Consider the following 113,755-nt stretch of genomic DNA (forward strand, 5'->3'; position numbering starts at 1 on the left):
CGACGAGGCCGCCGCGCTGTCCCGGTGAGCTCCGCTCCCGACGGCCCGGCACCCTTCCTGGCCACATCCGCGCCCCGCACCCGGGGTGGGGACAAGAACACCAGAGGAGGACACCATGTCTGACAAGATCAAGATCAAGGTCACCCGCCGCACCGACTTCGGCAAGGGGGCCGCCCGCCAGGCCCGCCGCGCCGGCCAGATCCCCGCGGTCGTGTACGGCCACGGCGCCGATCCCATCCACCTGCTGCTGCCGGCCCGCGAGACCACGCTGGCCGTCCGCAACCCCAACGCCCTGCTCACCGTGGTGAGCGAGGCCGGCGAGGAGCACATGGTGCTCCCCAAGGACATCCAGCGCCACGCCCTGAAGGACACCGTGGAGCACCTGGACCTCATCGAGGTCCGCCGCGGCGAGAAGGTCGTCGTGGACGTCACCGTGCACGTGGAGGGCGAGGTCGCCCAGGGCAACGAGTACGTGCTCGACTACCCCACCGTGCCGGTCGAGGCCGAGGCCACGCACCTGCCCGAGTCCGTCTCGATCTCCGTCGAGGGCCGCGAGGCCGGCGAGCACGTGTACGCCACCGACGTGCAGGTCCCCGCCGGCTCCGTGCTGCAGCTCGACGACGAGATCGTCATCGCGACCGTCTCCGAGGTCGTCGAGCAGGACCTGGGCGACGAGTCCGTCCAGGAGGAGCAGGCCGCCGAGGGCGGGGAGTCGGCCGAGGGTGCCGAGGGCGAGTCCGAGGGCGGCGAGCCCGCCGAGGGCGACGCCGAGAAGTCCGAGGACTGATCCGCCGTGACGGGCACGCACCTGATCATGGGCCTCGGCAACCCCGGGCCCGAGTACGAGCGCACCCGTCACAACATCGGCCACATGGTGGCGGGTGAGCTCGCCTCCCGCATGGGAAGCGGGTTCACCCGCCACAAGGCCGGCGCCGCGGTGGCCACGGGCCGGCTCGGCATCGGTGGGCCCCGCGTGGTGCTCGCGATGTCCACCGGGTACATGAACACCTCCGGCGGCCCCACGTCCGCCCTCCTGAAGTTCTACGGCCTGGAGCCGGCGGACCTCGTGGTGGTGCACGACGAGCTGGACATCCCCTTCGACACGCTGCGCCTGAAGCGCGGCGGGGGAGAGGGCGGCCACAACGGCCTGAAGTCCATCACCAGGTCGATCGGCACGCCGGACTACGTCCGCGTCCGCGCCGGCATCGGCCGTCCGCCCGGCCGCATGGACGTGGCCGACTTCGTGCTGCGTCCCTTCACCTCCGAGGAGCAGAAGGCGCTGCCCTTCCACGTGGACCGCGCCGCGGACGCCGTCGAGAAGTTCCTGGCCGACGGGCTGGAGGCCGCCCAGCAGTCGTTCCACTGAGCCGGCGCTCAGCCCTCCGAGGGGGACAGCGCCCGGGTGAGCGCACGGGCGATCTCCTCGATGGCGGGGTCCATGACGTCGGCCATCTCGGCGTAGGCCGAGTCGGGGAGCCCGTACGGATCCCGGATGTCCAGTGCGCCGGCCCCCGCGCGCACCCGTGCGCGCTCGCGACCCGCGCGGGCCACCAGGTCCGGGAGCTCGATCCCCGCGATGTCCTCGCTCACCTCCGCGCCGGCCTGCGCCCTCTTCCGGATCGCGCGCAGGATCGCGGCGAACTCCAGCACGGTGAAGGTGCGGTGGGCGGCCCGGGGCGCGTCCTGCAACACGGCGGGGCGGTGCCGCTGGGACGCCACGAGCACCAGGTCGGCGTGCTGCACCGCGGGCGCCACGAGCGGCGCGGGACGGTGCTCCGCCAAGCCGGGCACGCCCCGCTGCTCCGCGATCTCCAGGAGGGGCGGGGGCACCGTGAGGGCCCGGTCGGGAGCCGTGCCCAGACTGGCCACCTCGACCCGGCCGGGCACCCGCGCGTCGAGCTCTGCCTGGAGCGCGTGCGCCCCATAGGCCGAGCGGCAGATGTTCCCCGTGCACACGAGGAGCACGGCGCCCGGGGCCGCGCCCGCCGAATGCCGCGCGGAGCGGCGGGGGGCAGGAGCGGGCCCGGGCCGGGTGAGGCGGAAGGGGGGAAGGGGCATCAGGCCTGGGAGGGCTGACCGCCGCGCTCGATCCACGCGGTGATCGCGCGGGCCTGGCGGTCCACCACCTTGCCGACCATGGGCTCGGCCTTGGCGGCCAGCTTGGAGCCCACCAGCGGGATCTTGCACACCAGGGTGCCGTCCACGGCGAACTGGCTGCCCTCGCCGGCGGCGGCCAGGCTCAGGGTGCCGTCCGCGGTCGCCTTGGCGGCGGGGACGGTGATGGTGGTGGTGCCGGTGCGGGAGCCGTCCGCGGCGGGGGCGCCCCAGCGCTCCACCTGCTCCACCTGCAGCGAGCCGCCGATGACCTTGCGGGCCATGTCCGGCAGGCGGTCCGCGGGCGCGGAGCGCACCGTGGTGACGGTCATCTCGCCCTCGGGGGACCCGGTCACGGAGAAGGAGACCAGCGCGCCGCCGAAGGACTCCACCACGGAGCGGTGGAAGTCCTCGGAGACGAGGGCCTCGGCCACGGCGGCCGGGGGGTGCGGAATGGACTGCTGAGCGGAAAAGGCCACGGTCTCTCCTGTGGGTTCGGCCGCCGGGAGGGCGGCGTGCGTCGACGCCTCAGCCTATATGCTGGCAGTCGCGTTCCGGGCGGTGCGAGGCACGCTCATCGGCGCCTCCGGGGCCCGCGGACGCCCGTTCCGCACACGCTCTCCCCCTCCTCGAAGAAGGTGCGCCCGAATGCCGGCACTGTGGGCCCTGGCCGTGATCATGCTCTGCAGCGGGGTGGCCACGCTGCGCTCCCGGGAGGACGTGGGGGAGACCTTCCGGCGCCTCAAGGTGCCGCGTCCCTTCGACGCCCCCGCGCTCGCCCGCGCCTTCCCGTACCTGGAGCTCCTCCTGGCCGTGGGGCTCGTGCAGCCCTTCACCGTGCTGCGCCCGTTCGTGGGCGTGGCCGCCGTCGCGCTGTTCGTGGTGTTCCTCCTCCTGGTGCTGCGCGCCAAGGGCGACGGCGTCTCGTGCGGCTGCTTCGGCGAGGCCTCGGCCGCGCCGATCTCCGGGACCACCGTGGCCCGCAACATCCTCTTCCTCGCGCTCGCCGTCATGGCCCTGGCGGAGGGCGTGCTCACCCTCGTGCGGCTCGGCGGCACCGTGAACTGGCTCCCGCTGGACGCCTTCGGCCCCGCCGCGTGGGCCTGGGCCCTCGTCGTGGTCCTGCTGCTCGCCGCCGCCGCGCTCCTGGTGGGCCGCGAGTCCGTGCCCCCGGCCGATGACGGCGCGCACCCGGACCGTGCCCACCCGGACGACGCCGACCTCGACGACCCGCCGCGCCTGCCCTTCGGCGACGCCGTCGTGATCCAGGACGGCCATTACGTGGGCCTGCACCAGATCGTCTCCCAGCACGCGGTGGTGGCGCTGCGCCTCTCCACGGGCTGCGGATCGTGCTCCTCCGTGATCGCCCGCCTGCCCGAGTTCCAGGGCGCCCTCGGCCCCGTGCAGCTGCGCGTGCTCATGCCCCAGCACTCTCCCGAGGCCCTGACCCCCGCGAGCCTCGGCGCCATCCCCCCGGAGCTCGTCCTCGGGGACCCGGGCGGCATGGCCGCCTCCGCCGTCGGCCTGACCCGCTTCCCCATGGCCGTGCTGCTGGGCACGGACCGCCTCACCGCGGGCGGCCCCGTGGGCGGGGCGCAGGACGTGCTCGACTTCCTCGAGGAGATCCGGGACATCATGACCACCGAGCTGCCCGCCGTCGACGCCGCCGAGGCCACCGCGTGAGCGCGGCCGCCCCCGTCCTCGCCGGACTCCTGCCGCTGCTGGGCGGCGAGCGAGCGTTCGAGGCCGCCGTCGCCTCCGCCGCCCGCCCCCTGGACGCGCGCGGCACGGAGCTGGAGATCGGCCTGCCCGACGGCGCCCGCGCCCCGCTCTTCGCCCTCCTCGCCGACGCGCTGGGCACGGCTCACGCCGCCGACGCGGCCGTGCTGGTGGTCACCGCCACCACGCGCGAGGCCGAGGACCTCATGGCCGACCTCGCCGCGTGGATGCCCGCGGGCTCCGCCGCCCTGTTCCCCTCGTGGGAGACCCTGCCGCACGAGCGGCTCTCCCCGCGCTCGGACACCGTGGGCGCCCGGCTGGCCGTCCTGCGCCGCCTGGCCCACCCGGAGGCGGAGGGGCAGCCGCCGCTGCGCGTCGTCGTCGCCCCCGTGCGCGCCGTGCTCCAGCCGCTCGTGGCCGGCCTCGGGGACCTGGCCCCCGTGAGCCTGCGCGTGGGGCAGGAGGCGGACTTCGAGGAGACCGTGGCCGCGCTCGCGGACGCCGCCTACGCCCGCGTGGACATGGTGTCCCGGCGCGGGGAGTTCGCGGTGCGCGGCGGGCTGATCGACGTGTTCCCGCCGACGGCGGACCACCCGCTGCGCGTGGAGTTCTTCGGGGACGAGGTGGAGCAGATGCGCTTCTTCTCCGTGGCCGACCAGCGCTCCCTCCAGGACACGTCCGGCGACGGCACCGGCCACCCCACCGAGCTGCACGCCCCGCCGTGCCGCGAGCTGCTGATCACGGACCACGTGCGCGCCAAGGCCCGCGAGCTGCAGGTGCGCCTGCCGGGGGCGGCGGACATGCTCGAGCGGATCGCCGAGGGCGTGGCCGTGGAGGGCATGGAGTCCCTCTCCCCGCTGCTGGCCGAGGCCATGACCTCCGTGCCGGCCCAGCTGCCGGAGGGCTCGCTCACCGTGCTCGTGGAGCCCGAGCGCATCCGCGGACGTGCGGACGACCTGCTGGCCACCAATGAGGAGTTCCTCCACGCCGCGTGGGCCGGCGCCGCCCAGGGCGCGGCCGCTCCCGTGGACCTGGCCGAGCTCGACCAGTCCGCCGCCGGCGGCTTCCTCTCCGTGGCCGAGCTGCGCGAGGAGTCGCTGACCCGGCGCCAGGGGTTCTGGTCCACCACCGCCCTCTCCTCGGACGAGGAGCTCCTGCCGGACGCCGCCACCCTGCGCTCCTCACTCGGCGTGCCGAAGACCTTCGCGGGGGACATGGCCGCCATGGTGGCCCACACGCGCACGCGCCTCGCCGAGGGCTGGCATGCCGTGCTGCTCACGGACGGCCCGGGCTCGGCCCGCCGAGTCGCCGAGCTGCACGCCGACGCCGGGCTCACCGCGTCGGTGGTGACCGGTCCCGTGCCCGCCGTGCCCGTGGCGGGCCAGGTCACGGTGGCCGCGGCCGCCGTCGGGACGGGCTTCACGGTGCCCGAGGCCAAGCTGGCCCTGATCACCGAGCAGGACCTGTTCGGCCGCCACCGCACGCAGGGCACGCGCGCCGCGGGCGCGCCGCTGGCCCGCAAGCGGCGCAACGCCGTGGACCCGCTGACCCTGCAGCCCGGCGACCACGTGGTGCACTCCCAGCACGGGATCGCCCGCTTCGTGGAGCTGCAGCGCCGCAAGGTGACCGGCGGGCCGCGCACCGCGCCGGGGGCCGAGGAGTCCTACCGCGAGTACCTGGTGCTGGAGTACGCCTCCTCCAAGCGGGGTGCTCCGGGGGACCGGCTGTTCGTGCCCACGGACCAGCTGGACCTCATCACCGCCTACGTGGGCGGCGAGGCGCCGGCGCTGTCCAAGATGGGCGGCTCGGACTGGGCGCAGACGAAGTCCAAGGCCAAGCGGGCCACCAAGGAGATCGCGGGCGAGCTGATCCGCCTCTACTCGGCGCGCATGGCCTCACGCGGGCACGCCTTCGGCCCGGACACCCCGTGGCAGGGCGAGCTGGAGGAGGCGTTCCCGTTCATCGAGACGCCGGACCAGCTGACCACCATCGAGGAGGTCAAGAAGGACATGGAGGCCGAGGTGCCCATGGACCGCCTGGTCTCCGGCGACGTCGGCTTCGGCAAGACCGAGGTGGCCGTGCGCGCCGCGTTCAAGGCGGTGCAGGACGGCAAGCAGGTGGCCGTGCTGGTGCCCACCACGCTGCTGGCCCGCCAGCACCACGAGACGTTCACGGACCGCTTCGCCGGCTTCCCCGTGCAGGTGGCCGCGCTCTCCCGCTTCCAGACCGCCAAGGAGTCCAAGGAGGTGCTCGCCGGGCTGGCCTCCGGTGAGGTGGACGTGGTGATCGGCACGCACCGCCTGCTCTCGGACCAGGTGCAGTTCAAGGACCTGGGCCTCGTGATCGTGGACGAGGAGCAGCGCTTCGGCGTGGAGCACAAGGAGGCGCTCAAGAAGATGCGCACCAATGTGGACGTGCTCGCCATGTCCGCCACGCCCATCCCGCGCACCCTCGAGATGTCCCTGACGGGCATCCGCGAGACCTCCACGCTGGCCACCGCCCCGGAGGAGCGGCACCCCGTGCTCACCTCCGTGGGCCCGTACACGGACCAGCAGGTCACCGCGGCCATCCGCCGCGAGCTCATGCGCGAGGGCCAGGTGTTCTACGTGCACAACCGCGTCACCACGATCGACAAGGTGGCCAAGCGGATCGCGGACCTCGTGCCGGAGGCGCGGATCGCCGTCGCCCACGGCAAGATGACCGAGTCCCGCCTCGAGCAGATCATGGTGGACTTCTGGGAGCGGAAGTTCGACGTGCTCGTCTCCACGACGATCATCGAGACCGGCCTGGACATCGCCAACGCCAACACCCTGATCGTGGAGGACGCGCACCGCTACGGCCTGAGCCAGCTGCACCAGCTGCGCGGCCGTGTGGGCCGCGGGCGCGAGCGCGCCTACGCCTACTTCCTCTACGACCCGCAGAAGCCCCTCGGCGAGGTGGCCCTCGAGCGGCTCAAGGCCGTGGCCCTGCACAACGAGCTCGGCGCCGGCATGCAGCTGGCCATGAAGGACCTCGAGATCCGCGGCGCCGGCAACCTACTGGGGGGCGAGCAGTCCGGGCACATCGCCGGCGTGGGGTTCGACCTCTACCTGCGCATGGTGGGCGAGGCCGTGGCCGACTTCAAGGGCGAGGAGGACACCGCGCCCGCCGAGGTGAAGGTGGAGCTGCCCGTCAACGCGCACCTGCCGCACGACTACGTGCCGGGGGAGCGGCTGCGCCTCGAGATGTACCGGGCGCTGGCCAAGGCCAACGACGACGCCGCGATCGACGCCGTGGTGGAGGAGATGAAGGACCGCTACGGCGAGCCGCCGGAGCCCGCCCAGGCCCTCGTGGCGGTGGCGCGGTTCCGCAACCGGGCGCGCGCCGCCGGCGTCACCGAGGTGATGCTGCTGGGCCAGAACGTGAAGTTCGGCCCCGCCGCGGACCTGCCCGAGTCCCGCCGGCTGCGCCTGGCCCGCATGTACAAGGGCGCCCAGGTGAAGCCAGGGATCAACGCCGTGCTCATCCCACGGCCCAAGACCAAGCCGGTCATGGGCCAGGACCTCGTGGACGCCCCGCTCCTGGAGTGGGCGGACCAGGTGGTCAGCGCGGTGTTCGCGCCGGAGGGCGCCGCGGGCTGAGGCGCGGCCGGACGGGGCGGCTGCGGGCTCAGCCCCGGGCTCAGGCCCGGGCGACCACGCCGTGCTGCTCGAGCAGGGCGAGGAAGGCGGAGACGTCCGCGGCGATCGACTCGGGGGCCATGCCGGCGGCGCGGGCGACCTCGGCCACGAGGTCCTCCTCCGTCCACGGGGTGAGCGGGGGAGCGGCGATGTCCTCCGCCGGGGTGCGGCCCTCGACGAGGACCTCCCACACGAGCGAACCCGTGGCGCTGAGGCGCAGCGGGATGCCCGCGGCCATGCCCATCACGACGGCGTCGTCGTCCGCCGTGCGCGTCCACGCGGTGTCTGGGTCCACGCGCCACGTGGCGGGGGCGGCGGCGGCGGTCGCGGTGTCAGCGGGTCGGAGCTGCTCAGCGGCCACGGGACACGGCCTTCTCTCGGATCCATCCGGCCAGGGCGCCAGCGCGGTGGGCCTGCTCGCGGAGGATGTCCGCGCGCGTCGGCGGGCGACCGAGCCGCATCTGGAGGTGGGGCCGGTTCACGGGGAGGGTGTGCAGCACGAGCGCGGCCCGCTCGCGGGTGGACTCGGCCGCGCGCCAGCGCGTGGTGAACAGCTGCATGCCGCTCTCCTGGGAACGGAGCGCGGTGAAGAGGGTGAGGTCGTGCTCGTCCATGCCGGCGGCGTCCTCGTCCGTGGCCACGTGCCACGCGGCCGTCGCACCGAGGACCTCGGCCTGCTCGCGCACCTCCGTCCATTCGGGATCACTGAGGGTCTCGCGGAGGTGGGCGACGTCGGCGGCGCCGCGGTAGGGGTCCCGCGCACCGTGCACCAGCACGATGAGGCGCTGGTGGCGCAGGCTCGGGACGGGCACGGCCCTGCCGGCGATGACGCGCGTGCGGTGTTCGGCCCAGAGCTGTTCGAACGTCCGCTCGTCCGAGGATCCCAGCCCGGGGAAGAGCCGGTGGACGTCCACGTAGCCGAGGTGGTCGTGCCACAGGGTGGCGGCGTGCTCGAAGATCGAGCCCTCCGAGAACGCGGCGACCGTGTTCCAGCCCTGGCCCGTCAGCAGGTCCAGGACGTGCTCCGCCTCCGACGGGTGGACCAGGAGGTCCACGTCCGAGCTGGAGCGAGCCTCGCGGTAGACGCCGAGATCCATGGCGTAGCCCTTCACGTGAAGCCCGCGGACCCCGTTCTGCTCGAGGATGTGCGCGATGCGCGCGTGCGCCAGGTGGACGCGCGCGCGAAGCTCGAGGGGCGGCACGGCATCGACCTGGGAGGAAGAGGAGACGCCGGTCATAGATCTCAGACTAGTGGAGCGAGTGGGGAGCGGTGGTGCCCGAATGTTGCCGATTCGTTACCGTGTTTTCCACCTGGTCGCTAGTGGCATCCGTGGTATGCGTCTAGACTCCTGAATGGAGCTCCACAGCTGAAACACATGTATCGGCGGTGCAGGGCTCTCTACGGCTGGACCTCCTCGACGGCGTTCCGGCCCTCTAGACCTCGACCCGACCTGAGTGAGCTCCACATGAACACCCCCTCTTCCATCTCCCGCCGCAAGGTGACCACTGGCATCGCCTGGTCCGTCCCCGCCGTGGCCGCGGTTGCCGCGGCCCCCTTCGCTGCCGCGTCGCCGGTCATCTGCCCCGAGGTCTCGGGTGTCGGCGGCGCCATCAAGTTCCCGGGCAACAGCAAGATCAAAGGCATCAAGCAGGCCTACGGCTTCGACGTCACCCTCACCAACGACACCTCCGAGACCATCGTGATCTCCGGCGGTTCCGCCTACATCGAGTTCACGAAGTTCGGCAACAAGTCCGGTGCCCCCCTGCTCTACACCGCCGATCCGTGCAAGGGTGGCGTGCCGATCGAGTCCGGCAGCGACTTGCTGACGCTCGAGCCCGGTGAGAAGCTTCCGTTGTTCTTCGTCGTGAACGACACCGGCAACTCCGCGAACGACTCCGGTTGCATCTACGCCACCTTCAACGTCTCTCTCGTCGGTGGCCAGCCGGTCGACACCGATCACTGCGAGGTCATCGTCGTTCCCAAGGTGTGCTTCAACGACACCCCGCCGCAGGGCTGCTGATTCCAGCACTCTCGATGGAGGGCCCCGCCACCCGGCGGGGCCCTCTCGCGTCGCCCCACGGATGGGCAGTGCGCGCTGGACTGGGGCGCAGACGGCGGCGCCGGTTCCCCTCGATGGGGAACCGGCGCCACCCACAAGGCCCAGGTCCAAGTCAGCCGACGGCGTGCGATCCCGCCGCGGGAGCCTCCGGATGCGGGGGAGTCGGCTGGGCGGACGCATCGCGTGCCACCCGGGCGGCCCGGCGGCCTGAGCGGGCGAGCCGGGACTGACGCGGCGCCTGGTAGTACGAGTCGTACGAGTCACCATGCGCGGAGTAGCCACCGCCGTAGTAGTCGGCGCCGACGCCGGAGGTGGGCGTGCCGTTGAGCACCACGCCGAGCACGCGGGCGTTCACCCCGCCCAGCATGTCCCTGGCCACCTGGAGGTGGTCCTTGCGCGTCTTGCCGTGGCGGACCACCAGCACCGTGCCGTCCACGGCGGCGGCCAGCAGGGTGGAGTCGGTCACGGGGAGCACCGGCGGGGCGTCCACGAGAACCATGTGCGTCTCGGCCAGCGCCGCAAGGAGCTGGCGCATGCGCTCCGAGCCGAGCTGCTCGGAGGGGTTCGGGGGCGTGCGACCGGCCGGCAGGAGCAGGAGGCCGTCGTCGCCCACGGGATGCAGCACGTCCTGGAGCTCCACGTCCCCGTTGAGGACCTCGGAGAGGCCCACGCGGCCCTCCACGCCGAACTGGCTGGCCTGGCGGGGGCGGCGCAGGTCGGCGTCGATGAGGATGACCGGCTGGCCGGCCGCGGCGATGGCCAGGGCCAGGTTGCCGACGACGGTGGACTTGCCCTCACGGGGGTTCGAGCTGGTGAAGGCGATGGTGCGCGGCGGGTCGTCCACCGCGGCGAAGCGCAGGTTGGTGCGCAGCTGGCGGATGGTCTCGGCCGCGCGGGGAGAGGGCTCCATGATGCGGGAGGTGCGCTCGGCCTTCAAGGTCTTGTCCTGCGGGATTGCGCCCAGCAGGCCGGCGCCCGCGCCCACCTGAGCGTCCGTGGTGGTGCGCACGTTCACGTCCAGCATCCGGCGCAGGAAGGCGATCGCCAGGCCGATGAGCCCACCGATGGCCAGCCCGTACAGGATGTTGCGGAGATGGTTGGGGCTGGAAGGCACGGTGGGTGCGAGGGCGTCCTCCAAGGCCGTGACCTCCACGTTGGAGGTCGGATCCAGGTTGTTGGCCACCTCGGCCGTCGCCACGAGGGCCGTGTTGGCCAGGTTGGCCGCGTTCGTGGCGTCCGGTGCCGTCGCGGACACGGTGATCAGGTTCGAGCCGGCCACCACCTCGGCGCTGAGGCGGGCCCCCCGCGTGTCCAGGCCCTCGGTCTGCGCGATGCGATCGCGCACCGTGCGGCTGTTGATGAGCGGGATGTAGGACTGCGCCCGGGTCTGGGCCGTCTCCGTGCCGGAGATGCTGGCCTCGCCCTGCACGGTGACGAACCCCGTGGAGGTGGCGGTGTACAGCGTGGGCTGAAGGAGGGAGTACACGAGCCCGGCGAGGGCGCCCACGGTGAGGCACACCAGGAGCACCAGACGGTTCGCGCGCAGGACCTTGAAGAAGTCGAGGATGTTCATGGTGCCCCTGATCGGAGGGATGACGGCTCAGCTCACTCTAACAAGGAGCACAGGTGGGCCACCTCCGCCACTAGGCTGGGCCGTGCGGCGCGGGCCGCCGGCTCGCGAGGGCAGGGCACGGACGAGGAGGGCACGGATGGCGGTGCAGCACCACAGCGCGGGGCCGCTGGAGACGGACCCCCGCCTCGCGGCGGTCTACGCGGCCCGGGCTGAGCAGGCCCGGCGCACTGCGCGGGGCACGTCGGCGTGGACCAGGGAGGACGACGAGCACGCGCTCGAGCGGGTCCCGCTGCGGATCCCCGAGCTGCTCCTGGGTGCACTGCTGGCCATGGAGGTGTTCGCCATCCCCGTGGGTGGCACGAGCGTTCCCCTCAGCGAGCTCGCCATGATGCTGCTCCTGCTGCTCGCCCTGTGCCGCCGAGCCACTCGGGACGCCTCCGACCTGGGCGTCGCCGCCCTCGCCGCGGGTGCGGTGGCCCTCTTCCTCGCGGTCGTCTCGGTGTCCGTCGGCATCGAGGATCTCGCGTGGATGCGCCGCCTCGTGCGCATCAGTGCCCTGGCCGCCCTGGTGGGGTGCTTCGCCGCGCGGCGCCTGGACCTGCGCTCGGTGCTGTGGGGCCTTCTGGCGGCGATGGCCGTCAACGTCCCGCTGTTCTATGCGGGCGTGGTGCCCGCACCGTACGGCAGCTACCTCACCGGCTTCCTGGGGGACAAGAACGTGGCCGGCCTCTACTACGCGGCCATGCCGGTGCTGGCGGTGGCCTTCGTCCGGTCCCCGCAGCGCCGCGTGATGGTGCTGGCGGCTGCCGCGCCGTGCGTCTTCCTCACGGGTTCGCGCACCTCGATGGCGGGGTTTGCGTGCGCGGTGCTCTGGATGTGGCTCACCCCGCGTCTGGGGCCGGTCTTCCGAATCCTGATCCTGGCCGCCATGGGCTGGGCCGTGACCTTCGCCGAGGAGAACCTCGCCCAGCTGAGCGTCTTCGGCGACCGCACCGGCACGGACCAACTGCGCTCCTGGATCCAGGACGCCACGGCGGTGAAGGCGGCGGAGACCCCGTGGTTCGGCCGGGGCCTGACCGAGGCCTACGTGACCATCGACGATGCCACGTGGCACTACCACAACTCCTACGCGGGTCTCTTCACCGAGGGCGGCTACGTGCTGGTGATCGCCGTGCTCGCGGCCTACCTGTACTTCGGCCTGCGGGTCTTCACCACGCGCCTCCGCACGCCCTCCCGCGTGGCGGTGGAGGCCGCCACCGCGGTCATCTTCGTCACCGCCGCCCAGCTCGGCGAGGTCTTCCTGACCATCCCGGGCATGCTCATCCTGGCCACCGGTGCGAGCCTGGCGCTGCAGGAGAAGGACGCGCCGCTCGAGACCGAGGTCACCGAGCGGCAACGGGCGAAGGTGCTCCACGACGCCCGCGCCCGCTGGGGCTGACGGCGGCGGCGGCCGAGTGACGTCGGCCCGGCCTCAGCCCCGCTCGCCCCGCCTCGCCTGGCTCAGGGCGCCCGCCTCAGCTCTGCGTGCCCGCGCCCCCCACGGCGCGGGCCACGGCCTGCGCGATCGCCTCGAGCGTCGGGTCGAGTGCGTCCGCCATCGCCGCGTAGCCGGCCACCGGCCCGCGGAAGGGATCCGGGAGGTCCAGCGGCTCGCCCGTCAGGGCGTCCCGCCGCGCGGCCCAGGCCGTGGTCAGGGCAGGCAGGCCGCCCGCGTCCGGGAGGTCCGTCCCGGCGGCCAGTCGCCCCGCCTCCAGCAGCGTGTACGCCCGCCGCACGGCTCCCGGCTCCTCGCGCAGCACGGCGCCCAGGTGGGCCTCCGTGGCTGTCAGCACGAGGTCCTGCCCCGCCAGCACCCGCGCGGTCAGCTGCCGCGGCCGGTGGCTCAGGAGCGCGTCCATCACCCCGCTGCTCGGCGCCAGGTGAAGGATCTCGTCCGGCACGGCCAGCGCCTGGTTCGGCCCCGTGCCCGCACTCCTCACCTCGGCTCGGCCGCAGCCCAGCAGCTCGTCGAGCCGTGCCTGGAGCACGTGCTGCGCGTAGGCCGAGCGGCAGATGTTGCCCGTGCACACCGTCAGGATGCGCACGGGGGCGGCACCGGCCGCACCGGCCGCGTCGTCGTCGGAACGGTGCGCATCGCCGTCGGGCGTCGGCGCGCCGAAGGGGGAGCGGATGGGCGGTCGGGTGGTCCAGCTCATGGGGTGATCCTTTCGGGGCGAGCCTCAACGCGGCGAGGGGCGGGCGGATCAGACGCCGAAGGGCGTCCTCCGCGGCACTGCGGTGGACGCCCTTCGGCGGTGTGAGGCGGGGTGCCGCCCTCAGGGACGGGGTCAGTGACCGCGCGACGCGCCCGCCGCGGTCGAGCCGGCGGCGCCGTGCGTCGTGGTGGTGCCCACGGTGTGCGTGGCGACGGCCGGGGCGCCGTGGATGGACTGCGTGTGCAGGGTGTCGCCGCGGCCCAGGATGCCCTGCGGGATGAGGAAGGCGATCGTGGCCAGCGCGAGGGCGATCAGGCCCGCGAGCCACGCATTGTCCAGGCTCCAGAAGCCCATCGCGTACAGCGAGCCGAGGAACAGGCCGAAGGAGAGCAGGAAGAGGAGCACGGAGCTGCCGACGCCGCCCGCGTTCGAGTGGTCGATGGCCTTGCCGTTGCGGATCACGTCATAGCTCCTTCAGCTGCTGGTCTGTCCCCGGAGTCGCCCGGGGGGTTCAGTCGTCCCCCAGGATAGCAAGTGCGGAGCTCGCGCCGATGCGGGTGGCGCCCGCCGCGATCATGGTCAGCGCGTCGGCGCGCGAGCGCACCCCGCCGGACGCCTTCACGCCCATGTCCGGGCCCACGGTGCGTCGCATGAGCGCCACGTGCTCGGCGGTGGCGCCGGCCGTGGAGAAGCCCGTGGAGGTCTTGACGAAGTCCGCACCGGCCTCGGCGGCGGCCTCGCACGCGAGCACGATCTGCTCGTCGGTGAGCAGGGCGGTCTCCACGATCACCTTGAGGAGCGCGCCGCCCTCACCCGCGGGGCCCATGGCGTGCGCGGCGTCGGCCACGGCGCGGATGTCCTGCACCAGGCGCTCGCGGTCACCGGCGCGGGCGGCGGCGACGTCGATCACCATGTCCACCTCGTCCGCCCCGTCCTTGATGGCCTGCGTGGCCTCGAACGCCTTGGCCGCCGACGACGTGGCGCCCAGCGGGAAGCCGATGACGGTGCAGGTCAGCACGTCGGAGCCCTCGAGCGCGGCGTGCACGCGGGGCACCCACACCGGGTTCACGCAGACGCTCTTGACGCCGGCCTCGCGGGCCTCGGCGACGAGGCGGTCGATGTCCTCGGCGGACGTCTCAGGCTTGAGGGCGGTGGCGTCGATGTACTGGGCCAGCTCGGCGGTGGACAGCTGCGGGAGCGCGGTGTCGGTCATGCGGGCCAGCCTATCCGGGGCGCATGACCGACGCCCTCCGCGGAGGCAGGCAGACTCGCCGCTTCACTTTCTGGAAGCGGCGAGTCTGCCTGCCTTGGGGGCGTGAGGGTGCGGGGGTGCGGGGGTGCGGGGGCGTGAGGGTGCGGGCGCGTGAGGGCGCGGGGGCGCGGGAATGTGGGGGCGTGGGGGTGTCGGGGTGGAGGCGAGGGGCCTCCTCATCCCCCGACGAGCGCCGCCACCTGCGACCGCAGCCGCTCGAGCCGCTCAGCTGCCGCGTCCGGGTCCGCGTCCCGCGTGCCGAGGTAGCACTTGAGCTTGGGCTCCGTGCCGGAGGGGCGGATGAGCACGCGCGTGCCCGAGTCGGTGGCGAACAGCAGCGCGTCGGTGGGGGGCAGGCCCGCGCCGCCCTCGGCCAGGTCCCGGCTCACGGTCACCGGCTCGCCCGCGAGCTCGGCGGGGCCCCGCTCGCGCAGCGCGGCCATCGTCGCCCCGATGATCGACAGGTCCTGCACCCGCACGGACACCTGCGCGGCCGGCATCGCGCCGGTCACCGCGTCGACGGCGGCCAGCGCGTCGGCCAGCGTGCGCCCGGAGGCCGCGAGGTCGGCGGCCAGCTCGCACGCCAGCAGCGCGGCGGTGATGCCGTCCTTGTCCCGCACGAGGTCCGGGGCCACGCAGTAGCCGAGCGCCTCCTCGTAGCCGTAGCCGAGCTCGGGGGCGCGCGAGATCCACTTGAAGCCGGTGAGCGTCACGTGATGCGCCACCCCCTCGGCCTCGGCGAGGACGGCCAGCTGCGGAGCGGAGACCACGGAGTTCGCGGCGCTGCGACCCGTGGCCCGGAGCTGCGGCATGAGGTGGGCCCCCAGCAGGGTCCCGACGGCGTCGCCGGAGAGCATCCGCCAGGTCCGGGCGCCGGCGCCGTCGGTGATCCGCACGCCGAGGGCGAGGCGGTCCGCGTCCGGGTCGTTGGCGATCACGAGGTCCGCGTCCCGCTCCGCCGCGAGGGCGAGCGCGAGGTCCATGGCGCCCGGCTCCTCCGGATTGGGGAAGGCCACCGTGGGGAAGGCGGGGTCCGGCTGCGCCTGCTCCGGCACCATCTCGACGTCGGCGAAGCCCGCCTCGGCGAGCAGTCCGGGGAGCACGGCCCCGCCCACGCCGTGCATCGGCGTGTAGACCACGCGCAGGGCGCGGTGGGGGAAGCGGCCCGGGTCCAGCAGGCCGAGCGCGGCCTCCTGGTAGGCCTCGAGCAGCTCCGGCCCGGCCAGCTCCCAGCCGTCCGCGGCGAGGGCGATGTCCGCGGGCCAGGCCTCGTGGTCGATCAGGGCGGCGATCTGCGCGTCCGCCGGGGAGACCAGCTGGGCGCCGCGCCCGGCGGCGTCCGTCATGCGTCCGCCGAGGTACACCTTGTAGCCGTTGTCCGCGGGCGGGTTGTGGCTCGCGGTGACCATCACGCCGGCGTCGGCGTTGAGGTGGCGGACAGCGAAGGCGAGCACCGGCGTGGGCAGCGCCGAGGGCAGCAGGATCACCTGCGCGCCGGCCGCCGTGAGCACCGCCGCCGTGTCCTGCGCGAAGGCGGCCGAGCCGCGTCGCGCGTCGTAGCCCACCACCGCGAGCGGGGCCGGGGCGTCCGCCCCGAGCACCTGCCAGAGATGCGCGCCGAGCGCGGCCGCGGTGCGGCGCACCACGATCCTGTTCATGCGCGACTCGCCGGGGCCCTCCTCCGCGCGCAGCCCCGCCGTGCCGAACGTGAGCGGGCCGGAGAACCGGGAGGCCAGGGAGGCCCGGGCGGCGTCGGCCTCCGGACCGGTGCCCTCGGCGGCGTCCAGCTCGGCCCGCAGGATCTCCCGGTGCACGGGCTCCGGGTCCTCCACGGACCAGCGCTCGGCGAGGGCGACGACGCGGGGGTCCAGGGCGCTCATCAGATCCGCCCCACGATCTCGGCGAGCAGGCGCGAGATGCGCGGCCCGGCGGCACGGCCGGCCTCCACCACCTCGGCATGCGAGAGCGGCGTCTCGGAGATCCCGGCGCCCGGGTTGGTCACGAGCGAGATGCCAAACACCTCGAGGCCGGCGTGGCGGGCCGCGATGGCGTCGAGTGCCGTGGACATGCCCACGAGGTCCCCGCCGAGCGTGCGGGCCATGCGCACCTCCGCGGGCGTCTCGTACTGCGGGCCGGAGAACTGCACGTACACGCCCTCGGTGAGGGAGGGGTCCACCTCGCGGGCGATCGCGCGGATGCGCGGGGAGTAGAGGTCCGTGAGGTCCACGAACGTGGCGCCCACCAGAGGCGTGGCGCCCGTGAGGTTGATGTGGTCCGAGATCACCACGGGCGTGCCCGGGGCGATCGCCGGGTCCAGCCCGCCGCACCCGTTCGTCAGCACGACGACGGACGCGCCCGCCGCGGCCGCCGTGCGGACGGTGTGGGCCACGTCCTGCGCGCTGCGGGACTCGTAGAAGTGGGTGCGCGAGCCGAAGACCAGGGCGTGCGTGCCGTCCGGCAGGCGCACGGAGCGGATCACGGCGCTGTGGCCCGGCACCTGCGGGGCGTGGAAGCCCGGCACGTCGGCCAGCGGCACGGCCGCCACCTCCTCGCCCAGCAGCGCGCCCGTGCCGCCCCAGCCCGAGCCCAGCACGACGGCGATGCGGTGCTCCGGCACGCCCGTCGCCTCGGCGATGGCCGCGGCGGCCTGCCGGGCCTCGGCGAAGCCGGGGTGGTCGCCGACGAGCCGGGACTCGCCGGCGACCCCGGGGGCGCCGGCGAAGCCGGGGTGGGCGCCGGTCGTGGAGTCAGGTGCGGCCGGGGCGGGGGAGGAGGTCTGCTCGTTCACGCCGCCAGTCTAGGCGCGGGGCCCGGGGCCGGGCCCGGGTGCTGTGACTTTCCGGCCCACGGCGGACACAATGAGGACCGTGAGCGACGAGAACACGACCTTCATCCCCTCCCTGACCATCATCGGCGGCGGCCCCGGCGGCTACGAGGCGGCCATGGTGGCCGCCAAGCTCGGTGCCCGGGTCACCGTCATCGAGCGCCAGGGCATGGGGGGCTCCGCCGTCCTCACGGACGTGGTCCCGTCCAAGACCCTGATCGCCACGGCCGAGTCCATGCGCCGCGTGATGTCCGCCAAGGACCTCGGCGTGGACCTCGGCGGCGGCGAGCCCCGCGCGGACATGCTCGACGTGGACCGCCGCATCCTGGCCCTCGCCGGGGAGCAGTCCCGGGACATCGAGGCCGCCCTCACGGCGCTCGGCGTCCGCGTCATCCACGGCACGGCGCGCGTCGTCGGTCCCCACGAGGTGGAGGTGCGCCCCGAGGACGAGGCCGAGGGCGCCGACCGCGAGGTGATCACCTCGGATGCGATCCTCGTGGCCGTGGGCGCGAGCCCCCGCGAGCTGCCCACCGCCCTCCCGGACGGCGAGCGCATCTTCAACTGGAAGCAGCTGTACGCGCTGCAGGAGCTGCCCGAGCACCTCATCGTGGTGGGCTCGGGCGTGACCGGCGCCGAGTTCGCCTCCGCGTACGACCGCCTCGGCGCGGAGGTCACCCTGGTCTCCTCCCGTGACCGCGTGCTCCCCGGCGAGGACGCCGACGCCGCCGAGCTGCTCGAGCACGTGTTCCACGAGAACGGCCTGAACGTGGTGGGCCGCTCCCGCGCCGAGGCCGTCGAGCGCACGGAGACCGGCGTGCGCGTGCACCTCTCCGGCGAGGGCGCTGCGGACACCCCCGTGCTCGAGGGCTCGCACTGCCTCGTGGCCGTGGGCGGCGTCCCCAACACCGCGGGCCTGGGCCTGAAGGAGGTCGGCGTGGAGCTGACCGAGTCCGGCCACGTCAAGGTCGACGGAGTCTCCCGCACCACGGTGCCCAGCATCTACGCCGCGGGCGACTGCACCGGTGCGCTCGCCCTCGCCTCGGTGGCCGCCATGCAGGGGCGCATCGCCGTCGCGCACCTGCTGGGCGACGCCCTCAAGCCGCTGCGCCCGCACCTGCTGGCCTCCAACATCTTCACCTCCCCCGAGATCGCCACGGTGGGCGTCACCCAGGAGCAGGTGGACTCCGGCAAGTACCAGGCGGACGTGCTGCGCCTGGACTTCGCGACCAATCCCCGCGCCAAGATGCAGGGCGTGAAGGAGGGCTTCGTGAAGATCTTCGCCCGCCAGGGCTCGGGCACCGTGATCGGCGGCGTGGTGGTGGCCCCGCGGGCCTCCGACCTCATCTACCCGCTCGCGCTCGCCGTGACCCACAAGCTCCACGTGGACGACCTCGCGGACACCTTCACCGTGTACCCCTCCATGTCCGGTTCCATCGCGGAGGCGGCGCGCCGCCTGCACGTGCGCCTGTGAGCTGAGCGGTCCTCCACCTCCACCCCCACCCCCACCCCCACCCCCACCCAGAGTGGTCACAACACGCCGCGTCGCCTTTCCGCAGGCGGCGTGTCGTGACCACTCCGGGACGGGACGGGCCGGGACGGGACAGGTCGGGTCGGGCCGGGCCGGGACGGGCCGGGTCGGGCCGGGACGGGCCGGGACGGGACGGGACAGGTCGGGACAGGTCGGGACGGGTCGGGCCGGGCCGGGACAGGTCGGGCCTCCACCGACGACGGCGGCCGGTCACCTTCACGCTGGAAGGTGACCGGCCGCCGTCGTCTCCGGGAGGGGTCCTGGCTCACCGGGCCGCGCGGCGCTCCCGAGCGGAGGAGACGGTGTCCAGGTCCGCGTGCCGCGTCTCGGGGGAGAGGGCCAGGGCGACCATCGTGATCAGCGAGGCCGCGGCGAGGTAGTAGCCGACGTACGAGACGTCGAACTTCTGCACCAGCCAGGCCGCCACGAACGGCGTGAGGGCCGCGCCGAGGATCGAGGACACGTTGTACGCGATGCCCGAGCCCGTGTAGCGCGTGTTCGTGGGGAACAGCTCGGGCAGGACGGCGGACATGGGGCCGAAGGTCAGGCCCATGAGCGTCATGCCGACCGCGAGGAACGCGACCATGAGCGGGACGTTCACCTCGGCGCCGGTGCCCATCGTGGCCGGGGCCAGCCAGAGGCCGAAGCTCAGGCCGAACAGGATCATGAGGCCGGAGACGGTCAGGAGGGTGGGCTTGCGGCCGAAGCGGTCCGCCAGCCAGCCGGACACCGGGATGAACGCCGCGAAGAACGCGATGCCGATCAGCTGCAGCACGAGGAACTCGGAGTACGGGATCCCGAGCATGCCGTTCTCCCGCTTGCCGATCGCGTAGGAGAGGATCCACGTGGTCATGAGGTAGAAGAGCACGTACGTGGCGTACATGACGAAGGTGCCGAGGATCAGCTCCCACCAGTTGCGGCGGAAGACCTCGCCGACGGGGGCCTTGACGCGCTGGTCGTTGTCCAGGGCGCGCTGGAAGACCGGCGTCTCCTCGAGGCGGACGCGCACGTACATGCCCACGGCCACCATGGCGATCGAGAGCAGGAACGGCATGCGCCACACCCACGTGAGGAAGGCGCCGTCCATGTCCGGGTTGGTGGAGTCGTGGTCGAAGCCGAGCACGAGCAGCAGGTACAGGCCGTTGGCCAGGAAGAAGCCGATCGGGGCGCCGAGCTGCGGCCACATGGCCGCCTGCGCGCGCTTGCCCTCCTTCGCGTACTCGGTGGCCAGCAGGGCCGCGCCGGACCACTCGCCGCCCAGGCCGAGGCCCTGGGTGAAGCGCAGGATGGTGAGCATGGCCGGCGCCCACAGGCCCACCTGGTAGTACGTGGGCAGCAGGCCGATGAGGAACGTGGCGATGCCCATGGTCAGCAGGGAGCCGATGAGCGTGACCTTGCGGCCCATGCGGTCGCCGAAGTGGCCGAACAGCACCGAGCCGATCGGGCGGGCCACGAACGCCGCGCCGAAGGTGGCCATGGAGGCCAGGAGCGCGGCGCCGTCATCGCCCTTCGCGAAGAAGATCAGCGGGAACACCGAGACGGCGGCCGTGGCGTAGACGTAGAAGTCGTAGAACTCGATCGAGGTGCCGATGAGCGAGGCCACGACCACGCGCGAGCGGGGCACGGGCGTCTCGTCGGCGGCGGCTACCGCGGGGGCGACGGCGGCCGGGGCGCCGGCGCCGGCGGGGCCGGCGGGTGTGCCAGCAGACGCGGCGGGGCCCGAGGGCGGAGTGGAGTGGGACATGAGAGCTCCGAGGGACGGACGGTCACCGAGGGTCGGATGGCCCACGATGTGAGATGGAATGTCCGCCAGTATAGGAGTGGCGCGCTGACGTGCCCTCACGCTGGCTGCACCTGTCCACCATGCGGACGGCTCGGCCACTGGGAATCATGCGCCGACGACTGCGGACGCGACGGCGCCTCGGCCAGGGGTCCGGTCCGGCGCCTCGGCCAGGGGTCCGGCGCGGAGGGATGGACCGACGCGTCGCTGTGCCCGGCGACCAGGTGGTGTGTCCCCGAAATGACATGGTCTATCCGGTCTAGCCCATGGCAATTGCCGGACGACCTCCCTGGTCTGCCACAGGAGAGCCCTTCCCCGCGGGGAGCGTGGCCGCGCCCGGACGCGCACTCAGCCTTCGTCGTCGATGGTGGCGAGCACGTCGCCGGCCTTGACCGTCTCGCCGGCCTTCACGCTCAACCCGGAGACCACGCCCGCGCGGTGCGCCGTGAGGGGCTGCTCCATCTTCATGGCCTCCATGACCACGATGAGATCGCCCTCGGCCACGGCCTGCCCGTTCTCCGCCGCCACCTTCACCACCGTGCCCTGCATGGGCGCGGTCAGCGCGTTGGTGCTGGGCGCCGTGGCCGCACCGGCGCGGGCTCCGCGGGGCCGACGTCGGCCCGCGCCGGCGCGCTGCGCGGCGCCCTGCACGGAGTGCATCGCGGCCGCGAACGTGGGCAGGGTGACGTCCACGCGCTTGCCGTTGACCTCCACCGTGACGGTGTGGCGGGCCTCCGGTGCGGCGGGGTCGGCGGGCGTCTGGCCGTAGGGCTCCAGGAGCGCGGCGAACTCGGTCTCGATCCAGCGGGTGTGGACCGAGAACGGTTCCTCGGAGCCGGCGAGCTCGGGCGCGAACGCCGGGTCCTTCACCACGGCCCGGTGGAACGGCAGCACCGAGGGCATCCCCGCGATCTCCGCCTCGCCGAGCGCACGGGCGGCCCGCTGGAGGGCCTGGCGGCGGGTGGCGCCCGTGACGATCAGCTTGGCGACCATCGAGTCGAACGCCCCGGAGACGGTCTCGCCCTCCAGCACGCCGGTGTCCACGCGCACGCCGGGGCCCGAGGGCAGGCGGAACGTGGTGAGGCGGCCGGGGGCGGGCAGGAAGCCGCGGCCCGGGTCCTCACCGTTGAGGCGGAACTCGATCGAGTGGCCGCGCACCTCGGGATCGGTGTAGCCGAGGGCCTCACCGCGGGCGAGGCGGAACTGCTCCCGCACGAGGTCGATGCCCGTGACCTCCTCGGACACGGGGTGCTCCACCTGCAGGCGCGTGTTCACCTCGAGGAAGGACAGGGTGCCGTCCTGGCCCACGAGGAACTCGCACGTGCCCGCGCCCACGTAGCCGGCCTCCTTGAGCAGCGCCTTGGAGGACTCGACGAGGCGGCGGTTCTGCTCGTCTGTGAGGAACGGCGCGGGCGCCTCCTCCACGAGCTTCTGGTTGCGGCGCTGCAGCGAGCAGTCACGCGTGGAGACCACCACGACGTCGCCGTGCACGTCCGCGAGGCACTGCGTCTCCACGTGGCGCGGCTTGTCCAGGAAGCGCTCCACGAAGCACTCGCCGCGGCCGAACGCCGAGACCGCCTCGCGCACCGCGGACTCGTAGAGCTCGGGGATCTCCTCGCGCTGGCGGGCCACCTTGATGCCGCGGCCGCCGCCGCCGTACGCGGCCTTGATGGCCACGGGCAGGCCGTGCTCGTCCGCGAACGCGAGCACCTCGGCCGTGCCCGTGGCGGGAGAGGTGGTGCCGGGGGCGAGCGGGGCGCCGACCCTCGTGGCCAGCCGGCGCGCGGAGACCTTGTCCCCGAGGGCGTCGATGGCCGCCGGCGGCGGGCCGATCCACACGAGGCCGGCCGCCTCGACGGCGCGCGCGAAGCCGGCGTTCTCCGAGAGGAAGCCGTAGCCGGGGTGCACGGCGTCGGCGCCGGAGCGCTCAGCGGCGTCCAGGATCTTCTCCACGAGCAGGTAGGAGTCGGCCGCGGTCTCCCCGCCGATGGCCACGGCCTCGTCGGCGAGCTTGACGTGGAGGGCGTCGCGGTCCGGCTCGGCGTAGACGGCCACCGAGGTGAGGCCCTCGTCCTGGCATGCACGGATGACGCGGACGGCGATCTCCCCGCGGTTGGCGATCAGCACGCGGGAGAACGGCCGCGGAGTCCCGGCGTCGGTGGCGAGGGGGGCCTGGGGCGCGTCGGCGGTGCTCATGGGCTTCGGGGACTCCTCGGGGAAGACGGCGGAGGCAGCGGCACGGGCTGCCGCTGTTCATCAGCACCCTACTGTGGGTGGGGGAACCCTCACAGCAACCCGGCTCGGATCCGCCGGATCAGCGCCTGGTGTTGGAGGAAACCCACAATTCCGTGAAGGGGACGCCGAGGTGTTCGCACGCACCGCGCAGCCACGAGACCGAGAGGCCGATGACGGCGTTGGGGTCGCCGTCGACGCCCGCGATCAGCGCGGCCCCCGCCCCGTCGATGGTGAACGCGCCCGCGCAGAAGAGCGGCTCGCCCGTGGCCACGTAGGCGGCGAGGGTGGCCTCGTCCGCCGCGGCGAAGCGGACGCCGGCGGAGACGACCCCCGCGACGGCGGGAGAGCCGGACGCGGAGGCTGAGGGCATCACCAGCCCGAGCCAGTGACCGGAGTGCAGCGTCCCGGCTCGGCCGGCCTGGGCGCGCCAGCGCTCGAGAGCGACGTCGGGTTCGTAGGGCTTGCCGTAGGCGCGGCCCTCGAACTCGAACACGGAGTCGCAGCCGAGCACGAGGGTGGGCACCGCGACGCCGTCGGCCGCCACGCGGGCGGCCACGTCCCGGCCCTTCGCCTCGGCGAGCAGCCCCGCGAGCTCGGCGGGAGAGGCGTCGGGGTGCTCGGCGCCCACGGCGTCCTCGTCCACGTCCGAGACCACGACGCGGAACCCCACCCGGGCGCGCGTGAGGATCTCCGCGCGCCCGGGCGAGGCCGAGCCGAGCACCAGCTCGACCCGGCCTCCCGCGTCACCTCGTTCGGGGGAGGGCAGGCTCACGCCAGCGCGTCCCGGAGGGTGTCCAGGCCCATCGAGCCGAGCTTCAGCGCCCGCGTGTGGAACGCGCGGAGGTCGAAGTCGGCGCCCTCGCGCTCCTCGTGCTCGGCGCGGATCTGCTCCCAGATGCGCTGACCCACCTTGTAGGCGGGCGCCTGGCCCGGCCAGCCGAGGTAGCGCGTGAACTCGAAGCGGCGCTGGCCCTCGGAGATGTTCAGGTGCTTGGCCAGGAACGCGTAGCCGCGCTCCGGGTCCCACGCGCCGCCGCCCTCGGACTCGGGCATCTCGAAGCCGCAGTGGTAGCCGATGTCGAACACCACGCGGGCGGCGCGCATGCGCTGCATGTCCAGCATGCCGAGGTGGTCGCCCGGATCGTCGAGGAAGCCGAGCTCCTCCATGAGCCTCTCCGCGTAGAGCGCCCAGCCCTCGCCGTGGCCGGAGGTCCAGCAGAAGCTGCGGCGCCACAGGTTGAGGTTCGCGCGGTTCATCATGGCGGTGGCGACCTGCAGGTGATGGCCGGGCACGCCCTCGTGGTAGACCGTGGTGGTCTCGGCCCACGTGGTGAACTCGTCCTCGCCGGCGGGCACGGACCACCACATGCGGCCCGGGCGGGAGAAGTCGTCCGAGGGGCCGGTGTAGTAGATGCCGCCCTCCTGCGTGGGGGCGATCATGCACTCGAGGCGGTCCATGGGAGCCGGGATCTCGAAGTGCTCCTTCATGGCCGCGACGGCCTCGTCGGAGAGGCGCTGCATCCAGGCCCGGAGCGCGTCGGTGCCCTTGAGGGCGCGCTCGGGATCGGCGTCGAGGACGGCGCGGGCCTCCTCAATCGTGGCGCCGGGCTTGATCCTCTCGGCGTCCGCCTCCTGCGCGGCGATGAGGCGCGCGAGCTCCTCCTGGCCCCAGCGGTAGGTCTCCTCGAGATCGATCTCCGCGCCGAGGAACACGCGCGAGGCGAGGCGGTAGTGCTCGATTCCGACGGCGTCGGCCTCCGGCGCGTGCGGGCGCAGCTCGGACTCGAGGGCGTCCGCGAAGTCGCGGTAGGCCTGCGCACCGGCCTCGGCGCCGGAGCGGATCCGCTCGGCGAGCGCGGCGTCGACGACGTCGGCCTCCTGCGCGCGGGCGGTCAGGCCCGGGAAGAACCCGTCCCCGGTGCCGTGTGCGCGGGCCTGCTCGATGACGATGTCGATCTGGCGCTGCGCGGCCACGTGGCCCGATTCCTTCGAGGCGATCAGCGACGCCGTGTACCCCGCGAGCGCGGCCGGCAGGTTCTCGAGGCGGCCGGCGATGTGCTCCCAGTGCTCGGCGGTGTCCGTGGGCATGAGGTCGAACACGGCCCGGATGCCCTGCGCGGGGGACGCGATGTTGTTCAGCTCGGTGCGGCCGGTCGCGTGGATCTCCCGCTCGAGGCCGATGCGCTCCTGCATGGCGGCCTTGGTGACGCGGTCGGTCTCGTCGGCCGGCTCGAGCGCTTCGAGGTCCGCGAGGAGGCGGGCGTTGAGCTCGTCGTCGGCGCGGGCACCGGCGGGGGAGAAGTCCGAGTACTCGGACTCGTGGCCCGCGAAGCCGAGCTCCGTGGCGGTGTCCGGGTGCAGGGCGAGGTAGTCGGTGACGTACTGCTCGGCCAGGGCGTCGATCGCGGAGGGCGTGCGGGCGGCGCCCTCGCTCAGGGAGGTGTTCTGGGTCATACCCGGAACTCTAGGCCGTGCGTTTTCGTGCGCGAAACGGGAGCTCACGTCCCCGTCCCGTTCACGACGCCGGTCGGGTCAGGAGGGGCCCGCCGAGCGGCGCCACTGGTCCTTGCCGGGACGGGCCCACAGCCCGAGGTCGTCGCGGCGGCGCAGCGTGCGGTCCAGCCGCGGCGGTCGCGGCCGAGCCTGCACGGCCTGCGCCTCCTCCGCCCGCAGGTGCGCGAGCACCGCGGTCAGGGCCGCCATCTCCTCCGGGTCCAGCTCGGCGCCGGAGAGGCGCACGGCGTCGGCGGCGTCGCCGGCCTGCTCTCCACCGGCCTGGCCCGTGCCCCGGACCTCCTCGTCGCGCGCGCTCACAGCGGCATGTTCCCGTGCTTCTTGGCGGGCCGCGACTCGCGCTTGTGGTGCGTGGCGCGCAGGGCACGCACCAGCTGGGCACGCGTCTGGTGCGGGGCGACGACGGCGTCCACGTAGCCCAGCTCCGCGGCCTGGTACGGGTTCAGCAGCTCGGCCTCGTAGTCGGCCACGATCTGCGCGCGCCGCGCCTCCACGTCCCCGCCGGCCTTCTCGACCTCGGCGAGCTCGCGGCGATACAGGATGTTGACGGCGCCCTGCGGCCCCATCACGCCGATCTGCGCGCTGGGCCAGGCCAGGTTGAGGTCCGCGCCGAGCTTCTTGGAGCCCATGACGATGTACGCGCCGCCGAACGCCTTGCGCGTGATCACCGTCAGCTTGGGCACGGTGGCCTCGGCGTACGCGTAGATCAGCTTCGCGCCGCGGCGGATGATGCCCTGGAACTCCTGGTCGGTGCCGGGCAGGAACCCGGGCACGTCCACGAGGGTGACCACGGGCAGGTTGAACGCGTCGCAGAACCGCACGAACCGCGCCGCCTTCTCCGAGGCCGCGATGTCCAGCGTGCCGGCGAACTGCATCGGCTGGTTGGCCACCACGCCCACGCTCATCCCGTCGAGCCTCGCCAGCGCCGTGATCACGTTGGGCGCGTAGAGCTCCTGCAGCTGCAGCACGTGGCCGTCGTCCACGATCGCCCCGATCACCTGGAGCATGTCGTACGGCTGGTTGGCCGAGTCGGGGATCAGCGTGTCCAGGCCGTGGTCCTCGTCCGTCGGCTCGAGGTCCACGGGCTGGTCCAGCGGCGCCTCGGCCAGGTTGTTGGAGGGCAGGAACTCGAGCAGCTCCTGCACGTACGCGATCGCGTCCTCCTCCGACGTCGCCATGTAGTGCGCCGTGCCGGAGACCGCGTTGTGCGAGCGCGCGCCGCCGAGCGTCTCCATGTCCACGTCCTCGCCCGTGACGGTCTTGATCACGTCCGGGCCGGTGATGAACATGTGGGAGGTCTGGTCCACCATCACCACGACGTCGGTCAGCGCCGGCGAGTACGCCGCGCCGCCCGCGGACGGCCCCATGATCAGGGAGATCTGCGGGACCATGCCGGAGGCCAGCACGTTGTTCCGGAAGATGTCCGCGAACTGGGCGAGCGAGGCGACGCCCTCCTGGATGCGCGCGCCGCCGCCGTCGAGGATGCCGATCACGGGGCAGCCGTTGCGCGCCGCGAACTCCTGGACCTTCACGATCTTCTGGCCGTTGCGCTCGGAGAGCGAGCCGCCGAACACCGTGAAGTCCTGCGCGTACACGGCCACCTGGCGGCCGTCCACGGTGCCGAAGCCGCTCACGACGCCGTCGCCGGCCGGGTGCTTGGCGTCCATGCCGAACGCGGTGGTGCGGTGCACGGCCAGCGCGTCGAGCTCCACGAACGAGCCCTCGTCCAGGAGCATCTCGATCCGCTCGCGGGCGGTGTGCTTGCCCCGGCCGTGCTGACGCTCGACGGCGGCCGCGCCGCCGGGCGCGTCCGTCGCCTCGAGGCGGCGATGCAGGTCCGCGAGACGGCCGGCGGTGGTGGTCAGATCGGGATCGGACACGCGAGCTCCTGGGCTGATGGGCGGCCCGGGCGGGGCCCTGTCGAGCGGCCAGTCTACGGGGGAGGGCCCGGGGCCCCGACAGGAGGATTCCTCCAAGGCCCGCCGGATCGGCTCGTGCGCCCCGCCCGCACGGCGGCGGCCCGGTGGGCGTGTATATGTAGGGATCATGCAGGAACACGTCCCCGCAGCTCCCTCCCCAGCCGCCTCCGCCGCCCCCGCCCCGCCGCTGACGTGGCTCGAGTCCGTCGGCTCCACGCAGGACGACCTCCTGGCCCGCCTCGACCGGGAGGGCCACCGGCACGGCGCCGCCGTCGCCACCGCGGACCAGACCGCCGGCCGCGGCCGCCACACCCGCGTGTGGAGCACCCCGCCCGGCACCGCGCTCGCCCTCTCGGTCCATCTGCGGCCCGAGCCCGCCGGCGTCCCGCTCGCGCCCGTGCACCTCAGCTGGCTCTCGCTCGTGGCCGCCGCGACGATCGCCGAGCGCCTCGGAACGCGCGGCGTGGCCGCCCACGTGAAGTGGCCCAACGACGTGCTCGCCCCGGACGGGCGCAAGCTGTGCGGCGTGCTCGGCTCGGTGTCCCGCGCCGCGGACGGCAAGGGCCCCGGCGTCGTCGTGGGGATGGGCGTGAACCTGGACCACCGCGGCGCCGCCCCCGTGCCCACCGCCACCGACCTCGCGGAGTGGGCCGACGCCGGCCAGGTGCCCGAGCCGCGCGTGCTCGCCGAGGAGCTGCGCGACGCCGTGGTGGCCTCCGTGGACCGCTTCGCCGCCGCCGTGGCCGGCGAGGCCGAGCCCGTGGACGGGGACCACCCGGCCGTCGCCCCCGTGCTGCGCCGGCTCAGCACGGTGGGCCGCGAGATCCGGGCCGAGCTGCCCGGCGGGGACACCCTCGAGGGGACGGCCGTGGGCCTCGGACGCGGGGGGACGCTCCTGGTCAGGCCGCTCGCAGGGTCGCGTGAGACACTGCCCGCAGAGATCAGCGCGGGCGACGTCGTCCATCTGCGCGGCGACGTGCTGCGCGGACGCTGAGCCCGTGCCCCGGCGCGGGCACTGAAGCCGCAGGGAGTGGAGAGTGCGCCTGGAGCCCGGTGAACGCGTGGTGGTGCGCACCCGCGCGCATCCGCGCGTCCTGCTGCGCGCCGCCGCCCTGCTCGTGGGCACCGCCCTGCTCCTGGGCCTCGTGATGGGCGTCCTCGACCGCCCGGGCCTGCCGGGCCTCGTGGTCCGCTCCCGCTCGTGGCTGCACCTGCTCGCCTGGTCCCTGGCCGCGCTCGCCGTGCTGCTCGGCACGGTGCGGCCCTTCCTGCGCTGGCTCACCCGGCGCACGGTGATCACCACGCGCCGCCTCGTCCAGCGACCCGGCCTCGGCCGGGGCCCCGAGGCCGTCATGCCCCTCATGTCCATCGCGGACGTGGTGCGCCGCGGCCGAGGCTCGGGCGCGGGGGATCTGCACGTCCGGTTCCAGGACGCCGGCCGCCAGGTCTACTGGCGGCTCACGGACGTCCCGGAGGCCGGCCGCTTCGAGGAGGCGCTGGCCGAGGCCACGCGTCGGGCCCGCGCGCAGTCGTGGCCCGCCCCGCACCCGTCAGGAGGCATCCGTTGACCCGCTCCCACCTGCCGGACACGGCACCGCTGCCCGTCATCCCGCCCGCCCGCGCCCCCGAGGCGAGGCCGGACGCACCCGTGACGCCGGACGCACCCGTGACGCCGGAGAACCCTGCGACCTCGGGCGCGCCCGGGCCGTCGTCGACCGCCGCCGCCGACCCCCGGGACCCGGTGCCCACCGCCGGCTGGACCGGCGCCATGCGCACCCTGGACGCGGGGCTCGTGGTGGGCCCGCGCAGCTACACCCAGCGGGAGATGGCCGACCGCCTGGGGGTCCCCCTCGCCACCGCTCGGCGCATCTGGCGGGCCCTGGGATACCCCAGCGGGAAGGACGGGGACAAGGCGTTCACCGACGAGGACGCGCGCGCGTTCGGCGCCGTGCTGCACCTCATGCGCTCCGGCGCGCTGAACGAGGACACCGCCATCTCGCTCGCCCGCTCGATCGGCCAGCTGATGGACCGCATGGTGGTGTGGCAGATCGAGGCCCTCGTGGAGGACAAGATCGCCTCCGGGGGGATGTCCGACCCTTCGGCGCGCCGCGCGGCCGTGGACCTGCTGCCGGAGATCGTCTCCCCGCTCGAGGAGGCCATGGAGGTCGTCTACCGGCGGCAGCTCAACCGCGCCGTGCAGCGCCTCACCGTCCGCGTGGAGGCCGGCCTGGCCGCGAGCGAGCAGGGCCGCGACGGCTCGGAGCACGACGCCCCGCTTCCGCTCGCGCGCGCCGTGGGCTTCGCCGACATGGTCTCCTACACCACGCTCTCCCGCACGATGGACGAGCGGACGCTGGCCCGCATGGTGCAGCGCTTCGAGTCCCGGTGCGCGGAGATCATCTCCTCGGGCGGCGGCTGGCTCGTGAAGACGATCGGCGACGAGGTGCTCTTCAACGCCGAGTCGCCGGAGGCCGGTGCCACGATCGCGCTGAGCCTCTCCGAGGCGCTGGCCGACGACCCCGTGCTGCCCTCGGCGCGCGTCTCCCTCGCGTGGGGCCGCGTGCTCTCCCGCCTCGGGGACATCTACGGACCCACGGTGAACCTCGCCGCGCGCCTGACGTCGCTCGCGGATCCGGGTACGGTGCTCGTGGACGCCCTGACCGCCGCCGCCCTCTCGCAGGACGAACGGTTCGTCCTCGTCCCTCAGCCGCCGAGGATCGTTCGCGGGTTCGGAGAGGTCCGCCCCTCCCTGCTCATGAGCGGTGCCACGCAGACCCTGCTCGTCGACTGATCCCCGGCCGGCCCCGCGTCGGCCGTCCCCGCCACCGACGGAACCCGAGGACCTATGAGCCGCCCTGTGCAGGAGCCGCACCCGTCCGATCCCGCCCGCCCCGAGGCCGCCGCCCGCCCCGAGGTCGCCGCCCGCACCCACGTGGGAGCGGTCCGCGAGCTCAACGAGGACACGTGGGTCACCGTGGGGGAGCCGCTCGTGCTCGCCGCGGTGGCGGACGGGATGGGAGGTCACGAGGCCGGCGAGGTGGCCTCGGCCGCCGCCGTCGAGCTGCTGGAGCGGCGCGCCCCCGAGGTCCTCGCCCCCGGGAGCCCGCACACCCTGGAGGAGCTCGCCGCCCTCGTGCACGAGGCCGACGCGGCCGTGATCGAGGCCGGCCACGCCCGCTCCGGCACCACGCTGACCCTGCTGGCCTGCCTGGACGCCGAGCGCAGCCGCTGGGCGATCGCCAACGTGGGGGACTCCCGCGTCTACCGGCGGCCCGCCGACGCGCCGGTGCTCCAGCAGGTCACGGTGGACCACTCCGCCGTGCAGCTGCTCGTGGACGCCGGCCGGCTCACCGCGGACGAGGCGCGTGTGCACCCCCGGCGCAACGTGATCACCCGCGCCATGGGCTCGCTCGAACCGCTCACCGTGGACGTGGCGGAGGTGGACGCCGCCTCCGGCGATACGTTCGTGCTGTGCAGCGACGGCCTCACGGGCGAGCTGACGGACGAGGAGATCCGGGCGCTGCTGGACGACGCCGCGGACCTCGAGGAGGCCGCCGAGCAGCTCGTCCACGCCGCCCTGTGGCGCGGTGGACGGGACAACATCACCGTGGTGCTGGTCCGGATCCCTTGAGGTGTCCGGGACGGGAACTAGGGTGGTCCCCGTGAGCACCCCCGAGCCCTCCGTCGGCCCCGACGCCCCCGGACAGATCCCCTCCGAGCGCCTCCGCGAGGAGTACGAGACGCTCGTCGAGCAGGTCCGCGCCGCGCGCACCGCGTACTACCAGCAGGACGCCCCGGAGCTCTCGGACGCGGAGTACGACGCGCTGTACCGCCGCCTCGAGGACATCGAGACGCTGCACCCGGAGATCGTCGCCAACGACTCGCCCACCCAGGAGGTCGGCGGCGAGGCCTCCGCCGCGTTCTCCCCGGTCACGCACGGGGCGCGCATGTACTCGCTCGAGGACCTGTTCTCCGAGGACGAGCTGCGCACCTGGTTCCTGCGCACCGCGGGCACCCTGACGGCGGGCCGCCCGGAGGCGGCTCCGGCGTGGACGGTCGAGGTGAAGATCGACGGGCTGGCCGTGAACCTGCGCTACCGGGAGGGCCGGCTCGTGCAGGCCGCCACCCGCGGCGACGGGCGCGTGGGCGAGGACGTCACGCAGAACGTGCGCACCATCGCCGACGTCCCCCAGACGCTCACGGGCAAGGGATGGCCGGCCGAGTTCGAGGTGCGCGGTGAGGTCTTCATGTCCTCCGCCGCCTTCGCGGAGCTCAACGCGCAGCGCGCAGAGGAGGGTCTGCCGCCCTTCGCGAACCCGCGCAACGCGGCCGCCGGCTCCCTGCGCCAGAAGGATCCCGCCGTCACGGCCCGGCGCCCGCTGTCCATGATCCTGCACGGCGTCGGCGCGGGGCCGGACCTCGGCGTCGCCTCCCAGCACGAGGCCTACGACGCGCTGGCGGCCTGGGGCCTGCCCGTGAGCCCGTACACGCGCCTCGTGGAGGGCGCGGACGAGGCCGCGCTGGCCGACGTCGTCGCGGTGATCGAGGAGTACGGGCGCCGCCGGCATGAGCTGATCCACGAGATCGACGGCATCGTGGTCAAGGCCGACGCCTTCGCGGACCAGCGCCTGCTCGGCCACACCTCCCGCGTGCCCCGCTGGGCGGCCGCGTTCAAGTACCCGCCGGAGGAGGTGCACACCCTCCTGCTCGACATCCTCGTCAGCGTGGGCCGCACCGGCCGCGTCACCCCCTTCGCCCACATGGAGCCCGTGTCGGTGGCCGGGTCCACCGTCTCCCTGGCCACGCTGCACAACCAGGACGTGGTCAAGGCCAAGGGCGTGCTGATCGGGGACACCGTCATCCTGCGCAAGGCGGGGGACGTGATCCCCGAGGTCGTGGGCCCCGTGCTGCCGCTGCGCGAGACCGCAGCCGAGCGGGGCATCGAGCTGCGCGAGTTCGTGATGCCCGCGGCATGCCCGTCCTGCGGGACCCCCCTGGCGCCTGCCAAGGAGGGGGACGTGGACCTGCGCTGCCCCAACGCTCGCTCGTGCCCCGCCCAGCTGGCCGGCCGCGTGGAGCACCTCGGCTCGCGCGGGGCGTTCGACGTCGAGGCGCTCGGCGAGGAGGCCGCCCGCTGGCTCGTGAACGGGCCCGGCCCGGATCCGGCCGAGAACGGCGGTCGGGTGCTCCCCGAGGGCGCCGGCGTCATCACCGCGGAGGCGCAGGTCTTCGACCTCGCCTCCGGCACGCCCGAGGAGATCACGGGCCCCCGCGGCGAGGACGGCCTGACGGACCTCCAGCGCTCGCTGGGCGACGTCCGGGTGTGGCGGGAGACGCGCACCAAGGTGGACGGCACGTTCGTGCCCTCCGGGAGGTTCGAGCTCAAGCCGTACTTCTTCACCGCGGGCACGGCGAAGAAGCCGTCCGGGCCCACCGCCAACACGCTGCGCCTCTTCGACGAGCTGGAGAAGGCCAAGTCCCAGCCCGTGTGGCGCACCCTCGTGGCGCTGTCCATCCGGCACGTCGGCCCGACGGCGGCCCGCTCCCTGGCCACCGCGTTCGGGTCCATGGCGGCGCTGCGCGCGGCCGCGGAGGCGGGGCAGCGGGACCGGCTCGCGGAGATCGACGGCGTGGGCCCGATCATCGCGGACGCCCTCATCGAGTGGTTCGCGGAGGACTGGCACCGTGAGGTGGTGGACCGCTGGGCCGCCGCGGGCGTCTCCATGGAGGACGAGCAGGACGAGTCCATGCCCCGCACGCTGGAGGGCGTGACCGTGGTGGTCACCGGATCGCTCGAGGGCTTCTCCCGCGACTCCGCGAAGGAGGCCATCCTGGTGCGCGGCGGCAAGGCGTCCGGCTCCGTCTCCAAGAAGACCCACTTCCTCGTGGCCGGGGAGAACGCGGGAACCAAGCTGGAGAAGGCCGAGCAGCTCGGCGTGCCCGTGCTGGACGAGGCCGGGTTCGTCACGCTGCTGGCCGAGGGGCCGGCGGCGTTCGCGGGGGAGGAGACGGCCGAGGGGGAGGCCGGAACGGGGGAGGACGCCGGATGAGCCCCGCCCCGCAGCCCCGCGCCGCAGCGCGTCCGACCCCCACCACGGCGGGCCTGCTCGTCATCGCCAAGGCCGCCGCACGGGCCGGGGCGGACGTGCTCGCCCAGCGGTGGGTCCGTCACCACCCGGCCACCCCGCTGACCGCGGCCTCGCTCGGCGCCGAGACCAAGTCCTCCGGCTCGGACTGGGTCACGGACTACGACCGCCGCGCCGAACAGGCCGTCCGCGCCGTCATCACCGGCTACCGGCCGGACGACGAGCTCATGGGCGAGGAGTACGGCGCCACCGTCCCCTCGCGTCCGAGCGGGCTGCGCTGGAGCATCGACCCGCTCGACGGCACCACCAACTTCGTGCGAGGGATCCCGCAGTTCTGCACCTCCGTGGCCGTGATGGGCCCGGCGGACGCCGCCGTCGCCGAGCGCCTCGGCGTGCCGGAGGGGACGCCGCGCTGGCTGGCGGGCGCCGTCGTCGCCCCCGCGCTGGGGCGCACGTGGTTCGCGAGCGCGGGCGAGGGTGCCTTCAGCACCGCGGACGCGACGACGGCGGGTGTCGAGCTGCCGGGCCGGGACGAGGCCCCCGTGCGCCTGGCCGGCCCCGTGCCCGGCCGCTCCGGGAGGCTGTTGGCCACCGGCTTCGGCTACGACCCCGCGCGTCGGCAGGTCCAGGTGCGCGCCCTCGAGGCGCTGCTGCCCGGCTTCGGGGACGTGCGCCGCATCGGCTCGGCCGCCCTGGACCTGTGCATGGTGGCGGACGGCACCCTGGACGCGTATGCCGAGTTCGGCACGCAGGAGTGGGACTGGGCCGCCGGCGCGCTGATCGCGGAGGAGGCCGGGGCCCGCGTGCGCCGGCCCGCGAGCGGCGACGGCACGGCCGATCCCGGCTGGATGGTGGCCGGGGACGTGGACGAGGCCGCCCTGACGGCGGCACAGGAGGTGACCGCGTGAGACGGCTGGTGGGCGATCCCTGGTTCTACCCGGTGCTGTTCGCGGCGTCGGGGATCTTCTTCGCGGTGTGGGGCACGGTGAACCGGAACCTCGCGGTGATCGCGTCCTCGCTGGTGCTGCTGTCCTTCGCGCTGCGCTATCTCCGGGCCACCCGGGTGCGCTCCCGCCCGCTCGCCGGCGCGGAGGCGCACGTGGCGGCGGGCGGCGTCGTGGTGTTCTGGCGGCCCGGCTGCCAGTACTGCATGACGCTGATCAAGGCGCTCACGCCCGCGGAGCGCGCGGCGGCCTCCTGGGTGAACATCTGGACGGACGCCGAGGCTGCGGCCGCGCTGCGCCGCCTCCACGCACGGCGCGAAGGTCGCGAGCACGAGGCCGTCCCCACGGTGTGGGCGCGGAAGAAGGACTTCATCGTGGCCGACGACGCCTCGCGCGCCCGCCTGAAGGACATGCTGCGGGCGGCCACGCCCGCGCAGGAGGGGAGCGCCCGATGAGCGGGATCCACGTCCGGGCGCTGCGCCCCGAGGACCACGACGCCGTCGCCGCGCTCACGCTGGCCTCCTACGTGGACGGCGGGCACATCGACCCCGACTCCGCGTACGTGCGGACCCTCACGGACGTGGCCTCCCGGGCGGAGAAGGCGGAGGTCCTCGTCGCCGAGCTCGACGGGCAGGTGGTCGGCTCCGTGGTGCTCACCCCGCTGGGCTCGCCGATGGCGGAGACCGCCGTGGAGGGGGAGTACGAGTTCCGCATGCTGGCCGTGCACCCGGACCACCACCGCCGCGGCGTCGCCCGCGCCCTGATGGCCGCGATCGTGGAGCGGGCCCGGGCCCTGCCCGGGATCGAGGCCATCGCCCTGACCACCATGCCGACGATGACCGACGCCCACCGGCTCTACGAGCGCATGGGCTTCGTGCGGCTGCCCGAGCGGGACTGGCACCTGCGGGACGTGGTCCCGGACCTGGACCCGGCGGACGAGGCCGGTCCCTTCATCGTGTACCGGATGCCGCTGGGCTGACCCGCCCCCGCAGCCCGGCCCGGCTGCCGCCGTGTCCCGTCCGCGCGCGCCGCTAGACTCGGTCCGAACCGAAAGCGGCCCGTCCGGCCCCGTCGCGCGTCCGCGTGCCCGGCCCGGCCACGCCGTCCGACACCACCGTCGTGAAGGAGATCCATGCCGGAGATCACCCGGGAGCAGGTGGAGCACCTCGCCCGCCTGGCCCACATCCAGATGAGCGAGGAGGAGCTGGCCCAGATGCCGGGCGAGCTCGAGGAGATCCTCGCGGCCGTCGAGGACGTGCGCGCGGTGGCCACCGCGGACGTGGAGCCCACCTCCCACCCCATCGCCCTGCACAACGTGTTCCGCGAGGACGTGCCCACGGGCATGCTCACGCAGGAGCAGGCCCTGGACCAGGCGCCGGACGCCGAGGACGGCCAGTTCAAGGTCCCCGCGATCCTGGACGGAGAGTGATCACGAGCATGACCGAGACCTTCGATGTGAACGCCGAGGCGGGCGCCGACCAGCTGGTCCGCCTCACCGCCCTGCAGATGGCCGAGCGCCTGCGCGCCGGCACGACCACCTCCGTGGAGCTCGTCCAGGCGCACCTGGACCGCATCGCGGAGTTCGACGGCGACCCGCGCGCCGACGCCGCAGAGGACCGCGGCGTGCGGGCGTACCTGCACGTCAACGCGGAGGAGGCGCTCGCCGTCGCCGCCGAGGTGGACGCGATCCGCGCCGCCGGGGGCGCCGAGGCCGAGGCCCTGCACCCGCTGGCCGGCGTGCCGGTGGCGATCAAGGACAACATCGTCACCGTCGGGCAGCCCACGACGGCGGCCTCCAGGATGCTCGACGGCTGGATGAGCCCGTACGACGCCACGGTCATCGATCGGATCCGCGCCGCCCGCCTGCCGATCCTGGGCAAGACCAACATGGACGAGTTCGCGATGGGCGGCTCCACCGAGTACTCCGCGTTCGGCGTGACCCGCAACCCGTGGGACCTGGACCGGGTGCCCGGCGGCTCCGGTGGCGGCTCGGCCGCCGCGGTGGCCGCGTTCCTCGCCCCGTTCGCCCTGGGCTCGGACACGGGCGGCTCCATCCGCGAGCCCGCCGCGTTCACCGGCACCGTGGGCGTCAAGCCCACGTACGGCGCCGTGTCCCGCTTCGGCGTGATCGCGATGGCCTCCTCGCTGGACCAGGTGGGCCCCGCCGCGCGCACCGTGGCGGACGCCGCCGCGCTGCAGCAGGTGATCGCCGGCCATGACGAGCGCGACTCCACCTCGCTGCCCGAGGAGCCCGCCGACCTCGGCGCGGCCGCTGCCCGCGGGAACCTCTCCGGCCTGCGCATCGGCGTGATCGCCGACCTGCGCGAGGACGGCTACCACCCCGGTGTGAAGGCGGCCTTCGACGCCGACGTCGCCGCCCTGCGCGAGGCGGGCGCGGAGATCGTCGAGGTCTCCTGCCCGCACTTCCACGCGGCCCTGGGCGCGTACTACCTCATCATGCCCTCGGAGGTCTCCTCCAACCTGGCCCGCTTCGACGGCGTCCGCTACGGCAACCGCGTGGTCCCGGCCGGCGGCGGCACGATCGAGCAGGTCATGGGCGCCACCCGCGCCGCCGGCTTCGGCCCCGAGGTCAAGCGCCGCATCATCCTGGGCACCTACGCCCTCTCCGCGGGCTACTACGACGCCTACTACGGCTCCGCGCAGAAGGTCCGCACGCTCGTGCAGCAGGACTTCGCGGCCGCCTTCGAGCAGGTGGACGTGCTGCTGAGCCCCACCGCGCCGGGCACCGCCTTCGCGCTGGGGGAGCAGACGAAGGATCCGGTCACCATGTACCTCAACGACTACGCGACCATCCCGGCCAACCTGGCCGGCGTTCCGGGCATCTCGGTGCCCGGCGGCCTCGTGGACGGCCTGCCGTACGGCCTGCAGTTCACGGCCCCGGCGCGCGAGGACGCCCGCCTGTACGAGGTGGGCGCCGCCGTCGAGGCGCTGGTGACCCGCCGCGGCGGCTCGCCCGTGTGGGCGCAGGCCCCCGAGCTCGAGAAGGGCGCGCAGCGCCGCACCGGCGCCGAGCGCGCCACCACCACGGACGGAGGAGCCGCGTGAGCCACGCAGAGCAGACCATGGACGTCGCCGAGGCGATGGAGCGCTTCGACCCGGTGCTCGGGTTCGAGGTGCACGTGGAGCTGAACACCGCCACGAAGATCTTCTCCTCGGCCGCCAACGCGTTCGGCGACCAGCCGAACACCAACGTCACCCCGCTCGACCTCGGCCTGCCGGGCACGCTGCCCGTGCTGAACCGGCAGGCCGTGGAGTTCGCGATCCGCCTGGGCCTGGCCCTGAACGCGCAGATCGCCCCGACGTGCCGGTTCGCGCGGAAGAACTACTTCTACCCGGACACCCCGAAGAACTTCCAGACGTCCCAGTACGACGAGCCGATCGTGTTCGACGGCCACCTGGACGTGGAGCTCGAGGACGGCACCGTGTTCCGCGTGGAGATCGAGCGCGCCCACCTCGAGGACGACGCCGGCAAGCTCACCCACCAGGGCGGGTCCGGCCGCATCCAGGGCGCCTCGAGCTCCCTGGTGGACTACAACCGCGCGGGCGTGCCGCTCATCGAGATCGTGACCCGGCCCATCGTGGGCGCGGGGGAGCGGGCCCCGGAGATCGCGCGCGCCTACGTGGCCGCCATCCGGGACATCGTGAAGGCCATCGGCATCTCGGACGCCCGCATGGAGCACGGCAACGTGCGCTGCGACGCGAACGTCTCCCTCATGGAGAAGGGCGCCGAGGTCTTCGGCACGCGCACCGAGACCAAGAACGTGAGCTCCACGCGCGCCGTGCAGCACGCCGTCACCCACGAGATCCAGCGTCAGGCCGCCGTGCTCGCCGCGGGCGGGACCATCACGCAGGAGACCCGCCACTGGCACGAGGACACGCGCACGACGACGTCGGGCCGTCCCAAGTCCGACGCCGACGACTACCGCTACTTCCCCGAGCCGGACCTCGTGCCCGTCGTCGTGGACGAGGCGTGGATCGAGCGCGTGCGCGCCGAGCTGCCCGAGCTGCCGGCCGTGCGCAACAAGCGACTCAAGGCCGAGTGGGGCTTCTCGGACGAGGAGTTCCGCGACGTCGTCAACGCCGGCGTCCTGGACGAGATCGTCGCGACCGTGGAGGCCGGCGCCTCCGCGGCGGCCGCCCGCAAGTGGTGGATGGGCGAGATCGCTCGCCTGGCGAACGTCCGCGAGGTCACCGTCGCCGAGCTGGGGATCACCCCGGCGCACGTGGTGGAGGTCGAGGAGCTGATCGCCGCCAAGACGATCAACGACAAGATCGCCAAGCAGGTGCTCGGTCTGGTGGCCGACGGCGAGGGCGCCCCGAAGGAGGTCGTCTCGGCGAAGGGCCTGGCCGTGGTGTCCGACGACGGCGCGCTCACCGAGGCCGTCGACGCGGCGATCGCGGACAACCCGGACGTCGTCGAGAAGATCAGGGGCGGCAAGATGCAGGCCGTCGGTGCCCTGATCGGGCCCGTCATGAAGGCGACCCGCGGCCAGGCCGACGCCGGCCGCGTGCGCGAGATCGTGCTGGAGCGCCTCGGGGTGGGCTGAGCAGCCGACCGATGGGCTCACGCGCGGCGCGCGACGGGCGGTCGCCACTTGACCGCCCAGGAGGATGTGAGACCCCTGGTGTCCGGCGACCGTGTAGTAGATGATGGCCACACTTCTGACAGGTCGTCCTCTCCCGGCCCCCTGACGGCACAGGGTGGGCGGCGCGCCTCCGAAGTGTAGCTTCCATCCGAGAGAAGGGGTCCCTCCCATGACATGTCGACGCACTCTGCTGGGCGCCGGCCTCGGCGCCGTCGGCGCCGCGCTGATCGCCCCCGCCGCCTCGGCGGCCACCGGCTCCACCACGTACCGCCAGCTCGTGATCACCCGGGTCACCTACGACTACTACCGCCGCGAGTACGTGGGCACCGGCATGTACGGCGGCGAGCCCGTGCGAGTCCGTTACACCTACTCGTACCGCCTGTACCGTGGATCGCACTGGTGGAGTCCACGACCCACCAGCAGTGTGAGGACGAGCGGATCGAGTCGGCCTCCCAGTGGACCTGCCTCAACGGGTGCTGGTACCCGGTGTACATCGTGTCGTGCCTCTCGCGCGAAGAGGGTGGTAGCGGCTCCGCAGTGGGGCCGTGACCGTACCGGCATGACGGGAACAGGCAACGGGGCGGGGCGTCGAATCCGACGGTCCGCCCCGTTCTGCTGTGCGAACGCTGCGAGGGGCCGCAGTGCTCCCCCTCCCCGCCATCGGAACGTCATGTGCGGTGATTACTTGAGGTAAAGTTTGAGGTGGCAAAACTGAGATCCGGAACAAAGTGGACCCGAGGGTGCGACACACGCCTCTGCCGCCACCTCGACTCTCACCTCTGCCGTCACCTCGACTCTCACCTCTGCCGTCACCTCGACTCTCACCTCTGCCGCCACCTCGACTCTCACCTCTGCCGTCACCTCGACTCTCACCCCAGGAGCACCCTCATGACCCAGTTGACTCGTCGTCGCGTCGCGCAGGGGCTGGCGTGGACCGCCCCGGCCATCGCCGCCGCCGCTGCCGCCCCCGCCTTCGCCGTCAGCCCCTCGCAGACGCTGGCCTATCGATTCCGTGGGTCGATCTCCACCTCCTACACCTCCCAGGTCCGCAACGGCGTCGGCTGCAGGAACACCACGTACGGTCGCTCCGGGTTGTGGCTCTCCAGCCTCTCGCTGTCCAACCAGGTGTCCATCGGGACCTCGCCCCTGGGGTTCTCCATCGTGGAGATGCCACGCACCGACGGATCCGGCCTCTCGCCGCGGACCACGGCCACACTGGCCAACCCCGTGCAGCTCGTAGTCGCGTACCCCAGTGGGATGGTCGCGAACGTTGCGCAGCCGTTCACCTTCACCAACGCCACCGGTGCCAACTGGAGCGCGCCGACCCGCCGCACGCCCACTCTGCTGACGAGCCCCGACGGCATCACGCAGACCTACGACGTGTTCACGTTCACCTGGCTCGGCAACCGCTCTCAGTCCACGACCCAGGATCGGACCGCCTCAGGAACCCGTCCCACCAGCTGGGCGGGCACCGCCCTCACCGGCAGCTGGGAGGTCAACACGAGCTACTGCGCTGTGAATACCGCCTACTACCTCTCCAACTACTACTCCGGGGGCACCGCCGCGGCCCTCGGCCGCACCGCCGGCAGCTACGGCACCTTCACCACGGCCAACGGGTACACCGGTCTGGTGGTCTCCAACTCCCCGTCCACCGGCGGATGGATCGCGATCAACTGAGCCCGGCGGCGCCCGTCGCTCCGGACTTCGTCGGATCGCCGTGTCCCCGGAGGCTGCAGGACACCCTGGTGGTCGGGCCGTCTCAGTCGCCTGCCCCCGGAGGCGCAACGACGGCATGGTCGTCGGAGAGAGGGTCCTGAGCGGGACGTGCAGACTGACGGGCGGCCTATCAGCGCCCCGCGAGGGCGCAGGACGCCCGCTCGATGCGCGGCACCACCTTGCGCAGCAGCCGCCCCCAGCGGGGGGCGCGGCCGGTGAGCTCCTGGCGGGCTGCGGCGTCGTCGAGGGAGTCCAGGCCGGCGGCGCCCAGCCACACGCGGGCCCGGCGGGCCTCCGCGGGCGTGCGGGCGATGTCCTCGATCCGCTCCTCGCCGTGCCAGATCCCCAGGTAGGCCACGTTGCGGGCTCCGTCGCCGGCGTGGGCGAGGTCCCAGTCCAGGATCCCGGAGAGCTCCCACCGCACGTCGTCCCCGTCCGGGGCGGGCACCCAGTGCATGTTGTGCCCGGCCAGGTCCCCGTGCACCAGCGCGGGCCCGTCCGGGGGCGCGGCGGCCCACGCCGTCACCGCCCCCGCGATCCTCGCGACGAGGCCGGCCCAGTCCGCCGGTAGCGCTCCGGCGTGCTCTGTCGGCAGGGACGCGCCCAGCCGCCCCACGCGCGCCACGCGCTCCGCGGTCCACGGACCCCGGAACGCGAACGCCGGGCCGAGTCCCGCCGCGACGGCCGGGTCGGTCACGTCCACGGTGTCGAGGGCGTCCACGATCCCCCGCAGGACGGTCGGGTCGCCCTCGTGGGGCGGGTGCGGCTGCCCCGGCACGAACGCCTGGAGGACGGCCGCGGCGAGGGGGCGGCCGGCGTCGTCGTCCCGGCGGAGCACCGCCGACAGCGGACGCGGCACCGCGAAGGGCAGGCCCGCGTCCGCGAGGGCCGTCACCAGCCCCACGCGGCGCGGCAGGTGGGCGGCGGGGGAGTCCTCGGGCGCCCAGGCCGCGCCGACCGGGGCGCCGGCCTCGCTGACCCGGGCCATGCGCAGCACGGCCAGGCCGTCGAGCACCAGCACGCGGTGGAACTGGCCGGACTCCACCACGTGCCCGGCCGACCACGCGGCGGCGCGCAGCCGGTCCGCGAGCGCGGCGGGCACGTCCGGGAGCAGCCGGGTCAGGGCCTCGGCCGCCAGCTCGAACTCGGACGCGACGGGGGAGGAGGTCATGTCCCCACGCTAGCGTCCGGGCGCGCGGGGGATACTGGCCCGCATGATCGGCCGCCCCGACCTCCGTTCCGACGCCGCCCCCGCCGCCCGGCCCGCGCTGCCCGCCCCGAGCGCGCGCGTGGTGCGGTGGGAGATCGCGCTCGTCCTGGGCCTGTCCCTGGGGCGCAGCGCGGTGTATGCGGTCGTCCAGCTGATCGACAAGGCCACCCGTGCCCCGCTGGGGGAGCAGACCACGGTGCTGAACCCCGCGCTCAGCCCGCGGTGGGGCTTCGACCTGACCTACCAGCTGCTGGACATCGGCTTCGCCCTCGTCCCCGTGCTGCTGGTGCTGCACCTGACGTGGCTGCGCGGGCGGAACCCGTTCCGCGCGTTCGGCCTGGACCTGCGCCGCCCGGGCCGCGACCTCGCCTGGGGCCTGGCGCTGTTCGTGGGGATCGGCCTGGGCACGCTCGCGGTGTACGCGGCCGGCCGCGCTGCCGGGGTCACGACGGCGATCGTCGCCGCCGCCCTCGACGACACCTGGTACCAGGTCCCCGTGCTGCTGCTCTCGGCCGCGCGGCACGCGCTCGTGGAGGAGGTGATCGTGGGGGTCTGGCTCGTCGACCGCCTCGGCTGGCTCCAGCGGCTGCACACCGCCCGGCGCGCCGGAGCCCCCGCGCCCGCCGCGGAGGGCCCGGGCCTCGTCCTGCCGGCCCGCATCTGGACCGTGGTGCTCGCCCTGGCCGTGCTGCGGGGCAGCTACCACCTCTACCAGGGCGTGGGGCCGGGCATCGGCAACGCGCTCATGGGGGTGGTGTTCACCCTGGTGCTGCTGCGCACGCGCCGGGTCATGCCTCTCGTCCTCGCCCACTTCCTGCTGGACGCGGCCGGGTTCGTGGCGTATCCGCTGCTGCACGAGGCAGGGCTGCTCGGGGTCTGAGCCCCGGACGAGGCCGGCCCCGCCTCGGGGAGGCGGGGCCGGCGTCGTCGTGGTCCGTCCGGGCGGGGAGGAGGGGTCAGAGGGTGACCGGGCCCGCGGGAGTCGTGAAGGTCACCGAGACGATGCCCGGGGTGCCGGAGGGGGCGAGGTAGTCGACGTCGACGTCCGCGACCCCGTCCTCCTCGCCGACCTGCTCGCCGCCGAGCCACTCGATGAGGCGGTCGCGGGAGCCGGCGATGGCCACCTTGTCGATGGAGGCCTGCGGCTCGGCGGCCTGGGACGGGTGCATGTCCTCCTGGCCGTCGGCCCAGCGCACGATGAACGGCAGCTGCGGGTCGGCAAGGGTGCCCTTGACGCCGATCTGACGCCAGGACAGCTCCCGGCCGTCGGGGAAGCGGCGGATGCCGGGCACGGCCTCGCGCTCCAGGCGGCGCTCGAAGCGGCCGATGTCCGGGGTGGAGACGGCCCAGCTCATCCAGCCGCCGCCCTGCTCGGAGCGGGCGCGGACGAGCTGGCCGAAGGGGGCGCTGAGGGAGGCCGGGTGGTCCATGGCCTCCACGACCTCGAGCCACTGCCCGTTCCGCATGGGGAACAGGGCGTTGTGGGTGCCGAAGCGCGGGTGCACGCCGCCCTTGATGCGGTCGATGCCGAGGGTCTCGACGAGGCGCTCCACGGTGGCTTCGAGGCCCTCGGGCCCGGCGGCGTAGGAGACGTGGTCCATCCGGCAGGTGTTCACGGCGTTGTTCCTCTCCGAACCCCCGGGCGGGCCGGGCGTCGAACGCGATGGGAGGGCGGCGCCGTCGGCCCCTTGACCTCCGAGCCGCCCCTGTGATTCACAGCGTATCCATGTGTGACACGCCCGATGAAATCGGCCCCGCACTCGTGGCACACTGGCGGCACGGTCACGAGAGTCAGCGTCTTTGCCCCGGCATGCTGACCGGCAACCCTCCTTCCGCGGTGGGGTGCCCCGGGTGACGACCAGGCCGGCTCCCACACGGGCTGCCGGCAAGCGCGGGCCGTCCCCTCGGCCCCTCTCGACGACGCCGGGGCACCCCCGGCGCGAGGCGCCGGGTCGACCCGGCGCACCGACCGCCGGGAGGGACGCGGGTCCGGCCCCTGAGGAGCTCAGGAGAGTCCGCCATGACCGACCAGAACATCCCCGCCGAGACCACGCCCCTGACCCCGGCCGCCGCGTGGGGCTTCTCCACCGCGCAGGTCCACGCCGGCGCCGCCCCCGGCCAGCACGCCTTCGGCGCGACGGCCCTGCCCATCTACCAGACGACCTCGTTCGACTTCCCCTCCGCCGAGGTGGCGGCGGACCGGTTCGCCCTCAAGGACCTGGACCCGCTCTACACCCGCATCGGCAACCCGACCCAGTCCCCGGTGGAGGAGAAGGTCGCCGCGCTCGAGGGCGGCGTGGGCGCGCTGCTGCTGGCCTCCGGCCAGGCGGCCACGACCTTCTCGATCCTCAACGTCGCCGGCGCGGGGGACCACGTCGTCGCCTCGGCGAGCCTCTACGGCGGCACGCAGAACCTCTTCAAGCACACCCTGGCCAAGGTGGGCGTGGAGACGACGTTCGTGACCGATCCGGACGACATCGAGTCCTGGCGCGCCGCCGTGAAGGCGAACACCAAGGCCTTCTTCGGGGAGACCCTCGGCAACCCCCGGGGCGACGTGCTGGACGTTCGGGCGGTGGCCGACGTCGCGCACGAGGCGGGCGTGCCGCTGATCGTGGACAACACGCTGGCCACCCCGTACCTGCTGCGCCCGATTGAGCACGGCGCGGACATCGTCACCCACTCGGCCACGAAGTACCTCGGCGGGCACGCCGCCGCCATGGCCGGCGTGATCGTCGACGGCGGCACGTTCGACTTCGCGCAGCACCCCGAGCGCTTCCCCGGGTTCAACGAGCCGGACGAGTCCTACCACGGGCTCGTGTACGCGCGGGACCTGGGGGTGGGCTCGCCGCTCGGCGCCAACCTGGCCTTCATCCTCAAGGCGCGCGTGCAGCTGCTGCGCGACTACGGCTCGGCCATCTCCCCGTTCAACGCGTTCCTGGTGAACCTCGGCCTGGAGACCCTGTCCCTGCGCATGGAGCGCGCCGTGGCCAACGCGACGGCCGTGGCCGCGTGGCTCGAGGCGCGCGACGACGTGGACTCCGTGGTCTACGCCGGCCTGCCCTCCAGCCCGTGGCACGAGCGGGCGCAGCGGTACCTGCCGCGCGGCGCAGGCGCGTTCGTCTCCTTCGAGATCGCGGGCGGCGCCGAGGCGGGCGCGGCGTTCGTGGACGGGCTTGAGCTGCTGCACCACGTGGCCAACATCGGCGACGTCCGCTCGCTCGTGGTGCACCCGGCCTCCACCACCCACGCCCAGCTCACCGAGGACGAGCAGCGCGCCGCCGGTGTGACGCCCGGGCTGGTGCGCCTCTCGCTCGGCGTGGAGGACGTCGAGGACATCCTCGCCGACCTGGAGCGCGGCTTCGCGGCGGCGGCCGGTGCGGGGGAGGGCACCCGATGACCGCGGTCGCGAGCCGCCCGTCCCTGACCGTCGACCTCCCCGAGGGCGCCCGCCACACCGTCTCGGTCGGGCCCCTGACCACCGAGACCGGCGGCTTCCTCCCGGACGTCACCCTCACCTACGAGACGTGGGGGACCCTGGACGCCGACGGCTCCAACGCGGTCCTCGTGCTGCACGCCCTCACGGGCGACTCGCACGTGGCCGCGCACGCCGCAGACCCGACGCCGGGCTGGTGGGACGCGCTCGTCGGCCCCGGCCGGGCGGTGGACACGGACCGCTGGTTCGTCGTCGCCCCCGCGATGGTGGGCGGCTGTCACGGTTCCACGGGCCCGTCCTCGCCCGACCCCGACGGCGTGCCGTGGGGCTCGCGCTTCCCGTTCCTCACGCTGCGCGACGCGGTGGAGGCCGAGCGCCGCCTCGCCGACCACCTCGGGATCGACGTGTGGCAGGCCGTGATCGGCGGGTCGATGGGCGGGGCCCGCGCCCTGGAATGGGCGGTCTCCCACCCGGAGCGCGTGGCCGGCGTCGGGGTGCTCGCCTCGACGGCGCAGTCCTCGGCGGACCAGATCGCCTGGGGCCAGGCGCAGGCCGCGGCCATCCGGCTCGACCCGGCGCACCGCGAGGGCGACTACTACGGCGGACCCGGACCCGAGACGGGCCTCGGGATCGCCCGGCGCATCGCCCACACCACCTACCGCACGGCCGAGGAGCTCGAGTACCGCTTCGGCCGCGAGCCGCAGGGCGCGGAGGACCCGTTCGGGGCCGCCGTCGGGAGGCGGCAGGGACGCTACGCGGTGGAGTCCTACCTGGACCACCAGGCCGCGAAGCTGTCCGCGCGGTTCGACGCGAACTCCTACCTCGTGCTCACCGAGGCGCTCATGAGCCACGACGTCGCCCGTGGGCGGGGGAGCCTGTCCGAGGCGCTGGGGCGCTTCCGCGGGCGGGCCTTCGTGGCCGCCGTCGACTCCGACCGGCTGTACCGGCCCGAGGAGTCGGCGCTGCTCGCGGAGCTGCTGCCCGGCGAGGTGCCCGTCCACTCGATCGTCTCGCCGATCGGCCATGACGGGTTCCTCACCGAGTACGGGCAGGTCGCCGACGCCCTGAAGGAGACCCTCGCCCTCTGACCGCTCAGGAGGCCGGCTCGGCGGGCGGCGTGACCGGCAGCGACTCCGTGTGGTCCGAGCCGTGCGGCATCTCCACGCCGAACAGCGGCTCGGGCACGGGGCGCTTGGCGCTGACCCCGTCGCCGGAGGAGACGCCACGGATGCGTCGGATCACCCACGGCGCGAGGTGGGCCCGCGCCCACTTGGCGTTGGACACGCGGGCCTGACGCCACGTCCGGGGCGCGGCCGGCTTGGGCTGGAGGGGCTCCAGATCGTGCTCGACGCCGAGGGTGTCCAGCACCATCGCCGCGATGGTGTGGTGCCCGGTGGGGGAGAAGTGCAGCCGGTCCTCCGCCCACATCTCGGGCCTCGAGAGCTGCTTGAGCGACCACATGTCCGGCACGAGCGCGTCGTGGCGCAGCGCCACGGTGCGCACGTTCTCGTTGTAGATCGCCACCTTCCCCCGGATGCGTCCCAGCACGGGGGTGTCACGGACGTCGGTCACGTTGAACAGGAGCACGGTGGCGCCCGTTCCCGCGAGCTTCCCGACGGCGGCGTCCAGGCGGCGGGCGATGTCGTCCGGGTCGGCGCCGCGCAGGATGTCGTTGCCGCCCGCGCAGATGCTGATGAGGTCCGGGGCCAGCTCGATGGCCGGGTCCACCTGGTCGGCGGCGATCTGGTCGATCAGCTTGCCGCGCACGGCGAGGTTCGCGTAGGCGAACGGCTCCGGCCCCTCGGCGTGGCGGGCCAGCTCCTCGGCCACGCGGTCGGCCCAGCCGCGGTGGTAGCCGGGCTGGTCCGGGTCCGGATCCCCGATGCCCTCCGTGAAGGAGTCGCCGAGGGCCACGTAGCGGCGCCAGGGGTGACCGGTGGGCTGATCGTCGACGGGCGGCACGATGGTGTTACTCACGGGTAGCAGTCTGCTCCAGGGGCCGACCCACGGTCAATCGCTAGGCTGAGCCGGTGACCGAGCCCTCCCACACCCCCTCCGCCCCGGGCCCCGAGCCCGTCGTCCGCTGGTCCCGCCCCGAGGGCGAGCGCACCGAGCACCTGCTGATCCTGCTCCACGGCTACGGCGCGAGCGAGCACGACCTCTTCGGCCTCGTGCCCCAGCTGCCGGAGCCGTTCACGGTGGCCGCCGTCCGCGCCCCGCTGACCCTCCAGCCCGGCATGCACGCGTGGTTCCCGCTCTCCCAGGACCCGGTGACGGGGGAGATCGGCTCCGACGACGCTCCGGCCGTGCGCCGCGCGACAGAGGACCTGCACGCGTGGGTGCAGACCGTGCGCGGCGACTTCCGCACCGTCTCTCTGCTCGGCTTCTCGCAGGGCATGGCGCTGGCGACCGCTCTGCTGCGCCTGGACCCGGAGGCCTACGCGTGCACGGTCGCGCTCTCCGGCTTCGTGATCGACCCGGACCTCGCCGAGCCCGGCCTCGAGGGCCTCTTCATCCGCGACGACGAGGTCGCCCGGCTCACGCCGAAGGTCTTCTGGGGCCGTGGCCAGGACGACCCGGTCATCTCCGAGGCGCGCGTCGAGTCCGCCCACGCGTGGCTCACCGCGCACACCGACCTCATGAAGATCGTCTACGCGGGCCTGCCCCACGCCATCAACCAGCAGGAGCTCGGCCACGTGCGCGAATACCTGCAGCACACGGTGCTGAAGGGCCGCTGAGGCTCAGGACTCGGCGGACTCCGCCTCGATCACCACGGCCTCGCCGTTGAACTCGACGACGTCGCCGTCGTGCAGCTGCGCGCCGCGGCGGGTCTCGACCGCGCCGTTCACGGTGACCATCCCGTCCGCGACGACGTCCCGGGCCATCGCGCCGTCCTCCACGAGGGAGGCGAGCTTGAGGGCCTGGCCGAGGCGGATCATCGTGTCACGGATCGGCAGGGGCTGAGCGTCCTCGGGGACGTCGACGGCGGTGGCGTCGGTCCCCGTCGCGCGGGACTCGTCATGGCTGTGGGCATCGGTCATGACGTCCATTGTGGCCGGTAGGCTGGTCCGCATCGACCGGCCCGGCCGTCCGAGACCGCCCGCGCCGCGCGCAGGGTGAGCGCGAGGACCCGGCGGGCCGCCGTCGTCGTGAACCCCTCCCGCCCCCGATGTGCACGGAAGTGATGCCCCCATGGCTGCCAAGTCCCCGCTCGAGAACGTCATCAGCCTGGCCAAGCGCCGCGGCTTCGTGTTCCAGGCCGGTGAGATCTACGGCGGCTCGCGCTCGGCGTGGGACTACGGGCCCCTGGGCGTGGAGCTGAAGGAGAACATCAAGGCGGAGTGGTGGAAGACCTTCGTGCGCTCGCGCGAGGACATGGTGGGCCTGGACTCCTCCATCATCCTGCCGCGGCAGGTCTGGCAGGCCTCGGGCCACGTGGACACCTTCACGGACCCGCTCGTGGAGTGCCAGCAGTGCCACAAGCGCCACCGCCAGGACCACCTGGTCGAGGCGTTCGAGGCCAAGAAGGGCCGTGCCCCGGAGGGCATGCAGGACATCGTCTGCCCGGACTGCGGCACCAAGGGCATGTTCACCGAGCCGCAGATGTTCTCCGGCCTCATGAAGACCTTCCTCGGCCCCGTGGACAACGAGGAGGGGCTGCACTACATGCGCCCCGAGACCGCGCAGGGCATCTTCGTGAACTTCCTCAACGTGCTCGGCGCCTCGCGGAAGAAGCCGCCGTTCGGCATCGGCCAGATCGGCAAGGCGTTCCGCAACGAGATCACGCCCGGCAACTTCATCTTCCGCACGCGCGAGTTCGAGCAGATGGAGATCGAGTACTTCGTGCCGCCGGCTGACGCCCAGCGGCACTTCGACACGTGGGTCGAGGCCTGCTGGAACTGGTTCATCGACCTCGGGATCGACCCGGAGAACCTGCGCCGCTTCGACGTCCCGGCGGAGGAGCGCGCCCACTACTCGGACGGCACCATCGACCTGGAGTACAAGTTCGGCTTCGGCGGCGGGGACGGCTGGGGCGAGCTCATGGGCGTGGCCAACCGCACCGACTACGATCTCTCGAGCCACACGACGGCCTCCGGCACCAAGCTGCAGTACTTCGACCAGGCCAACGGCGAGCACTACACGCCGTACGTGATCGAGCCCTCCTTCGGGCTGACCCGCTCCATGATGGCCTTCCTCGTGGACGCCTACGCCGAGGAGGAGGCGCCGAACGCGAAGGGCGGCACGGACGTGCGCACCGTGCTCCGCCTCGACCCGCGTCTGGCCCCGGTCAAGGCCGCCGTCCTCCCGCTGTCCAAGAAGGAGGAGCTGCAGCCGGCCACGCAGGCCCTCGCCGCCGAGCTGCGCCGCGAGTGGAACATCGAGACGGACGACTCCGGTGCCATCGGCCGCCGCTACCGCCGCCAGGACGAGATCGGCACCCCGTTCTGCATCACCGTGGACTTCGACACGCTCGAGGACCAGGCCGTCACCGTCCGCGAGCGGGACACCATGGCGCAGGAGCGCGTGGCCCTCTCCCAGGTGAAGGCCTACCTCGCCGAGCGCCTCACCAAGTGAGCGGGCGGGATCTGGAGGGGCATGGCCGGGACGGACACGGCGTGACCGACGACGGCGGCGCGGCCCTGCCCGCGGACATCACCCTGCGCCCGTGGCGCTCGGGGGTCGACCTCGCCCTCCTCGAGGTGTGGGGCGACCCCGCCAACGCGCAGCAGCACCAGGACCGCGCGATGCTCGCGGACGACGCGGACGTGCCGTGGCGCCGCTCCCTCGTGGCCGAGGCCGACGGCGTCCCGGTGGCGGCGGGCGTGGTCTACGCGTCCTCGCTGCACCCGCGGCGACTGTGGCTGTACGTGGAGACCGCCCCGTCCGAGCGGCGCCGCGGCATCGCCCGTGCGCTCCTGGCCGCGCTGCGCGGGCTCGCCGAGCAGGCCCACGCGGAGGGGCTCGTCCCCACGACCGCGCTCAAGGCGCGGTTCGCGCGCGAGGCGCTGGTCGGCGTCGCGGAGGAGGCCACCGCCGAGGGCACCCGCGCCGCGACGGCCGAGCTGGCCGCCGCCACCGAGGCGTTCCTGACCGCGCAGGGGTTCGCGCCCGTGCAGCGCTCGCGGCGCGTCGCCGTCGCCCCCGGGGCCGCGGACCTGCCCGCGCTGCGGGACGAGGAGCACCCGGACGGCGTCGTGCTGGAGGAGACGGCCACCGGATCGGTGGAGCTGACCCAGGCGGTCGTGGCGTTCTACCAGGCCACGCACGACTGGGACCCGGCGCACATGACCGTCGGCTCCGCCCAGACGCTCCTCCTCGGCCCCGCGACCGGGGCTGCCGGCGCCGTCGTGCTGCGGGACGCCCCGCGCGCCGAGGGCGGGAGGATCCGCGCGTTCGCCGTCTCCTACACCGCCCAGCGCCAGGACGCCCCCGCGGACGTGCTCCTCGGCTGGGACCCGGAGCTGTCCGAGGCGGACGCCCTGCAGGCGGTCGCCGACCTGCTCGCGCTGCTCGTGGCGCAGCACCCGGTGCAGCTCGAGGTGGACCAGGCCATGCGCCCCCTGGAGCGGATCATCGACGGGCTGATCGCCGGCGGCGCCGCGAAGCCCGTCCTGGACACCCTCGTGCTGGCCGATGACGCCGACTGAGACCGCCGCGCCGGACGCGGCCCGCCGGAGCGCGCTCCGTCGGGCCGTGCTCTGGGTGGCCGGGCTCAACCTGGCCTACATGGTCGCGGAGCTGCTCGTGGCGTTCGCCATCGGCTCGGTGTCCCTGGCCGCCGACGGCGTCGACTTCTTCGAGGACTTCGCCGTCAACCTGCTGATCGCCGTCGCGCTCGGCTGGTCGGCCGCGCGTCAGGCGACCGTCGGACGCGTGCTCGCCGGGATCATCCTGCTGCCCGCCGTCGCGGCGCTCGTCATGGCGGTCCTGAAGGCCGGCGACCCCGAGCCGCCCGCCGCCGGACCGCTGTTCTGGACCGCGCTCGGCGCGATCGCCGTGAACCTGGTGTGCACCGTGATCCTCGCCCGCTTCCGGAGCGACGCCGGCTCGCTCACGGCGGCCGCCTACCTGGCGGCCCGCAACGACCTCGTGGCCGGCGCGGCCATCCTGGTGCTCGCCGGCGTGACGCGCTGGACCGGATCGGGCTGGCCTGACATCCTGCTGGGCATCGGCCTCGTGCTCCTCAACGGACCGGCGGCCAGGGAGGTCTGGGAGAAGGCCGGGGAGGAGCGCCTCGCGGAGCGGGCGCTGGAGGGGGAGCTCGATGACGACTGAGGACCAGGGCCGGGAACCGGAGGCCGGCGGCACGCCGTGGCGTCCGGCGACGGGCGACTCGCCCTACGAGCCGGCGACGCGGCTGCCGCCCGCGGGGGTGACAGCCCGGCGCGATCCGAAGCGCCGCCGAGCGTCCAAGGCCATCGTGATCGGCGGGACGCTCGCGCTCGCGGCGGCCATGACCGGCGTCGCGGTGACCTCGCAGTCCTCCATCGAGTCCGCGCCCGCGGAGGAGAACGGGTGGACGAACGAGTTCGGGGAGACCGTCGCGGCCCCGGCGGAGCTGGAGCAGGACTACGCCCAGGTCTGCCAGGACACCCAGACGGGCGAGCGCATCGACGACCAGTGGTGCGAGGACCCCTCGATCGCGGAGGGCCAGGCGGGCACGGGCCAGGAGCAGGCGGCCGAGGGGGAGGGCCAGGCGGCCGAGGGGGAGGAGCAGCAGACCTCGCACTACGGTGGCGGCTACGGCTGGTTCTTCATCCCGCTCTCCGGCGGACGCACCGTGCCCGCCGTCGGGAGCCCGCTGCGCGACGGGACCACCCAGGCCCCGGCGGGGCGCTCGGTGACGAAGGTCCCGGCCTCTGGCGGCTCGTTCGCCAAGGCCGGCACCGTGTCCAAGGGCGGCTTCGGCACCAAGGGAGGCGGCGCCGGCTCCTGAGCCGCGCCGCGACGAGGAGGAGAGCACCGTGCAGCGCATCAGCACCGAGCCGCGTCCGGACTGGGAGGAGAAGGTCGCCTCCCAGGGGCTCGTCTTCTCCCCGACGCTCATGCCGGACGGCTCCGTCCTGCAGTACTGGAACGAGTCCGCCGCCTACGTCCTCACCATGGACGAGGTCATGCTCCTGGAGCAGGCCTCCGAGCGCCTGCACGCGATGTCCATGGAGGCCGCGCGCTTCCTGGCGTCCGAGCAGACGATCGCCGGATCGCCCTGGCGTGCGCTCGGCCTGCCCCGCGAGGCGGTCGTCCTCGCGGTGGAGTCCCTCGAGCGGGGGGACCCCCACCTCTACGGCCGCTTCGACCTCGTCTACTCCGGCCCGGACGCCCCGCCCAAGATGCTGGAGTACAACGCGGACACGCCCACCGGGCTGATCGAGGCCGCCGTCGCCCAGTGGTTCTGGAAGCAGGACGTCTTCGGCGAGGACGTGGACCAGTGGAACGGGATCTTCGAGGCCCTCGTGGACCGCTGGCGGGAGATCTACGCCCCCGAGCTCGCGGCGGGGGAGAGCCCGCGCGTGCACTTCGCCCACACGGAGCTGGACGAGACGGGCGAGGACGCCATGACGGTGGCCTGTCTCCGCGACGCCGCCGAGCAGGCGGGGCTGACCTGCGAGTCGCTCCTGATGAGCCAGATCGGCTTCGACACCGAGCAGCTGCGCTTCACGGGCGCGGACCTGCGCTACCTCACCGGCATCTTCAAGCTCTACCCGTGGGAGGACATGGCCCACGAGCGGTTCGGCCCGCGCCTGGCCCTGGACGAGCACGTGCGGTGGATCGAGCCGGCCTGGAAGATGCTGCTCTCCACCAAGGCGCTCTCCGCCGCCCTGTGGCACCTCTTCCCCGGGGACGACCTTCTCCTGCCCACCTACCTCAACGAGGTCCGCGGCCTCACCGAGTACGTGCGCAAGCCGCTGCACGGCCGCGAGGGCGCGGGCATCCGCATCGTCTCCTCGGACGTCACGACCTCCTCCGACCCGGGCCGCTGGGGAGAGGAGGGCCACGTCTTCCAGCAGTACCACCGCCTGCCCGACTTCCCCGGGCCGGACGGCCGGCCCAACCGGCCCGTGCTCGGCACGTGGATGGTGGGGGACGAGTGCTTCGGCGTCGGCATCCGCGAGTCCGACGGCCCGATCACCGACCCGTACTGCCGCTTCGTGCCCAACATCATCCGCGGCTGACCGCGCCCTCCCGCAGGGCCCCACCGCACCCGAACCCGAACGCCTCCAACCCGCCCGCGCCCGACCTCCCCGAGGATCCCCGCCGCCCATGCTCAGCACGCACCAGTCCGTCTCCGTGTCCACGTCCTCGGTGGCGCCGGTCTACTCCGCCGTCGTCACGGTGCCCCTCATCGTGGGCCTCGTCGGCTCGGGCGCGCCCCTGGCCTACCTGCTCGCCCTCGTGCCCATCGTGCTCGTGTGGGCCGGCATGTCCGAGAACGACGACCGGCAGCCGGACAAGGGCTCCATCTACGCGTGGGCGGTCCGCTCGCACCCGGTGATGGGGTGGATCGGCGGGTACTGCCTCGCGGTCACCGGCGTCGTCGCGACGTCGGGCCTCGCCTACGTCGCCCTCGACGCCTGGCTGCCCGGCCTGCCCGCGTGGGCCAAGGCCCTGGCCGGCGCGGTCCTCATCGCCGTGGCCACCGCCGTCAGCTCGACCAACGTCCGGATCACCTCCGCCGTCCAGACCGCCGGCGTCCTCGTGCAGGTGGCCGCCGCCGTCGTGCTGGTGTCCGTGTTCCTGAGGGTGGGGCCCACGCTGACCCCGATGACCGGCACGGCGACCGACTGGCTCCATGCCGTGCTGCTGGCCGTGTTCGCGTTCTGGGGCTTCGACGCCGTCTACGCGCTCTCGGAGGAGTCGCACCCGGGCGTGCCGCGCCGGGCGGCGGCGGTCTCCCTCGTCCTGCTCGTGGCGATCTTCCTGGTCTTCTCGCTGCTCGGCGCCTCCCCGCACCCCGACGCCGCGGAGGCCCTGGTGCACCCCGTGGTGGTGGCCGGCGTCGTGGTCTCCTGCGTGATGGCGCTCGGCTCCACCCTCATCCCGACGGCGCGGGGCGTCTCCGCCATGGCCGAGCGCGGGCACCTGCCCTCCGCCCTGACCCCGCTGCGCACCGCCGAGGTCGCCTCCGCGGCGGGAGCGGTGGCCTGGCTCGCCCTCGCGCTGGTGGTGCCGGGGATCTTCTGGGACTCGATCGAGATGCTCTCGATCTTCGTGGGCGCGTACTTCACGATCTCCTCGCTCACGGCGGCCGCCCACGACCGCGGCGCCCTGAAGGTCGTCCACCTGGTGGGCGCCGCCCTCATGGGGCTCATCACCGCGGCCGCGCTCGTGACCATGTTCGACCCGGAGTACGGGGAGACGCGGATCGGGGACGTGGGCGGCGTCGGCCTGCTGGCGGTCGGGTTCACGGCGCTCGGCGTCGCGCTCGCGGTGCTCGTGGTCCGCGGACGCGGGGCATCCGGCGGCGGTCGGGCCGTCAGCGCCTGAGCACAACGTGCGCGCAGGACTGGCCGTCGGCCGGTCGTCCGACCGAGCGACCGAGCGACCGCCCGAGCGACCCTCCCCGCGCGGGCCTCAGCGGTCCCAGCCCAGGAGCCTCCAGACCTCCGCCCAGCCCTCGAAGAGGTGGGCGTTGTACTCCGGGCCGAGCTGGTTCGGGTTGGCGAACAGCACCCAGTCGGCGGCCTGGACGGCCCGGTCCGCGGACAGCTGCTCGGCGACCTCCTCGGGCGTGCCCGCGTAGGTCGGGCCGGAGACGGCGCGGCGGCCGTCGAGGCGCCCCGAGGACTCCCGGGAGGCCCGCTCGTGGCCGAAGTACATCTCGTCGCGGTCGTCCTGGATCACGAACGCGGAGCGGGTGACCGCCGTCCGGGGCGCGCCGGTGCGCCCGAGGGGGCTGACGCCGTCGTGGTGGCCGGCCGCCGCATGGGCCTCGAGATAGCGGGCGATCTGGTCGGCCTGCTGGACGTGGAAGGGGCGGCCGTCGTCCTCGAGGAGCAGGGTGGAGGAGAGCATGTCGTACCCGGCCTCGCCTGCGCGGACGGCGGTCGCGGTCGTGCCGGCACCCCACCAGACGCGCTGCGCCAGCGTGGGGGAGTGCGGCTCGATGCGCAGGGGCCGGGAGGTGTGGGCCCAGCCGGAGGAGAGGTCCGGCGTCGCGATGCCCGCGCCCGAGATGCCCTCCATGAACCGGCGGCCGCGCTCCCAGGCGACGTCGGACCAGGTCTCGCCGGGGGCGAGGTCGTAGCCGAACCGGTGCTGGCCGTCCGCGGCGGCCTCGGGTGAGCCGCGCGAGATGCCGAGCTCGAGGCGCTCGCCGGCAAGCAGGTCCGTGGTCGCGGCGGCCTCGGCCATGGACAGGGGATTCTCGTACCGCAGGTCGATCACGCCGGTGCCGAGGTGGATGCGCTCGGTGCGGGCGGCCATCGCGGCGAGGATCGGGAAGGGCGAGGAGAACATCTGCTGCCAGTGGTGACTGCGGATCCATGCGCCGTCCAGGCCGGCGGCCTCGGCGGCCACGGCCATCTGCACGACGTCGCGCAGGGCCTGCCCGGCGTCGGGCTTGACGGGGACGCGGTCCACGGCGGGGCGGTGGATCCAGTGCCCGAAGTTGAGGAATCCTAAGTGCTTCTTGGTCATGGGTGTTTCAACCTTGAAAGACCGGCGGTTGTTCCCGGAGTGCGTTTCGGTGCGGCGTGGGTCCGCCGCCGGGGCCGTCCGGTCCCATCCCGCTCGACCGGTTCCCGCCCACCCGACCGGGCCTGATTCACGAAACAGCCCCCATAGGGGTCGGTCGATTGAATATGGGTCGGTCCGCCGGTCCGCCGGTCCGCCGGTCCGCCGGTCCGCCGGTCCGGCGGCCCGGCCGTCAGGCGGTGCCGCGGCCCGGCGCCGGTCCTCGCCGGCCCTCCCGGCTCCACCCGCCCGCGTGCGGGAGAATGGACCCATGACACAGCAGTGGAGCGAGGAGTCCATGGAGCTGGCCGCGCAGCTCTTCGACCTGGCACGGAACGGGGACACGGCCACCCTCAAGGCGTACCTGGACCAGGGCCTGAAGCGGAACCTGCGCAACGGCAGCGGGGACACCTTCCTCACCCTCGCCGCGTACTACAGGCAGACGGACACGGTGCGCATGCTGATCGAGGCCGGCCTCGACGTCGCCGCCGTCAACGACCGCGGCCAGGACGCCCTCGGCTGCGCCACCTTCCGCAAGGACGAGGACGCCGTACGGGCCCTCCTCGCCGCGGGCGCGGACCCCGACGGCGGCTCACCCTCCGCACGCGAGGTCGCCCGGACCTTCGGGCTCGAGGAGATGCTCGCGCTGCTCGACGGCCGTGGCTGAGACGCCCGAGGGCACCCCCTCCGTCGACGAGGTGTACGCCGCCGTCCGCGCCGGGCTCCCCGAGCTCGTCGCGGACCTGACCCGCCTCCTCGGCCTCGGCTGGGACGTCGAGGCCGACCCGGGGGAGCCCAGTCACCCCCACCTGCGCCTGCACGGGGCCCTCGCCGACGACGGCCGCCGCCTCGTCGTGGACGTCCTCCCCGTCCGGTGCCGCTCCCCGCTCTTCCACGCCACCGTCGGCGTCTCCATGCTCCCCGGCGATCTCGACCCCGCCGGGCTGGGCGCCGACGTCGAGCCGGCGTGGATCACGCGGGTGCGGGCCCTGGGCGAGGCCATGGAGGCGACGGCGGCGGACCCCGTCTGCGTCTCCGCGCACCCGGGCGGCGGCAGCAAGGGCGCGGCGGCCGTGAAACTCGCGCTCGCAGACCGCTTCGGCCTGCCGCGCCGGTACGCCAAGGGCTGGCCGGACGAGTTCCTCGGCGTGCGGACGAGCCCCGTCCCGGGGGAGCGGTACGGGGAGTTCGCCCGGGCGCTCGCCGCCCAGGTCCGGGTGCTGGACGCCGTCCCTCCACCGGCCTGACGCGTCCCTCGCGCGGTCTGGGAGAATGGGCGGGATATGACTGCCACCCCTGACACCGCCGCGCGGCCCGCCTCGGACACCCGCGCCGCCGATCCGAACGCCGTCCACTACGCGAAGGCCGCCGGCGCCGGCCGCCGCATCGCGGACGACGACCAGCTCCACGAGGGCCGCCACGCCGCGCCCTCGACGGACCGTCTGAGCCTTCCCGCGCTGAAGCTCGGCCCCATCACCGTGGACGTGCCCGTGGTGCTCGCGCCGATGGCCGGCATCACCAACACGGCCTTCCGCCGCCTGTGCCGCGAGTACGGCGGCGGCCTCTACGTGAACGAGATGGTGACGGCCCGCGCCCTCGTGGAGCGCAAGCCCGAGTCCATGCGCATCATCAAGCACGATCCGGACGAGGTGCCCCGCTCGGTGCAGCTCTACTCGGTGGACCCCGTCACCACGGCCGCCGCCGTCCGCATGCTCGTGGAGGAGGACCGCGCCGACCACATCGACATGAACTTCGGCTGCCCCGTCCCCAAGGTCACCCGCCGCGGCGGCGGCTCCGCGCTGCCCTGGAAGTCGGAGCTCTTCGCCTCGATCGTGAAGGCCGCCGTCACGGAGGCCTCCAAGAAGGACATCCCGGTCACCGTCAAGATGCGCCGCGGCATCGACGAGGACCACCTCACCTTCCTCGACGCCGGCCGCACCGCGCGGGACCTCGGCGTCGCCGCTGTGGCGCTCCACGGCCGCACGACGCGCCAGTTCTACTCCGGCACCGCCGTGTGGGAGGACATCGCGCGCCTGCGTGAGGCGCTGCCGGACATCCCGGTGCTCGGCAACGGGGACATCTGGTCCGCCGAGGACGCGATCGCGATGGTCGAGCAGACCGGCGTCGACGGCGTCGTGATCGGGCGCGGCTGCCAGGGCCGCCCGTGGCTGTTCGGGGACCTGCAGGCCGCGTTCGAGGGACGCCAGGAGCGCTTCCAGCCCACGCTCGGGCAGGTGGCGGACACGCTGTACCGCCACGCGGAGCTGCTCGTGGACACCTTCGAGGGGGACGAGCTCAAGGCGCTGCGGGACATCCGCAAGCATGTGGCCTGGTACTTCAAGGGCTACCCCGTGGGCTCCGAGATCCGCACGGCGCTCTCCACGGTGCCCACCCTGGAGGCCATGCGCGAGATCCTCGCGCGCGTGGACCGGGAGCAGCCGTACCCGGGCCTGGACGCCGAGGGCCCGCGCGGCCGCTCCGGCGCCCCCAAGCGGCCCCACCTGCCGGACGGCTGGCTGGACTCCCGCGAGCTCAACGCGGAGCAGAAGGCCATGATCGCCGCCGCCGAGCTGGACGTCTCCGGTGGCTGAGGGCACCACGCCGGCGCGCGCCGCCGCGTACGGGCCCGCCGCGCCGTCGTCGCCCTGGACCGGGGCCGCCCACCAGCCGGTGCTGTTCGGCTCCGAGGGCCGGCCCCCGTACGCCGGCCGCGCTGTGCAGACCCCCGGCTACACGCCGTGGGACCGGGAGCGGTGGCTGCCCGAGCCGCCCAAGTCCTCCTACCGTTCGGACTTCGAGCGGGACCGTGCCCGCGTGCTGCACTCCGCGGGCCTGCGTCGGCTGGGGGCCAAGACCCAGGTGGTCGCCCCGGACGCGGACGACTTCGCCCGCACCCGCCTGACGCACTCGCTCGAAGTGGCCCAGGTGGGGCGTGAACTCGGCCGGTCGCTGGGCTGCGACCCCGACCTCGTGGACACCGCCTGCCTGTCCCACGACCTCGGCCATCCGCCCTTCGGGCACAACGGGGAGAAGGCGCTCGACGCGGTCAGCGAGGACGTCGGCGGCTTCGAGGGCAACGCCCAGACCCTGCGGCTGCTGGCCCGCCTCGAGCAGAAGAAGCTCTTCGCGGACGGCTCCTCCGCGGGCCTGAACCTCACGCGCGCCGCCCTCGACGCCGCGTGCAAGTACCCCTGGACCCGTGAGGACGCCCCGCTGCGCCCCGACGGCACGCGTTCGCGCAAGTTCGGCGTCTACGCGGACGACCTGCCCGTGTTCCGCTGGTTCCGCGCCGGTGTGCCCGGCCCCCGGAAGTCCATGGAGGCCCAGGTCATGGACCTCGCGGACGACATCTCCTACTCCGTGCACGACGTCGAGGACGGCGTGGTCAACGCCGCGTTCCAGCTCAAGTGGCTGGCCATCCCGGAGCACCGGGAGCGCGTCGTGGAGACCACCCGCCAGTGGTACCTGCCGCACACGGACCCGGCCGAGGTCGACGCGGCCCTGGCCCGCCTCGAGGCCACCGACGTGTGGGTCTCCAAGATGGACGGCTCCCGGCGGGCGCTCGCGGCGATGAAGGACATGACGAGTCAGCTGATCGGCCGGTTCTGCAGCGCCGCCTTCGACGCCACGCGCCAGGTGTTCGGCAACGAGCCTCTGACCCGCCACGGCGCCGACGTCGTGGTGCCCGAGGAGACGGAGACCGAGATCGCCGTGATGAAGGGCATCGCGGCGGCCTACGTGATGACCGCGGAGCAGCGCCAGCCGCTCTACGCACGGCAGCGCGAGGTGCTCGCGGAGCTCGTGGCGCTGCTGGACGCCACGGGGGACCGGTACCTCGAGCCGATGTTCGCGTTCGACTGGGCGCAGGCCCCCGACGACGCAGCCCGGCGCCGCGTGCTGATCGACCAGATCGCCTCGCTCACCGATTCGACCGCCGTCGAGTGGCACCACACCCTGGTGCGCGGCGAGCCGTTCACCCGCGTCTGGGTCTGAGCGCCTGGGCTGGAACGCGCAGCCGACGGGCTGCGGCCCGGTGACGATCAGTCCAGGTGGATCTCAAGGGCCGCCTCCAGCAGCGCGGCGCCGTCGTCGGGGGACAGTGGCCCGAAGTGGCCGAAGACCTCGGCGCTGACCGCACCGAGCAGAGCCGTCCAGGCACGGGTGGCCGCGGTGACCTGAGGCGCCGTGGCCTCCACCTGAAGCTCCTCGACGGCCTGCGCCACGAACGGCGGGCTGAGCCGGGCGGCGTCGTCGTCCTCGGTGCCGGGGGTTCGGAAGGCGCCGTCGGCGGCGGCCTGCAGACCGTGCCGGGTCAACCGCAGCCCGGGGCCTGAGGTGCGTTCGGCCGGGGCGTGGTAGCCGGGAACCGGTGAGCCGTAGATCAGCGCCCACTGCGCCGGGTGGGCCAGCGCCCAGGTGCGCATGGCGTGGGCGAGCGTCCGCATCCGGGTCCGCGGCTCGGTGATTCCCGCGATGTCCTGTTCCACCGCATCGGCCAGGGAAGAGAAGGCGTCCTCCAGCAGCCGGGTGAGCAGCTCGTCGCGGCTGGCCACGTACCGGTAGACGCCGGAGGGCACCACCCCGAGTTCGCGGGCGACCTCGCGCAGGGACAGTCCGGCGGTGCCGTGCTCGGCCAGCTGCCGCCGCCCGACAGCGAGCACCAGCTCATCCATCTCGGCACGGGTGCGGCGGGGGCGGGGCATGGATCCATCATGGCATCCGCTCGCAGAGGCTCCGGCGTGGGGTGCAGAGGCGATAGAGTGAGCACCGCTCACTCACTGGTGAGCGGTGCTCACTCCCGGCTCGTGGGGTGCGCGTCTTCGCCGTCGTCCCGGGAGTCCCCATGCATGCCGCCGTCTTCGGTGCCGGTCAGATCAGCTCCGCCCTCGTCCCCCTGTTGCTCTCCGCTGGCCACTCCGTCAGCATCGTCCGCCGCCGCGCCTGGACGGACGAGGACGCCGCACGGCTGTCTCCGGCCGGTCAGCGCGGCGCGCTCACCCTGCTCACCGGCGACGTCGGCGACCCGGCTCTGCTGCGGCAGGCATTGGACGGTGCCGACGTGGTCTTCCACCTGATCCATGCCGCCTACTCCACCGAGGTGTGGCGCCGCGAGCTTCCGCCGCGGGAGCGGGCCGTCATGGACGCGGCCGCCGAGCGTGAGATCCCCGTCGTGTTCCCGGAGTCCGTCTACGCCTGGGGGCATCAGGCCGAGGACCTCCATGAGGGCCGAGCGGTCAGCCCGTGCTCTCCGCTGGGTCAGGTGCGCGCCGAGCTGCTGGCCGCGCGTCGAGAGCACCCGGCCCGGACCCTGTCCGTGGTTGCCTCCGACTTCATCGGGCCCACCGCGGCCGCCACCAGCGTGCAGGCCCTCGTCCTGGATCGCGCCGCCGCCGGCCGGCGTGCGGTGGTGTTCGGCGACCCGGACCAGCCGCACTCGCTGACACGGCTGCCGGACCTGGCCGCCGCCCTGCTGCGCTGCGCGGAGCACGCCGAGGACCTGGCCCCGTCCGGGGACGCGGTGCTGCACGCCCCGACGCCGCCGGCGCGCAGCCTGCGCGCCGGGGCCCACCAGGCGGCGACGACGGCCGGTGTGCCGCTGCGGGGGATGCTCGCCGTGCCCGGCCCCCTGCTGCGGGGCGCGGGACGGTTCTCCGCGACGGCGCGGGAGCTGCACCGGCAGCGCTACCTGTGGACGCGGCCCTGTGTGCTGCGGCCCGGCGTGCTCGGGCAGGCCCCGATCAGCTGAGCAGCGCGGGCAGGATCACCCCTGCCGGGCCGGCCAGGCGGTGGGTCACCGCGGGGGACAGCTCCGTGAGGTCCGGGTTGATCTCCACGACGGCGGCGCCGGCCCCCAGCGCGACGAACGGCAGGGACGCCGCCGGCTGCACGACGCCCGAGGTGCCGATCACGACGGCCAGATCGCACGCCTCGAGCGCGGCATAGGCGCGGTCCCATGCGTCGGCGGGGAGCATCTCGCCGAACCACACGATCCCCGGCCGGACGAGCCCATCGCCGCACACCGTGCACGGCGGCGGCTGGTGCCCCAGCATCGCCTCGAGGTCGGCCTCGGAGCCCGCCGCGCCGTCGTCGGCGGCGCCGGGGTCCACGTCCGCGGGCGCGCCGCACTCCGCGCATCGGAACGCGAACAGGGAGCCGTGCAGGTGCGAGAGCACGCGGGAGCCGGCGCGCTCATGGAGATCGTCCACGTTCTGCGTGACGACCTCGAGCGCAGGCACCCGCTCCTGCCAGGCCGCGACGGCCGCGTGCCCCGCGTTCGGGGCGACGGACCGGACCATGCGGGCGCGCCAGCGGTACCAGGACCACACCAGCGCGGGATCGGCGAGGAACGCCTCCTCGGTGGCCAGCGCCTCGGGGGAGAAGCGCTCCCACAGGCCGGTCTGCGCGTCGCGGAAGGTCGGCACGCCGGACTCGGCGCTCATGCCCGCGCCGGTGAGCACCACGGGGCGCTCGGCGGCGCGGATCAGGCGGCGGACGGCGTCGAGGTCGGGGGAGTCGAGCGGGGCGGAGGTCTCGTCGCTCATGAGCCCAGCCTACGAGGGGCGCGCGTCCCCGCTGCCGGTCACCCGTGCGAACGCCCGGCGCAGCGCCCCCGCCTTGAGCAGCACCTCGTCGTACTCCGCGTCGGCGTCCGAGTCGGCGACGATCGCCCCGCCCGCGCCGATCGACCAGCGGCCTGAGCCTCCGGTCGCGTCGTCGTCGGCTCCCGGGGCGAGAACCGCCGTGCGGATCACGATGCTCAGCTCGCACGCCCCGTCCGCGCTGAGCAGGCCGAGCGCCCCCGAGTAGACCCCGCGCGGCGCCCCCTCCCACTGGGCCAGCAGCTCGACCGTGCGCCGCTTCGGCGCGCCCGTCATGGACCCGCCGGGGAAGAGGGAGCGGGCCACGTCCACGGCGGTCAGCCCCGGGAGGGCACGGCCCGTGACGGTGGAGACCAGCTGGTGCACGGACGCGTACGACTCGACCGCCATGAGCGAGGGCACCTGCACGGAGCCGGGCACGCACACGCGCGTGAGGTCGTTGCGCAGCAGGTCCACGATCATGAGGTTCTCGGCGCGCGTCTTGGGGTCGGCGGCGAGCGCGCGGGCCGCGGCGGCGTCCTCGGCCGGATCCGCGTGCCGGGCCGCGGTGCCCTTGATCGGTTTGGTGCTGTACCTCCCGTCCCGGCCGGAGAGGAAGCGCTCGGGGGAGGCGGAGACCACGGCCCAGCGGTCCGGGCCGGCGCCGTGCTCGATCAGCGCCGCGTACGGGGTGGGGTGGTGCGCCGCGAGGTCCCGGAACAGGACGAGCGGGCCCACGCGCACGGCCGGGTCCACGTCGAAGCGGGTGGTCAGGCACAGCTCGTAGGACTCGCCCTCGCGCAGGGCACGGTGGCACCGCTCCATGAGCGCGGTGTAGGCGGCACGGTCCGCGCGCCAGGTCCCTGCCACCTGGGCCCCTCCGGCTGCCCCCGCCACCGCCGACGACGACGGCGCGCGCCCGCCGTCCCCGGCCGGTGCCGCGTGCGCCCGGGGGACGGTGAGGGCGTCGCGCACGCGGGCCGCCCACGCCTCGACGCCCCGCTCTGCCGCGGCCGCGTCCAGGGAGACGACGCAGCAGGTGAGCGAGCCGTCGTGATGGTCCACGACCGCGTACCGGCTGGGACGCAGCCAGAACAGCGCGGGCAGCGGCGCCGGGTCCGCCGGACCGGCTGCGGGCGGGGCGACGCCGAGGTCGGCGAGGCCAAGCTCGTAGCCGAGGAACCCGACGTGCCCGCCGCGCAGCGGCAGGCCCTCCCCGCCGACCACGGGGCGCGGGGCCGACGCCGCGGCCAGCTCAGCCCAGGCTGCCTCGGCGTCGCGGGGGTCCGGCCGGCGGAGCACGCGCGGCCCCGGCGAGGGGACGGCCTCGGGGGAGCCGTCGGCGGCGTCCTCGCCCAGGACGTCGACGGCGTCGCCCACGATGCTCCAGCGCGCCTCGCCCGCGTCCGGCAGGGCGGAGTCGAGCCAGAACGAGGGGGCGCCGCGCACGACGGCGTGCTCGGCGACGGCGCCGGCCGCGCTCGCGGCGGTGTGCCCGAGCCCCGTGAGGGCGCCCGCGTCCAGGACACGGGTGGCGACGTGCAGCGGCGCGGACGCGGGGGGCCGAGGCGGGGTGGGCATGGGGACCACTGTAGGAGCCCCACCCGCGTCGATCGTGACTGAACCGTGCCCTCGCCGTGATCGGCCTCATGGGTGGCGTCTGCCTAGGGTGGGGCATGGCCCTCTCGCACTCCTCGCCTCTCCGCCGGCACCGCCGCAGCGGCTTCGCGGCGCTGGCGGCCGTCGCCATGCTGGCCGGGGCCGGGTGTGCCGCGGAGCCCACCCCGTCCGAGGCGGCGCTGCCCACGGAGCGCGGCGCGGAGGTGCGCGAGCCCGACGTGCGCGAGACCGCGGAGAGCGTCCCAGGGGTCTCCGCGACTGCGCTCGAGTTCTGGCGGCCCGCGGAGTTGGTCATCGCCGAGGAGGTCGAACCCGCCGGCTCCCTCGTGGACCTGGCGGAACGGTCGGAGCTGGTGGTGTGCGGGACCGTCGCCGCGGTCCGCGAACGCGCCGGTGGCTTCGAGGGTGCCACGACACTGATGGTGGACGTGGGACAGGTCCTCAAGGGCTCGGCCGCGGGCCAGGTGCGCGTGGACGTCCACGTGCGGGTGGGGCAGACGATGGCGGGGGACGCCCTCGCGGCCCCGGACGAGGACTACCTCTGGTTCCTCACTCCGGGCGACGGCGAGGGCGTCTGGTACGCCACCACCGTGACGGGCGTCCTGGGCCCGGGCACGGACGGACCCGTCACCGCCGTGCTCCAGCCGCAGGACACCACGATGGTGGTGCCGGCCGACGTCGCCTCCCTGGACGCCGCCGCCCAGCGCGCCGGCCTGGCGGACGCCTGAGGCCGACGCGGCTCCTGCACCGCCAGCGCGGCCTCGGCTCTCGTCCCCACCCGTGCGTCCGCCCGGGGCTGAGCGCGTCGCCGCCTCCCTAGAATGGTCCGCATGGCCGGACTGATCGTGCGCAAGGACATCGACCTCGTCCGCGAGCGCGCCGATCTGAAGGCCGTCGTGGAGGAGTTCGTCACGCTGCGCTCGGCAGGCGTCGGCTCTTACAAGGGCCTGTGCCCGTTCCACGACGAGCGGACCCCGTCCTTCCACGTGCGCCCCGGCGTCGGGACCTACCACTGCTTCGGGTGCGGCGAGCACGGGGACGTCATCGCGTTCCTCATGGCGCAGGAGCACACCACGTTCACCGAGACGGTCGAGCGCCTGGCCGCGCGGGTGGGCGTCGAACTGCACTACGAGGACGGCGCCGGTCCTGACCGCGCCGAGGTGGGCAGACGCCAGCGCCTGCTCGAGGCCAACAAGATCGCGGACGAGTTCTACCGGCGCGCCCTCGGCTCGAAGGAGGCCCAGACCGCGCGGGACTTCCTCACCGGCCGCGGCTTCACCCAGGAGCACGCCGAGCGCTTCGCTAACGGCTACGCGCCCCAGGGCTGGTCCACGCTCCTGGACCACCTGCGCCAGCGCGGCTTCCGCGACGACGAGCTGCGGGCCACTGGCCTGTTCTCGGAGGGCCAGCGCGGCCTCTATGACCGCTTCCGTGGCCGCCTGCTGTGGCCTATCCGGGACATGACGGGCGCGACCATCGGCTTCGGCGCGCGCAAGCTCTACGAGGACGACCAGGGCCCCAAGTACCTCAACACCCCGGAGACGCAGCTCTACAAGAAGTCGCAGGTGCTCTACGGCATCGACCTGGCGAAGCGGGCCATCGCGAAGGAGCGCCAGCTCGTGCTCGTGGAGGGCTACACGGACGTCATGGCCGCGCACCTGGCGGGCGTCGGGACGGCCGTGGCCACGTGCGGCACCGCGTTCGGCGCGGACCACATCAAGGTGGCGCGCCGGCTGATCTCGGACGATGGCACGGGCGGCGAGGTGATCTTCACCTTCGACGGCGACGAAGCCGGGCAGAAGGCCGCGCTCAAGGCGTTCGACGAGGACCACCGCTTCCTCGCCAAGACCTTCGTGGCGGTGGAGCCGAGCGGCATGGACCCCTGCGACCTGCGTCAGCAGAAGGGCGACGAGGCCGTGCGCGCGCTCATCGCCTCCCGCCGCCCGCTCTTCGAGTTCGCCATCCGCGCCGGTCTGAAGGACTACGATCTGGACACCGTGGAGGGCCGCGCCGGCGCCCTGCGCCATGCCGCGCCCATCGTGGCCGGCATCAGGGACTCCGTGCTGCGCCCCGGGTATGAGCGCGAGCTCGCGGGCTGGCTCGGGCTCGATCCGAACGCGGTGCACCGGGCCGTCGCCGCCGCGGCGCGCTCCACCCCACGCTCCGAGCGCGGCGAACGGGGAGAGCAGGCGACGCCCGCCGCCTCGATGTCGGCGAACCCCACCTCGGCCACCCCCACGTCGGGGGATCCGGCGTCGGGCGAGGCCCCGCAGGTCCCCGTGGAGTCGCTGGTCGTGCGCGTGGACCCGCGCGATCCGGTGGCCCGGCGCGAGCGCGAGTCGCTCGAGGTGGTGCTGCAGCACCCCACACTGCTCTCCGCCGAGCAGTGGACGGCGCTGTACGAGGCGCGCTTCACCGTGCCGCAGTTCGCGGCCGTGCACCGGGGCGTCATGGCGGCGGGCTCCTCCGGCGCCACGCCCGCGCGCTGGGTGGACGCCGTGCGGGACGCGGTCCCCGAGGAGGTGGGCGGCGTCGTCTCCGAGCTGGCGGTCCGGGACCTGCCCGCCCGCACCGAGGCGGACGTGGACCGCTACTGCCGGGACATCATGAACCGCCTCTTCGCCCTCCAGATCGTGCACCGCAAGGAGGAGCTGCTGGGTCAGCTGCAGCGTCTGGGCCCGCAGGGCGATCCGGCCGAGTTCATGCGCCTCAACAGCGAGCTCATGGAACTCGAGGCCCGGCGACGGGCCCTGCGCGCCGACGACTGAGGGGCCACGGGCAGCGCGGATCGGTGGCGTACCGATCAGTGGCGCGCCGTTCAGTCGATCTCGACGACCTCGTTGCTCTCGGCGTCGATCACATCGAAGGCGGCGTCGTGCCCGGCGGCCTCAGACGAGGAGGCGGCGACGGCGCTCGGGTAGCGCAGACCCATCGGGTCTGGTAGTGTTTCCTCCGTTGCTCGGGCGGCTGGATCGCCCGAGACGCATTCCTCCGTAGCTCAATTGGCAGAGCATTCGACTGTTAATCGAAGGGTTGTTGGTTCGAGTCCAACCGGAGGAGCCCACTCGAAGCCCCTGCACCGACCAGTTCGGTGTGGGGGCTTCGTCGTGCCTGGAGGATGTTCCGGCCCAGCAAGTCGCCAAGCGTAAGCTCCAGCAGTTCTGCCACTTGTGCCAGCTCGGTGATAGAGAAGGCCATCACTCCACGAAGCCGCCGCGAAAGTGCGCTGGGCGTGATGTCTAGCGCCTCGGCCAGTTGCCGCTGAGACATGCCCCTGCGCGTCAACCACACGCGGACCTCCGTACCTACGTCCGCTGCTGTGAAGGCAGGTTCTGGGTGTCGTTTCATGTCTTCAACATAACGGGGACGGACCCAAGATGTCCATGAAGGACATGACGTGTCGCTGAGCGACACGGTGTGAATTGACAGGTCATGCCGCTGAGCGGCACGCTGTGCCTATGAGTATCGCAAAGGCGCTAAGCCTCAACATTCGAGAACGACTGGTTCGGTTAGAGATGACGCAGGGTCAGCTTGCTGCCGCAGTAGGAATGACGCCCACAGCGCTGTCGGCGCGGATGCGAGGGCAACGAGAGTTCCGCTTATCTGAGATGGCTGCAATCGCAGAGGCCCTGGAGGTGGAGCTTCCCTATCTGGTTGCCAACGCGCCGGAGATGGAGGTGGCCCGATGAGCGAGGAGATCATCCAGAGCGCGGAGTCGCGAGGCGCTGTGTTGACACAGGCGGCAGCTCGGGATCTGACAGATCAGATCAGGACCGGCATGGAGTCGATTTACCACCTCATTCGCACGGCATACAGCGGTCGGGCGTGGAGTGCACTGGGATACGGGAGCTGGGACGAGTACGTCACCAGGGAGTTTGGCAACCTGCACCTACGCCCGCCGCTGGAGGACCGGCAGGACGTCGTGCTGTCGCTCCGTGAGGTCGGCATGAGCACGCGAGCCATCGCCGCCTCAACGCACTTGTCGCCCCGGACTGTCCGCCGCGAACTGGACGAAGCAGGTGGGGCATTTGCCCCACCTGCTGGACGCCATGACGTCGTGGGCACGGACGGCAAGACGTACCAAGCCCAGCAGGAGCGGGCTGTGCCCCCTGTGGTGCAGAACGAGGCGGCCGCGGTCATCGAGGTCGAGGAAGCGGTGACGGTGCTTGACGGTCAGTCCTCGCTGGATGACGTGCTGGACATGCCGGCTGCCGACTTCGGGGTCGAGCCGCTGGACTTGAAGGCCCGCCAGGCAGATGACCGGAACCGTGCCCGCCGGACGCTGGCCGCGTTCAACGGGGGCGGCGCCGCGGCGGTGCCGATGCTCCTGAAGGCTGCGCCGGCGGTGGCGTCCCTGGTGTCCCCGCTGACGGGCAAGGCCTCCGTGGCAGACGAGGACCTGCATGGGGTCGTGTGGGACTCAGCGCGATGCGTGCGGACGCTGGCGCACGTCCTCCGGTCGGTCGGCCACCACGAGGGTCAGTCCATGCCGGAGATCCGCTCGACGTTGCAAGACGCAGTGAACGACCTGGAACAGGTGCTGAACAAGATCGAGGAGGTCGCGTGATGAGCGCAGAACAGAGCACATGGCTACACGAAGTCGGGGAGGACACCGGACAAAGCGAAGCCCCGACCAACGGGCAGGAGGTCGGGGCCATCGCGAACATTCCGAACAAGCACCTAGAAAGTGGCTCAGAACGTGGTCAGGCTAGCACTTCGGGCTTGGAGGAGTCAGCACCGGCGCTGGGTCTGCCTCGGCGGGTGAATCCCAACGACGGTCGGTTCATACGGGCTGTGGTCATCGGGACCTCAATCGCGGGCCTGGTGGCGTTCTCCATCTCGTTCGCGGCGCTGTACGAGGTCGCGGCGTGGTTGGGGTTGCCGCCGTTCATGCACTGGGCGGTCCCGGTGTTCATCGACTTGGCGATCCTGACCTATGCAGGCTCGGTGCTGGTCCACGAGTCACGGGGTGAGCCGGCGCGGGCGTCATGGTGGGCGCTGGGCGCGTTCACGGGCCTGTCGGTGGTGGCGAACGGGGCGCACGCCTGGTCGGCGGAGAACGCGAGCGTGTGGCAGTCCGCGGTCGGGGTGCTGATCGCGGCCATGGTGCCCGTCGCCGTTTTCGTGGCCACGGACCAGCTGGCGCGTGTGGCCGTGGAGAACCCGGCCTCACGTCGGGCCGAGCGCGCCGCGGAGATGGACGAGGAGGCCGAGGTCCTGCGCGTGGAGGCCGAGCTGGCCGCGCGCAGGGAGGAGCTGGAGGCAGAGCGCGAGGCACGCCGCGTGGAGCGTGAGCGTGAGCGGCGTCAGGCCGAGTTCGAGGCAGAGCTGGAACACGCCCGTCACCGCCGCGAGCTCGCGGCGGTGGCACGGGAGGCCGAGCGGGCTCAACAGCCGCCGCATGAGGCGCAGGGCACGCCGTCCTCGCCGGTGGTGTCCGTCCGGGCGCTGGAGCCGGTGAAGGCTGTGGAGGATGAGCCGGCGGCGCCGCTGAAGGCTCCGTCGGGCGCTGAGGTCACGGCGTGGATCGTGGCGCGGTGCGAGGCGGGGGAGTGCCCGTCGGCGGTGGAGGTCGCGGAGTGGGCTGGGTGCTCGGAGCGGACGGGGCGGCGGCGGCTGGCTGATGTGCGTGCAGACCGTCCTGAGCTGTTCACGGATGAGGAGGAGCAGGTATGAGCTGGCAGGCAACGAATCTGGCCCGGCAGGCCGCTGCTGCGGGTGTGCTGCGGACGGGGGAGGCATACCTCCTGCTTCTGCTGGCTGACCATGTGCACCCCGACACCTGGGAGTGCTGGCCCAGCCAGGAGCGGCTTGCCTTGGAGACGGGGCAGGGGATGAGAACTGTTGAGCGTCAGATCGCGCGCCTGCGCGAGCTGGACCTGATCCGCACGGAGAGCCGCTACGGCGCTGGGCGGGGCCGTGTGGGGCTGAAGTATCTGCTGAATCTCGAAGCGCTGATCCCGTTAGCAGCGCTCGGAGAGGAGCGGATCGAGGCGCTGAAGGAGAGCTGGAGGAGTCTGCGATCCAACGGGACCCGGCAGGGCGAGAACCGCGAGAACACGCGACCCGCCAATTTGGCGGGTGAAACCGAGAACCGCGAGAACACGCGACCCGCCAATTTGGCGGGTGAAACCGAGAACTGCGAGAACACGCGACCCGCCAATTTGGCGGGTGAAACCGAGAACCGCGAGAACACGCGACCCGCCAATTTGGCGGGTGAAACCGAGAACCGCGAGAACACGCGACCCGCCAATTTGGCGGGTGAAACGACTCACCCGCCAATCACGACGGACTCACCCGCCAATCACGACTTGGCGCATATAAAGGATCGCGCGCGGACTAACCACCAAGAGAACCATCAGTCAGTCAGTCAGTCTGTCGACGTGCACGAGCGCGAGGACGAGGCCACGACGACGGATGGACCGACGACGACGGATGAGCCGGTGGTGCATCGGGGTGTGGACCTGAGCTCGCTTCGCTCGCTGGTCCCGTCAATCCAGGCTTGGGAGCTCCCGGATGCACAGGTGCGCCGGATCGTGGATGTCATTCTGGCTCGAGCCTCGGGCGCTGTGCAGTCCCCGACGCGGTACGTGGCTCGGGCGATGGCTTCGGAGCTGGGGCCGTTGGTCCAGCTCACCAGTGAGCGCCCGCCGCTGGCGGTGGTGCCGACCATGGCGTCACCAGCCTCACCGGGGCTGGCTGTGGGCGCGGCGCGGGAGATGGTCTCGGGGGAGCCGTGTGAGAGCCCGGATGTGCACGTGGCCAACTACGGCGAGTCCGTGCTGCGCGACTGCCCGCATTGCCGGATTGAGCGCCGTGCGATGCCCCGGGTCGAGGCTCAGGACGGGGCGGGGAGGTGAGCGGCGATGACTGACGCCGTGGGCGCCGTGGAGGCCACCGAGCTGACGGGTGAGGGCCTGTTCGAGGCTGTGCAGGAGGCCCGAGGTGCTGCGCTGGTGGTGCTGGGGCCGGCGGGGGAACGCGACGCGCTCGATGACGTGCTCCAGGCCGCGTGGGAGTCCGCGTGGTCGGGCCGGCATGGGTTCGATGTGGAGCGGGGCTCGTTGCGGACGTGGGTGTCGGTGATCGTGCGCCGTCGGGCGGTGGATCACCTGCGCCGGGTCCAGAGGGCCTGGGAGGGGCAGGACGTGGTGGAGGCCGCGGCGATGGGCCGGGAGCAGTCCGCGGCGTCGGCTGTGGCGTGGGATCACGCAGACCAGGTGCTGGATGCACTGACGGCGCGGCAGGAGCTCGCCTCGGTGATGTGCGTGCTGGAGCGGGTCATGGACTCGCCGCAGGTCACTGCGCGGGCGCTGGCGGTGACGCTGGTCTTCGACGACGACGTGGCCGAGGCGGCGGCGGCGATGGGCGTGAGCGCGGATGTGCTGCGTCAGGCCCGCCGGGAGCTGGTGCGGTGTGCGCGGGTGGTCCGTGCCGCGCAGGAGGTGGCCCGTTCGGGGGTGGAAGTGACGATGCGGGTGCTGATCGGGTGTCTGCCGGCTGACGGGGACGCGGGGGACTGGTCGCGTGGAGTCGCACTGGCGTGTGCGCAGGCGGGGGGCCGGATGGAGCACGTGCAGGTCGAGCACGTCATGCGCGCTACGGGGCACTCGCATTCGACCGCGAGGCAGTACTTGGCGGAGGTGCGTTACCTGCTTCGGGTGGCGGCCACGGTGATTCAGGACGAAAGGGCAGCGGCATGAGCAAGCACACGAACAATCAGGTGGCGGGCGAGAGGGCAGGCGTCGTGGACGAGGAGGACCGGGAGGTCGTCTACGTCGAGGTGCCCCGTCGCCGGGACCCGTTGGGTCAGCGGGTGCGCCGGTGGAGTCAGGCGTGGACGGAGGCCTCGGTGGACGCGGAGCTGCCTGCCCGGTGGCGGGCGCGTCTGCCCGAGGAGTGGGACGGGCCATCAGGGCGGGCGGGGATGGCTGTGGTCGCGTTGCTCGTCCTGGCGCTGTGGGTGGCGGTGGTGCTCTGGCTGATGGGCTGAGCGGCGGTGTCACACATCCGTGAGGGAGTAGCACGAATCCAGTTACGAGAGCGTCGGCACTAGATGCAGACCATGAGCAAGGAGAGCAACATGTTGGATGGGATCAATCCGGACGGTCTTGAAGGTTGGAACACGATCGCGGGCTTCCTGCTCGGGTCGGCCGTGGTGCTGCTGATGGTGGCTGTGGCTGTGGGTGTGGCGATGGCGGCGTGGGGTCGGGCGATGATGTCGCACCAGGCCGCGCGGAAGGGCTGGGCGGTCGTTGCGATGGCCGGACTCGGGGCGGTGATCATCGGCTCCGTGGGTGGCGGGATCGCCTGGGGCAGGGGTCTGGGGACGGCAGAGCTCATGCCGGTCGGTGCGCGCCCAGGGTCTGTGACGGTGGAGAAGCAGGCACCGAAGCAGACCTGCAACCGGCAGGCCGTGCGGGACTTCGTCAAGGAGAGCCCTGTCCCTGATCGCGCGGAGAAGGAGCGGGTGGTCTCTACCGTGCTGGGTGGGCAGAAGGAGCTGGACGGCTACACGTGGGGCCAGGATCCCGGTGACATGGACACCTCGCGCCAGGTCATCACGGGGATCAAGTGGTACGCGCAGGCCTCCGCGAATGGCAGCAGTGAGCCTGACTGCTCGGCCAACAACATGACCACGCCCGAGTGCTCTCCGGTGGAGGTGCATGTGGCGCGTCAGTCGATGACGAACGGTGCGCAGACGGGCCGGACGGTGACGCTAACGAAGGGCGAGAACTGCAAGTCTTCCTAAGTCGGGATCCTCGAGGCCCCCTTTCCTGCCGCTGGCGGGGAGGGGGCCTTTCCGTGTCCGGGGTGCCTGGTTCCCGGGGTGGTGGTGAGCCTGTCCCTGCCCTCGGCCTCCCGTGCTGGTTGGTTCCCATGGTGAGCACCTCCCCGGCCACCTCGATCGGGTGCGTGTTCGCGCTCGCCCAGCCGAGGTCTCGGCCGTCTCCGGTAGGTGCCCACGGTCTTTCCGAGGCAACCGGAGCGCAGCGGAGGGCGGCAGCCGTTCTTCGGCTCTTTCTTGGGTACTGAGTGGGGCTGGGTGAGGTGGTGCGTGTGTCAGGGGTGTGTGACACACGTAGGAGGCCAAGGGGCGCGAATCATCTTCAGCGAGCGGAGGTCTCGCCGGTCACCGGGGGCTAACCGGGGGTCTACTACCGCGTTCCAGGAGGAACACATCATGAGCACTTCCATTCTGAGCTTGGCCCAGAGCACGGTCATCGGCATGCCGGCGATCGCGCCGTCCTACGACGCGCCGTGGATGCCGACGCTGGAGAACATCACCGGCATGGCCATCGGCACGGCCCTGGTGGCCATCGTGGCCGCCGTTGCCATCGGCGGCATGCTCTGGCTGTTCGGCAAGCTCTCCTCGTCCGGCCGTGCCCAGGAGGTCGGCATCTCGATCTTCCTGTGGGGTGTGGTCGGTGGCGCCCTGATCGCGGGTGCTTCCGCTCTGGTGCGCTGGGGTACGGGCCTGCCGCTGTTCGCCTGATTCGATCCGGTCTAGCAACTCACTCACGGAGGAGGTGTCCCAATGGGATGGGAAGACGATTTTCATGATTTCCTGCGCGGCTCGATCGAGGGCCTGGCGAAGTCGGCGTGGGGCCTCATTCAGGACGCCTTCTCCGTGGGGGCGCTCACCCCGGAGTGGTGGACCACGGTGGTCGGTGGCACGGTCACCACCACCGTGGCCGGGGGGAGCTCGGCCACGATCAATCACCCCGGGATGCTGAACGTCGTGGTCATGGCGATGCTGCCGCTGCTGGGGGTGTTCGTGGCGGTGCAGGTGATCCGCTCGGCGTTGCGCGGCTCGACGGCGGGCATGGTTCGCGCCCTGGTGGTGGCCGTTTTCAGCGTTCCGGCGGTCTACGTGGTCGTGGGTCTGGTGTGGCTGGCGTTGGGGGCTACCCAGCAGATGACGATGTGGATTCTGCGGGTCGGGGCGGAGGGGGAGGCGGAGGACACGGCAGTGGCCGGCGTGCTCTCCCTGTTCGGGCTGTCCTGGGATGGGCAGAACGACAAGGTCTTGCTGGATGAGAACTACGCGCAGTGGGAGATGGCGTCCGACCAGGGCGAGAACGGCATGATCTTGGTGTCCTGGATCGTGGCGTTGGTGATCTTCCTGTCCTGCTTGGTGCTGATGGCGATGATGATCTTCCGCCTGGTGGTGATCCTCGTGCTGGCTACGTTCGCCCCGCCGGTGATCTTCGCGTTGGCTCTGGAGCCGGCGAAGGCCGTGTTCTCGAAGTGGTTGGCCATGCTGATGGGGTTGCTGATGGCGGCCCCGATGGCGGCGGTGATCGTGCGGATGGGCATGATCGCGGCCTCCATGTCCACGGACTGGGTGCAGACCGTGGCCGGTGTCGTGTTGGTGCTGCTGGCTTCGGCGATGCCGCTGACGATGCTCTCGATGATGTCGTTCCTGACGGGGGGTGCCTCCGATGGTGTGGAGCGCGCTGGTGTCGGTGCGGCGCAGGGTGCTGGCCGGGCTGCGTCCCGGTCGATGAGGGGTGCGCAGGCGCGTGCCTCACAGATGAGACAGCGTGCGGCGTCCGCCGTCATGCGGAAGGGAGTTTGAGATGGCGGTCATAGAGTCGATCCAGCAGGAGACCTCGGAGTTCGACGGGGTGCATTTCGCGCAGGAGCGTCACCCGGGTGTGGTGCTTGGGCTGACATGGGAACAGCTGGCCGTGGTCGCGCTCGGCGTGGTGTTCGCCCTCGGCGGGATCGTGTTGCAGGGGCGGATGCTGATCATCGGGATCGTCATGCTTTTGGTGTGCGCGGCGGTCGGTGTGATCCGGCTCCAGGGGCGTTCGATCCCGGAATGGGCGCTGCTGTTCATGCGTCAGCTGGTGCGCCAGGCCAGCGGTCAGCTGACGTACCGGCAGGGCGTGGAGCCGGGACATCAGCTTCAGCTCGTGGATGGGGAGCCGCAGGCTGTGGTCCTGGAGGCCGGGCAGGCGGCGGTCCGTGATGCCAAGGGACGGATCAAACCGGGTGCGCCGGCACGGCTGCGTCTGCCCGGTGGAGCCGACGAGCTGCGCCTGTACGGGCTGCCCGGTGGGGCCGGGTTCGTGTGGGATCCGCGCACGAAGGAAGCTTCGGTCTGCGCGAAGGTGCTGACCACGCGTGGCTTCGAGCTGGAGTCGTTCGACTCGCAGGAGGAGCGGTCCCTGTCCTGGGGTGGAGCGCTGGCGGCCATGGGCCGGCTGCCGGGTGTGGTGCGCGTGCAGGCGGCGGACCAGACCACGCTGATCTCCGGCTCCAACGTGCTGGGCTACTACGACTCCAAGCAGGAGGGGGCGGGCATCGAGTCCAAGACGGTGGACCCGTTCCTGGACGCGGCGTTCCGTGAGCTGATGGCGGAGGCCCAGGCCATGCCGGTGCATGAGCAGTGGCTGACCATCGTGCTCTCCCCGGCCCGGATCGGGTCTCAGCTGAAGTCGCTGGGCGGCGGCGTGCCGGCCCTGATGGACCACGCGCTGAAGGTCATGTCCACGGTGGAGGGTCTGCTTCCGCGTTCGGGGACGCGGGTGGCGGCGTGGCATTCCCCGCGGTCGCTGGCGGGGCTGTCTCGGGCGGCGTTCGACCCGGATGCGGCCCTGATGGTGTCCTCTACGGACCCCTCGGGTGCGGTGCAGGGTGCGTCCCCGAACGGGGGTGGGGGGCCGATGGCGGTGGAGGTCCATGCCGGGCACATGCGCACGGATGGGCACATGCACCGGACGTACAAGGTCTCGGAGCTGCCCCAGCAGCTGGCGCGGCTGGGGTTCCTGGACGAGTTGATCTTCGCGGGCGACTTCCGGCACACCGTGTCGGTGTTCATGTCGCCGGTGGATCGGTCGTCTGCGATGCGGGCGACGAAGCGGCGCATGGCGACGTGGCGTTCGGACTCCAAGGTGATGGAGCGGATGGACCGGCCGCCGTCCCCGGAGCACGAGCAGGAGAAGGATGACATCGAGCGGGAGCAGGGGGAGCTGATGAAGCGGCACGCCGGGTTGGAGATGGCCGTGCTGGTCACGGTGACGGGGCGCAATGAGTCCGAGCTGGAGGCGGCCTCGAACGAGATCATGACCTCGTCTATCACTGCCGGGTGTGAGCTGCGCCCGCTGTACCTGGAGCAGGATTCGGCGTTCATGGCCGCGGCGCTGCCGTTCGGGATGGTGAAGCTCTGATGGCCGAGACCAAGCACGCGGTGATCGAGTTCATCGAGCCGGGCAGGACGCAGACCGAGGACGCTAAGCGTGCGGCGCGGCAGCTGCGCCGTCGGCTGGAGAAGGAGCGCGCGGCGGCGCGCAAGGCTGAACAGCTGGACAAGTTCCCGGAGCAGGAGTGGTCCTCGAAAGGGCCGAGGGGCAAGCAGAAACTGCGGGGGTTGAAGGTGCTCGCCCCCCGGCCGGTGCGCACGACCAGTCACACGGCGGCCACGGCGTACCCGTTCGTGGCCGGCCCCGGTGTGGGCGCCAACGGCCTCTACCTGGGCCGGGATCAGCACGGCGGTGGAGCGTTCTGCTTCGACCCGTGGGCGCTGTACGAAGCCGGGGTCATCTCGGGGATGTCGATGATGCTGTTCGGGCAGGTCGGCACGGGCAAGTCCTCGTTGGCGAAGTCGCTGGCGGTGCGCCAGGTGCTGGCCGGGCGCAAGCTCTCGGTGGCCTCGGACAAGAAGGGTGAGTGGACGCGTGTGGTCAAGGGACTGGGCGGGACGGTCATCCAGGTCGGTCCGGGCCTGAGCACTCGGCTCAATCCTTTGGACCCGGGGACTCGTCCGTCCACGGACGTGCAGGGGCACCTGATGACGGATGAGGCGTGGGCGATGATGGTCCGCACCCGGCGGATGTCGATCATCGTGACCCTGGCGAAGATCCTCACGGACCGTGACCTGACTTCCCCGGAGCATCACATGCTCTCCCAGGCGTTGGATGAGGCCGTGCGCATCTCCGGGGAGCAGGATCGGGTGCCGGTGATCCCGGACGTGATCGGCGCGCTCCAGGCCATGCGCCAGGACGGGGACGTCATGGCGGCAGAGGCAGCCTCGGTGATGATGATGACCATGGCGCGGGTGTCCTCGGGTGACCTTGCGGGCATGTTCGACGGGGAGACCACCGTGATGATGAGTGCGGAGGCGCGCGCCACGAGCATCGACACCTCGGCCCTGCGTGGGGCGTCCCCGGAGGCGGTGCGCGTGGTCAACGCGTGCGCCGGCGCCTGGACCGAGGCGATGGTGACCACGCGCGATGGTGGCCAGCGCATCGTGATCTACGAGGAGGGTTGGGACAACATCTCCTCGGAGGCGGACCTGCGCCGGATGGTGGAGCAATGGAAGCTGGCCCGCGCCTACGGCATCTTCAACATCCTGGTGCTGCACAAGATCGCGGACCTGGACATGGCCGGTGACCGCAGCTCGCGCATGGCCGCGATGGCGAAGTCGTTGCTGGCCGACGCGGACGTGAAGGTCATCTACCGGCAGGACCGGTCGGCGTTGCAGGTGACGTCCTCGGAAATGGAACTGTCCGACCGGGAGGTGTCCCTGGTGCGGTCTCTGCCCAAGGGCACCGGGCTGTGGCGGCTGGGGGATTCCTCCTTCGAGGTGAAGAACGAGCTCACGAAGGCGGAGCTGCCGCTGTTCGACACGGACGAGCGGATGGACAAGACCGCCACAGGAGCTGGATCACATGCGGCGTGAACAGGCAGGGGCGCTCAGCGGCTCCGATGAGAAAGAGCGGATCGCCATCTTCGCGGTCCTGCCGGCCATGGCGCTGTTCGGCGCGTACATCCTGGCGGGCTTCCTGGCTGGGCGGGTGGAGTGCGGGGCGCCGACCCGTCCGGAGTCGCTGTTCGACACCCTCGGGTTCCTGGGGACCGGGGACCCGGCGGCGTTCGGGGCGGCGGCGGACGGGTGCACGGCCACTCAGGGCGGGGTGATCGGCTGGATGATCGGGCTGGGGGTGGCCGTGCTCATCGCGGCCGTGACCGCGATGGTGGCCTGGAACCGCTATCAGCAGTCCGATAAGAAGTTCATCAAGGACCTGCGTCAGCGTGAGGGCTTGGCCCGTGCGGCTGAGATCTCCCGGGCCGTGGGCCGCTCGGCGGTGTTGAAGCGGGTGAAGAAGGTCCGTCCGTCCATCAAGAAGCCGAAGATCACCGACGGGGCCATGCGTCTGGGCAAGGCCGAGGGGGTGGACGTGTATGCCTCCTACGAGGAGTCCCTGGCGCTGATCGGTCCGCCGCGCTCGGGCAAGGGTGTTCACCTGCTGATCGGTGCGATCCTGGACGCGCCGGGGCCGGTGATCACGACCAGCTCGCGCGCGGACAACCTCGGGGCGACGGCGGAGCTGCGCCGGGCGAAGGGTCCGGTGGCGCTGTTCGATCCGCAGGGCCTGACGGGCCAGCCGTCCACGTTGAAGTGGTCTCCGATCACCGGGTGCGGTGAGCCGCGCGTGGCGAACCAGCGTGCGGCCTCGCTGATCGGGGCCTCGGGTCTGGGGTCATCGAGCTCGAACGCGGAGTGGCAGGCGCCGGCGATCACGATCATGGAGTGCCTGCTCCACGCCGCCGCGCTGGGGGAGCGCACGGTGGACGACCTCATGCGCTGGGGCAACAACCCGGCCGAGGCGAAGGAGGCCGTGACGATCCTCTCGGAGCATCCGAAGGCGGCGATGAACTGGAATCTGGTGCTGAAGGGCATCATCGAGGGCGATCCGAAGCTGCTCCAGTCGAAGTGGTTCGGCGTGGAAGGCGCGGTGAAGGGCCTCTCGGTCCCCGAGGTGCGTGATGTGCTCCGCCCGGGGGAGTTCGAGGAGGTCCTGGACATCGACAAGTTCCTGCGCGAGTCCGGCACGCTCTACATCGTGGGCACCAAGACCGGCGGGTCCTCGGCCGGCCCGTTCCTGATCGCCATGATGGACGCGATCACCGAGCGCGCCCGCGAGCTGGCCGCGAAGTCCCCGGGCAACCGGTTGGACCCGCCGCTGGCACTCGTGCTCGATGAGATCGCGAACATCTCCGGGGCCTGGCCGGGGCTGACCCAGCTCATGGCCGATGGCGGCGGTGTGGGCATCTGCCCGTTCGCGGTGTTCCAGTCCCTGGCCCAGGCGCGCAACGAGTGGGGCGACCAGCAGGCCCAGGCCTTGTTCGATGCGGCCACGGTGAAGCTCCAGCTCGGCGGCGCCTCGAACGTCTCGGACCTGGAGGCGTTCGCCAAGCTGGCGGGCACACGCCAGGTGATGCGGTCCTCGCGCTCGCGCGGGAAGGACTCGCACTCGGTCTCGGAGCAGGTGCATGACACCGAGGTCGTCACGGTCGCAGAGCTGCGGCGGCTGCCGTTCGGGTGGGGCATGATGATGAACCGCAACGGCCGGCCGATCCTGATGCAGATGACCCGGTGGTGGGACCGCAAGGACGGCAAGGCGATCAAGGAGGCCGCGGGCCGGTACTCCACGGCGCTGCTGGCCGAGCTGGAGTCCTCCGACCCGGTCTCCTCGACGCCGACGGCGGCGGACAAGGCCGAGACGCCGGCGCAGGTGCCGGCTGAGGTCGCCGGCATCCCGGTGCGGTGACCTGGTGGGCAGGTTTGGACTGCACCGCACCGGCTCGACGTCGTATCGGGAGTACCTGCGGAGCCAGGCGTGGGGATACCGCAGGGTGCGGTGGTTCGAGCAGTGCCGGCAGGCCGGCGTCGAGCCGGCCTGCCAGGTCTGCCAGGTGCGCCTGGACGAGGCGGGGACGTTGGACCTGCACCACCTCTCCTATGAGGGCGTGCACCAGGACCCGCAGACCGGGGCGTGGCAGGCGCGGGAGAAGGACGACGAGCTCATGCCGCTGTGCCGGGAACACCACCAGCGGCTGCACGAAATCATGGACGGACGGAAGGAGTTCTTCGGATGGAACAGAGCGCGGGCCTCAGTGGTGATCGTGGCCAGGATGATTCGTCAGCGGCGCGGTCAGGCGAGGGTGAGATGAACGGTGATCAGCGGTGTGCGGTCTGCCAGCGGCAGGTGCCGTTGCGGTGGCACTGCACGAGCGAGGACCATCTGGACCGGGCTGTGTGCTCCAGGGCCGGCGGGACGGGCGTGTGGTTGTGCGCCACGTGCGAGGAGGCCGCGCACCGGCACATGCGGCTCACGGGCGCCAGCGCGGACGAGGCGTTGGCGGAGGTGCTGGACCGGCTGGCGAGACTGCTCACCCAGCGGCGCACCTACCGGCGCCATCGCAAGGAGGCCTGAGATGGCATCCCCATGGAGCCAGGACGAAGAAGATGACGCCTGGGACGAGATGGCCGCAGGGACAGACCGACCGACCGACGGACAGGGGACTCCGCTGCCGTTCGTGGACCCGTCGGTGGCCGCTGAGCTGAGCCAGGACGGGCCGCCGGCGTGGATGGGCACCCGGTGGCGGGACATCGAGGCTGAGTACCAGTGGGACGCCTGGAACACGCTGCGCCGCTGGGTGGACTGGTTCGTGGGCGAGTACCGGCTGGGGACCTCGGTGGTCCCGGTCTGCTGGTTCCGTCATCCAGACGTCACGGCTGAGCTGTACGCGGCGATGTGCATGGAGTACAAGGTCTGGGAGGAGCAGGCTCCCGGGTTGGGGCCGATGATGATGTGGCACCCGCATGTGGAGATGCTCCAGATGCGGCTGCGCCGCATGGTGGACGAGGCCGGCTGCACGAAGACCGGGGCGCACAAAGAGCCGGAGGCCTACGGCGCACGCGGGGCGTACCAGATCGACTACGACGAAGCCGACTGGCTGCGCTGGGCGTCCACGGAGCGCGAGCACGAGATGGTAGAGCGCCCGGAGAAGGGGGTGGGGTACTTTCGGGCGCGGATCGTGGACTCCGACGGCGGCGTGGTGGGGACCTCGAACGTGGTGGCGCTCGGCGCGGCCGCACAGGTGCAGGACGTTGCCGCGGAGCTCGTAGTGGCCTCGTCCACACCGTCGGCGCCGCGGCTGTCGGTCGCGGTGGCCAGCGGCCGGGACGACCTCGGGGTGGAGTGGGAGACGTCTCCAGACGGGGAGGTCTGGGATGCTCAGGATGAGGGTGCAAAGGACGATGATGGGGTGAGGGGTCGAGCGGCCCGGGTGGTGGTGAATGAATGAGACGGACGGCTGTCGGGGTCTACGACGAGATCGTCCCTGACGCGTCCAGGAGGTACTTCGTCGATGCGAGCGTCAGGTACCTGATGAAGTCTGCGAGCTCGTCGACGGGGCTGGGATGCCGCTGGTGAGCCTGATCCCCCCGGCCAGGTGAGGGGACTGCCCGATGCTGCTGTCCCAGAAGAGGAAGCAGCATGGGCGAGTCTCCTGCTTGGCCGGGGGTGATCAGGCTGACCAGGGGCAGTCCTGCACCATCGACGAGTTGATGGATCTTCGTGCTCAACCCACCTCGAGAGCGCCCGATCCCATGGTCGGCGGGCTCTTCACGCAGATTCTTGTAGTTCGATCCAGCCCCCTGTGAGGCGCTTCGTGTTCGTCGCATGCTGATGCGCGCGGGCGATCGTGGAGTCCACCGACACCGACCAGTCCACCAAGCCCTGCGCGTCGGCAGCGGCGCTTAGCTTTGCCAGCACCGTGTCCCAGGTGCCCTCGGCGGCCAGGCGCCGATGCCAGGTCCACACGGTCTGCCAGGGCCCGTAGACCTCGGGCAGATCCCGCCACGGGATACCACACCTGTACCGGTAGATGATCGCCTCGACCATCGTGCGGGCATCGGCGAACGGCCTGCCGGCCCGGCCGGTCCGGGCTGGGAGCATCGGGGCGATCAGCTCCCACTGAGCATCGGAGAGCATCTGGTGCCGGGACATGCCTTCCAGGGTGTCAGCCGGCCTCTGGCTTCATTGTCAGACACGCCCTAGGGCGTGTTGCTAAAGGATGGTGGCGAGCCAGTGCAGTGTCGCTGCGAGGCTGAGTCCGGCGTGATAGTTCCGGGCGTATTTGTCCGAGCGCATCGCGATCCCTCGCCACTGCTTGAGCCGGTTGAAGCACCGCTCCACGACATTGCGTCCCCGATAGCGCTGGCGCTGGTCTTCACCGAAGTCGATCGGTCTTCCTGGGCGGCGGCGCCGGTGCGCGATCTGATCGGCCCGCTCGGGGATCGTGGCCGCGATGCCATGCCGGCGCAGCCAGGCCCGGTTCGCCTTCGAGGGGTAGCCCTTGTCCGCAATCAGGCGGTCAGGCCGTGTCCGGGGCCGCCCACGGGCTCCGGCCACGCTGATCTGCTCCAGCGTGGTGGCCAACAGCGAGGTGTCGGCCACCTGCCCGCCGGTCACCACGAATGCCAGCACCCTGCCCTTGCCATCACAGACCAGATGAGACTTCGTCGTCAGACCGCCACGGGAGCGTCCGATCGCGTGGTCGGCCGGCTCTTTCCCGGACTTGTTGTAGTTCGCCAGAGCCCCCTGTGGGGCGGGGCAGGGTCGCCCCGTGCTGGTGGACGCGCACGATCGTGGAATCGATCGAGGCCACCCAATCCAGCTCGCCGGCCTGCTGTGCCATCGACTGAGTACGCTCGAGCACCTGCTCCCACACACCCTGTGCGGCCCAACGGGTGAAGTTCTTGTAGATCGTGTTCCAGTTCCCGAACCGCTCGGGCAGGTCCCGCCACGGAGCCCCGGTGCGGAAGCGCCATGCGTGGCCTCGACCACCGCGCGTCGATCCACGGGCGGACGCCCGGTGGTCTTCGGGGCAGGGAACAGCGGGCCGATCACAGCCCAAGCCTCGTCCGAGATGACATCACGCGACATCCCTCAAGACTGGCGCACCCAAAGCTTGAAACCCTTTAGCAACACGCCCTAGGCCGCCGAAACGTGGGTTCGATCGAGCATCCTGCTGATAGGGTTGCACAACGTTGATTGCCTTGATGTATGATGACTAATCATGAGCAATCAGTACGACGACTACCTCACCATCGCGCAGGCCGCCGCCTATGTGGGCGTCTCGGCGGCCACGTTGCGGCGGTGGGACGCTGCGGGCACGCTCACCGCCGTTCGTCGCCCAGGCAGCCAGTACCGCTTCTATCGCATCGCCGACCTGGAGCCGTTCCGCCTCGAATACAACACCGCAGAGAAGGCCAAGGACGTGGTCGCTGGCTTCTTCGACGCCGCAGAGGCCGTGATCGACGGCAACCCACAGCTGCGCGAACCTCAGAAGGAGGCCTACGAGGCTGCCGCGGAGCACTTCACCCGGAAAACAACTCCGGCGATCATCCAGCTGCCGGTGGGCTGCGGCAAGACAGGCGTCGCGGCGATCCTTCCCTTCGGCCTCTCTCACAAGCGGACGCTCATCATCGCGCCGAACACAACCATCCGGCAGGGTCTCTACGCCGACCTGAACATCTCGAACGCCTCCTGCTTCTGGAAGAAGGCAGGCGTCCTCGACTCCTTCACGTCCGGGCCGTTCACAGCGCTGGTCGACGGCCCCAAGGCCAACATGGATGACTGCGTGAACAGCCACATCGTCGTCGCCAACATCCAGCAGCTCGCCAGCAGCGCCGACCGCTGGCTGTCACAGTTCCCAAGCGACTTCTTTGACCTCGTCATCATCGACGAGGGCCACCACGTCGCCGCCGAGAGTTGGCAGAAGGTCGTGCGGTCGTTCCCCCAGGCGCGCTTCGTCAGTCTGACTGCGACACCTTTCCGTGCCGACAACAAGGAACTGCTGGGAGAGCTGGTCTATCGCTACCCCTTCGCCCGCGCCATGCTCAACGGCTACATCAAGCACATCGTCTCCGCCTCAGCACATCCAGCCGAGATCACCTTCACCACGCGCGGCGAAAGCGACACATATACGCTGGAGAAGATCCTCGAGCTGAAAGAGGAGGCCTGGTTCCGTCGCGGCGTCGCGCTCTCGGACGAGTGCAACCGCCACATCGCCGAGAAGGCGGTCGAGAAGCTCCAGTCGCTCCGGGCGGCGACTGGATTTCCTCACCAGATCGCCGCGTCAGCGATGTCGATCGATCACGCCGATCAAGTGCGCGCGATCTTCCAGGAGATGGGACTGCAAGCCGAGACCATCCACAGCAACCTCGCTGACGACCGGAAGACCGCGGTGCTGGCCAAGCTCCGCAACAACCAGATCGACGTCATCGTGCAGGTCGCCATGCTCGGCGAAGGATTCGACCATCCCCCACTGAGCGTGGCAGCCATCTTCCGCCCCTACCGTTCACTGTCGCCCTATATCCAGTTCGTCGGCCGCGTGATGCGCACCGTCGACCTAAACGACCCGAACAGTCCCAACAACCAGGGCTTCGTTGTCTCCCACGTCGGCCTCAACAACGAGGAGCAGTGGGATGAGTTCCGCGACCTCGATACCCAGGACCAGCAGATCGTTCGAGGTTGGGCTCGTGGAGAAGGAGCCGACTCGACCGGACGAAACGGCAACGGCGACCCGGAACATGCGGCGCAGCGCTTCGACGACCCTGTGGCACAGGACGAGCGCCTCAGCCACTTCCTCAATCGCTCGTTCCTAGACCCCAACGACGACCGAGTCATCGAAGAGATGCTCGACGCCAAGGGACCGGGCGGCTTCTCGTTCCGCGAGCTCGGCATCACTGCGGACGTGCTGCGGGCGCAGTTGTCTCACCGCAAGGAACACGAGGAGGAGCCCGCCGACTCGATGCCGGTCCAGCCACAAGTGCGGCGGCAGACGCTTCGGAGTCGGCTCGACAGCCGTTCAAAGTCGATCCATCAGCGCATCCTCGCCGACCTCGGCCTAGCCCGCGCCGGCTTCGACATGCGCCGATCCATCAAGGGAGCGCGCGGCAACAACGCCGACGCTCTCTACGTCCTACTGAACCGCGAGATCAACACCTTCGCCGGGCATGGAAAGAAGAGTCGAGACAAGTGGACACTCGACCAGCTGCAAGCCGCCTATGACTCGCTCGACGAGATCGGAGACCAGGTGGCCAAGACGATCAGAACAGCGATTGAGGAGTGAACCGATGGCCACGGTGAAGAACATCCTGAAGCACGTCAGCGCGGAGACGGCGAGACGGCGACGGAAGTGTTATCGGAAGACCACGCACCTGATTCTCAAGGGCGACCCGTGCCTCGTCGTCCGAGACGGACCGCAGAGCCAGACGACCTACTGCACTGTCTGTGCTTCCGAGATCTTGGCGAAGGCGGACAAGTCGCTCGCGGACCTTCACACGCACTTCACAGCGCTTCACGACGCGAGCTCGCAGGCATGACATCAGCCGCGTACCCGCTCCCGGCTCCTTCCACGGTGCGTCAGTTGTACGGGTCAGCATTCCGGTGTGCGCATCCGGAGTGCAGCCGACCGTTGTACAAGCTCTCGGACGACACAGGCGACCGAGTGCTGAACAGTCGAGTTGCCCATATTCAGGCTCTTCGACTTTGAGCGTGGTGCTGGGTGTTCACGCCGCGATCGGTCGGGGCGCATAGCCAATGATGCGGCATCTGTAGTTTCGGTGGTTGCGGTACCCGCGCCCGACCCTCTTGATCGTCTTGGCGGTCAGGTTCGCCGCCTCGGTGCGAGCGTTCGTGACCCTGGTTCGGCAGAAGGTGAGCAGCTCACGACGCCAGGCGCGCAGCGTGCGGAACAGCGCGGCCGGCTCGGGCAGGCGGGTGGCTCGCACGGCACGCTCGAGGCCGGCCCAGTGCCGCTGGAACGAAGACGTGTCGGTGGCGGTGAGGACCTGGCGGACGTGTTCCTTGATGCCCCACGCCACAGCCAGCTCGACGTCCTCGGCCAGGATCTCCTGCAGCTTGGTGCGCTGGCGGACGGTGAGCCGGTCGCCGGCGCAGGTGAGCAGCTTGCGGTACTTCCACGGGGTGTCGGTAGCGCGGCCGCGGCGCTCGTGCAGCTCCCACACCCGGCGCCTCCTCACCTTGGTGATCATCTCGTTGGCCAGGCGCACGACGTGCCAGTGGTCCACGCTGACCTTCGCCCGCGGTAGTGCCTTGCGGATCGCGGCGCGGAACTCACTGGACATGTCCAGGGCGACGACCTGCACGCGTCGGCGCCACCACCGCGGCCGCGCTGCGAGCCAGGAGGTGACGACCTTGCCGCGGCGCCCGTCGACGACGTCCAGGATCGCGCCGTCGTCGAGGTCGGTGAACACGATGGACCACGGCTCGACCCGCTTCACCGCGTGGGTGTCCGGGTCGCGCAGGTAGCGCACGGTGCGGAACCGGTGCTCATCGATCCCCAGGTGCCGCACGTGCCGGCGGTCCACGCCGGTGTCCAGGTCCAGGGTGGTGGTGAGCATCCGCATCACCGTGGGCCAGGACAGGTGCGCCTCGTGCGCGACCCGGGACACCGCCCGCGGCTCGGCCCGGCAGGCGGATATCACCTGCTCGGTCAGCCGGGTCGTGACCCTCGCCCGCGCGGGCAGCTGCTCGGTCTCCTCGGTGAACGACCGCCGCGGGCACAACGACTCACGGCAGGCGTAGCGGCGCTTGCGCACGAGCACGTCGAGCCGCTCACCCCCGCACGGCACGTCCTTCACGCGCTGGGTAGGTCTTGCCTGGATCCGCGAGGACAGCACCCCGCAGGAGGGGCAGGCGCCCTCGCTCGTGGTCGTCTCGATCAGCACCTGCCGCGGTTGCTCAACGTCGACGCCAGGGGTGGCCGAGACGACTCGGTAACCGGACAGGTTGAACAGGATCGACGCCGCATCGACGTCGAACGTAGGCTTGTGCACGCTCGCGGTCCTCGCTCATGAGATGTCTAGACAACACCCATGCTGGCGTAGGGCCGCGAGCCCTACGTCAGGGCCCCACCACGCTCAAAGTCGAAGAGCCCATATTCACGCGCGGCGGCAGGGCGGACCACGGTGGCTCGACATGCCCGCCGATGAGAACCGGGCCTTCGACAATCTCGTCCTCTTGTGCATCGAGCATTCCTACGAAATCGACGAGACACCCGACTCGTTTCCGGCCGAGATGCTTCGCGAGTGGAAAGCGGCGCAGATCGCAGAGTACGACCGTCTTCAACGCAACTGGCCGATCAGCGACGACGAGGCGACTGAGGTGCTCGTCGCGTCAAAGTCCTTTGACGCCTTGCACGCACCGTCAACTGTCGAGCTAGCACGACGAGTCGAGGCACTCCGGCTCGTGGCAGAGCGGACTCGCGGCGTCACACGATCGTGGGCTGGGCGTTGGCAGCAGCTGAGAGAGCAAACGCGAAGGTCCTTCAACGCATGGGATGACGAGGGCAATCCGGTGTACGCGGAGCCGTCGCAGATGGAAACCCGGCCGATGCGCGAGGGCATTCAGTCGGCTCTGGCGGAAGCGCTCGATGAAATGGGGCCCGCGGCGGAGGCGGCACGAATTGAACTTGCTGCGGTCCGAGTGACAGGTAGGCAGGTGGCTCTCTGGTGCGACGCTCTGGAACGTGCGATCACTGACCTGATTGATACGGCCTCGACCTGGACAGGACGCTCTGACCCGACATCAGACACGGCATTCGATAATGCGCTGGGGGAACTTCAGCGATCGGTTACCGATCTCGTGCGCGCCTCTCGTGGCGAACAGGTCGCGGTGCCCGAGCTTCCGCCAGTCGCCAGCGAGCCCGAGCAGGTGGACCCCCTGTCTGAACACCGAAAGCTCCTCGATGAAGCCCGGCCGTTCCATCGAGTCCGTCACCGTCCGTACGACCCCGAGCTCCGCGAGCGTGTTGCAGGCGCGACCGTCGAGGCCGCAGCGATTCCACCCACCGCGCACTTTCTCACGATTGGTCTCGACACCACTGCAGCTCTCGCGATCGCGGTGGCAGGCAACGCGACCGAGGATGAGCAGTTCGATCTTATGGAGCGGGATCGACAGCGGCTTCCAATCTGTGCCGCGGCCGCGCTGCTCCAAGAGGCCGCTCGCCAAGGTGACGAGCAGGATGCTCCCGCCGTTGCCGCAGATGACAACCTGCGCCGCTTGTGGTCGGAAACCGACTGGTCGAAAGATGCCTCGTGGGTCGGCAACGATGTCAACGGTCAGTCGATGATGTGGGCCTTCGCCCGTGCGACGTCAGACGCAGAAGTGCATGATCGCTTGGCCCATGCTCTAGAGACTGCCCCGCATTTGCTGACATCTCTTGTCGTCTCCTGCGCCGGCTGGGTAGAGCGGCTCGACTCTCAGACGTGGAACCTCATCGGATTCGATCGCACTTATAGAGAGGTTCCTCCGTGGCTCCCGATGAAGGTCATCAGGGCATTCGCGGCAAAAATGATCTCGGTTGACCAGAGCGTTAGTCACGCGGAGGTCCTGAACGCGCTTCTTCGGCACGTTCCTAGCCAGGCTGAGTGAAACCACGCGGCCTCGCATTACCTCTCGTACCGCGGCGTGCAAGGCTCTCGACGCTCAGGTAATGCCCATGGGCTGACCCCGTTTGGTAGGTCCGGTGGTTGTGTGAGTCGTCCTGTTGCCCGGGGGTCCGGGCAGTGAGACTGGTCAGATCATGACGAACAGCAGGAAGCGTCACACCTCGGAGCAGGTCGTCCGTAAGCTCGGGCAGGCCGACAGGATGCTCGCGGGCGGTAGCGACATCGCCGGGGTGTGTCGAGAGCTCGGAGTGTCCGAGCAGACGTACTACCGGTGGCGGAACCAGTACGGCGGGCTGAAGGCCGACGACGCGAAGCGGCTGAAGGAGCTCGAGAAGCAGAACGCCACGCTCAAGCGGCTGCTCGCCGAGGCAGAGCTCGAGAAGGCCGCGCTCAAGGAGCTGGCTGAGGGAAACTTCTAGGGCGTGTTGCTAAAGGGTAGTAGTCAGCCAATGCAGTGTCGCGGCGAGGCAGAGCCCGGCGTGATAGCTCCGGGCGTACTTGTCCGAGCGCATCGCGATTCCTCGCCACTGTTTGAGCCGGTTGAAGCACCGCTCCACGACATTGCGGCCCCGATAGCGCTGGCGCTGGTCTTCACCGAAGTCGATCGGTCTTCCTGGGCGGCGGCGCCGGTGCGCGATCTGATCGGCCCGCTCGGGGATCGTGGCCGCGATGCCATGCCGGCGCAGCCAAGCCCGGTTCGCCTTCGAGGGGTAGCCCTTGTCCGCAATCAGGCGGTCAGGCCGCGCCCTGGGCCGCCCACGGGCGCCGGCAACGCTGATCAGCTCCAGCGTGGTGGCCAACATCGAGGTGTCCGCCACCTGCCCGCCGGTCACCACGAACGCCAGCACCCTGCCCTTGCCATCACAGACCAGATGATTCTTCGTCGTCAGACCGCCGCGGGAGCGTCCGATGGCATGATCAGCCGGCTCGTCCGTTGATTTCTTGTAGTTCATCCAGGCCCCCTGTGGGGCGGGGCAGGGTCGCCCCGTGCTGGTGGACGCGCACGATCGTGGAATCGATCGAGGCCACCCAGTCCAGCTCGCCAGCCTGCTGTGCCATGGACTGGGTCTTCTCCAGCACCCGCTCCCACACGCCCTGGGCGGCCCACCGGTTGAAGTTCTTGTAGATCGTGTTCCAGTTCCCGAACCGCTCGGGCAGATCCCGCCACGGCGCCCCCGTGCGGAAGCGCCACGCGGTGGCCTCGACCACCGCGCGCCGATCCACCGGCGGCCGACCCGTGGACTTCGGAGCCGGGAACAGCGGGCCGATCACGGCCCAGAGCTCGTCCGAGATGACATCACGCGACATAACCCCAGACTCGCGCATCCACGTCCCCGAATCCTTTAGCAACACGCCCTAGGTGTGATGTCCAGGGACGTTGTTGCGTGAACAGCTGACAGGCGAAGGCCTCCTGTTGCGAGAGTGGAGCTGTCGAGAAACCGCTCACGCGAACAGAAGGCCTTCATGTCCCACGCTAACGCCGCCCTGACCCCTCGCGCCCGCCTACGCCTGGCCAAGCTCATCGTCGAGGAACACTGGCCGGTCGCCACCGCGGCCAAGATGTTCATGGTCTCCCCACCCACCGCACGCAAATGGGCCACACGCTTCCGGGCCGAGGGACCTGCAGGGATGGCAGACCGGTCCAGCCGGCCGTCCACGATGCCGACCAGAACACCGCCGGCGGTGGTGAAACAGATCGTGGCCGCCCGATGGCGCCGACGCCTGGGGCCGGCACAGATCGCCGGAGAACTCAGGATGCCGGCCTCCACCGTCCATGCCGTGCTCGTGCGCTGCCGGATCAACCGCCTCGCCCGTCTGGACCGGGTCACCGGCGAGCCGATCCGCCGCTACGAGCACCCCCACCCCGGCTCGCTGATCCACGTCGACGTCACCAAGTTCGGGCGCATCCCCGACGGGGGCGGACACCGATTCGTCGGGCGCCAGCAGGGCCTGAAGCACCGCGCGGCGACCGCAGACCGTGAAGGAACCCGTGATGCCCGATACCAGCCCCGGCTCGGGGTGGGCTTTCTGCACACCGTGATCGATGATCACTCCCGCTTCGCCTATGTCGAGATGCACTCCGATGAACGCAGCCAGACGGCCATCGCGGTGTTGCGCCGCGCGGTCGCCCACTTCGCGCGCCTGGGCGTGGAGGTGGAGCGGGTGCTCTCGGACAACGGCTCGGCCTACCGCTCGCATGCCTGGCGTGATGCCTGCACCGAGCTCGGGATCAAGCCCAAGCGGACTCGGCCCTACCGGCCGCAGACGAACGGGAAGATTGAGCGGTTCCATCGCACGCTCGCTGACGGGTGGGCCTACGCCCGGTTCTACAGCTCAGAGACGGAGCGCAGGGCCGCGTTGCCTGGATGGCTGCACTTCTACAATCATCATCGCGTCCACTCCGCGATCGGCGCCGTGCCTGCCACCAGGCTCAACAACCTCCCTGGACATCACACCTAGGGCTACAGGACAGTCTTCCTGGTGGCCGGGTGGAGCTGTACGTGTGTCGCGAGTGCGGCGACCTGGTCTGTGGGGCGCTGACGGTCAACATCGAACGATCCGGGTCAGTGGTGCGATGGAGCGAGTTCGGATGGGATGACAGCCTCAGTGATGAGCCGTACGACGCCATCGGGGACCCCTTGGAATTCACCTTCCAAGCGGCGTCCTATGACGAGACACTCCGCGCCGTGGGGGAGCGGCTGCTCGCGAGGCAACGTCCGCCAGCTCCGACCGGGCCTCAGTGGCGGCGTGACCCAGGCTTCGTTGCGATCGATCTGTGACGCCTATTCCCAACGCAATGAGGTCGAATGGAGATTCAATTTGTAGAAGAGCTGGTCAGAGCTGTTGGGCGCGAGCTGGTCGGGCGGCATGGGGGAGTGTTCGCGTCAACAACTGGCCTCGCGCTTGGGTTGGGGCATGACGCCGGACTCCGGGGTGCGGAAGATCTGCCCTGTCGCGGGGAGACCCTCGACCGTCTCTGCGACAGGTTTCTTCGGAGCCCAGTGGGGATCGGGATCCGGCTCGATCGTGAGCGGGGACCACCGGAACGGCAGGCCGGCGGCCATGGCCGCTTGGGGCCGGTCCATCAGCTGGAAGTGGAGATGGGGTTCGCTGGTATTCCCGGTGTTCCCGACCGCTCCCAGGACATCGCCGGCCCGGACTTTCTGCCCGACGCACACGGCTGCAGATCCGTGCTTGAGGTGGGCGTACATGCTGAACGTGCCGTCGCTATGGTCGAGGATCACGTGATTGCCGATGATGGAGCGGTGCCCGGCCAACTCTCGACCGAAGGCCTCGAGCGACATCATGTAGATCAGGCCGGGCCAGGTGTTCCGGGCGCGATGGTCACGCTTGCCGTCATGGGCAGCGATCACGGTGCCGGAGCCCGCTGCCAGGACAGGCTCCCCGAAGCTTGGGAACTCCTGGGGCTCGGCCTGTCTCCATTGCCAGCCGGGGGCGCTTTCGCGGGGAGAGTCTGATGCCTGCAGGATGTCGACTGCGAATGCCTGACCGAGCGTGCGAACGCCGTGGCTGGGGACCTTCGTCGCCGGGCTGTTGATGGCGACCCAGCGGCCCGTCACGGGAGCATGCATGGTCTGGGGAGACTCGTCGTCTGCACGTGGAGAAGGGACTGCGATCGCCAGGCCCAGCGGCGCGAACACGAGCCACACGGGGACCTCGATGACGAAGCTCAGCGCCACGAGCAGGACGAAGGCTCGAAGGAGCCAGGGGGAGGCCGCCTTGAGCATGCGCATCATCGGCGCGCCCCCAGAAGGGTGGTGAGCAGGGGGACGACTCGTTCGGCCGGCACCGTGTGTCTGCCCCCGGAGCCCGGCCTCAACCACCCGGCCGAGGTGAGGGCGCGAAGGTGGTGATAGACCTGCCCGGTCGACCCCATGGACTCCAGTTCTGCAAGTTCGCGTGCGGTGCTGTTCTCCCCGGTGAGCACCTCTTTGAGGATGCGCAGGCGGATGGGGTGTGCCAGTGCGTCCAGCACAGCAGTGACCGTGTCCCACTCGTCGGAAAGGAGCTCGTCGGCGTGCGCTCCGATCTGCCAGGAGACGGGCCCGCTGCCCGGAAGCTCGACGGAGCCCACGAGCATGACGGTGCCGCCCTCGCTGTCATCCTCGTACTGCTTCAGGCCGCGAAGGGCCCAGAGGTGATCTTGTGTGCTTGGTGAACTGCCTTGCGCGCCGTTCGTATTTCCAGTGTCACCAGCGGCGGGGGTGGCGTGTGCCTCGACCGCGACCATCCGCTTCTCGAGTGCAGCTACTCGACTGGCCAGTGAGTCAGGTGCGTCCGGTGTCGTCATGGATACATAGTTCCAGAATTACGGAATACTGTAAAATCGCACTACGGACCTGCCGCGGGGGCGAGTAGGCGACCTCTGGGTGACGGATTTCGGTGGAGTCCGCTTCAACGTGCGAAGGTCCCTCTGCGCCCCAGGGCGGGCATGAAGGGCGAGGACGTTCTCGTAGGCAGTGCTTGACCGGGATTTCGCTCCCGCGCATTGCTGGCCTGGGTCATGGCGGTGATCCACAGGGGGTCTGTCGGGTCGGCCTTGCGGGCGGCGGGGAAACTCGTGAAGAGCTGCGAACCGCGATCATCACCTGGATCGAGCGGACCTACCGACGCCGCCGGCGGGCCCGCCTGGGTCGGTTGGCCCATCGAGTACGAGCCCCTCATGAACCCGAGCCTCAACCTAGTGGCCTAGACCCAGCTGCGCCTGCCCGTTCATTGGTCCCGTCGCGCCGATGTGCACCCAGATGGTTCTATCCATCGGAACGCGGTCGAATGGAGATTCAGTTTGTAAGATGCCTGGTCAGAAGCATCTTTTGGTCCAGCTGGTAGAAGGAGTTCGGTTCCGCTCTGGCATCTGAGTCCGTGTCTCGTCGCGCGGGTGGGTGGGGTGAACCGCCCCGGGTTCTCTGCCGCTACTTTGCGGGTTCGGGCTCTCGGTTGAGGGCCTCGTAGTGGAGCGTCTCGAACTCTATCGGGGTGAGCATCCCGAGGGAGCCGTGGAGGCGCCGATTGTTGTACCAGTCGACCCAGCCGGCCGTCGCGTACTCGACGTCCGAGAGCGTCCTGAAGGGCCCAGGATGGAAGACGGTGGTGCGGATGCACTCGGTCTTGAACAGGCCGTTTACGGTCTCCATGAGCGCGTTATCGTAAGCGTCGCCGACGGTACCGATCGACGGCGCGATGCCCTCGAGGTCGAGATGCTCGGTGTATCGGATAGATGTGTACTGGGGCCCGGCATCGCTGTGGTGGATTAAATCGCCAGGTGAGACGGGGTTTCCGTCGCGGTCGCGCTGCCACAGAGCTATCCGTAATGGGGTCATGACCAGGTCGGTGCGCATGCTGGAGCTGGCGTGCCAGCCCACGATCCGCTGGGCGAACACGTCCAGGACGAACGCGACGTAGACGAAGCCCGCCCAGGTCCTCACGTACGTGAAATCTGTGACCCACACCAGGTTCGGCGCGGACGCGGTGAAGTCGCGGTTCAGCAGGTCACCGGCACGTTTCCCGTCGGGGTCGGGGATGGTGGTGCGCAGCTTCTTCGCCCGGCGAACACCCTCGAGGCCGAGGGTGCGCATGGCCCGGTCCACTGCTCCGCGGGAGGTGGCGGCGAGGCCGTCTTGGCGGCGGAGCAGGGCAACCCACTTCCGCCGCCCGTACAGGCCTTCCGGCGTCATCTGCATCCGCCCGGTGGCCTCGTTGAACCTCCAGGCCAGGTCGCGGATCTTGTCCTCGACCAGCGCGTCTGTGACCGTCCTGGCAGCGATGCGGGCCGGCCTCTTCCAGGCCCGGTAGGTCCGTGCAGCGATCCCCAAGCCCTGCTGGCGCAGGACGCAGAGGATCGACTCGACTGCGTAGCCCTCGGCCCTCATCTCGTCGATGAACGCGAGGATCAGCGGTTGCGGGGGTCGAGCTCCCCCGCGAAGAAAATCGAGGCCCGGCGCAGGATCTCGTTGTCCTCACGCAGCCGCTTGACCTCCGCCTTCAGCCGCTTCACCTCGACGGACTCCTCTCTCGTGACGCCGGGCCGGGTCCCGTCGTCGACCTCGGCCTGCGCCAGCCAGCGCCGCACGGACTCACGTGAGACACCTTCCTGGCGAGCGACCGCGGCCGTCGCCGCGGTCAAGGTGGGGTACTCCTGGGCGTGGTCCCGCACGAGCCGCACGCACCTCGCGCGCAGCTGGGGATCGATCTTCTTCGGCATGCTGTCCATCCTTCCGGACTTAAACAGCAGCGGCATCAAACCTGGGGCGGTTCACTCGAGGGCCCCATCTTCATCCCGCCGCACGGGCACCCCCACCCGATCTCCGGCGATTCCGCCCCTGTGACCCTCGGGCACGAGATGTCAGGCACCGTCGCCGCGCTCGGCGAGGGCGTCACGGACCTCGAGGTGGGGCAGTCGGTCGTTGTCGAGCCTTACATCATCCGCCCCGAGCATCGGGACGACGAGCACTACAACCTGGCCCCGGACATGAACTTCATCGGCCTCGGCGGCGAGGGTGGCGGGCTGGCCGAGAAGATCGCCGTCGACCGGCACTGGGTCCACCCGGTGGCGGACTCCGTGGCGCTGGACGAGGCGGCCCTCATCGAGCCGCTCTCCGTGGCCCACCACGCCTGGGTCCGCGCCGGGTCGCCGACCTCCGGCACCGCGATCATCGGCGGCGCCGGCCCCATCGGCGCCCTCACCGCGGCGGTGCTCAAGGGCAAGGGCCTGAGGGTGTACGTCTCCGAGCTCTCCGAGCTGCGCCGCCAGAAGGTCCTCGACGCGGGCGTGGCCGACGACGCGTTCGATCCGCGTGAGGTCGACGTGCCGGCCAAGCTCAAGGAGCTGACGGACGGCCGCGGTGCCGATGTCGGGTTCGAGTGCACCTCGGTGGATGTGGTCCTGGACATGCTGCTGGACGCGGTCCGCCCGGCCGGTGTGATCGTGAACGAGTCCATCTGGGGCCACGAGCCCAAGGTCGCCCTGCACAAGCTCGTCATGAAGGAGATCGACCTGCGCGGCACGATCGCCTACGCCCATGACCACGCGGACACCGTGAAGATGCTCGAGGACGGGGACCTGGACCTGAAGCCGTTCATCACGGGCAAGATCGCGCTCGACGACATCGTCGAGAAGGGCTTCGACACCCTCATCCACCACAACGAGACGGCGGTGAAGATCCTGGTCTCCCCCTCCGGCAAGGGCCTCTGAGCGCCTGTCTCGACCACCTCGCCGGCCCGCATCCGCCCGACGAGGGCGTGGAGCCACAGCGTTCCGGGACGTGGAGGCTCCGTACCGGGGCTCCGTGGCGGGACCTGCCCGAGAGGTTCGGGAAATGGCGCTCGATCCCCGCGAGGGCCGATCAGATCGCGTACCGCCGCGGTCGCCCCGGGCGGCCGATCGACGTCGGCGAGGACCAACGCCTGCGCTACCGGGGCAGCAATGCTGTGGAGCGGCGCTCCCACCGGATCAGGCAGGGGCGCGGGATCGCGATGTGCTCGGACGAGTATGCCCGGAGCCATCGCGACGGACTCGGCCCCGCTGCGCCGTGGCACTGGCGTGCCACCCTGCCTTCAGCAGCATGCCCGCGCGGTCGAGGATCGCCTGACCATGGGGCCCGTCTCCGAGAAGGAGATGACCCACGGGCCGGCCCGGGATGGGAGCATCGGAGTGGTCAGCACTCGCTGGGCGTCGGAGAGCGACGGGACGTCGGACATGCGCCGGCCGGAGGCACGGACTGGTGCACGCAGAGGGGACCGATCACCCGTGGTGTTCGGCACACCGCAGGGAGGGATGTGCGCCAGGCCCGCCCCGTGCTCCCAGGAGTTCCGCGATGACGGTGTCCGCGCCGCTCACCGGAGACCTGGCAGTACCGCGGACCGCCGACCTGGAGTGGTCTGCACGCCCGGTGCGCCGCGCAACCGGCACGAGCACGGAGGAGCTCCACGCATGCGCTCCACGCATACCCGCCCCGCCCTGACCGCCGCCCTTCTCGCGGGTGCCCTCGCCCTCGCCGGCTGTTCCGCCGAGGACCAGGAGAAGGTGACGGACGCCGCCTCCTCGGCGGGTGCCGCGGTGGGTTCGGCCGCTCCCTCGATCGGGGCGGCTGCGAGCTCCCTGGCCTCCTCCGCGGGCCCAGCCGTGGGATCCGCCGCCTCGGACGCGTCGTCAGCCGCCGCCAGCCGCATGGACGACATGCGCTCCAAGGACGCGAGCGGATCGGCCGCCGCCTCCGGCCACGCAGGCCACTCGATGGAGCACGCGATGGACGGCGGCCCCTCGCCGGCCGGCATCGAGGAGGCCGACGACCCGGCCTACCCCGTGGGCACCGAGGTCACGCTGACCGCCGACCACATGCCCGGCATGAAGGGCGCCGAGGCCACCGTCACCGGCGCGTTCGACACCACCGCCTACCAGGTCGACTACACCCCCACGGACGGCGGCGAGAAGGTCACGGACCACAAGTGGGTCGTGGAGGACGAGGTCCGGCCCGCACGGTGACGCCGTCGACCTGGTCCGCGATCCGCAGCCCCGCGGGGGAGAAGGTCCCGCGCCGGCGCCTGTCGGTCCAGTCCGAGGTCCCGACCCTCACGTCCCTGCGACGGCCCTACTCCTGCGCCCCGCGCCGGTGGCTGCCCCGCGGTCCGCAGGCCGCCCGCCGGGCCGCGGCCTCCGCGGCGTGCTCCTCCTCCACGGCGTGGAGCACCTCGGCGAGCCCCTCGTCCTGCCGGGCGCGCTCGTGCTCCTTCGCCTCGTCGCCCCGCAGGAAGTACGCGCCCAGGGAGCCGGCCAGGGTGGCGAACACCGCCACGGAGTAGACGGCGAGCGCCACCGACAGCACGCGTGCCCCCGGGTGGTCCGCCGCGATGCCCGAGCCCGTGATGGTGGCCATGGCCGTCTGGTACAGCGCGTCGGTGTAGTCCTCCACGGCCTCGAGGGCGTAGAGCAGCTGGCTCGCGGCCAGGATCACGACGGCGGTCACCGCCGCCAGCCACGCCAGGCGACTGGAGAGCAGGCGCCCGGCGGAACGGGAGCCGCGGATGCCGGCCGAGAGGATGCCGCCGACGCGCGCCACCCGTGAGAGCCGGGCGAGCCGGACCAGCCGCAGCGCCTGCAGCGCCCGGAAGAACCGCAGGAACGGGACCAGCATGAACACGACCTGCCACCAGTTCCGCTTCCAGAACTGCGTGCTGAACCGGGCGATGTAGGCGCGCAGCAGGAACTCGCCGAGGAACACCGCCCAGAACGCCCAGCCCAGCCAGGTGAGCACCGCAGCCCAGCGCGGCTCCGTGACGAGCAGCTGGCCCAGCACCACGAACAGGAAGAGCACGCCCAGCATGCCCATCGGCCGGTCCCACCGCGCGGCCAGCGCCTCGGCCGCCAGCACCCGCCGGGACTTCTCGGGCGGGATGGTCGTGACGTCGGCGCGGGACACGGGACTGCCTCTCGACGGGCGGACGGATGCCCCCACCCTAGCCACCGAGGGCCCGTCCACTAGGCTGGCCGGCATGGACACCGACCGTCTCGATGCCGCTCTCACCGCCGCGCTCGAGGAGGTCGAGCCGGACCACTCGGGGGAGACATCCGACTACCTGGACGACGTCGCCGGCCGGCAGCGGGACGGCCTGGCCGCCGCCGTCTGCACGGTGGACGGGCACCAGGCCTCGGCGGGGGAGGCCGAGCACGCGTTCGCCCTGCAGTCGGTCTCCAAGGCCCTCACCTACGCGGTGGTCCTCGAGGAGGTCGGCCTGGACGCGGTGCTCGAGCACGTCGGCGTCGAGCCCTCGGGGGAGGCGTTCAACCACCTCTCCCTCCACGACGACGGCCGCCCGTACAACCCCCTCATCAACGCGGGCGCGATCATGGCCCACGCCCTCGTCCCCGGGAAGGACGCCCAGACGCGTGCGGGGCTGCTCCTGGACCGCTACAGCGCGATGGCCGGGGCCCGCCTCGAGGTGTCCGAGGGCGTCCGCGCGGCGGAGAGCGCGCGGGCCGACCGGAACCTGGGCCTCGCCCACCTGCTGGCCGACCCGGGCGTGCTGCCCATCGAGGCCCGGGAGGCCGTGGACGGCTACCTCACGCAGTGCTCGATCCTCGTCACCGCGCCGCAGCTGGCGGTCATGGGCGCCACGCTCGCCGCCGGTGGGGTCAACCCGCTCACGGGGGAGCGCGTGCTGCAGGAGTGGGTGGCCGAGCAGTCCCTCTCCGTCATGCTCACGTGCGGCATGTACGACGCCACCGGCCAGTGGGTGGCCGAGGTCGGCGTGCCGGCCAAGAGCGGCGTCTCGGGGGCCCTGCTGGGCGCGGTGCCCGGCGCCGTCGGGATCGCCACGTGGTCCCCCCGCCTCGACGAGCGCGGCAACTCGATGCGCGGCATCGGGATCTTCGAACGCCTCAGCGAGCGGTGGGACCTGCACGTGCTGCGCCACCGGGGCGCCCTGGCGGGGCTGCGCGGTGCGGACTGACCTGCGCCGGCCCCCCGATCCGGTGGCCCGCCCACCCTTGCCACCACCCCGCATCCGCGGCGTAGCGTCGAGGCCATGACCGAGACGAACCAGAAGGACAGCCCCGTGCAGGGCTCGCAGCTCGCCCACGACGATCCGAGCACCCGCCATCCGAAGGTCTCCCCGCCGGAGCAGCGCCAGGATGCGCCCGGCCTGGACATCATGACGGATCCGGTGCCGGACATCGGCCTGGAGTCCTACGTGGGCAAGGGCCGCCTCGAGGGACGCCGGGCCCTCATCACGGGCGGCGATTCGGGCATCGGCGCCGCCGTCGCCGTCGCGTTCGCCCGCGAGGGCGCCGACGTCGCCATCGCCTATCTGCCCGAGGAGCAGCCCGACGCGGACCGCGTCCTGAAGGCGATCGAGGAGGCGGGCCGGACCGCCGTCGCCCTGCCCGGCAGCCTGCTGGACGAGGACTACCGCAACGGGCTCGTGGACGAGGCCGTGCAGGGCCTCGGGGGTCTGGACATCCTGGTCAACAACGCCGGCCAGCAGCTGATCTCCGACAGCCTGGAGACGCTCACCGACCAACAGGTGCTCGAGACGTTCCAGATCAACATCCTCTCGATGTTCACCCTCTCGCGTGCGGCGCTGAAGCACATGGGCCCGGGCAGCGCGATCGTGAACACCACCTCGGTGCAGGCCTACAACCCGAACCCGATGATCCTGGACTACGCCGCCACGAAGGCCGCGATCAACAACTTCACCAAGGGCCTCGCCCAGCAGGTCGCGGAGAAGGGCATCCGCGTCAACGCGGTGGCCCCGGGCCCGATCTGGACCGTCCTCCAGGTCTCCTACGGCCAGCCGATGGACAGGCTCGTGGAGTTCGGCCAGGACACCCCGACCGGCCGCGCCGGCCAGCCGGTGGAGATGGCCCCCGCCTACGTGTTCCTCGCCTCGGGCGAGTCCAGCTACGTCACGGGGGACACGCTGAACGCGAACGGCGGCACCCCCACCCCGTGACGTTCCCCGCCGTGGGCGGCCTCCGCGCGACGTCGTCAGCGCCACGGACGCGCGCGTCGTAGAGTCAGCCACCGAGACCAGCATCACGAACCAGAGGAGAGCACCATGACGACCGCCGTCCCCGCCGTCCCCTTCCACGACGGCCAGTCCATCCCCCAGCTCGGCTACGGCGTGTGGCGCGTCGAGGACGAGGTGGCCGCCGAGGTCGTGAAGCAGGCCGTCCAGGCCGGCTACCGCCACATCGACACCGCCGCGATCTACGGCAACGAGGGGGGCGTGGGCCGCGCGATCGCGGCCGCCGGCGTCCCGCGCGAGGAGCTGTTCGTCACCACGAAGGTGTGGAACTCGGACCAGGGGTACCACGAGGCGCTCGCCGCGCTCGACGTGTCCCTGGAGAAGCTCGGCACGGACTACGTGGACCTCTGGCTGATCCACTGGGCCAAGCCGTCCCAGGGGAAGTACGTGGAGACCTGGAAGGCCCTCATCGAGGCGCAGCGCCAGGGCAGGGTCCGCTCGATCGGCGTCTCCAACTTCCCGCAGGCACAGCTCGAGGAGATCATCGAGGCCACGGGCGTGACCCCGGTGATCCACCAGATCGAGCTGCACCCCTACTGGCAGCAGCGGGACCTGCGCGCATTCGGCGAGCGCAGCGGCATGCTCACCGAGGCGTGGTCCCCGCTGGGCCAGGGCGGGGACGTCCTGGAGGACCCGGTGATCACCGAGATCGCGGAGGCCCACGGCGCTACGCCGGCCCAGGTGGTCCTCGCATGGCACCTCGCGATCGGCAACGTGGTGATCCCCAAGTCGGTCACGCCCGAGCGCATCGCCTCCAACCTCGCCGCCGCGGACGTGCGGCTGAGCGAGGACGAGATCGCCCGCATCGACGGCCTCGACCGCGCCGACGGCCGCATCGGCCCGGACCCGGCGGACATCGACTTCTGACCCGTCGACTCAGCCGGTCGCGGCCCCCGTCGTCGCCTGCGCCCGCCGCCCGCCCCCGCTCTCGCGGAGGCGGGCGGTGATAACTTTGATCCGAACACCTCTCGAGGCCGCCGCCTGGCTTCGGCCGCTCCTCCGCCGCACCACACGGAAGGCATGACCCCATGTCCCATCAGGCCCCTGCCGCCGACTCGCTGAGGGTCGACGCGCCGCGCCCGGCCACCTCGGCCGCCACCACCGACCCCGGGAGCACGGCCCCCACCGCCGACGCCCCGCGCCCCACCACGCCGGTCACCGCCCAGACGCGCGCCAGCTCCCTCTCTGACCTCCTGGCCGCCGTCGTGCGCCTCCTGCCCCTGCAGCTCAAGGACGAGCTCGCGCTCGCCAAGGGTCAGCTCAAGGGCACCGGCAAGAAGGCCGGCATCGGCGCCGCCCTGGCCCTTGTCGGCCTCTTCTTCCTCGCCCTCGTGCTCGTCGCCCTCGTGGTGGCGCTCATCGGCGCGTTCGCCGACCCGCAGTTCTGGTTCCCCGCCCTCATGGTGGCGCTCGCGTTCCTGGTGCTCGGCCTCCTCTTCGCCGGCATCGGTGCCATGCAGGTCAAGGGCGCCATGCCCCTCGTGCCCGCCGAGACCATCCGCAACCTCGAGTACGACCTCGGCTACCTCAAGGAGGGCAACGACTTCGACCCCGCCGAGTACGACCGCCTCAAGGCGGAGCGTGCCGAGGCCAAGCGCATCGAGAAGCAGCGCGAGGCCGAGCGGAAGAAGATCGAGCAGGAGGAGAACAAGAAGGCGGAGAAGCGCGGCGAGGCCGCCCCGCATCCCGAGCAGGGCTCCGCCTCCGAGGACGAGGTCCGCCGTCGCGCCGACCTGCGCCGCCGTCACCTGGGCGACATCCGCTCCGGCCTGGACGAGCGCGCCTCCGTGAAGGGCCAGATCGCCGCGTTCACCGCGCAGCGCAAGGGCCGTGGCGCCACCCCGGACACCGCGCACGCCCTGGACCAGACCGCCCCGTACACCGGTGCCGCGCGCGCCGGCGAGCAGGCCGCCGCCGCCGAGGACTACGTGAAGGACCGCTGGCAGCCGCTGGCCCTCCTGGGCGCCTCCTCCACCGCGTTCGCCGTCCTGGCCACCCGCCTCGGCACGAAGGGCAGGAAGCGCGACTGATCCTCCGGGGCCGCGGTCCCACGACGTCGACGCCCCGATCCGCGCGGATCGGGGCGTCGTCGTCGGTAGGGTGGTCCCGAACCCGCCCGACGTCCCTGGAGTGAGCGATGCGCCTGATCGATGCCGGCCTGCGGGAGGGGCATGCGTACACCGTGCGCGAGGACTGGCTGACGCCGCCGAACCTCATCACGCTCGCCCGCTTCGGGCTCGTGCCCGTGTTCGTGTGGCTCACGACGTCGGGGGAGTACCTGACGGCCTTCATCGTCCTGGCCGTCCTCTCCTGCACCGACTGGGTGGACGGCTACGTGGCCCGGCGGTTCGACATGATGTCCACCGTCGGCGCCTGGCTCGACCCGGCGGCGGACCGGCTCTCCCTCATGGTCGTCGCGGTCACGCTCGTCGGCACCGGGATCGCCCCGCTGTGGTTCGCGCTCGCCGTGATCGTCCCGGACCTGGTGCTCGCGGCCGTCTCCGCGTGGCTGTTCCGCGGCAGCCCGGAGCTCACCGTCACCGTCTTGGGCAAGGTCCGCACGGCGATCCTGCTCGCCGGCGCCCCCGCGCTGCTGCTCTCCCGCGTCCCGGAGGCCGACACGGCGGTCTGGACCGCCGTGTCGCTCCTGCTCGTGGCGGCCGGGAGCATCCTCCACGTGGCGGCCACGCTCGACTACCTGCGTCGCGCCGTGGCGAAGGCCGCCGCCCTGCGGGCCGCCGGCGTCGATCCCCGCGACCGCGCGGCGTGGGCCGGGTGAGCACCCCGTGTACCTGATCCCGGTCCTGTGCGCGCTGGTGGGCGCCCTCTTCCTCGCGCTCGGCAGCGAGCGCCAGGCCGCCGGCGTGCGCGGCACGCAGCCGCCCGCCGCGGCCATCCCCTCGGGCGGCACGGTGGCCGCCCCGCCCGCCCCGGCGACGACGACGCCCACCGCCGAGCGCGCCCGCGGCGCCCTGCACGGGGCCCTGGCCATGCTGCGCTCCCCGGTCTGGCTGCTCGGCGGCGTGCTCATGCTGGCCGGCATCGCCCTCAACGTGATCGCCCTGGCCAACGCCCCGCTGAGCGTCGTGCAGCCGATCGGCGCGATCGCGGTGGCCATCACCACGGTGCTGCACGCTCGCACGGAGCGCCTGCGGATCGGTCCGCGCACGTGGGCCGCCGTCGGGGCGTGCATGGCGGGCTCCGTGGGCTTCGTGCTCGTGACCATGCAGGCCACCAAGCCGACCGCCGTGCCCACGGACGCTCAGGAGCGCGAGACGGTGCTGATCGCGTGGGTCGTGGTGGCCGCGGGAGCCGTCGCCGCCGCGTGGCTGAGCCGGCGGGCGAGCGCGATCGTCCCGATCGTGGCGGCGGGTGTGCTCTACGGCTTCGTGGCCGTGTGCGTGCGCCTCACCGCGGTGCGGATCCTCGAGGGGAGGGTCCCGTCCTGGAGCACAGTGGCCGTGCTCGCCGCCGCGGCCCTGCTGGGCGTGTACTTCGTGCAGACCGCCTACCGCTACGGCCCCCCGGACCTCGTGGTGGCGGGGCTGACCGTGGTCGACCCCATGGTCGGCGTGCTCGTGGGCGTCACCGTGCTGGACGAGCTGCGCCCCCACCTGCCCCTGTGGGTGGCCTCCGCCCTGATGGCCGCCGCCGTTGTTGCTACCGTGGGCATCATCCAGCTCTCCCGCAGCCACCCGGACGTGGTGGCCCGCCGCGAGGCACGCTGAGCCGACGCCGATCCCCGGCACCACCTGAGTCCAGAGAGGGTCACCCGTGACCGACCGCGCCCCCCGGAAGTCCGAGGACCGTCCGCTGACGGTGCTGGTCGCCGCGGACACCTACCCCCCGGACGTCAACGGGGCCGCCGTGTTCTGCTTCCGCCTCGCCCGTGCGCTGCACGCCCGCGGCCATGACGTGCACGTGATCGCGGCGCGCAACGAGTCCGGCCCGGACGCCGTCGAGCACCGCCCTGAGGCCACCGTGCACCGGCTCTCCTCCGTGAAGGCGTTCACGCACGAGTACTACCGCTTCGTGATGCCGTGGCACGCGAAGTCGGGGATGCGCCGCGTCCTCCGCGAGGTCCAGCCGGACGTGGTCCACGCGCAGTGCCACTACTTCATCGGCGAGGCCGCGATCATCGAGGCCGAGCGGCGCCGCATCCGCACCGTCTCCACCAACCACTTCATCCCGGAGAACCTCGACCCCTTCCTGCCCTTCCCCCAGTGGTTCCGGGACATCGTCTCCCGGAACTCGTGGAGGGACATGGGCCGGCTCATGGGCAAGGGTGCCGCGGTCACCACCCCCACCGCGCTCGCCGCGAAGGCCATGGCGGAGAACGCCGGCCTCCAGCGGGTCCTGCCGATCTCCAACGGCATCGACGCCGCGGCCTATGAGCTCGCCCCCGGCGAGGTCGTGGAGAAGCCGGACCACCCCGTCATCCTCTTCGTGGGCCGCCTGGCCGTGGAGAAGAACGTGGAGGTGCTCATCCGGGCCGTCGCGCACCTGGCGCGCACCCGCCCCGAGCTCGACGCGCACGCGGAGATCGTGGGCGACGGCGAGCAGCGCGACCGTCTCCGCGAGGTCATCGCCGCCGAGGGGGTGGAGGAGCGCGTGCACCTGCGCGGGCACGTGTCCGAGGAGGAGCTGCACCGGGCCTACCTGCGCGCGGACGTCTTCTGCCAGCCCGGCACCGCGGAGCTGCAGTCCCTGGTCTCCCTCGAGGCCATGAGCGCCTCCACCCCGGTGGTGCTCGCCGACGCGCTGGCCCTGCCCCACCTCGTGGACGACGGCGTCAACGGCTGGCTCTTCCCGCCCGGCGACCACGTCGCGCTCGCGGAGCGGATCGCCCGCGTGCTGGAGCTCCCGGCCGCCGAGCGCGCGGCGATGGGGGAGGCCTCCCACGCCAAGGCGGTGCGGCACTCCGCCGAGAAGAGCGTAGACCTCTTCGAGCGGCTCTACCGCGGTGCCACGGTGGCGGAGGTCCGCGCGGCCCTCTGAGGCGACGCCGGCCCCGTCCTCGCTAGGATGGGCGGGTCCCGCGCCGGTGCGCGGGCCAGGGGCGTTAGCTCAGTCGGTCAGAGCAGAGGACTCATAATCCTTCGGTCGCGGGTTCAAGTCCCGCACGCCCTACAGGACCCTCACCCGGTGAGGGAGAGGAACGCGCCGATCGCGAAGCCCACCACGGTGACCAGGCCGGCGGTCTCACCGCCCTCCTCGCGGGCCTCGGGCACCATCGTGTCGATGAGCATCACGAGCAGGGCGCCGGCGGCGAAGCCCTGCACGCCCCCCGTGAAGGAGGCGGAGGCGACATCCGCGAGGAGGCCGCCCGCGCCGGTCGCCAGGGTGCACACCAGGAACACGACGGTCCACTGCAGCAGCACGGAGCGTTTGGACTTGCCGGCCTTCAGCGAGTCCGCCGAGGCGGCGATGGACTCGGGCAGGTTGGACATGAAGACCGCGACGAGCAGGGCCATCGAGACCCCCTCGCCCATGGCCAGGCCGATGCCGAGCACCACCTGCTCGGGGATGCCGTCCAGCAGCGCGCCCACGGTGAGGGACGCGCCCGAGGACGCGCCGCCCCCGGAGTGCTTCGCCCGCCGCTCCACGTAGCCGTTGCCGAGGAAGTAGGCCAGCGCCCCGACCACGAGGCCCACGCCCACCGGCAGCGGGCCGGCCGCCTCGACTCCGGACTCGGCGAGCTCGAAGGACACGGAGGCGATGAGGGCTCCCGCGCCGAACGCGAGGATCAGGCCGATCGTTCCCCGGTGCCAGTCACGCAGGGTGGCGAGCACGGCGCCCAGCAGCAGCGACGACGCGGCCACCGCGCCCCAGAGAAGGGTGGTCATGGCCGCCAGCCTAGTCCTGGCGCCGTCCTGACCGCAGACGACGCCGGCCCCCGCCCCGGACCGTTCGGTCGCGTGGGGCGGGGGCCGGCGTCGGGCTTCCCGTGCCGCCGTTCAGGCGGCGGGGGTCAGGCTCAGTAGCGGCCCACCACAGAGAGCATGTTCGAGGACATGATGTTCATGTCCGTGATGACGAGGTCGGCGGTGGGGTTCAGCGCGTGGGCGATCTTGCCGTCGCCGATGTACATGGCCACGTGATAGATGCGGCCGGTGGACTGGTTGGCCCAGAACACGAGGTCGCCGGGCTGGGCGTTGGCACGCGAGACCTTGGTGGGGGCGTTCACGTACTGGTCGTGGCTGGTGCGGGCCACAGTGATGCCGGACTGGGCCATGGCCTGCTTCACGAGGCCCGAGCAGTCGTAGCCGTAGGGGCCGTTGCCGCCCCAGGCGTAGTACGTGGAGGAGCTGCGGACCTTGGCGACCATGAAGTCGATCGCGGCCTGCTTGGAGGAGGACTGGCGCACCGGCTTCGGGGCCGGGGCGGGGGCCGGAACGGTGGTGGAGGTGCGCTCGACGGCGGTGGAGGTCTTCAGGACCATGCCCGGGTGCAGCATGGTCGAGGTCGTCATGCCGTTCAGGGAGGTCAGTGCGGACATGCTCATGCCGACGCGCTGGGAGATGACCCACCAGCCGTCGCCGGCGCGCACGGTGTAGGTGCCGCCCGAGGTCGGGGCCGGGGCCGCGGTGGTGGTGCCGGTGAGGCGCAGCACGTCGCCCGGGTAGATGATCGAGGACCCGGAGAGGCCGTTGAGGCTCATCAGCTCCGAGAGGGCCACGCCGTTGGCGGCGGCGATGCGCCACAGGGTGTCGCCAGAACGCACGGTGTAGGTGGACTCGGCGGCCTGCGCGGAGGGCGCCGCGGCGACGGTGCCGACGCCGGCGAGGGTGCCGGCGCTCAGGGCGAGGGCGAAGGAGGCCGCGGCGACGCGGTGATGCCGGCGGATGGCGGGGGTGATCTCAGTCATGGCGCTACTTCCCATTCGTGACCAGCGTCCTTCGGGCGGGGCGCCACGTGGTGCCCGGGTGTAGCCGGACCGCTGGTGCGAGTGATGAACAGTGATGGAGAGACCGGGACGCAGGGTGCGAAAGGAAGCCCGGAGTGGATCGCAACCGATCCGTGATCAAAGATACCGGATCGTTATCGAAACGCAATATGAACGCCGGGGAACATCCAGGGGCAATCCACGAAATCCTGCGCTGACGAGGCCTTGCGCGCCTCGCGAGTGTGCCGCAGGACACGTTCTCCACATCGTCGCTCCGGCCTCGTCTCGCCCGTCCACCGCCGGGGGCGCGGCAGCCCTCTCGCGGGCGCGGCGCTCGGTGCCGAGGGCTGACGTCGACGCGCTCGTGGCCGGCCTCACCCTCACGGGGGTCTCGGCCTCCGGTGGGCCGGGCGCGCTAGCGTGGAGCGGTGACCGCCCCTCGCCCCCTGCGCCTCCTCCTGGACGCGCGCTACACGCGCACCGACTTCCACGACGGCATCTCCCGCTACGGCGCGAGCCTCATCGAGGCCGTCCACCGGATCACGACGACGTCGGGGGACGCTGACGGCGAAGGCGTCCGGACGGCCATGCTCATCGCCGACGAGCGCCAGCTGGCCCTGCTCCCCGCGGGCGTCCCGTGGCACCGGGTCTCCGGCCCCGTCTCCGTCCGGGAGCCGTTCGTGGCCCGGCAGGTCCGGGCGCTCGAGCCGGACGTGGTGTTCTCGCCCATGCAGACGATGGGCTCGTGGGGGCGGGACTACGGCCTGATCCTCACGCTGCACGACCTCATCTACTACGAGCACCCCACCCCGCCGGGGCGCCTCCCCGAGCCGATCCGCTGGCTCTGGCGGGCCTACCACCTCAGCTACGCGCCGCAGCGGCTCCTGCTGGACCGGGGCGACGCCGTGGCAACGGTCTCGCAGACCACCGCGGAGCTGATCGCCCGCCACCGCCTCACCCGCCGGCCCGTGCACGTGATCGGCAACGCGCCGCCGGGCGTCGCGACGCCGCGGGATCCGGACGCCGCCCCGGAGCGGCTCTTGGTCTACATGGGCTCCTTCATGGACTACAAGGACGTGGAGTCCCTGCTGGACGCCGCCCCCGCGCTGCCGGGCTACGAGCTGCACCTGCTGTCCCCGATCCCGCCGCAGCGACGGGCCGAGCTGGAGGCCCGGCTGGCCGGACGGCGCGCCGCCGTCGGGGAGTCCGGCGCCCGGGTCCTCTTCCACGGCGGTGCCTCCGAGGCGGAGTACGCGGACCTGCTGCGGCGGGCCACGGCCCTCGTCACGCTCTCCCGGGCCGAGGGGTTCGGCCTGCCCGTCGCCGAGGCCATGGCCCACGGCACCCCCGTGATCTGCTCGGACCTGCCGATCTTCCAGGAGGTCGCGGGGGCCGGCACGCCGGCGTACCGCGGCGTGCCGCTGGACGGCGACCGCGCCGCCGCCCTCGTGGCGCGGGTGCGCGAGCTCGAAGACCCGGCGGAGTTCGCGCGGGCCTCCCGCGCGAGCGCCGCCCAGGCGGCCCGGTTCAGCTGGGACCGCTCGGCGCGGGCCCTGCTGCGGCTGGCACGCCGGGTGGCCGAGGACCGTGCTGCGGCCACAGGACGGAGGGACCGCTCCAGCCGATGAGCCAGAGCGGATCCACGTAGCGGTCGAAGAGGGCCCCTCCCACGCGCCACCCGTCCTCGCGGCGCACGCCCCAGTGGACGCACGGCACGAGGCAGTGCGCGCCCAGCGGGTCGGCTGTCCCCACCACCTCTCCCGCGGAGACGCGCGCGCCCACCGGGACCAGAGCGGTGACGGGCTCGAACGAGCTCACGAGACCGTCGTCGTGGGCGATCGTGAGCACGGGACGGTCCACCACGCCGCCGGCGAACCGCACCGTTCCGTCCGCGGGGGAGCGGACGGCCCCTGAGCCCGTCGCCAGGTCCACGCCGCGGTGCCCGCGCCCCCACGGCTGGAGGGGCGCGGCGAAGGCCCGGCGGACGTCCTGCGGTCCCGCCCCGGCCACGGGCGCGTGCCACCCGGGCCGCGCCTCGCCCGCGGCGAGCAGCCCGTGCGGCGCGGCGGCGGGATCCGCGGAGGGATCGCCCGTGAGGGGCACGGAGACGGACGTGACGAGCAGGGTGGCCAGGAGGGTGGCGAGCACCGCGAGGGCCCGCGGGCCGCGGAGGGGGCGGGGGAGCGGAGGGGATGATCCGGCCATGCGGACAGCCTGCCCGGGGCGCGCCCCGCCCGGTTCGATCGGGCCCGGGATGGGGGACGGAGCGGGGCTCTCCGCGCGCTGTGCAGGAGCGGGCCGGCCGCGTCCGGCCGACCCCGGGTGCGGTAGGATTGGCCCCAGCGGTGTCCTGCGCCGGCGTCTCGCCGTGCGTTCGGGCACCGACTACGCGCATCAGGGTGGGCCCGCTCCGGCGAGCCCAGCCCCCACGTTCGGTCCCCCGCCTCCGCCGCCACGGCGTCGTCGGGGGTGCACGCGGGGCCCGGCAGCCGCCGTCCTGATGCCAGGGGTCGCACGTGCCGTGCGGCCGACAACCGTCAAGAACCGACCGGCAGACCGCCCGCGCGCGAAGCGCGGGGTGCCACGGCTGCCACAGAAGGGAAACGTCATGCCCGTCGTGACCATGCGCCAGCTCCTCGACTCCGGTGTCCATTTCGGCCACCAGACCCGCCGCTGGAACCCCAAGATGAAGCGCTTCATCCTCACCGAGCGCAACGGCATCTACGTGATCGACCTGCAGCAGTCGCTGTCCTACATCGATCGCGCCTACGAGTTCGTCAAGGAGACGGTGGCCCACGGCGGCACCATCCTCTTCGTCGGCACCAAGAAGCAGGCCCAGGAGGCCATCGCCGACCAGGCCGGCCGCGTGGGCATGCCCTACGTGAACCACCGCTGGCTGGGCGGCATGCTCACCAACTACTCCACGGTCTCCAAGCGCGTGCAGCGCATGAAGGAGCTCGAGGAGATCGACTTCGAGGACGTCGCCGGCTCCGGCCACACCAAGAAGGAGCTCCTGCTCCTGAACCGCGAGCTGCAGAAGCTGCAGGCCAACCTCGGCGGCATCCGCAACATGGCGAAGACCCCCTCCGCCGTGTGGATCGTGGACACCAAGAAGGAGCACCTCGCCGTCGACGAGGCGCAGAAGCTCAACATCCCCGTGGTGGCGATCCTCGACACCAACTGCGATCCGGACGAGGTCACCTACCCGATCCCGGGCAACGACGACGCGATCCGCTCCGTCAACCTGCTCACCCGCGTGGTGGCCGACGCCGTGGCCGAGGGCCTGATGGCCCGCCAGGGCGGCGGCAAGTCCGGTCAGTCCGCCGCCGAGCCGATGGCCGAGTGGGAGCGCGAGCTGCTCGAGCAGCACAACGCCGAGCAGGCCGTGAAGACCGCGGCTCCCGCCGCCGAGCAGGCCGCCCCGCAGGCCCAGGAGCAGGCCCCCGCGGCCGCCGCTCCGGCCGCCGGCGAGGCCGTGGCGCCGGGCGCCACCGAGGCGCCGGCCCTCGAGGTGCCCCAGGCCGAGGAGACCGTGGCTGAGACCGAGGCCCCGGCCCAGGCCGAGTGACCCCGTCCGGGTGAGGGGTGGCCCGGTGCCCATCGGCACCGGGCCGCCCACCCCGGATCCCATCCCCAGCACATCCCGCACCACCCCACCACGGGAAGGACCGAACGAGCATGGCGAACTACACCGCTGCTGACATCAAGGCCCTGCGCGAGCGCACCGGCGCCGGCATGATGGACGTCAAGAAGGCCCTCGACGAGGCCAACGGCGACGCCGAGAAGGCCACCGAGATCATCCGCGTGAAGGGCCTCAAGGGCGCCACCAAGCGCGAGGGCCGCTCCGCGGCCGAGGGCCTCGTGGCCGCCACCGTCGAGAACGGCGTGGGCGTCATGATCGAGCTCAACTGCGAGACCGACTTCGTGGCCAAGGCCGAGAAGTTCATCACCCTGGGCGACGTGGTGCTGCGCGCCGCCGTCGCCTCCGGCGCCACCGACGTCGAGGGCCTGCTGGCCTCCGACCACGAGGGCCGCACCCTGGGCGACTACGTCATCGAGGAGGGCGCCCTGCTGGGCGAGAAGGTCGTCGTGCGCCGTCTGGCCCGCGTCGAGGGCTCCTTCGTGGACGCCTACCTCCACAAGACCTCCAAGGACCTGCCGGCGCAGGTGGGCGTGCTGCTCGCCGTCGACGCCGACTCCGCGGAGGCCAAGACGGCCGCGCACGACATCGCCGTGCACACCGCCGCCTACTCGCCCACGTACCTCTCCCGCGAGGACGTCCCGGCCGAGACCGTGGAGAACGAGCGTCGCATCGCCGACGAGTCCGCGCGCGCCGAGGGCAAGCCGGAGCAGGCTCTCCCGAAGATCGTGGAGGGCCGCCTGACCGGCTTCTTCAAGGAGATCGTGCTCGTGGACCAGCCCTTCGCGAAGGACCCGAAGACCACCGTCGGCAAGGTGGCCTCCGAGGCCGGCACCGCCGTCACCGGCTTCGCCCGCTTCCGCGTCGGCGCCTGATCCGCGCCGCCCGCGCCGGGCGGAGCACTCGAGACGAGCCGCGTCCCCACCTCATCGGTGGGGGCGCGGCTCGTCCCGTGTCCGACGCCGTCTCCGGGTGCCGGTCCGGGGGTGGGGCCCACGACGCCGGCCGGTAGACTCGCGCACGATGCCCGCCCCGCGCCTCCGCGCGGCCGGCGGCCCCTCGTCCCCCAGTCATGCCAGGAGATCCCCATGGAGTCCAACCGCGCCCCCGCAGCCCCCCGCACGGCCGAGACCGCGCAGCAGAACGCCGACGAGACGGGCCGGCGCCGCGTCCTGCTCAAGCTCTCGGGCGAGGTGTTCGGGGGCGGGAGCGTCGGCGTGGACCCCGTGACCGTCAGCGGGATCGCCGAGCAGATCGCCGCCGCGGCCGACCGGGTGGAGATCGCCATCGTCGTCGGCGGCGGCAACTTCTTCCGCGGCGCCGAGCTCTCCGAGAGCGGCATGGACCGCCGGCGCGCCGACTACATGGGCATGCTCGGCACCGTGATGAACTGCCTGGCCCTGCAGGACTTCCTCCTCCAGGCCGGCGTGTCCACGCGCGTGCAGTCCGCCATCCACATGGAGCAGGTGGCCGAGTCCTACATCCCGCTGCGCGCCATCCGCCACATGCAGAAGGGCCGCGTCGTGATCTTCGGCGCCGGCACCGGCCTGCCCTACTTCTCCACCGACACCGTGGCCGCACAGCGGGCGCTCGAGGTGGGCGCGGACGAGGTGCTGATGGCCAAGTCCGGCGTGGACGGCGTGTACACCGCGGACCCCAAGAAGGACCCCACGGCCCGGCGCCTGGAGCACCTGACGTACGACGAGGCGCTGCTGAACAACATCCGCGTGATGGACCTGACCGCCATGACCATGTGCAAGGACAACGACCTGAGCATGCGCGTGTTCGGCATGGAGGGCCCGGGCAACGTGACCCGCGCGCTGCTCGGCGAGCCGATCGGCACCACCGTCACCCCGTGAGCCCCGCCGCGTAGGATGGCACCAGACCCGAACCGCACCACCGAGGAGAGACCGTGATCCAGGAGACCCTGCAGTCCGCGCAAGAGCAGATGGACCGCACCATCGAGGCCACGCGCGAGGACTTCGCCGCCGTGCGCACCGGCCGCGCCAACCCCGGGCTGTACTCCAAGGTGATGGTGGACTACTACGGCTCCTACACCCCGCTGCAGCAGCTCGCGTCCTTCACCACCACGGACGCCCGCACGCTGCTCATCACGCCCTTCGACTCCAGCGCCCTGCGCAACATCGAGAAGGCGCTGTCCGAGTCGGAGATCGGCGCCAACCCGTCCAACGACGGCAAGGTCATCCGCGTGGTCATGCCGGAGCTGACCGAGGAGCGCCGCAAGGAGTACGTGAAGCTCGTGAAGTCGAAGGCGGAGGAGCACAAGGTCTCCATCCGCAACGCCCGCCGCAAGGCCAAGGAGGCCATGGACAAGGCGGTCAAGGACGGAGAGATCGGCGAGGACGAGGGCACGCGCGGCGAGAAGGACCTGGACGCGCTGACCAAGAAGCACGTCGACCTCGTGGACGAGATGTCGAAGAAGAAGGAAGCCGAGCTGCTCGAGGTCTGATCCTCGCGCTCCGGCGTCCCGCCTCGATGACACCCGCCCCCATCACCGCGCCCCCGCGCGGCGGCCGCGACCTCAAGTCCGCCGTCGTCGTGGGGGTCGGCCTGTTGGCCGTCGCCCTGGTGGGCCTCGTGTGGCTGCCGTGGGTGCTGGTGACGCTCCTCGTGGCGCTGCTCCTGGGCGGGGTCTCCGAGGTGGCGGCCGCCGTGCGGGGGATCGGGATGGACGTCCCACGTCCGCCGCTGTGGATCGCCGCGGCGGCCCTGCCGCTGGCCACGTGGTGGGGCGGCGTCCCCGCCCTGTTCCTGGCGTTGCTCGCCTCACTCCTGGCCGTGTGCCTCTGGACGGCGGCCACGCGGCGTCGGCCCACGGGGCAGTTCATCCTCGCCGGCGTGTTCGTGGTGCTGTGGGCCCCCTTCCTGCTGTCCTTCGGCGTGGCGCTGTTCGCCCAGCCGCACGGGCGCATGATGGTGCTGTGCCTGCTCCTCATGGTGGTCTGCAATGACACGTTCGGCTACGCCGTGGGCTACCGCTTCGGCCGCACGCCGATCGCCCCGCGCATCAGCCCCAAGAAGTCGTGGGAGGGCCTCGGCGGCTCCCTGGCCGGCTCCGTGCTGGTGGGCGTCGTGGCGGTGCCGCTGCTGGTGGGCCAGCCCTGGTGGGTGGGCGCGCTGCTGGGCGTGCTCACCGTGGCGGCCGCCACGTGCGGCGACTTCTC

General features: G+C 72.1%; 102 protein-coding genes, 2 tRNA genes, 6 pseudogenes and 1 riboswitch (1 of these 111 cut by a window edge). Of the genes and pseudogenes, 74 read left to right on the forward strand and 36 right to left on the reverse strand.

The features are described 5' to 3' along the window. The first annotated feature begins 115 nt into the window (after positions 1-115). Positions 116-787, forward strand: a complete 672-nt coding sequence (locus LG274_RS11100) for a 50S ribosomal protein L25/general stress protein Ctc (protein WP_298714218.1) — start codon at positions 116-118, stop codon at positions 785-787. Between the two features lie 6 nt (positions 788-793). Next, positions 794-1,366 (forward strand): aminoacyl-tRNA hydrolase, encoded by a 573-nt coding sequence (pth, locus tag LG274_RS11105; protein WP_404464466.1) that lies wholly within the window; start codon positions 794-796, stop codon positions 1,364-1,366. Positions 1,367-1,374: 8 nt separating this feature from the next. On the opposite strand, the gene LG274_RS11110 is transcribed toward pth, so the two are convergent. Continuing rightward, entirely contained in the window at positions 1,375-2,058 is a 684-nt protein-coding gene (locus LG274_RS11110) for a phosphotyrosine protein phosphatase (RefSeq protein ID WP_404464468.1), read from the reverse strand. After that, positions 2,058-2,573, reverse strand: a complete 516-nt coding sequence (locus tag LG274_RS11115) for a DUF2505 domain-containing protein (protein ID WP_248115486.1) — start codon at positions 2,571-2,573, stop codon at positions 2,058-2,060. Before LG274_RS11115 ends, LG274_RS11110 begins: the two co-directional genes overlap by 1 nt. Before the next feature lie 169 nt (positions 2,574-2,742). Here LG274_RS11115 and LG274_RS11120 point away from each other — a divergent pair, with 169 nt between their 5' ends. Then, positions 2,743-3,777, forward strand: coding sequence for a MauE/DoxX family redox-associated membrane protein (locus LG274_RS11120; RefSeq protein WP_404464470.1), 1,035 nt, complete (start codon positions 2,743-2,745; stop codon positions 3,775-3,777). Beyond that, the gene (gene mfd, locus LG274_RS11125; RefSeq protein ID WP_298714232.1) at positions 3,774-7,433 is read left to right on the forward strand and encodes a transcription-repair coupling factor; all 3,660 of its coding nucleotides are present in this window, start codon (positions 3,774-3,776) and stop codon (positions 7,431-7,433) included. The genes LG274_RS11120 and mfd overlap by 4 nt, the downstream gene beginning before the upstream one ends. Positions 7,434-7,473: 40 nt before the next feature. On the opposite strand, the gene LG274_RS11130 is transcribed toward mfd, so the two are convergent. Both LG274_RS11130 and LG274_RS11135 read right to left on the reverse strand, forming a co-directional pair. Then, the gene (locus LG274_RS11130; RefSeq protein WP_404464474.1) at positions 7,474-7,833 is read right to left on the reverse strand and encodes a PqqD family protein; all 360 of its coding nucleotides are present in this window, start codon (positions 7,831-7,833) and stop codon (positions 7,474-7,476) included. Then, entirely contained in the window at positions 7,823-8,710 is an 888-nt protein-coding gene (locus tag LG274_RS11135; protein WP_404464477.1) for a nucleotidyltransferase family protein, read from the reverse strand. The genes LG274_RS11130 and LG274_RS11135 overlap by 11 nt, the downstream gene beginning before the upstream one ends. Positions 8,711-8,938: 228 nt before the next feature. Here LG274_RS11135 and LG274_RS11140 point away from each other — a divergent pair, with 228 nt between their 5' ends. Next, positions 8,939-9,493, forward strand: a complete 555-nt coding sequence (locus LG274_RS11140; RefSeq protein WP_248115490.1) for a hypothetical protein — start codon at positions 8,939-8,941, stop codon at positions 9,491-9,493. Between the two features lie 151 nt (positions 9,494-9,644). Here LG274_RS11140 and LG274_RS11145 read toward each other — a convergent pair whose 3' ends face one another. Next, on the reverse strand, positions 9,645-11,105 hold the full coding sequence (locus LG274_RS11145; RefSeq protein WP_404464479.1) for a polysaccharide biosynthesis tyrosine autokinase: 1,461 nt from the start codon (positions 11,103-11,105) through the stop codon (positions 9,645-9,647). A 136-nt stretch (positions 11,106-11,241) separates the two neighbouring features. On the opposite strand from LG274_RS11145, the gene LG274_RS11150 reads away from it, so the two are divergent. Further along, complete coding sequence (locus LG274_RS11150) at positions 11,242-12,543, forward strand: O-antigen ligase family protein (RefSeq protein WP_404464481.1); 1,302 nt, start codon at positions 11,242-11,244, stop codon at positions 12,541-12,543. A gap of 76 nt (positions 12,544-12,619) precedes the next feature. On the opposite strand, the gene LG274_RS11155 is transcribed toward LG274_RS11150, so the two are convergent. The 5 genes from LG274_RS11155 to LG274_RS11175 all read right to left on the reverse strand — a co-directional run bounded on the left by LG274_RS11155 (position 12,620) and on the right by LG274_RS11175 (position 17,340). Further along, positions 12,620-13,300, reverse strand: coding sequence for a low molecular weight phosphatase family protein (locus tag LG274_RS11155; RefSeq protein WP_404464483.1), 681 nt, complete (start codon positions 13,298-13,300; stop codon positions 12,620-12,622). Positions 13,301-13,432: 132 nt separating this feature from the next. Then, entirely contained in the window at positions 13,433-13,762 is a 330-nt protein-coding gene (locus LG274_RS11160) for a hypothetical protein (RefSeq protein WP_248115494.1), read from the reverse strand. A gap of 49 nt (positions 13,763-13,811) precedes the next feature. Further along, the gene (deoC, locus tag LG274_RS11165; RefSeq protein WP_298714244.1) at positions 13,812-14,513 is read right to left on the reverse strand and encodes a deoxyribose-phosphate aldolase; all 702 of its coding nucleotides are present in this window, start codon (positions 14,511-14,513) and stop codon (positions 13,812-13,814) included. A gap of 215 nt (positions 14,514-14,728) precedes the next feature. Beyond that, entirely contained in the window at positions 14,729-16,432 is a 1,704-nt protein-coding gene (locus tag LG274_RS11170; RefSeq protein ID WP_404464486.1) for a phospho-sugar mutase, read from the reverse strand. Next, positions 16,432-17,340 carry a purine-nucleoside phosphorylase gene (locus LG274_RS11175; protein WP_404464488.1) on the reverse strand — a complete coding sequence of 303 codons (909 nt, stop codon included), beginning with the start codon at positions 17,338-17,340 and terminating at the stop codon, positions 16,432-16,434. Before LG274_RS11175 ends, LG274_RS11170 begins: the two co-directional genes overlap by 1 nt. A 70-nt stretch (positions 17,341-17,410) precedes the next feature. Between LG274_RS11175 and LG274_RS11180 the strand changes: the two genes are divergently transcribed. Further along, positions 17,411-18,847, forward strand: a complete 1,437-nt coding sequence (locus tag LG274_RS11180) for an NAD(P)H-quinone dehydrogenase (RefSeq protein ID WP_404464490.1) — start codon at positions 17,411-17,413, stop codon at positions 18,845-18,847. A gap of 322 nt (positions 18,848-19,169) precedes the next feature. Here LG274_RS11180 and LG274_RS11185 read toward each other — a convergent pair whose 3' ends face one another. From LG274_RS11185 to LG274_RS11210, 6 genes are all read right to left on the reverse strand, one after another. Next, a complete protein-coding gene (locus LG274_RS11185) occupies positions 19,170-20,648 on the reverse strand; it encodes an MFS transporter (protein WP_404464492.1) in 1,479 nt (492 codons plus the stop codon). Between the two features lie 384 nt (positions 20,649-21,032). Beyond that, on the reverse strand, positions 21,033-22,880 hold the full coding sequence (locus tag LG274_RS11190) for an acetyl/propionyl/methylcrotonyl-CoA carboxylase subunit alpha (protein WP_404464494.1): 1,848 nt from the start codon (positions 22,878-22,880) through the stop codon (positions 21,033-21,035). Between the two features lie 118 nt (positions 22,881-22,998). Beyond that, complete coding sequence (locus LG274_RS11195) at positions 22,999-23,691, reverse strand: Maf family protein (protein WP_404464496.1); 693 nt, start codon at positions 23,689-23,691, stop codon at positions 22,999-23,001. Continuing rightward, positions 23,688-25,373: a DUF885 domain-containing protein gene (locus tag LG274_RS11200; protein ID WP_404464498.1), complete on the reverse strand. Its 1,686-nt coding sequence runs from the start codon at positions 25,371-25,373 to the stop codon at positions 23,688-23,690. Before LG274_RS11200 ends, LG274_RS11195 begins: the two co-directional genes overlap by 4 nt. A gap of 78 nt (positions 25,374-25,451) precedes the next feature. Then, on the reverse strand, positions 25,452-25,733 hold the full coding sequence (locus LG274_RS11205; protein WP_248118132.1) for an acyl-CoA carboxylase epsilon subunit: 282 nt from the start codon (positions 25,731-25,733) through the stop codon (positions 25,452-25,454). Further along, entirely contained in the window at positions 25,730-27,313 is a 1,584-nt protein-coding gene (locus tag LG274_RS11210; RefSeq protein WP_404464500.1) for an acyl-CoA carboxylase subunit beta, read from the reverse strand. Before LG274_RS11210 ends, LG274_RS11205 begins: the two co-directional genes overlap by 4 nt. A 166-nt stretch (positions 27,314-27,479) precedes the next feature. Between LG274_RS11210 and LG274_RS11215 the strand changes: the two genes are divergently transcribed. From LG274_RS11215 to LG274_RS11270, 12 genes are all read left to right on the forward strand, one after another. Next, positions 27,480-28,346: a biotin--[acetyl-CoA-carboxylase] ligase gene (locus LG274_RS11215; protein WP_404464502.1), complete on the forward strand. Its 867-nt coding sequence runs from the start codon at positions 27,480-27,482 to the stop codon at positions 28,344-28,346. Positions 28,347-28,389: 43 nt separating this feature from the next. Further along, the gene (locus LG274_RS11220; RefSeq protein ID WP_404464504.1) at positions 28,390-28,920 is read left to right on the forward strand and encodes a PH domain-containing protein; all 531 of its coding nucleotides are present in this window, start codon (positions 28,390-28,392) and stop codon (positions 28,918-28,920) included. Continuing rightward, complete coding sequence (locus tag LG274_RS11225; protein WP_404464506.1) at positions 28,917-30,143, forward strand: adenylate/guanylate cyclase domain-containing protein; 1,227 nt, start codon at positions 28,917-28,919, stop codon at positions 30,141-30,143. Before LG274_RS11220 ends, LG274_RS11225 begins: the two co-directional genes overlap by 4 nt. A 66-nt stretch (positions 30,144-30,209) precedes the next feature. Continuing rightward, on the forward strand, positions 30,210-30,983 hold the full coding sequence (locus LG274_RS11230) for a PP2C family protein-serine/threonine phosphatase (protein ID WP_404464508.1): 774 nt from the start codon (positions 30,210-30,212) through the stop codon (positions 30,981-30,983). A gap of 31 nt (positions 30,984-31,014) precedes the next feature. Next, a complete protein-coding gene (gene ligA, locus LG274_RS11235) occupies positions 31,015-33,402 on the forward strand; it encodes an NAD-dependent DNA ligase LigA (protein ID WP_298711463.1) in 2,388 nt (795 codons plus the stop codon). Continuing rightward, on the forward strand, positions 33,399-34,346 hold the full coding sequence (locus tag LG274_RS11240; protein ID WP_298711466.1) for an inositol monophosphatase family protein: 948 nt from the start codon (positions 33,399-33,401) through the stop codon (positions 34,344-34,346). Before ligA ends, LG274_RS11240 begins: the two co-directional genes overlap by 4 nt. Further along, on the forward strand, positions 34,343-34,837 hold the full coding sequence (locus LG274_RS11245; RefSeq protein WP_298711469.1) for a glutaredoxin domain-containing protein: 495 nt from the start codon (positions 34,343-34,345) through the stop codon (positions 34,835-34,837). Before LG274_RS11240 ends, LG274_RS11245 begins: the two co-directional genes overlap by 4 nt. After that, positions 34,834-35,361: a GNAT family N-acetyltransferase gene (locus LG274_RS11250; RefSeq protein WP_248118151.1), complete on the forward strand. Its 528-nt coding sequence runs from the start codon at positions 34,834-34,836 to the stop codon at positions 35,359-35,361. The genes LG274_RS11245 and LG274_RS11250 overlap by 4 nt, the downstream gene beginning before the upstream one ends. 153 nt (positions 35,362-35,514) lie before the next feature. Beyond that, entirely contained in the window at positions 35,515-35,811 is a 297-nt protein-coding gene (gene gatC / locus LG274_RS11255) for an Asp-tRNA(Asn)/Glu-tRNA(Gln) amidotransferase subunit GatC (RefSeq protein WP_248118153.1), read from the forward strand. 8 nt (positions 35,812-35,819) lie between these two features. Continuing rightward, positions 35,820-37,448 carry an Asp-tRNA(Asn)/Glu-tRNA(Gln) amidotransferase subunit GatA gene (gene gatA / locus LG274_RS11260; RefSeq protein WP_404464512.1) on the forward strand — a complete coding sequence of 543 codons (1,629 nt, stop codon included), beginning with the start codon at positions 35,820-35,822 and terminating at the stop codon, positions 37,446-37,448. Continuing rightward, positions 37,445-38,950: an Asp-tRNA(Asn)/Glu-tRNA(Gln) amidotransferase subunit GatB gene (gatB, locus tag LG274_RS11265; RefSeq protein ID WP_248118165.1), complete on the forward strand. Its 1,506-nt coding sequence runs from the start codon at positions 37,445-37,447 to the stop codon at positions 38,948-38,950. Before gatA ends, gatB begins: the two co-directional genes overlap by 4 nt. A 927-nt stretch (positions 38,951-39,877) precedes the next feature. Continuing rightward, positions 39,878-40,666 (forward strand): hypothetical protein, encoded by a 789-nt coding sequence (locus LG274_RS11270; protein WP_404464514.1) that lies wholly within the window; start codon positions 39,878-39,880, stop codon positions 40,664-40,666. 169 nt (positions 40,667-40,835) lie between these two features. Here the strand turns inward: LG274_RS11270 and LG274_RS11275 are convergent, their stop codons facing one another. After that, the gene (locus tag LG274_RS11275; protein WP_404464516.1) at positions 40,836-41,876 is read right to left on the reverse strand and encodes a phosphotransferase family protein; all 1,041 of its coding nucleotides are present in this window, start codon (positions 41,874-41,876) and stop codon (positions 40,836-40,838) included. A 43-nt stretch (positions 41,877-41,919) separates the two neighbouring features. Between LG274_RS11275 and LG274_RS11280 the strand changes: the two genes are divergently transcribed. Beyond that, positions 41,920-42,795, forward strand: coding sequence for a CPBP family intramembrane glutamic endopeptidase (locus tag LG274_RS11280; protein ID WP_298711481.1), 876 nt, complete (start codon positions 41,920-41,922; stop codon positions 42,793-42,795). A gap of 76 nt (positions 42,796-42,871) precedes the next feature. On the opposite strand, the gene LG274_RS11285 is transcribed toward LG274_RS11280, so the two are convergent. Then, positions 42,872-43,531, reverse strand: a complete 660-nt coding sequence (locus tag LG274_RS11285; protein ID WP_298711484.1) for a VOC family protein — start codon at positions 43,529-43,531, stop codon at positions 42,872-42,874. Positions 43,532-43,695: 164 nt separating this feature from the next. Further along, positions 43,696-43,813, forward strand: a riboswitch (SAM riboswitch). A gap of 122 nt (positions 43,814-43,935) precedes the next feature. Between LG274_RS11285 and LG274_RS11290 the strand changes: the two genes are divergently transcribed. Continuing rightward, positions 43,936-45,312 (forward strand): bifunctional o-acetylhomoserine/o-acetylserine sulfhydrylase, encoded by a 1,377-nt coding sequence (locus LG274_RS11290; protein WP_404464519.1) that lies wholly within the window; start codon positions 43,936-43,938, stop codon positions 45,310-45,312. After that, the gene (locus LG274_RS11295; RefSeq protein ID WP_366371895.1) at positions 45,309-46,436 is read left to right on the forward strand and encodes a homoserine O-acetyltransferase; all 1,128 of its coding nucleotides are present in this window, start codon (positions 45,309-45,311) and stop codon (positions 46,434-46,436) included. Before LG274_RS11290 ends, LG274_RS11295 begins: the two co-directional genes overlap by 4 nt. A gap of 4 nt (positions 46,437-46,440) precedes the next feature. On the opposite strand, the gene LG274_RS11300 is transcribed toward LG274_RS11295, so the two are convergent. After that, the gene (locus LG274_RS11300; protein WP_298985775.1) at positions 46,441-47,325 is read right to left on the reverse strand and encodes an SGNH/GDSL hydrolase family protein; all 885 of its coding nucleotides are present in this window, start codon (positions 47,323-47,325) and stop codon (positions 46,441-46,443) included. Between the two features lie 53 nt (positions 47,326-47,378). On the opposite strand from LG274_RS11300, the gene LG274_RS11305 reads away from it, so the two are divergent. After that, positions 47,379-48,086 (forward strand): alpha/beta hydrolase, encoded by a 708-nt coding sequence (locus LG274_RS11305; protein ID WP_404464521.1) that lies wholly within the window; start codon positions 47,379-47,381, stop codon positions 48,084-48,086. Between the two features lie 3 nt (positions 48,087-48,089). Here the strand turns inward: LG274_RS11305 and LG274_RS11310 are convergent, their stop codons facing one another. Then, entirely contained in the window at positions 48,090-48,389 is a 300-nt protein-coding gene (locus LG274_RS11310; RefSeq protein WP_282442800.1) for an RNA-binding S4 domain-containing protein, read from the reverse strand. A gap of 151 nt (positions 48,390-48,540) precedes the next feature. Here LG274_RS11310 and LG274_RS11315 point away from each other — a divergent pair, with 151 nt between their 5' ends. The 6 genes from LG274_RS11315 (at position 48,541) to LG274_RS11340 (ending at position 54,834) form a co-directional block, all read left to right on the forward strand. After that, positions 48,541-49,923 carry a glycine--tRNA ligase gene (locus tag LG274_RS11315; RefSeq protein ID WP_404464524.1) on the forward strand — a complete coding sequence of 461 codons (1,383 nt, stop codon included), beginning with the start codon at positions 48,541-48,543 and terminating at the stop codon, positions 49,921-49,923. A 41-nt stretch (positions 49,924-49,964) separates the two neighbouring features. Beyond that, positions 49,965-50,996 carry a GNAT family N-acetyltransferase gene (locus LG274_RS11320; protein ID WP_404464526.1) on the forward strand — a complete coding sequence of 344 codons (1,032 nt, stop codon included), beginning with the start codon at positions 49,965-49,967 and terminating at the stop codon, positions 50,994-50,996. Further along, positions 50,983-51,624: a cation transporter gene (locus tag LG274_RS11325; RefSeq protein ID WP_404464528.1), complete on the forward strand. Its 642-nt coding sequence runs from the start codon at positions 50,983-50,985 to the stop codon at positions 51,622-51,624. The genes LG274_RS11320 and LG274_RS11325 overlap by 14 nt, the downstream gene beginning before the upstream one ends. Next, on the forward strand, positions 51,614-52,285 hold the full coding sequence (locus LG274_RS11330) for a hypothetical protein (protein WP_404464530.1): 672 nt from the start codon (positions 51,614-51,616) through the stop codon (positions 52,283-52,285). The genes LG274_RS11325 and LG274_RS11330 overlap by 11 nt, the downstream gene beginning before the upstream one ends. 28 nt (positions 52,286-52,313) lie before the next feature. Further along, positions 52,314-53,522 (forward strand): glutathionylspermidine synthase family protein, encoded by a 1,209-nt coding sequence (locus LG274_RS11335; RefSeq protein WP_248118192.1) that lies wholly within the window; start codon positions 52,314-52,316, stop codon positions 53,520-53,522. Positions 53,523-53,610: 88 nt separating this feature from the next. After that, positions 53,611-54,834, forward strand: coding sequence for a hypothetical protein (locus tag LG274_RS11340; protein WP_404464532.1), 1,224 nt, complete (start codon positions 53,611-53,613; stop codon positions 54,832-54,834). An 87-nt stretch (positions 54,835-54,921) separates the two neighbouring features. On the opposite strand, the gene LG274_RS11345 is transcribed toward LG274_RS11340, so the two are convergent. Continuing rightward, positions 54,922-55,986, reverse strand: coding sequence for an LLM class flavin-dependent oxidoreductase (locus tag LG274_RS11345; protein WP_404464534.1), 1,065 nt, complete (start codon positions 55,984-55,986; stop codon positions 54,922-54,924). A gap of 307 nt (positions 55,987-56,293) precedes the next feature. On the opposite strand from LG274_RS11345, the gene LG274_RS11350 reads away from it, so the two are divergent. From LG274_RS11350 to LG274_RS11365, 4 genes are all read left to right on the forward strand, one after another. Further along, on the forward strand, positions 56,294-56,689 hold the full coding sequence (locus LG274_RS11350) for an ankyrin repeat domain-containing protein (RefSeq protein ID WP_366371878.1): 396 nt from the start codon (positions 56,294-56,296) through the stop codon (positions 56,687-56,689). Then, positions 56,682-57,269: a hypothetical protein gene (locus LG274_RS11355; protein ID WP_404464537.1), complete on the forward strand. Its 588-nt coding sequence runs from the start codon at positions 56,682-56,684 to the stop codon at positions 57,267-57,269. Before LG274_RS11350 ends, LG274_RS11355 begins: the two co-directional genes overlap by 8 nt. 36 nt (positions 57,270-57,305) lie before the next feature. Beyond that, positions 57,306-58,613 (forward strand): tRNA dihydrouridine synthase DusB, encoded by a 1,308-nt coding sequence (dusB, locus tag LG274_RS11360; protein ID WP_404464539.1) that lies wholly within the window; start codon positions 57,306-57,308, stop codon positions 58,611-58,613. Between the two features lie 82 nt (positions 58,614-58,695). Continuing rightward, positions 58,696-60,015, forward strand: a complete 1,320-nt coding sequence (locus LG274_RS11365) for a deoxyguanosinetriphosphate triphosphohydrolase (RefSeq protein WP_282442808.1) — start codon at positions 58,696-58,698, stop codon at positions 60,013-60,015. 47 nt (positions 60,016-60,062) lie between these two features. Here LG274_RS11365 and LG274_RS11370 read toward each other — a convergent pair whose 3' ends face one another. Then, positions 60,063-60,725, reverse strand: coding sequence for a TetR/AcrR family transcriptional regulator (locus LG274_RS11370; protein ID WP_404464541.1), 663 nt, complete (start codon positions 60,723-60,725; stop codon positions 60,063-60,065). A gap of 140 nt (positions 60,726-60,865) precedes the next feature. On the opposite strand from LG274_RS11370, the gene LG274_RS11375 reads away from it, so the two are divergent. Further along, the gene (locus tag LG274_RS11375; protein ID WP_404464543.1) at positions 60,866-61,768 is read left to right on the forward strand and encodes an NAD-dependent epimerase/dehydratase family protein; all 903 of its coding nucleotides are present in this window, start codon (positions 60,866-60,868) and stop codon (positions 61,766-61,768) included. Here the strand turns inward: LG274_RS11375 and LG274_RS11380 are convergent. Then, positions 61,761-62,564, reverse strand: a complete 804-nt coding sequence (locus LG274_RS11380) for an NAD-dependent deacylase (protein WP_404464545.1) — start codon at positions 62,562-62,564, stop codon at positions 61,761-61,763. The genes LG274_RS11375 and LG274_RS11380 overlap by 8 nt on opposite strands. A 9-nt stretch (positions 62,565-62,573) precedes the next feature. Then, a complete protein-coding gene (locus tag LG274_RS11385) occupies positions 62,574-64,181 on the reverse strand; it encodes an anthranilate synthase component I family protein (protein WP_404464547.1) in 1,608 nt (535 codons plus the stop codon). A 95-nt stretch (positions 64,182-64,276) separates the two neighbouring features. Between LG274_RS11385 and LG274_RS11390 the strand changes: the two genes are divergently transcribed. The 3 genes from LG274_RS11390 to LG274_RS11400 all read left to right on the forward strand — a co-directional run bounded on the left by LG274_RS11390 (position 64,277) and on the right by LG274_RS11400 (position 67,280). Beyond that, positions 64,277-64,948, forward strand: coding sequence for a hypothetical protein (locus LG274_RS11390; protein WP_319074650.1), 672 nt, complete (start codon positions 64,277-64,279; stop codon positions 64,946-64,948). Between the two features lie 102 nt (positions 64,949-65,050). After that, entirely contained in the window at positions 65,051-66,988 is a 1,938-nt protein-coding gene (dnaG, locus tag LG274_RS11395) for a DNA primase (protein ID WP_298711539.1), read from the forward strand. Between the two features lie 219 nt (positions 66,989-67,207). Then, a tRNA-Asn gene (locus LG274_RS11400) sits at positions 67,208-67,280 on the forward strand. Here the strand turns inward: LG274_RS11400 and LG274_RS11405 are convergent. Continuing rightward, on the reverse strand, positions 67,242-67,568 hold the full coding sequence (locus LG274_RS11405) for a helix-turn-helix transcriptional regulator (protein ID WP_366371936.1): 327 nt from the start codon (positions 67,566-67,568) through the stop codon (positions 67,242-67,244). The genes LG274_RS11400 and LG274_RS11405 overlap by 39 nt on opposite strands. Positions 67,569-67,678: 110 nt before the next feature. Here LG274_RS11405 and LG274_RS11410 point away from each other — a divergent pair, with 110 nt between their 5' ends. The 15 genes from LG274_RS11410 (at position 67,679) to LG274_RS11480 (ending at position 81,323) form a co-directional block, all read left to right on the forward strand. After that, positions 67,679-67,909, forward strand: coding sequence for a helix-turn-helix transcriptional regulator (locus LG274_RS11410; RefSeq protein ID WP_343282282.1), 231 nt, complete (start codon positions 67,679-67,681; stop codon positions 67,907-67,909). After that, positions 67,906-68,787 (forward strand): DNA-binding response regulator, encoded by an 882-nt coding sequence (locus LG274_RS11415; protein ID WP_404464550.1) that lies wholly within the window; start codon positions 67,906-67,908, stop codon positions 68,785-68,787. Before LG274_RS11410 ends, LG274_RS11415 begins: the two co-directional genes overlap by 4 nt. Then, positions 68,787-69,896: a DUF2637 domain-containing protein gene (locus tag LG274_RS11420; protein WP_404464552.1), complete on the forward strand. Its 1,110-nt coding sequence runs from the start codon at positions 68,787-68,789 to the stop codon at positions 69,894-69,896. Before LG274_RS11415 ends, LG274_RS11420 begins: the two co-directional genes overlap by 1 nt. Further along, positions 69,893-71,080: a helix-turn-helix domain-containing protein gene (locus LG274_RS11425; RefSeq protein ID WP_404464554.1), complete on the forward strand. Its 1,188-nt coding sequence runs from the start codon at positions 69,893-69,895 to the stop codon at positions 71,078-71,080. The genes LG274_RS11420 and LG274_RS11425 overlap by 4 nt, the downstream gene beginning before the upstream one ends. A gap of 6 nt (positions 71,081-71,086) precedes the next feature. After that, positions 71,087-71,923 (forward strand): RNA polymerase sigma factor, encoded by an 837-nt coding sequence (locus tag LG274_RS11430; RefSeq protein ID WP_404464556.1) that lies wholly within the window; start codon positions 71,087-71,089, stop codon positions 71,921-71,923. Beyond that, positions 71,920-72,213, forward strand: coding sequence for a hypothetical protein (locus tag LG274_RS11435; RefSeq protein WP_404464558.1), 294 nt, complete (start codon positions 71,920-71,922; stop codon positions 72,211-72,213). Before LG274_RS11430 ends, LG274_RS11435 begins: the two co-directional genes overlap by 4 nt. A 72-nt stretch (positions 72,214-72,285) precedes the next feature. Continuing rightward, the gene (locus LG274_RS11440; protein ID WP_404464560.1) at positions 72,286-72,972 is read left to right on the forward strand and encodes a hypothetical protein; all 687 of its coding nucleotides are present in this window, start codon (positions 72,286-72,288) and stop codon (positions 72,970-72,972) included. Positions 72,973-73,404: 432 nt separating this feature from the next. Then, entirely contained in the window at positions 73,405-73,716 is a 312-nt protein-coding gene (locus tag LG274_RS11445) for a TrbC/VirB2 family protein (RefSeq protein WP_343282290.1), read from the forward strand. 42 nt (positions 73,717-73,758) lie between these two features. Continuing rightward, positions 73,759-74,802: a hypothetical protein gene (locus tag LG274_RS11450; RefSeq protein WP_404464562.1), complete on the forward strand. Its 1,044-nt coding sequence runs from the start codon at positions 73,759-73,761 to the stop codon at positions 74,800-74,802. Between the two features lies 1 nt (position 74,803). Further along, complete coding sequence (locus LG274_RS11455; protein ID WP_404464564.1) at positions 74,804-76,399, forward strand: SCO6880 family protein; 1,596 nt, start codon at positions 74,804-74,806, stop codon at positions 76,397-76,399. Further along, positions 76,399-77,910 (forward strand): conjugal transfer protein TraC, encoded by a 1,512-nt coding sequence (locus LG274_RS11460; RefSeq protein ID WP_404464566.1) that lies wholly within the window; start codon positions 76,399-76,401, stop codon positions 77,908-77,910. The genes LG274_RS11455 and LG274_RS11460 overlap by 1 nt, the downstream gene beginning before the upstream one ends. Next, positions 77,900-79,783, forward strand: a complete 1,884-nt coding sequence (locus tag LG274_RS11465) for a TraM recognition domain-containing protein (RefSeq protein WP_404464568.1) — start codon at positions 77,900-77,902, stop codon at positions 79,781-79,783. The genes LG274_RS11460 and LG274_RS11465 overlap by 11 nt, the downstream gene beginning before the upstream one ends. Positions 79,784-79,787: 4 nt before the next feature. After that, complete coding sequence (locus tag LG274_RS11470) at positions 79,788-80,186, forward strand: hypothetical protein (RefSeq protein WP_404464570.1); 399 nt, start codon at positions 79,788-79,790, stop codon at positions 80,184-80,186. Then, positions 80,183-80,449: a hypothetical protein gene (locus tag LG274_RS11475; RefSeq protein ID WP_404464572.1), complete on the forward strand. Its 267-nt coding sequence runs from the start codon at positions 80,183-80,185 to the stop codon at positions 80,447-80,449. Before LG274_RS11470 ends, LG274_RS11475 begins: the two co-directional genes overlap by 4 nt. Before the next feature lies 1 nt (position 80,450). Next, positions 80,451-81,323 (forward strand): hypothetical protein, encoded by an 873-nt coding sequence (locus LG274_RS11480; RefSeq protein WP_404464575.1) that lies wholly within the window; start codon positions 80,451-80,453, stop codon positions 81,321-81,323. 148 nt (positions 81,324-81,471) lie between these two features. Here the strand turns inward: LG274_RS11480 and LG274_RS11485 are convergent. Together LG274_RS11485 and LG274_RS11490 are read right to left on the reverse strand one after the other, a co-directional pair. Continuing rightward, positions 81,472-82,027 (reverse strand): annotated as a pseudogene (locus LG274_RS11485) (IS5 family transposase); the annotation flags it as partial. A 60-nt stretch (positions 82,028-82,087) separates the two neighbouring features. Beyond that, positions 82,088-82,966: pseudogene (locus LG274_RS11490) on the reverse strand (IS5 family transposase). 133 nt (positions 82,967-83,099) lie between these two features. Here LG274_RS11490 and LG274_RS11495 point away from each other — a divergent pair. After that, complete coding sequence (locus LG274_RS11495) at positions 83,100-85,157, forward strand: DEAD/DEAH box helicase family protein (RefSeq protein WP_404464577.1); 2,058 nt, start codon at positions 83,100-83,102, stop codon at positions 85,155-85,157. 4 nt (positions 85,158-85,161) lie between these two features. Further along, positions 85,162-85,410, forward strand: coding sequence for a hypothetical protein (locus LG274_RS11500; RefSeq protein WP_404464579.1), 249 nt, complete (start codon positions 85,162-85,164; stop codon positions 85,408-85,410). A 186-nt stretch (positions 85,411-85,596) separates the two neighbouring features. On the opposite strand, the gene LG274_RS11505 is transcribed toward LG274_RS11500, so the two are convergent. Further along, positions 85,597-86,886: an ISL3 family transposase gene (locus LG274_RS11505; RefSeq protein ID WP_404464059.1), complete on the reverse strand. Its 1,290-nt coding sequence runs from the start codon at positions 86,884-86,886 to the stop codon at positions 85,597-85,599. Positions 86,887-87,028: 142 nt separating this feature from the next. On the opposite strand from LG274_RS11505, the gene LG274_RS11510 reads away from it, so the two are divergent. Further along, positions 87,029-88,483 carry a hypothetical protein gene (locus LG274_RS11510; RefSeq protein WP_404464581.1) on the forward strand — a complete coding sequence of 485 codons (1,455 nt, stop codon included), beginning with the start codon at positions 87,029-87,031 and terminating at the stop codon, positions 88,481-88,483. 151 nt (positions 88,484-88,634) lie between these two features. Then, positions 88,635-88,910: pseudogene (locus tag LG274_RS11515) on the forward strand (transposase); the annotation flags it as partial. An 18-nt stretch (positions 88,911-88,928) separates the two neighbouring features. Here LG274_RS11515 and LG274_RS11520 read toward each other — a convergent pair. After that, positions 88,929-89,826, reverse strand: a pseudogene (locus LG274_RS11520) (IS5 family transposase). A gap of 138 nt (positions 89,827-89,964) precedes the next feature. Here LG274_RS11520 and LG274_RS11525 point away from each other — a divergent pair. Continuing rightward, positions 89,965-90,960, forward strand: coding sequence for an IS481 family transposase (locus LG274_RS11525; protein ID WP_404464583.1), 996 nt, complete (start codon positions 89,965-89,967; stop codon positions 90,958-90,960). A 425-nt stretch (positions 90,961-91,385) separates the two neighbouring features. Here LG274_RS11525 and LG274_RS11530 read toward each other — a convergent pair whose 3' ends face one another. Beyond that, positions 91,386-92,258 (reverse strand): M23 family metallopeptidase, encoded by an 873-nt coding sequence (locus tag LG274_RS11530; RefSeq protein ID WP_123575316.1) that lies wholly within the window; start codon positions 92,256-92,258, stop codon positions 91,386-91,388. Beyond that, complete coding sequence (locus LG274_RS11535; protein ID WP_013161556.1) at positions 92,255-92,812, reverse strand: helix-turn-helix domain-containing protein; 558 nt, start codon at positions 92,810-92,812, stop codon at positions 92,255-92,257. Before LG274_RS11535 ends, LG274_RS11530 begins: the two co-directional genes overlap by 4 nt. 266 nt (positions 92,813-93,078) lie before the next feature. On the opposite strand from LG274_RS11535, the pseudogene LG274_RS11540 reads away from it, so the two are divergent. Continuing rightward, a pseudogene (locus tag LG274_RS11540) lies at positions 93,079-93,214 on the forward strand (IS3 family transposase); the annotation flags it as partial. A 220-nt stretch (positions 93,215-93,434) separates the two neighbouring features. Here LG274_RS11540 and LG274_RS11545 read toward each other — a convergent pair. After that, positions 93,435-94,723 (reverse strand): IS3 family transposase gene (locus LG274_RS11545; RefSeq protein ID WP_404464586.1). Its coding sequence is split into 2 segments (ribosomal slippage): positions 93,435-94,450 and positions 94,450-94,723, totalling 1,290 coding nucleotides; the frame shifts between segments, so codons are not numbered across the junction. On the opposite strand from LG274_RS11545, the gene LG274_RS11550 reads away from it, so the two are divergent. Then, entirely contained in the window at positions 94,658-95,713 is a 1,056-nt protein-coding gene (locus tag LG274_RS11550) for a zinc-binding dehydrogenase (RefSeq protein ID WP_404466074.1), read from the forward strand. The two genes, LG274_RS11545 and LG274_RS11550, sit on opposite strands and share 66 nt — an antisense overlap. A gap of 831 nt (positions 95,714-96,544) precedes the next feature. Further along, a pseudogene (locus tag LG274_RS11555) lies at positions 96,545-96,988 on the forward strand (YdhK family protein); the annotation flags it as partial. A 121-nt stretch (positions 96,989-97,109) separates the two neighbouring features. On the opposite strand, the gene LG274_RS11560 reads toward LG274_RS11555, so the two are convergent. Next, positions 97,110-97,937 carry a hypothetical protein gene (locus LG274_RS11560; RefSeq protein WP_404464588.1) on the reverse strand — a complete coding sequence of 276 codons (828 nt, stop codon included), beginning with the start codon at positions 97,935-97,937 and terminating at the stop codon, positions 97,110-97,112. A gap of 73 nt (positions 97,938-98,010) precedes the next feature. On the opposite strand from LG274_RS11560, the gene glsA reads away from it, so the two are divergent. From glsA to LG274_RS11600, 8 genes are all read left to right on the forward strand, one after another. Then, positions 98,011-98,967: a glutaminase A gene (gene glsA, locus LG274_RS11565; RefSeq protein ID WP_404464590.1), complete on the forward strand. Its 957-nt coding sequence runs from the start codon at positions 98,011-98,013 to the stop codon at positions 98,965-98,967. 75 nt (positions 98,968-99,042) lie between these two features. After that, on the forward strand, positions 99,043-99,969 hold the full coding sequence (locus LG274_RS11570) for an SDR family oxidoreductase (protein ID WP_298714600.1): 927 nt from the start codon (positions 99,043-99,045) through the stop codon (positions 99,967-99,969). A gap of 105 nt (positions 99,970-100,074) precedes the next feature. Continuing rightward, a complete protein-coding gene (locus tag LG274_RS11575) occupies positions 100,075-100,911 on the forward strand; it encodes an aldo/keto reductase (RefSeq protein WP_404464592.1) in 837 nt (278 codons plus the stop codon). Positions 100,912-101,072: 161 nt separating this feature from the next. Further along, complete coding sequence (locus LG274_RS11580; protein ID WP_404464595.1) at positions 101,073-102,074, forward strand: phage holin family protein; 1,002 nt, start codon at positions 101,073-101,075, stop codon at positions 102,072-102,074. Between the two features lie 107 nt (positions 102,075-102,181). After that, on the forward strand, positions 102,182-102,823 hold the full coding sequence (locus LG274_RS11585; RefSeq protein ID WP_404464597.1) for a CDP-alcohol phosphatidyltransferase family protein: 642 nt from the start codon (positions 102,182-102,184) through the stop codon (positions 102,821-102,823). 7 nt (positions 102,824-102,830) lie between these two features. Continuing rightward, positions 102,831-103,772: a DMT family transporter gene (locus LG274_RS11590; RefSeq protein ID WP_404464599.1), complete on the forward strand. Its 942-nt coding sequence runs from the start codon at positions 102,831-102,833 to the stop codon at positions 103,770-103,772. Between the two features lie 46 nt (positions 103,773-103,818). Next, positions 103,819-105,042, forward strand: a complete 1,224-nt coding sequence (locus LG274_RS11595; RefSeq protein WP_404464601.1) for a glycosyltransferase — start codon at positions 103,819-103,821, stop codon at positions 105,040-105,042. A 58-nt stretch (positions 105,043-105,100) separates the two neighbouring features. After that, positions 105,101-105,174 (forward strand) — tRNA-Ile (locus tag LG274_RS11600). Positions 105,175-105,182: 8 nt separating this feature from the next. On the opposite strand, the gene LG274_RS11605 is transcribed toward LG274_RS11600, so the two are convergent. Continuing rightward, positions 105,183-105,890, reverse strand: coding sequence for a ZIP family metal transporter (locus tag LG274_RS11605; protein WP_298984885.1), 708 nt, complete (start codon positions 105,888-105,890; stop codon positions 105,183-105,185). Positions 105,891-106,021: 131 nt separating this feature from the next. Further along, the gene (locus LG274_RS11610; protein WP_404464603.1) at positions 106,022-106,912 is read right to left on the reverse strand and encodes a LysM peptidoglycan-binding domain-containing protein; all 891 of its coding nucleotides are present in this window, start codon (positions 106,910-106,912) and stop codon (positions 106,022-106,024) included. Between the two features lie 446 nt (positions 106,913-107,358). Here LG274_RS11610 and LG274_RS11615 point away from each other — a divergent pair, with 446 nt between their 5' ends. Continuing rightward, positions 107,359-108,558 (forward strand): glycosyltransferase, encoded by a 1,200-nt coding sequence (locus tag LG274_RS11615; RefSeq protein WP_298984882.1) that lies wholly within the window; start codon positions 107,359-107,361, stop codon positions 108,556-108,558. Here LG274_RS11615 and LG274_RS11620 read toward each other — a convergent pair. Then, positions 108,458-109,135, reverse strand: coding sequence for a murein hydrolase activator EnvC family protein (locus LG274_RS11620; RefSeq protein WP_404464606.1), 678 nt, complete (start codon positions 109,133-109,135; stop codon positions 108,458-108,460). The genes LG274_RS11615 and LG274_RS11620 overlap by 101 nt on opposite strands. Before the next feature lie 403 nt (positions 109,136-109,538). Here LG274_RS11620 and rpsB point away from each other — a divergent pair, with 403 nt between their 5' ends. From rpsB to LG274_RS11645, 5 genes are all read left to right on the forward strand, one after another. Then, a complete protein-coding gene (gene rpsB, locus LG274_RS11625; protein WP_298714630.1) occupies positions 109,539-110,498 on the forward strand; it encodes a 30S ribosomal protein S2 in 960 nt (319 codons plus the stop codon). Between the two features lie 110 nt (positions 110,499-110,608). Further along, entirely contained in the window at positions 110,609-111,445 is an 837-nt protein-coding gene (gene tsf / locus LG274_RS11630; RefSeq protein ID WP_298984877.1) for a translation elongation factor Ts, read from the forward strand. A gap of 213 nt (positions 111,446-111,658) precedes the next feature. Further along, the gene (gene pyrH, locus LG274_RS11635) at positions 111,659-112,429 is read left to right on the forward strand and encodes a UMP kinase (protein ID WP_248115289.1); all 771 of its coding nucleotides are present in this window, start codon (positions 111,659-111,661) and stop codon (positions 112,427-112,429) included. A 53-nt stretch (positions 112,430-112,482) separates the two neighbouring features. After that, entirely contained in the window at positions 112,483-113,040 is a 558-nt protein-coding gene (frr, locus tag LG274_RS11640) for a ribosome recycling factor (protein ID WP_298714634.1), read from the forward strand. Between the two features lie 26 nt (positions 113,041-113,066). Beyond that, positions 113,067-113,755: the 5' portion of a phosphatidate cytidylyltransferase gene (locus LG274_RS11645; RefSeq protein ID WP_404464610.1), read on the forward strand. Its footprint extends 142 nt past the window's final position; 689 of the gene's 831 nt are visible here — the first part of the coding sequence; the start codon lies at positions 113,067-113,069; the stop codon falls past the right edge of the window.

This window comes from Micrococcus antarcticus (assembly GCF_044872765.1).
Taxonomy (GTDB): Bacteria; Actinomycetota; Actinomycetes; order Actinomycetales; family Micrococcaceae; genus Micrococcus.

Coding starts and splice junctions, on each gene's coding strand:
- LG274_RS11415 (WP_404464550.1), top strand. CDS start 67,906: ATGAGCGAGGAGATCATCCAGAGCGCGGAGTCGCGAGGCGCTGTGTTG.
- LG274_RS11250 (WP_248118151.1), top strand. CDS start 34,834: ATGAGCGGGATCCACGTCCGGGCGCTGCGCCCCGAGGACCACGACGCC.
- LG274_RS11350 (WP_366371878.1), top strand. CDS start 56,294: ATGACACAGCAGTGGAGCGAGGAGTCCATGGAGCTGGCCGCGCAGCTC.
- dusB (WP_404464539.1), top strand. CDS start 57,306: ATGACTGCCACCCCTGACACCGCCGCGCGGCCCGCCTCGGACACCCGC.
- deoC (WP_298714244.1), bottom strand. CDS start 14,513: ATGACCGACACCGCGCTCCCGCAGCTGTCCACCGCCGAGCTGGCCCAG.
- gatA (WP_404464512.1), top strand. CDS start 35,820: ATGACCGAGACCTTCGATGTGAACGCCGAGGCGGGCGCCGACCAGCTG.
- LG274_RS11120 (WP_404464470.1), top strand. CDS start 2,743: ATGCCGGCACTGTGGGCCCTGGCCGTGATCATGCTCTGCAGCGGGGTG.
- LG274_RS11155 (WP_404464483.1), bottom strand. CDS start 13,300: ATGAGCTGGACCACCCGACCGCCCATCCGCTCCCCCTTCGGCGCGCCG.
- LG274_RS11345 (WP_404464534.1), bottom strand. CDS start 55,986: ATGACCAAGAAGCACTTAGGATTCCTCAACTTCGGGCACTGGATCCAC.
- LG274_RS11295 (WP_366371895.1), top strand. CDS start 45,309: ATGACCGCGGTCGCGAGCCGCCCGTCCCTGACCGTCGACCTCCCCGAG.
- LG274_RS11460 (WP_404464566.1), top strand. CDS start 76,399: ATGGCCGAGACCAAGCACGCGGTGATCGAGTTCATCGAGCCGGGCAGG.
- LG274_RS11585 (WP_404464597.1), top strand. CDS start 102,182: ATGCGCCTGATCGATGCCGGCCTGCGGGAGGGGCATGCGTACACCGTG.
- LG274_RS11580 (WP_404464595.1), top strand. CDS start 101,073: ATGTCCCATCAGGCCCCTGCCGCCGACTCGCTGAGGGTCGACGCGCCG.
- LG274_RS11135 (WP_404464477.1), bottom strand. CDS start 8,710: ATGACCGGCGTCTCCTCTTCCTCCCAGGTCGATGCCGTGCCGCCCCTC.
- LG274_RS11215 (WP_404464502.1), top strand. CDS start 27,480: ATGCAGGAACACGTCCCCGCAGCTCCCTCCCCAGCCGCCTCCGCCGCC.
- LG274_RS11340 (WP_404464532.1), top strand. CDS start 53,611: ATGCTCAGCACGCACCAGTCCGTCTCCGTGTCCACGTCCTCGGTGGCG.
- LG274_RS11440 (WP_404464560.1), top strand. CDS start 72,286: ATGAGCAAGGAGAGCAACATGTTGGATGGGATCAATCCGGACGGTCTT.
- LG274_RS11425 (WP_404464554.1), top strand. CDS start 69,893: ATGAGCTGGCAGGCAACGAATCTGGCCCGGCAGGCCGCTGCTGCGGGT.
- rpsB (WP_298714630.1), top strand. CDS start 109,539: ATGCCCGTCGTGACCATGCGCCAGCTCCTCGACTCCGGTGTCCATTTC.
- LG274_RS11390 (WP_319074650.1), top strand. CDS start 64,277: ATGGCCCTCTCGCACTCCTCGCCTCTCCGCCGGCACCGCCGCAGCGGC.
- LG274_RS11605 (WP_298984885.1), bottom strand. CDS start 105,890: ATGACCACCCTTCTCTGGGGCGCGGTGGCCGCGTCGTCGCTGCTGCTG.
- LG274_RS11495 (WP_404464577.1), top strand. CDS start 83,100: ATGAGCAATCAGTACGACGACTACCTCACCATCGCGCAGGCCGCCGCC.
- LG274_RS11450 (WP_404464562.1), top strand. CDS start 73,759: ATGGGATGGGAAGACGATTTTCATGATTTCCTGCGCGGCTCGATCGAG.
- LG274_RS11380 (WP_404464545.1), bottom strand. CDS start 62,564: ATGAGCGACGAGACCTCCGCCCCGCTCGACTCCCCCGACCTCGACGCC.
- LG274_RS11410 (WP_343282282.1), top strand. CDS start 67,679: ATGAGTATCGCAAAGGCGCTAAGCCTCAACATTCGAGAACGACTGGTT.
- LG274_RS11100 (WP_298714218.1), top strand. CDS start 116: ATGTCTGACAAGATCAAGATCAAGGTCACCCGCCGCACCGACTTCGGC.
- pyrH (WP_248115289.1), top strand. CDS start 111,659: ATGGAGTCCAACCGCGCCCCCGCAGCCCCCCGCACGGCCGAGACCGCG.
- LG274_RS11190 (WP_404464494.1), bottom strand. CDS start 22,880: ATGAGCACCGCCGACGCGCCCCAGGCCCCCCTCGCCACCGACGCCGGG.
- LG274_RS11315 (WP_404464524.1), top strand. CDS start 48,541: ATGGCTGCCAAGTCCCCGCTCGAGAACGTCATCAGCCTGGCCAAGCGC.
- LG274_RS11325 (WP_404464528.1), top strand. CDS start 50,983: ATGACGCCGACTGAGACCGCCGCGCCGGACGCGGCCCGCCGGAGCGCG.
- LG274_RS11185 (WP_404464492.1), bottom strand. CDS start 20,648: ATGTCCCACTCCACTCCGCCCTCGGGCCCCGCCGCGTCTGCTGGCACA.
- LG274_RS11150 (WP_404464481.1), top strand. CDS start 11,242: ATGGCGGTGCAGCACCACAGCGCGGGGCCGCTGGAGACGGACCCCCGC.
- LG274_RS11385 (WP_404464547.1), bottom strand. CDS start 64,181: ATGCCCACCCCGCCTCGGCCCCCCGCGTCCGCGCCGCTGCACGTCGCC.
- LG274_RS11465 (WP_404464568.1), top strand. CDS start 77,900: ATGCGGCGTGAACAGGCAGGGGCGCTCAGCGGCTCCGATGAGAAAGAG.
- LG274_RS11430 (WP_404464556.1), top strand. CDS start 71,087: ATGACTGACGCCGTGGGCGCCGTGGAGGCCACCGAGCTGACGGGTGAG.
- LG274_RS11575 (WP_404464592.1), top strand. CDS start 100,075: ATGACGACCGCCGTCCCCGCCGTCCCCTTCCACGACGGCCAGTCCATC.
- glsA (WP_404464590.1), top strand. CDS start 98,011: ATGGACACCGACCGTCTCGATGCCGCTCTCACCGCCGCGCTCGAGGAG.
- LG274_RS11270 (WP_404464514.1), top strand. CDS start 39,878: ATGACCCAGTTGACTCGTCGTCGCGTCGCGCAGGGGCTGGCGTGGACC.
- LG274_RS11330 (WP_404464530.1), top strand. CDS start 51,614: ATGACGACTGAGGACCAGGGCCGGGAACCGGAGGCCGGCGGCACGCCG.
- LG274_RS11140 (WP_248115490.1), top strand. CDS start 8,939: ATGAACACCCCCTCTTCCATCTCCCGCCGCAAGGTGACCACTGGCATC.
- LG274_RS11455 (WP_404464564.1), top strand. CDS start 74,804: ATGGCGGTCATAGAGTCGATCCAGCAGGAGACCTCGGAGTTCGACGGG.
- LG274_RS11310 (WP_282442800.1), bottom strand. CDS start 48,389: ATGACCGATGCCCACAGCCATGACGAGTCCCGCGCGACGGGGACCGAC.
- LG274_RS11475 (WP_404464572.1), top strand. CDS start 80,183: ATGAACGGTGATCAGCGGTGTGCGGTCTGCCAGCGGCAGGTGCCGTTG.
- LG274_RS11445 (WP_343282290.1), top strand. CDS start 73,405: ATGAGCACTTCCATTCTGAGCTTGGCCCAGAGCACGGTCATCGGCATG.
- gatC (WP_248118153.1), top strand. CDS start 35,515: ATGCCGGAGATCACCCGGGAGCAGGTGGAGCACCTCGCCCGCCTGGCC.
- LG274_RS11375 (WP_404464543.1), top strand. CDS start 60,866: ATGCATGCCGCCGTCTTCGGTGCCGGTCAGATCAGCTCCGCCCTCGTC.
- LG274_RS11620 (WP_404464606.1), bottom strand. CDS start 109,135: ATGGCCGGATCATCCCCTCCGCTCCCCCGCCCCCTCCGCGGCCCGCGG.
- LG274_RS11290 (WP_404464519.1), top strand. CDS start 43,936: ATGACCGACCAGAACATCCCCGCCGAGACCACGCCCCTGACCCCGGCC.
- LG274_RS11610 (WP_404464603.1), bottom strand. CDS start 106,912: ATGACTGAGATCACCCCCGCCATCCGCCGGCATCACCGCGTCGCCGCG.
- LG274_RS11370 (WP_404464541.1), bottom strand. CDS start 60,725: ATGCCCCGCCCCCGCCGCACCCGTGCCGAGATGGATGAGCTGGTGCTC.
- LG274_RS11435 (WP_404464558.1), top strand. CDS start 71,920: ATGAGCAAGCACACGAACAATCAGGTGGCGGGCGAGAGGGCAGGCGTC.
- LG274_RS11570 (WP_298714600.1), top strand. CDS start 99,043: ATGACCGAGACGAACCAGAAGGACAGCCCCGTGCAGGGCTCGCAGCTC.
- LG274_RS11170 (WP_404464486.1), bottom strand. CDS start 16,432: ATGAGCGCCCTGGACCCCCGCGTCGTCGCCCTCGCCGAGCGCTGGTCC.
- LG274_RS11500 (WP_404464579.1), top strand. CDS start 85,162: ATGGCCACGGTGAAGAACATCCTGAAGCACGTCAGCGCGGAGACGGCG.
- LG274_RS11280 (WP_298711481.1), top strand. CDS start 41,920: ATGATCGGCCGCCCCGACCTCCGTTCCGACGCCGCCCCCGCCGCCCGG.
- LG274_RS11510 (WP_404464581.1), top strand. CDS start 87,029: ATGCCCGCCGATGAGAACCGGGCCTTCGACAATCTCGTCCTCTTGTGC.
- LG274_RS11145 (WP_404464479.1), bottom strand. CDS start 11,105: ATGAACATCCTCGACTTCTTCAAGGTCCTGCGCGCGAACCGTCTGGTG.
- LG274_RS11200 (WP_404464498.1), bottom strand. CDS start 25,373: ATGACCCAGAACACCTCCCTGAGCGAGGGCGCCGCCCGCACGCCCTCC.
- LG274_RS11480 (WP_404464575.1), top strand. CDS start 80,451: ATGGCATCCCCATGGAGCCAGGACGAAGAAGATGACGCCTGGGACGAG.
- LG274_RS11420 (WP_404464552.1), top strand. CDS start 68,787: ATGAGCGCAGAACAGAGCACATGGCTACACGAAGTCGGGGAGGACACC.
- LG274_RS11180 (WP_404464490.1), top strand. CDS start 17,411: ATGAGGACCGTGAGCGACGAGAACACGACCTTCATCCCCTCCCTGACC.
- LG274_RS11535 (WP_013161556.1), bottom strand. CDS start 92,812: ATGACGACACCGGACGCACCTGACTCACTGGCCAGTCGAGTAGCTGCA.
- LG274_RS11530 (WP_123575316.1), bottom strand. CDS start 92,258: ATGATGCGCATGCTCAAGGCGGCCTCCCCCTGGCTCCTTCGAGCCTTC.
- LG274_RS11275 (WP_404464516.1), bottom strand. CDS start 41,876: ATGACCTCCTCCCCCGTCGCGTCCGAGTTCGAGCTGGCGGCCGAGGCC.
- LG274_RS11525 (WP_404464583.1), top strand. CDS start 89,965: ATGTCCCACGCTAACGCCGCCCTGACCCCTCGCGCCCGCCTACGCCTG.
- LG274_RS11240 (WP_298711466.1), top strand. CDS start 33,399: ATGAGCCCCGCCCCGCAGCCCCGCGCCGCAGCGCGTCCGACCCCCACC.
- dnaG (WP_298711539.1), top strand. CDS start 65,051: ATGGCCGGACTGATCGTGCGCAAGGACATCGACCTCGTCCGCGAGCGC.
- LG274_RS11405 (WP_366371936.1), bottom strand. CDS start 67,568: ATGAAACGACACCCAGAACCTGCCTTCACAGCAGCGGACGTAGGTACG.
- tsf (WP_298984877.1), top strand. CDS start 110,609: ATGGCGAACTACACCGCTGCTGACATCAAGGCCCTGCGCGAGCGCACC.
- LG274_RS11110 (WP_404464468.1), bottom strand. CDS start 2,058: ATGCCCCTTCCCCCCTTCCGCCTCACCCGGCCCGGGCCCGCTCCTGCC.